Genomic DNA, 88,563 nt, shown 5'->3' with positions numbered 1-88,563 from the left:
CTGTTTCCGCCGCCGCCATTTCCGCCCCCGTTTCCACCGCCCCCGCCGTCACCACCTTTGGCATGGGCCAGAGACGGCTCAATCTTGAGCGATGCTAAATCAAGCGACAGCGGTTGCAGACTGACGGCGAGACCCAATGCGAAAGTCGAAACTGTGAGAGCAAGACGCCGTGTCATGAGATTTCCTTTCAACAAAACTGAGAGATCGAGAGTGTCCCTCTTAGGATTAAGTGAGAAAAATTCCCACGTCAATGCGGGCGTGGGATTGCTTCCCACGCAAAATGCGCTTAGGTGGTGGCATGCCCGGCGATGTTCCCCGCTCTCCTGAAGCCGCCAAGCTTCATGCCCCTTTGGCGCGTCTGCTGCGCCCTCTGGTGCGCCTGCTGATCCGAAGCGGGATTACCCTTCCCATGCTCACGGAGCTGCTGCGCGAGCTCTACGTGAACGTCGCCGAGTACGACTTTGCTCTGTCAGGTAAGGAACAGACCGACAGCCGCGTCAGTCTCCTCACCGGCATCCATCGCAAAGAGGTTCGCCGCCTGCGCGGAGCCGGTGCGCCGGTGAATGCCGTTCCGGCGACGGTCTCGCAGACGAGCCGCATTCTCGCTCGCTGGCTTGCCGATCCGGAGTTCAGCGATGCTGACGGACGCCCTCTGCCGCTGCCCCGCATCGCGGAGCCGTTACAGCCGTCCTTCGAGAGGCTCGTCGTCTCGGTTACACGCGATGTCCGACCCCGGGCGGTGCTGGACGAGTGGCTCGACCGACACCTCGTTATCATCGATGACCAGGACCGGGCCGTTCTGGTCCAGGCGGCGTACGTGCCGCGGAGCGGCGAGGACCAGCAGCTCTACTATCTGGGACGCAACCTGCACGACCATATCGCGGCTGCCGTGACCAATGTGGAGGCGCCATCGCCGCAATTCCTTGAGCGTGCCGTCCACTACGACGGCCTGACGAAGGAGCTCGCTGAGCACCTTCAGCAACGTTCTCGCGAGGTCGCGATGCAGGCGCTCCAGAAGCTCAATCGCGAGGCGCACGCCGGCAGCGATGGAGTACTGCCTGGTCGATGGCGGTGGAATTTTGGTGTCTACGTCTATTCCGAAGAGGTTGTCCCGCCCGCGACGGCTGGCAGGCCCGGTGATCACAACGACGAGGAGCCCAGGACGTGAAGGACTGCGCCACTCCGATTGCACGAGCCATTGGTTGCTACCTGGCGGCGCTGGCGTTGCTTCTTGCGCCGCTGACGGCGGCGCGGAGCCAGGACGCCGGAGACCGCGGCATCGGCGGCACCGGAGTGATCGCTTCCGACCCGGATGGTGATCGCGGCATCGGCGGCACGGGTGTCATGGGCACGATCCGCGGATTTGGCAGCATCATCGTCAACGGCTTGCACGTGACCTATGCGCCGAACGTGCCGGTACAGATCGACGGGCAGCCTGGTTCGGCCTCCGACCTCAAGATCGGCCAGGTCGTGCAGGTTGTGGCCGAGAACCGCAATGGCGTTCTGATGACAGGACGGATCGACGTGACCAGCGAAGTCGTCGGCACGATCGAGGCAATGCGAGGCAAGATGTTCAGGGTGCTTGGTCAAAGGATCTCCACCGAGAAGCTTGACGGGACGCCACAGTGGCGACGTGGGGAGCGTGTGGCGGTATTTGGCCTGCGGCGGCCGGACGGGACCATCGTCGCAAGTCTGATCGAGCGCAGGGCCGCAGGTCCCGAAAGGGTCGCCGGCAGGGTGACCCGTCTGCGTGACGGCAGCCTGAGGGTCGGATCGTTGAGGCTCGCTGGAGCAAATCAGGCGATCGTGGGTACTCGGGTTGTCCTCGAAGGGCGGTACAATCGGGGTGCTCTGTTGATCACCAAGGCTGCCCGGGAGCGCGATCTCCTGGGACCAGTCCGGCAGGTTTCCATTGAGGCCTATGTCGAGCGCACACGAACTGGGCTGCGCCTCGGTTCGGGTCTTGAGATCGCCGGCAAAGCCTCCGTGACACTGCCGACCGGAACGTATGCTCCCGCCTTGGTGACTGCCGCGTCCGATCGAAGGGGGCGGTTAAGCATTGAAGGCGTTGCGGTGCAGGGTCCGCCGGTGCGATCAGGCCGATCACGTCAGGGCCTCGACGCCGGCAGCTCGGCCAATCGACCCGCGGGCGAGCAGGGGCGCACGGCTTCACCGCATGACCGGAATCTTGGCCCTACTGAGTCCCCCCATAACCGGTCCCAACCAGGAACGGAGCGCGGCCGCAATGACCGCAATGATCCATCCGGAAATTCAGGCAATTCGCGGGGCGGCAATGGCAGTGGAAACGGTGGTGGAAACGGCAGCGGCAACTCCGGTGGAGGAAACGGAGGTGGCAACGGTCAAGGGAACGGAGGTGGCGACGGCGGCGGGAACGGCGGCAACTCCGGTGGCGGCGGCAATGGCGGAGGCAATGGCGATGGTGGGAGGAGATAACGGCGCCTGCTTAGAGCCTCTGCGCATCTCGGTGGCCGAGAGAAATTATCTCGCGACAGCCAGTTTTGTTGAGAGGAACGTCTCACGGAAGGTCGGCATTTGGCGCGAACCAGACATTAGAGAAGCGCGCCGCAATAACCACTCCTGGCACAACTCGGAAGTACGACCATGGTCGGCTCGGTGCGGACAAGCAGACGTTAAATGCGCGCTTTAAAGGTCAAATGTTGACCCACAGGCGACATTCCGGCTTTCCTTCAGCAGGCTTGGCAAATTTACGCCTTGTCTCGGAGAGGCATGCGTTCGCTTCGAAGGCACGAATGTCCTTATCCGACTGGAATCCTTTTAGGGGCGAGCGACCGTGCAGGTCTCCAGAACATCGGACTTCTCAGGACGTCCAACATTGATGATCGAAGCGGCGATACTCTCGCGGATAGCGTCATCAGGAGACAAATGCCCGCCGTGCTTCAAGAGTCCAGCGCCGGGCCCCAAATCGCGCTGGTTAGGTTGCGGGCTCATGAGGCGCTCGTTATCGCCAACCAAGCCCCGGAGCGACATGCTTCAGGACGGCCTCGATGACATGGGCATTGTAGTCGACGCCAAGTTGGTTCGGCACGGTCAGAAGCAGCGTATCGGCCTCGGCAACCGCTTCGTCCGCCCTTAGTTCCTCCACGAGGGTGTCAGGCTCTGCGGCGTAGGAGCGGCCGAAGATTGCGCGCATGTTGTCGATGATGCCGATCTGGTCGCTGGACTTGCCGTGCCCGAAATAGGCACGGTCGCGGTCGTCCACGAGTGCGAAGATCGAGCGCGAAACCGAGACGCGGGGTTCGCGGGCATGCCCCGCCTCCTTCCACGCTTCCCTGTAGCGACGGATCTGCTCGGCCTGCTGGACGTGAAAGGGCTCGCCCGTCTCCTCTTCTTTGAGGGTCGAACTCTGGAGATTCATGCCCTGCTGCGCGGCCCACACCGCAGTAGCGTTCGAGGCAGATCCCCACCAGATGCGCTCGCGTAGGCCTTCCGAATGCGGCTCGAGGCGAAGCTTGCCAGGCGGGTTGGGAAACATCGGGCGTGGGTTCGGCTCGGCGAAGCCCTCGCCCTTTAGGACGATGAGAAACTCTTCTGCGCGACGGCGACCCATGGCGGCGTCGCTTTGGCCTTCCTCGGGCACGTGGCCGAAATAGCGCCAGCCATCGATGACCTGCTCAGGCGAGCCGCGACTGATGCCGAGTTGGAGACGTCCGCCGCTGATCAGATCCGCCGCGCCTGCATCCTCGGCCATGTAGAGAGGGTTCTCGTAGCGCATGTCGATGACAGCGGTGCCGATTTCGATACGGCTTGTCTTCGCGCCGACTGCCGCCAGCAGCGGGAAGGGCGAGGCGAGCTGGCGCGCGAAGTGATGAACGCGGAAGTAAGCGCCGTCCGCGCCGAGCTCCTCGGCAGCCACGGCAAGGTCGATGGATTGGAGGAGGGCATCACGGGCCGACCGCGTTTGTGACTGCGGTGAGGGCGACCAGTGCCCGAACGAGAGAAAGCCAATCTTCTTCATGACGCGGTCCTATGCAAACGCCTTCAGTCGATTCGCCACGATAGCAGGCAGACACGTTGGCGTGGACTTGTACATGCGTGGATTATTGGTTGACGAGAACGACATCGGTGTAAACGTTCCCCGAGCTCGATTCGGCAATCTTAGTGCATTCGCTGATGAGCGTGTTCCAACGAGGCAGGGAAACGATGCTGAGCGTCCCTGCCACCTTGGGGACATGCGTTCGAGGACAGGGTTTTCAGGGTCGCCGGTGATCGGCTACCTGGAACTGCCCGCTGCGGTTCTCAGAGCGCTTGATCAGAACATAGCTTATTGGGGGTCACGCCCTAGCTGCCGCGCAATCCCCGTCTTATGTCCGGTTCTGGCACAAAGCGGACCTGTCTAGTCCTCACGGACGGCCTGAACGACGGGTGGCGAAGCTTCCGCCCCGCTGTCCAGCCGCAATATTCGACTTCGACCTTCAGGGCTCCATCCGGCAAGGGCCAGCGCACATGATAGAAATTCTCCTGAGGCGCCTGATCCCAAAAAATAATGGTTTGCTGTACCTCAATCGAGAAACCGCCTGCAGTTGCCCCTGGATAAAGCATCGCAATGAGGCTGCCGGTTCAGGTAACAAATGCCCGCCCTAGCCGTTGTCTCAGACCAAAGAGACCAGCGAAGGAACCTGATCGATGGCCAGGTCAACAAAAAAAGTAAGCACGAAGGCGGCAAGTGGCAGGAAGACTTCCGCGAAAACAGCGCCGAAGTCGGCAGCCACGACTGCATCGTCGCGTAGCAAGACCGCTGCCGCCAGCTCTAAGCGTGCGCAGTCTAAAACGACGTCTCGCGCCGGATCTGCGAAGTCGGGGGCGATTGCAAAGCGCTCAGCGTCAACTGCAGGAGCTCGCCGGGGTGGCGTAAGCAAGACAACGGCGACGCGCTCCCGGGCCACGTCAACACGCAAAACCTCCGCCTCATCGCCAACCTCCGTCCTTCAGGGATGGCTCGATGCTTTGGGGTCGATGGTCACGTCTCAGGAAGGTCGGGACATCATGGCCGAGGCCCTGCGGGCATCGGCAAACGTCTTGAGTCCAAGTGGGGGTGAGCGAGCGCCAGCTCGGGGCCGAGGAACTTCAAGGAATGCCAAAAAATCGGGGGACGCCCAGCCGCCACTTGTAGGCGAGGTTCTCTCAGGCGCGGTCGGTCTCGCGGAAACGGCAGCCGGCGTTATGGGCGACTTGGTAACCACGTCTCTGGTCGGTCCCGCTGCTGAACGCCGGCGGCGAAGGACATCGAAAAAGGCTTCGGCTTAGTCACTCGTGATTGTTCGCTATCTCCCTGCCGATTGTAGCGACCGAAGTGCCCGACGTGAGCGGCTCGAGAACGGAAACCAAACGGTGATGTCATCCGCTGGTGAACCGCCGCTGATGATGTTGTCACGCCTCCACCTCCGGCAGGAATATCGTGGCCGCACCGACGGTCCTCACTAACTGGGGTGGCCCTCGGTATCCTCGATCTCTGGCGACTGCTCGACCGGGATTTGTTGATCCGGGACCTTGACCCTTTTGTTTGAATCGCGCTCACCGGTCTCATGGGCCGGATTGCCGGTCCCGTCCTCCCGCATGCCACTTCGACGGCTGCTGTTGACGCTCACGCTTGCCATGCCCTCGCCTTGCTCGGGTTTCTTCGCCTCTGCCATTTGCGCCTCTCCAAATTCAAAGGTTTCGAACAAAACGGCCGTCCTGGTCTTAAGTTCAGCGCGCACCACATCCGGCAGATGACGCCTCCTTTGCGACTGGGGGTGACCGAGGTAAGGCCCAGGTCGCTGGGAGAGGACAAAGATACGAGTTCAGAGACGATCGATGATCGTTATGGTTCGGGAGAGGTGTGATGACGAGTGGAACAACTCGCACGATCAACGATCTCCCGATCTGGACGGACAACGAGTGGATAACGCACTCCTGCGTGCACGCCGAAGCGGTGCCAGGCATCTTTCTCGTGTGGACCGACTGCGGCCGGGACGTTCCGCCAAATGCAGCGAAGACGGCCGAACCCGGCGAGTGTCTCGTGCGTAGGTGCCTTGCGGCGGCCAATATCCGCTGGTGACCTAGTGATAGCCCTTGGCTGCCGGCGCGCGAGTGGCGTTAGACAAGCCTCGTTGTTCTTCGAGCGGCAGGCAACGTCGGCCCAGATTAATTCAAGATGGGGGGCTCGGCGATCCGCCTCCTATTCCCATGATCGGCAACAGCTGATCGCCTTTGAACCGATCTGCGCGCTCTCGTTCCTTTGCTTCGATCTGTTCAGCCGTCGGCTCGCAGTCGTCCTCGCATTCCTTGAACGTGACGGCCACATTGTCCAACGCCACCTCGTCTGGAACGTCCGGCGATGAAGAGACAGGTTTGCGACCACGGAAGAAGCTTAAGAGCGGCAAATAAGAGATTCGGTGCCAGATCCTCTGGATAGGTGCTCCCATAACAGCCGCCTCCAAGAGTATGCCCCTCGCGACATGATAGCAGGTTTCACTGGGGCTTTTTTGCGAAAATCACCTAAACCGTCGAGGCTTTGGCGTATGTGCGATCCTGCTTAATCCTCGCGGACGCCTTTGAATGACGGGTGCTGAAGTCTTCCGTCAGCCCCAGCCGCGCCGTTACCGAGGGAGCGGTCCCCGGACCGGCAGCCGTTCGATCGCCTTTATGATCTCCATGCGAGCAGCCGGCTTCTCTATCCAGGGAACGTCTTGCATCTCGAGACCTTCGTCGAGGCTGCGGGGGTGGCCAGAATAGATCACGAAAGGCACGTGGCGCGCCTTCAAGACAGCGGCGAGATTGCTGCAGGATCCATCTGCGAGTGCGTAATCGAGAATGGCGAAATCTGGCGTATTCTCCTCCAACCAGTCTAATGCGGCCTTCGAACTCGTTAGCGGACCGACGACTTCGTATCCGATCTCTTCCAGATAGGCTTCAACCGACATCCCGATCAGTACTTGATCCTCAACGATCAGGCAGCAAGGCGCCGCGGACGTGCCACACGATTGAGCATTGGTTTGATAGCTTTCCATCGACTGCACCTCTTCTGCGGTCGAATAACCTACTCTGATCTATTGGTTGGAGGCTCACGCTCAAGGTCTTCACCAGACACTGTCCGAAAGCGTACAAACATCTTCCTCCAACTCGCAGAGGTCAGCACTCCCTATCAAATTCGCCTGAAGGGGCCGATCAAACGTTCGTATTCGGCCTCCGGAACCCCATAACTCTCGCCTGCTGCTTCCAGAAGCTTGCCGCGGTTCTTTATCGTAATGACGCCCCGCTTGGCGCTGATGGCATGCACACCCTCGAGGACGTGGAGTTGCTCCGTCACTCCAGAGCGACGAACGCCTAACATCAGGGCGAGAAAGTCATGCACGAGATGGAGATTGTTGCCGTCGAGACGGTCGTGGCACATCAGCAGCCATCGTGCGAGGCGGGATGGAATCGAGTATCCGCCATGCGATAACGCAGTTTGCGCCACCTGCACATTGAAGACCTGCACGTACTTCAAGAGCAGTTGATGAAGCGATGCGCTTTGCCCAATTACTCGTTGGAAGCTCTCCGTTCGGATTCTCAGAGCTGGGCCCGGCACCTGAACGAACGTCTCATGGGGGGTCCGGTCCACGCCCAGAAGTAACGAGGTGCCAGAAACGCCTTCGCGACCGAAGATGCCCACCTCGATCCGGTGCCGATCGCGCGTCGTCGCGACCACAGATGTAACAAGATGCTCGGGAAAGTAGACATATTCGAACGGCTCGTTCGGCCTGGAGACAACTGCGCCTCTTTCGAGATCCACCGCCTCCAGATAAGGCTGGATCAGAGCGTAGTCGTTGTCTGAAAGGAAGGAGAGCAGCTGGTTACGGACTCCGGCGTGCTCGGATTTGCGAATGATTGACAGATGTGGAGGCTGCGACATGACGGCTCCCGTTGGGGCGGGAGCGTCACACTCTCATCGCATACGCCCGGACAAACCCTGCATGCGACTTGGCTAGCATACGCCTCCTCGGGCCGGTATTTTAAAAAACCGAAGCGATGTGCCACTCGGACGCATCATCTCACCCCAAATCGTCCCGAACGCCCTTGAACGACGGATGCCGTAGCCGACCATCTGAGGTCCGGTGGCGATATTCGACTTCGACCCGGATCTTGGGTCAGATGACGCCCTTGTCCTTCAGCCCGGAGACGGTGGCGTGTTTGTTGCATGGCCAATGGCTGCCACCACAGCGCCGTGGTGCCGCTCGCCGGTTGGCCGTTCGAGACGTTCATCCCCGACATGGCTCTCGGCCTTCGCTGCTCAAAATTCGGGAGCAAAGAGATTCGAATGATGCTGAATATGGAAGAACATTACGCCATGTGCTCCGGGATTACGGACTATCCGGGCTGAACTAGCTTGCCGTGAGACATGTAATTATATGACTCTCAAATGTACGGCCCACCCGCGCGGTCGGGTGCTGGTAAAGCAAAATTACCTTTCGGGCGGTTAACTCCAGGTTCTGAGGTAATTTCGCCGCATGGACAAATATTCCGCAACGGCCTACGCACGACCAATCGTCCTCCACGCTAAAGAGCTTACGGTACAGGCGTTCCCGGGCCGGTGGTAGGTGAAAATCATCAGCGCGCAGGGTCGCAACGTCTGCACGAGTGATGGCTGCGGTCCTGTCGATGTTGTGGCATTCGTATGATCTTGGGTCTGACCTATGTACATCATTGTAGATGAGCGGCCGATGGTGGCCGCTGGATACGTTGCGTGCTTTGGCCGCGAAGGCGTCTCGTCGCTCGGACTGCTCTCCGGTGAGTTCCACAACTGGCTCAAAGCCACCTCGGGCGCTGATATCGATGCGGTGCAAGGTTTCCTGCTCGGCGAGTTTCAGGACCGCGCCGCCTGCGCGGCAAACATTCGCCGGCGCTCGCGCGCGCCGGTAATCGCGTTGAGCGACGCCGGCTCTCTGGAGCAGACCCTGGAGCTGTTCTCTGCCAGATTCGACGACGTGGTGCGCAAGCCCGTGCATGTCAGGGAGATCCTGGCCCGCTCCGGGGCGATCTGGCGCCGCGCCAATGGAAGCCAGGCGCCTGAGCGCAGCGGGGAGCGGCTCACGGTCCATTTCGACGGGCGCGACCCGGAGATCGACGGCGTCAGCTTGTCTTTACCGCGCCGTGAGCGCCACATTCTTGAATATCTGGTGCGTTGTCGCGGCCGCTGGCTGACTAAAACCCAGATCTTCAACACGATTTATGGGATTTACAGCGATGGTCTCGACGAAAGCGTCATCGAAGGCCATGTCAGTAAACTGCGCAAGAAGCTGCGCCAGCACCTCGGATACGACCCTATCAAGGCCAAACGTCACGTCGGGTACACCTTTCCGCTAACGGGGCATGAGGCTGTTCCCCCGCAGAAAGTCGGTGTTCATCTTTAACTTGATCGGAGCAGCTTGTCGGTGAACATGACCCCATGCTCGATCCCATTTGACCAGATCAGCCGGACCCGGGCAGATGCACGTTCTTCCGGGATCTGCAATTCGAACTCCAGCGGAATTTCGGCCGCATAAGCGCATGCAATCCCCGCCCCATCAGCCGAGAGATTCCGCACGGTGCATTCGACGGGCGAGGAGCTATTATCGCTAACAATCTGCCCTTTCAGATGAGTGCGAAAGCGCTCGCTCGAACGACGCTCGACCCGTGTCTCGTATTTCATGCTCTCCGCTTTCGCTCGTTTCTACTAGGCCGATCTTCCTTCTCGCCTGCAATTTCTTCAACATTAAGGCGGAGGCAGCAGCATCGAGTTTGGCCCGGTCGGTGCCGTATTCTGCCATGAGCTGCATCGCCATTTCCGTGGTGATGCCGTGCTTTTGGGCCAAAGAAATTGAGCTCATATCCCTCGGGACCGGTGCCTCTCGACAAGTCTCCGCCACCACGTTGCTTTGTGTCGTCAGGCATCGTCTCCCTCCTGCATGGCTGCCTGCTTACCCGGATTCAGAAAGTTCTGCCGCTGAAAGGTTTCCCTTCGGGACGGTCGCTCGATGAGCTATCCGAGGCGAGCCGCCGGGGTATTGCCAGCAGCACTCGCACCGAGGGCACTGAATGGGAACTCCCGATGCAGGCGGCGGTTGATCTGCACCTTTCGTGGAAGAGGAGGTGGAACATGGAACCGACGCAGAGCGGTACAATCAATCCCCAGGACGCGAGGCAGGAGCTGATTACGGGCCTGCGCAACGCCCATGGGTTGGAGCAGCAAGCGATCGAAATGCTGGAAGGCAATGTCGACCGGCTCGAGAATTATCCCGCACTGAAGGCCAAATGCACCGAGCACCTGGAACAGAGCCGTCAGCACCAAGTTCTGGTGGCGCAGTGTCTGGAGGATCTGGGCGAGAGCCCGTCCACGATCAAGGATACGACCATGGGGCTGGTGCAAAACCTTCAGATGATGGTGCACGGCGCGACCAGCGATGAGGTGCTGAAAAACAGCTTTGCCGGGTATGCCTTCGAGCACTTCGAAATCGCCGCCTACACCGCGCTAGGCGTCATGGCGCGCGCCGCGGGGGAAGAACGGATTGCTCAATCAGCAGATGAGATCCTCGAGCAAGAGCAGGAAATGGCCCGGTGGCTCGAAGAGCATCTGCCGGCCACGGTGGAGCGTTATCTGATGCTGGTCGGGTCCGGCGAACAGAAGCGCTGAGGTAATCTCCCGATGCCGCTAGTCCAGGATCCCGGACGGCGGCATCGGCGACCGCAATTGCTACACTCGAGTCCACCCAATCATGTCATCTTTCGTCAGCCCCATTCGCTCCGCGAGATGCCTGCGCGCGCGACTTACCCGGCTTTTAATCGTTCCGATCGCACAGTTCATTTTGAGGGCCGCGTCTTCATAGGACAGGCCCTCGACTGCGACAGCGACGAGAACTTCCCGGTGTTCCTTCGGAAGAGCCTCGAGCGCCGCGAGCAACTCCCGGTGGGTCACTTTGTCGTTCTGATCGGGCGCAAAGGTCAACCTTTCGGCATACGACCCATCCGCGTCCTCGACCTCTCGCCCGCGGCGGCGAATCTGTGTGAGGAAAGCGTTTCTAAGGATCGTGAACAGCCATGCCCGCAGACAGGTGCCTCTCTCGTATCGCTCGTGCTGTGACAGCGCTCTGAGGATCGTCTCCTGAACCAGATCCTCGGCGCGAACTGGGTCCCTTTCGAGCGACACTCCGTATGCGCGAAGCTCGGAAAGGGCTGACATCATTTCAGCGACGAATGCCTGATCGATCGGCTCCTGTTGGGCGCGAATGACCTGAAACGCGCGCTTCAAGAGGCCGCTAAGATCATGCGGAAGCTTGTCAGTAACCAGTTCCCTGTAAGTCCCGCGCAGCCGGTCACCCAGCCAAGCCAAGGTGTGATCGTCGAGCGCGGCCGGCAAGGAAGCAGTTGCGTGCCCGCTAGACGCATTCGCGCTCTTGGTCATCGCCGGGCGCTCGCCGCGACATTGAACCCTTGATGGGCCTTGAGATAGCGCACGGCGTCCATCCAAAGGCGGAACGCGTCATGCTCGCCCTCCAGGGCGCGTGCCATAATGACTTCGGCTGCCAAATCCCGCGCCGAAGGAACATTAAATTCTTTGTTGTTTTCGTTCAGATATCGGAGGGTGAGTTCGAATGCTGCGGAGACGCATTCCAGGTCTTCGGGGCGCAGCATCCGGTTAGGAGTTGGGTGGGGGCTAGGATGCATTCGGATGTCTCCTGCTTTCGAAGTGCATAAATATGCAATTCAACTCCGCCGGAAGTCAGGCACCATCTTCCTTTTCCCCTCTTGCCACGACCGTCAAGGCTCCGTCCGGTAACGAACGTTGGAGCCTCATCGCCTCCTCCATCGGCGCGGACAGCCACGCGTCGAACTCTTCGCCCGTCGTGAGGATCGCCGGCATCGCCTTCGGGTGGATCGCGCCGACTTCGGCGTTGGCGTCGGTCGTCAGGAAGCTGAACACCAAATGCTCGCCGTCGACAGGGTTGGCATTCGTCCCCTGACGCCGGTCCAAGGCCGCCAGATCCCGGCGAAGGCGGCAAGCGGCCGTTCCTCGGACAGCGCGAACCATGTCGGCGAGCATAGAGCCTCTTCAGTGTGATCTGTCGGCGATCTTTCACTGCTTCCTCTCGATAGTATTGATCGGGTTTCCACCTGCTGGCACCGCACGCCCACCGCTACCACAACCGCGCGGCTGCCTGATCACGTACTTCCGCTTCGGCCGGGCTTGCTTGCCCCAGAAGCCTCAGGGCCGCTCGATCGTAGCCCTCAGTAACGAGTTGAGGAGTCGTTCTGTGGTGATCGAGCGGGAGACTTCGGAAAGTCTGCGAGCTTGTCGAGGTAGAATCCCCCGAGTTTTTGGCTTAAAATCGAACGCGAACGACACGACGGAGGTCCCTTGAAAAATTCCCTCCTCTCAATCGCAATCTTAGCTGTGGGCGGAGTGGCGCTTTCTGCGCACGCCGCCCAACCCTGCGGGGCTGATGAGGCCGTCGGCGCTTTCCAACGATCGGCGAACAGTGCGCTGCGCCAACTCCCGGCTCTCGATAGCCAGGTCGACAAGTGTTTCAATGCGGTCGAACACCCGCAATATCTTCAGCAGACGCACCAGACTCTTCGGACCATCACCTCCGAATACAAAGCCGCCCTTCAGTCGCTCGATTCGGCACACAACGCCTTGAAGGGCGGCAAAGATGAGGAATTCAGCAGGACCGTCACTCAGATGGTGCCGAGCCTGACCAGGGCCACCAAGCCTTTGTTCGACAATGCCGGGAATTTAAAGCGCCATGGCTTTACGGTGAGCGATCGAAAAGAAAACGGCCGGTTCAGATATCCGGAATGCAATAGCACGAAGAATGATCAGCCCGAGCGGCAATGGGCGAGCTTTTATCAACACGCCCTGGGCGTCCAGCAGGCGGGTAAGCAGCTGCAGAGTACCGTGGCTTGCTTGAAGCGTTCATAACTGTACCTGCGGCGCGGAGGCATCCAGCCCCCGGTCAGCAGCAAGCACGGGCCCCAATTCTTCGCCCGAGCAGCACATGGCGGCCTCATCCAGTCCGGCACATTGACTATCGATGGGCTCGCCCGCGAACACGAAGTGGAGCACGACATGCCGAAGGATGGAAAAAGCAGCGGTACGAAGAAGGGCACTCACGGCGGCAATCGCGCCGGCGATCAGGCGAAGCGCTCCGACGACCAGCCGCGGAAGAGCAGTCAGGCGGCCGGCAAGGATCCTCATCGCGGCGAGCACTGACGCCCAACGCGCTGGTTGGATGCGTTCCCCGAAGCGATGACCGCACTGGCGCCGCCGGATTTCGGTGGCATGATCGTTGCGGGGCCGATCGCCGGCGCTAAGGCGTGCCGTGATGGTTGAGGTGGTCGATACAGTTTTTCTCGATTTTGAAGCCTCCTCTCTGGGCAAGCATGGTTATCCGATCGAGGTCGCCTGGGTGTTTGCGTCAGGCGAGGCGGAAAGCCACCTGATCAGGCCCGCGTCATCGTGGACCGATTGGGCTGCCGCGTCTGAGGCAATTCACGGCATCTCGCGCAGTCAATTGGTGGCTGAAGGTTCGGCGGTCGAGGATGTCGGTCGACGCATGGTCGCTGTCCTGACCGGACATATGCTTTATGCGACTGCGCCATCATGGGACGGGCAGTGGTTGAGCAAGTTGCTGCGCGCAGCCGGGTTGCCGCGACATGCCTTGCGTCTTCACGATACCGAACTGGCTCACCGGAATGCTGTGCTCGACATCCTCCATGCTGCGGATGTGCCGGTGAATCGTCACGAGATTATCTTGCGGGACATTCTCCAAGAGGCCCAGCGTCGGGATGATGAGCGACAACCGCCCGCGCATCGTGCGCTCGCGGATGCCAAGCGTGAGCTGGGGTTGTGGCAAACCATTCGCGGGCTCGCGGGGGAGATAGCAACGCGCCCCGTCTGACGCCCGGCCCATCAGGCAAAAGGGCGGCCGCACGATGTCGATTGTCGCATTCGCGTTCGGCCGCCTCGAAAGACGGCCGAACCTCTGCGTCGTACTTAAGCCTCTGCGTCGCACTTACATGGCCCGGCCGCCCGATTGCGAATGCTGGCCGCCAGGCTGCGAGATTTCCGTAAGCGCCTCGCCCGCAGGCCGGCTGCCTTGCATGACCGCCAAGTCGCCAAGCGACAGGATGCCGACGAGGCGCTTGTCCCGGTTCACCACGGGAAGACGGCGGACCTGCTGATCGCCCATGTTGCGGGCTACCTGTTCGGTGTCTTCATCCTCGAAGCAGTATCTCACCTCCGAGGTCATCACATCACGCACAGGCGTGTCGGGTTTCATCCCCTTGGCGACGGCCCGAACCGCAATGTCGCGATCAGTGATCATGCCGACAAGGCGGTCGTTCTCGCCCACGGGGAGCACGCCGGCGTCGACGTCCGACATCATTTTAGCCGCGTCCTGGATCGTCTGGTTGGGGCTCGCGACGCGCACGTCGCGTGTCATCGTATCGGACACTCTCATGTCTCATCTCCTTCGTTTCGTTCTCTAATGAGTCAGTTAGCCGAGGGCCCAGCCTTCACAGCAAGGCCGACGCTCTGGCGCGTTCGTCATACCCGGCGCCTGATCAGCGCTCTGGGAGGCGAGCCACACCAGCCTCGACGTCGCCCCCGCCAGCGCTGTATTGCGCCGGCCGCTCCTGCGCATCGGGCGCATCCGGTTCGTCATGCCAGATCGCCCGCACGTCTTCCGGCAACGCGTTCCTGATCTTCTCGATCTGACCGCGATCCACGTGGTGCGAGAGTATTCCGAACACGACGCGCGTGGCGTCGCGAACGTTCACCGGCCGGGTGTTGGCGAGTTCCTCGGCGATACCGTGCAGGAACTCGTCCAGCGAGCGGGGCTTCTCGTCCATGCGGCCCGGCGCGTGCCATTGATCATAGTACAATCCGCGCACCAGGATCGGCAGCTGCGAACCGAGATGGACCGCAAGATCGAGGGGCAGTCGATCGCGAAGTCGGCGCAAGACGGTGCCCAGCACATGCCAAGCCACTTGCCGGTCGGGACCGATCTCCTCCATAAGTTCGTCGAGCCAGATATGGGTGATTTGAAGCGTTCTATCGAAAACGCCGAGCCCTGTAGCGCTCATGAGTTCCTCCACTCGCGCGAACTCATCTAAAGCTGAACCTCGCCGGCCTGATTCTGTTCCAATCAATGAAAATGCCCGCCGATCGCGCGGTGGCGGGGCGGGCGTGGCTCATCTCTGATCTGCTACCTAGCAGGACGTTCGCAATGCGGTCGCGCTTGACCGCAGCGGGAGGGCTCGGCGCCCGACGGCGCCGGTCCCTCTTCGGATGCTGGAGCTTACGCGGCCCGCGCCGGCGGATTGTCGTGCAACAGCCACAGCTCGATGGCCGCCAGGATAGCGACTGCGAGCCCCACGCCGACGTGCGTCCACATCGCGGCTGCCAACCCCGCAAAGCCAAGCGCCCAAGGTGCAATGGCAACCCAGAGTCCAAGCGCCGCGTTGGTCCATTCCTCCCATTCGCGCAACTCGTTCAGGGCGGCACCAGCGAAGATCGCAATTGCAAGCCCGCACGCCCAAGCGTTCCAGGATGCGCTCTGCACCTCCAGGAAGCCAAGCAGCCAGGGCGAGACGAACAAGAACGCGGCGAGCAGCAGGTTGATGGTGTTGAGTGCGGTGAATTCCGTTCGTCCTTTGAGATTCAACATGACTCACCTCCTTTGCTTACGTCGAAAGCTGCCGACGCCGGTTGACGGGCGATTTAGGAGCGAGAAATCGAGGGTCCTCATTGCCACATCTCCATCGAGCAGATGGATAAGGGAAGCCGCTGAACAACTGCCGACGCCAAGCCGGACAACCTCTTGAAAACAGCCGGTATTTAATAAAATTGGTACAGCATTTCGGCTTGTCAAGAGCGACCGCATGCCCGGGATCTCGAGGGCATGGGCGGCAAGCGTTCATGCCATGTCATGCCTTAATCTGCGGTGTGAACGCCAACCGACTCCGGACGGAACAGCGGCATGCAACCCGATGATCAACGGATCGTTCCCCTGTGGAGGAACAATAGGGAGCGCCCGCCGCGCAAGAGCTTTCTCACTGAGAAGCAATGCTCGGAATCCGGTGGTCCCGCTTTCACCAAGGAGGCCCTGATGTCCACGCGGTCTCGGATTTTGTCGGCTGGAACTGCCGCCATCGCATTGTCCGTCGCGCTCTCGCCGGCTCTCGCGCAGCCGACCAGCCCGGCGGCGTCGACAGGCCCGCTCGCCGATCAGGAATTGGGCCGGCGCTTTCAGGTCAAGCCGGCGGAATTGCCGGCGCCTCATGCGAGCCCAGCCGTTAGCAATGCTCCGTTGATCCTGCCGTATCAGGGACAGTCGCCGCGGGTGCCAGACGGCTTTACCGCGACGCCGCTGGTCATCGGTCTCGAAAATCCGCGCAGGCTTCTCGTGCTTCCCAACGGCGACGTGATCGTTGCCGAGCAGAAGCCCGGCTACCTCACGTTCCTGCGCGACGAGGACGGCGATGGCCGCGCCGAATGGGTGCAGCGCCATGCAGAGGGTTTCAATGGGCCCTACGGTCTTGCCTGGCGCGATGACCATATTTTGGTCGCGGATCAGGACGGGATCTGGAAAGTCCCGCACAAGCTCGGTGGTGTGCGCGCCGGCCATGGCGAGCAGAAGCCGATCGCACAGGTGCCGCCGGAACAGCGCAAGCCCGACCCCCGTGCCTTCGGCCAGGAACTCATCACGGCGAAGGGTGTGTTCGGCCTCATTGAGGGTCACGCGAACCGCGACCTCGATATCGATCCGAAGACGGGGGCGCTGTTCGTCGGCGTGGGTTCGGCGGGCAATATCGGCGTCGAGCCCGAGGTCAAGGCCTCCATCCAGCGCTTCGATGCCGACGGCAAGAACCAGTCCCTTGTTGCGGGCGGCCTGCGCAACCCGACCGGTCTCGCCTTCCATCCCGATACCGGCGATCTCTATGCGGTGGTCCAGGAGCGCGACGGCTTGGGCGACGGGCTCGTCCCCGATTATCTGACACGGGTCGAGAAGGGCGCCTTCTACGGCTGGCCCTATGCGTATATCGGTCAGAACCCGCAGCCGGGTTTTGCCGAGCGCGCACCCGAAAAAGTGAAGGCGACGGTAACCCCCGACCTCCTGTTCGAGGCGCATTCCTCGGCGCTGGATCTGGTGTTCTATGACAAGGAGCAGTTTCCGGACGATTATCGCGGCGATGCGTTCGTGGTTCTCAAGGGGTCCTGGAACCGCGCCGATCCGACCGGCTACAAGGTCGTGCGCGTACCCTTCAAGGATGGCCGCCCAGAAGGCTGGTACGAAAACTTCATGACCGGCTTCTGGCTTTCGGGTCGGGAGCGGGCCGAGGTCTGGGGCCGTCCTGCCGCGGTCGCGATCGCGAAGGATGGATCTCTGCTTGTCGCGGACGACACCGGCGGCACGATCTGGAAGGTCTCCCATGCGGGAGCAGCCAGCAGCGACGCGGCGACCGGGTCAGTTCAACCGCGGAAATGAAAGCGCGAACGGCGCGCTGCGGAGTGCCTCGGTCGGATCAGGGCTCGACGGAACGGGTCGGTCGCTTCGATGCGCCACGGATTCCGGCCGAGCGCATCACCACGAACTCGCCGCCGGAACCCGTGTCGGCTTCCAGCATTGACGGGGCGTTCCAGCTAGGTCGCCAGGCATTTTCGTTCGAAGGAGGGGGCCATGCGTCAGGCGTCGGTTACGGATCTGCGATGTCGGATGCTCGCCGGGGCGCTCGTCGCTTTCCTGGCGGCGCCGGTACCTGCATTGTCCCAGCAAGTCCCGGTCGATTTCACGGCGGTCGTGCAGCAGAAGGCGCCTGCGGTCGTTGCCATTACGACCAAACAGCGCGTCGAGGAGCAGGACCGGACACCTGCCATCCCGGACGACCTGCCGTTCCGCGAGTTCTTCCGGCGCTACTATGATGAGCCTGCGATGCCGCGCCAGTCGCCGCGGCAGGCGCTTGGTTCGGGTTTCGTGATCGATTCAAGCGGCCACATCGTCACCAACAACCATTTGGTCGAAGACGCGGCTGAGATCCAAGTGGTGTTCGGCGACCGGAAATCGGTTCCGGCGAAACTCGTTGGCCGTGACCCGGCGACAGACATCGCCGTTTTGAAAATCGACCCGCAATCCAACATGACGACGGTGACCTGGGGCGATTCAGACGCTGCGGAGCCGGGGTCTTGGGCGATCGCCATCGGAAGCCCCTTTGGCCTCGGCGGCACGGTCACCGTCGGGGTCGTCTCGGCACGCTCCCGCGATATCCACTCCGGTCCTTATGACGACTACATACAAACCGATGCCTCGATCAATCGCGGCAATTCGGGCGGGCCGCTGTTCAATGCCGCCGGGGAAGTGATCGGCGTCAACACGGCGATTTTTTCGCCATCCGGCGTCAACATCGGAATCGGCTTCGCGATTCCGTCCCAGACTGCGCGATCCGTTGCCGACCAACTGATCCGGACGGGTCGTGTCGAACGGGGCTATATGGGTGTGCGCCTACAGGACATGACGTCGGCGCTTGCCCAGGCACTCGGCCGGACCGACGATGAGGAGGGGGTCCTTGTCGCCGCAGTCGAGCCCGGCAGCCCGGCCGAAAAGGCAGGCATCAGGACCGGCGATGTCATCACCCACTTCAACGGGCAAGCGGTGACAAGCGGACGTCGCCTGTCGCGCGCCGTCGCCGCCGCGAAGCCGGGGGCTCCGGTGGCGATGGCTGTGGTCCGCGACGGCAAGGCGCAGGACATGAACATCGTTATCGCGCAACGCGAGCAGGATCAGAGCATGTCTCCCGCGCGCCGAGACGGACCGGACGGAGGCAAGCGGCTTGGCCTGGCGCTGAGTCCCATTCCGGAGGCTGCCCGCGGCCAGCTGGGCCTTGAGCCCGGCGTTTCCGGCGTTCTGGTCCAACGGGTTGAGCCCAACAGTCCGGCAGCGGAGAGCGGTTTGCGGGACGGGGACGTGATCGTCTCTGCCAACCAGCAGCCGGTGGGTGCGCCTTCCGAGGTGGCGGATGCCTGGACGCAGGCGCAGAGGAACAAGAAACCCATCCTTCTGCGCGTGCGCCGGGACGGCCAATATCTGTTTGTGGCGGTCGCAGCTTAACGAATAAGCGTGGTGCGGGGCTACATCGGGCGCGGCACGACAGGAATTTCGGGCGGCCTCCCCGGAGGCACCCCGGCCGGTTCGGTAGGAGTCGGGACCTCTTCGGGAACAGGCGAGGGAACACCGGGGGGCTCGCGCGGCGGCGCTTCAGGCGGCGAAGGCGGCTGCGGCGGGGGACCTTCGGGATTGGGGATCTGAGGATCGCTCATTGATTTTTGCCTCGTTGCGAGGATTGGCCTGACGAACCCAGCCTGCTTCACTCGGCTGAAACTCAGTCTTTCCACCTGTCCTCGTATTTGAATTCGGGAATCGCCTGGAGCTGTTCCTTCGTTGCAGCCATCACGGCGGCCCACCTCTTGTCGTTGGTGTTGTAGGACAACGTCACGGCGGAGGGATCAACGACGATGTTGCGATCGCCCACGCCCAGGAAACCGCCGACCGAGATCACATAACCGACGATCCGGCCCTGGCTGATGACGGCGTCCTCGATCTCGCCAATTTTCTCGTTGGCGGCGTTGCGGACGTCCAAATCATCCAGCTGATCGCTCATGATCGCATCTTGCGGAATCTGAACCGAAGTCCCTGCCGGACTCGTCGGTTGCGCGGCGGGTGGCGTTGTCTGGGCGTTAGCAAAGCCCGTGAGCGCTGCCGTGACGATGAGGGCGAGCGGCAATCCACGCATGGGGCATTCTCCTGATGAAGCCTGAGAAGGACGTAGAATGCGCAGGAAAAGTGAGGGTTCCGAGCGCCGAGGCTTCAGCGCAGGGTCCAGGCCTTCTCCTATCTTGCCATGGCGTTCGGCCCGGTCTTGGCTCAGGCTGGCAGCTTGGGCGCTGGGGACCCGGTCTGCCGCTCATGAAACGTCGCTCCGATTCGTTCCGATCTCACCTGAGGCCGGGTGGATCAGTTTGCTCGCGAACAGGTAGGGTGGAGGCATGCCGCGAATTCTGACCTACAACGTACACCGCTGCCTCGGAACGGATGGCCGCCTGTCACCGGAGCGGATTGCGGAGGTGATCGCATCCTGCCAGCCGGATGTGGTGGCGCTCCAGGAACTCGACGTTAATCGCGTACGGACAGGCGGCGTCGATCAGGCCCATGCGATCGCACAGGCGCTTGGGATGCACATGCATTTTCATCCGGCGCTGCGTGTCCTGGAAGAGGAATATGGCGACGCCATTTTGACCCATCGGCCCGCACGCCTCATCAAGGCTGCCTCGCTTCCGGGACTGTCCGGACGACCCGCTCTCGAACCACGGGGCGCGCTCTGGACCGCGGTCAATCTCGGCGGCGCCGAGGTGCAGCTGATCAACACCCATCTCGGCCTGCGCCGGCACGAGCGGCTGGCCCAGGTCGAGGCTCTGCTTGGACCTGAATGGCTCGGCCATCCGGCCTGCCGGGAGCCGGTCATCCTCGCCGGCGACTTCAATGCCATGCCAGGCTCGCGCGCCTATGGTCGCCTTTCAAGCCGCTTGGCCGACGCGCAGTCCTTCCCCCGGATTCGCCGTCCCTATCCGACCTTTCCCGGAAGGATGCCGATCTTCCGCATCGACCATGTGTTTGTCAGCCGCTCGATTGAGGTTGTCAGGGCGGAGACCGTTCGCACCCCGCTCGCGCGCAAAGCGTCAGACCACCTTCCGCTTCTCGTCGAGTTTCGCGCGATCAATGCGACCCATGCACGACGTCTCGCGCCCGGTCTATCGGCTGAGCAGACGGAAACGGTGCGTTGACAGGGACACAGTCGGGGCCGGCGGGCGTTGCCCATCTTTCGTCATGCAACGCCTTGAGAGGGATCAATGGCAGATCGGAGATGCGGACCGCTTGACGTCGGAGCGAGGGAGCAACGTCCAGGCGACAAGCCCGAACGCGGGAAGACAAGGCTCTCCCGCCGGTGGGCGCCGCTCCTCGTCCTGGCCGTTCTGTCGCTTGCCGGCTTCCTGCTCTACCGCACCCTCAGCCGCTACAGCCTTGACGAGATCATCGCGTCCGTCGCGATGATCTCGACGTCCCGGCTGATGCTGGCCGGCGTATTCGCCGCCGCGAGCTATCTGTGCCTCACCGGCTTCGATTATCTCGCCTTGCAGTATGTGGGCCGGCCGCTTGCTTATCCCAAGGCGGCGCTTGCCTCGTTCACGAGCCTTTCGCTCGGGCACAGCATCGGCCTGGCATTTCTGAGCAGCGGCGCCGTGCGGTACCGCTTTTATTCGCGATGGGGCCTGCGTGCCGGGGAGGTGGCCAAAGTGATCGTGTTCTGCGGGATCACCGTCGGGCTGGGTCTCGCGACATTGGGCGGTACGGCTCTGCTGCTTCGATCGGGTCTCGCGCAGGAAATCACCGGATTGCCACGCTCGATCGTCATCGCGGTGGGCGCGTCCTGCCTCGTCGCGGTCGCAGGATACCTGGCATTCACCGCCATGATCCGGCGGCCGTTCAGGTTCCGGCGCTGGGTGTTCTTCGAAGCGCCATCCTTCCGGCTCGCGGTTGGACAGATTGCAATCGGTTCGCTCAATTTCGCGTTTGTTGCGGCATGTCTCCATCAGGCGCTGTCGGCCGTGACGGATGTCGCCTATATCGGCGTGGCGTCGGTCTATGTCATCGCGAACGTGACTGCGCTCGTCAGCCATGTCCCGGGAGGCCTCGGCGTCATCGAGAGCGTCGTCACGTACCTGTTGCCGCAAGCCGACCTGATCGGCGCGCTCGTGGTGTTCAGGTTCGTTTATTTTCTTGTGCCCCTGGGGCTCGGGGGCATCTCCCTTGCCGCGAGCGAAGTCGTGTTCCGGCAGAGGCGCGCCAACAGTGGCACAGGTGGAGGAGAGGGCGGTCCCCCGACCTGATTTCTACGTGTCGCGACGACGTTTGCGGCGCAGAAACCAGAGCGGCTCGAACGGCCTGATCGGATCGAGCAGGCGCGTGCCCAGTGCGGGACAGGAGGGTCCTTCATTGGTCATGGCCTCGAATGGCGTCAAACCGCGAGGCTTGCAATTCAACGCGTCGACCGCCCGGATCAGGGATCCTTCGCGCTCAATGGCACTCATGACGGTTTTCGGCTCTGTGTCGAGATGCTCGGCCAGGAGGCGGTTGCGCAATCCTGTGATGGTGCGACGGGCCTCGGCGTCACGCGCTTCGATTGCCAGGTCACACTCCGTGTCGAGCCCGATCGACCGATTGTTGAGGTTGGACGAGCCGATCCGCAGAAATATATCGTCAACGATGATCAGCTTGGAGTGGATAAGAACCTGACGGCGTTCGCCGCCCGGATCCGGTACGCAGGGGTAATAGACCCGCAGCCGACCATGGCAATCCGCCTTTCTCAGGTAGCGGATGAGACGGTCGCGATTGCTGCCCATGACGAGCCGCTCGGCTAGTCCATGGGATGCGTGCGTCATCAGGACGACGATTTCCGGTCCGTCAGGCCTCGCCAGATGATCCGCTAGGATTTCGCCGTAAAGCGGTGCAGTCATGTACTGCGCTTCGATGTAGATGGCGTGTTGGGCGGACGCGAGAGCATCGGCCGTAAGCGCTCCGACTTCGCAGATGGCGGGCTGGTTGCCCCAAGCCGGCATAGTGCGCGCGATCGCAACAGGCGTATTTGTAAAGTCGGGCGGCAGATCGGGCGGCCAGATCCGAAGACGATCCTCGATCGGCTGTAATCGGGTCTTCCTGTCACGAGAAGGGTTTGCATCATTCTCCCGTGGAGGCGCGCTTTCTCCGTTGCTCAACGATGCTCCGAAATCCGTGCAAACCGGAGCGGGTTCACCGGTTGCGGCCTGCCAGCGACGGCGCGCCAGTTTCGCAATGGATTGGGCAGCCTCGCCGTCCACGACCATCTGAATGTCGTGTACCGGGCCGTAACACTGGGAATCGGCGCCGACGCGCGCGGGATCGTCGACCGCATGCCGGGTCGTGTCCCAGCGCCGAACGGTCAGGTCGATGCCGCCCACGAAAGCGAGCGCGTCATCGATGCATACCATCTTCTGATGATGAGCTGCATAGATCGGGTGATGCGTGTCGAGACGCAGCCTGAGGCGCGGGTGGTTCTGCCAGTCGGCGCCAAAGAGGAGCGGGATCGGCGATCCCGGCGCATGAACGACCGCGATGCTCCAAACCAGGATGCGGATTTCGAGTTCGGGGCGCTCCTCGACAAGCGACCGCAGGAAAGAGCCGAGCGGGGGTGACCTGTCGGCGTCGACATCGGGACGCAGCCGGATGCTGCCGTCGAAATCCCAGCCAAGTATCAGGACGGATCTTCGGGACTGGCGGAGGGCCGCCTCAAGCCGGGCGAAGTAGGATGCGCCATCGATCAGGACGGATGCCCGCTTGCTGTTCGCCACGCGCCAGCAATTGCGGCCTGGATCCAGGATTCGCCGCTCCCGCGTCGCTCTCTCCTGCAGCCCGGTCGATGGCACGGCCCGCTCGCAATTCTGTTCCGGATCACGCACGCTGAAATAACATCCTCGCAGGCTTGGTCCCAACTCCCTGAAATGGCCGAGGTTCCAAGATCAGGTGAAGCGGCGTCCCAACGTGTCAGTTCAGCAGGTAGTTCCATCCTTGCCCTCGGGCGCCGCCCATCTCGCCAGGCACAAGCGCTCGGATTCCAAGTAAAATCAGAAGCCTCCACATTTCGTTGAAGAGTAGGCGTAACGGCGCGTGGCGGTCGGTCCATCGCAATCGCTGATGCTAATCCTGGCGCTTGGCCTATACAGGCTCCAACCCAAGGATTCGGCCATGACATTGCGAACAAACTACGTGGTTCAGACTTTCGAGATTCACCGGAAACGGCTCGTCCCGACCATCAAAACGGTGGCGAAGTCCGAGCTGACGGCGGTTCGGTCCGCCGAGACGATTTCCCAGAGCAAGAGCGGGGCGGCGGCACTTGAGATCATTGCCGACGACGAGACCGGGGAACTGAGCAGCGCGCGTGTGCTCGCGAAGTTCGGAGAGGTGCCTGACGATTTCGAGGAGCTGCTTCAGGGGTAGTGAACAGGCAGGACACGCCCACAACGGGGCGGTTCGGTCTCTGGAAGGAGCGGCAAGAGATGGCCCTCGGTGGTGGCTAGCCGCGGTTCAGGCGCCTGGCATTCGCCCTGACATGCTTGCGATAGCCGCTGACGACCTTGGCGGGGGATCCGCCGCTCGCCATGGTGATGGCCGCCTCGGTGGCGGCGAGGACCTTTTCGGAGATCATGCGGGTATTTTCGGCAGCGCTGCCGCGTCCGGTTGCCAGCATTGTCATGCGGGTCACGACGACGGCATGGGATTCCATCGCCAGCAGCGACAGGTCCGTCGCGAGCTTCATCCATATCGCAAGCATCAAGCGTATTCCGATCCGAGAAGAAGGGCAGGGTTTCTGCCAAGGAGGAGCGTCTGCGCTCACGAAACGTCTAGACGCCATCATAGGTGAAAACGTGGCCGGCTGCATCGGGCGACGGATCGGACCTTCGTCGCACAATTCAGCCACAGTTCATGCACAGGAACCCACAGCATATATTCCTGTCGAACCCTCGGGTAAGGAGTCCTTCAGCTTCGCGGGTCTAGATCCAACGCATTGCCTCCAAGGACGATTGCGATGCCCGAGACCGACGATAAATCCGAGAGCCGACTTCTCAAGATCATCTACCTGACCCAGGTCGTTTTCTTCGCCATCGGAATCTGGAACTACACCCATTAGCCCCTGATGCCGCGCCCCGGCTCATTTCTCTTCCGGGAAAAGCGCGAAGTAAGGCTGCGCCTCCGCGACGACCCTTGCAAAGGAGGGGCGCGCCAGCAGGCGATCGAGATAGCGCGCGACATTCTTATGCGCATCGCCGACAGGCATCACCTTGTCGGCGTAGAACAAGGCCGGAGCTGCGGCGCAATCCGCCATGGTGAAGGCGTCGCCCATGGCCCAGGTCTTCGCAGCCATTTCGTCGTCGATCATGCCGTAGGCGGTCTTCAGCATTGCCTTTGCGGATTGAACGCCATGGGCATCGTTATGTCCCACTGGCCGCAACCTGTCGGTCACCACCTTCTGCATCGGTTCGCTCACGTAGAGGTCATAGAAGCGGTCCCACAGACGGGTTTCCATCGCGCGATCCGCATCCTCGGGCAGGAATCTTGTCTGGCCCGGATAATGCCGCGCCAGATATTCGATGATGATGCTCGATTCCGGGATTGTGCGGTTCCGCGCGTGGTCGCGCAGCACCGGGAATTTTGCGATCGGCCAGACCTTCGTGAATGCCGCGCGCGAGGCCTCGTCTCCGAGGTCGACCAGATGCGGCTCGAACGGCGTCTCGTTTTCATAAAAAGCGATCAGGACCTTCTGGCAGAACGAGGCAAGCGGATGGAGATAGAGTTCAAGAGACATGCGCATGGGCTCCTTCAAACTGGTTTCGCTGGATTTCCGTCACACTCCGGGCGCGGAATGACGGCTTTTCCTCAGGCGGCAGCGGCGAAACGCGCCAAGCGGCCGCCGGTCATCGGCTGTTTGACGCCGGTTGTCAGCGGGAAGCTGATCGGGAGGCCACGAAGGGTGCGGACGGCAAGAAACGCGAAGCATTCCGCCTCCACCGCGTCGCCGCGCCATCCGACCGCCTCGGCGAGCACCGGTTCGACTCGGGCGCGTTCGCGAATGGCCGCCACCAGCGTCGGATTCCGTCGACCGCCGCCGCAGACGATGAGTTCCGCCGGGCGTTCGGGCAGGATGTCGAGGGCCTTGCCGACCGCGCCGGCCGTGAAGGCGGTCAGGGTTGCGGCGCCATCCTCGACACTTAACCCATCCGCCATGGCGGCGGTGAAATCGTTGCGGTCGAGGGATTTGGGGTAGGGCGCAGACAGGTAGGGATGGGCGAGCAGGCGCTGAAGCCGCGCCTCGTCGACCTTGCCCTTCGCGCCCAGGGTGCCGTCACGATCCATATCGCCGAGGCCATGCCGGCGCATCCAGTCGTTCAACGGTGCGTTGGCCGGGCCGGTATCGAACGCCACCATGGTGTCGCCGTTCCACCAGGTGATGTTGCTGACTCCACCGAGGTTGAGAACCGCCGAATTCGCTTTCGCACCGAGACGGCGCAGCAGGGCGACGTGATAGCTTGCGGCGAGGGGCGCTCCCTGACCGCCGGCATTCACGTCGGCGCTGCGGAAATCATACGCCACCGTGGTGCCGACGAGGCTCGCCATCAGGCTGCCGTTTCCGAGTTGCCGCGTCTGTCCGATCCGTTCAGTCGTCGGCGCCCGGTGGAGCATCGTCTGGCCATGAAATCCGATCACCCCGATATCGCCAGGGGTCAGGCCATGCTCGGCCAGAAAATCCTTGACCGCGGCGGATTGCGCACGTGTCAGCGCGTCCTCAGCCTCGGCGAAAATCGCCGGCTCCGGGCCCTCGAACGCCCATTTGCCGGCGCTTTCCATGGCGTTTCGCAGAACAGGCCCGAGTTCAGGCGGGTAGGGTGCCAGCGTCCAGGCGCCGAACTCTTGAATGTCTTCACCGTCGGTCCGGATCAGCGCGATATCGATGTTGCCGTCGAGAACCGTGCCGGTCATGAGGCCGAGCGCCCAGATTGGATTCATCCCATGTCTCCGTTTCATCGTCTTTCCCAACGCATAGAGGAAAATCAGCAAGAGAACAGGGGGGCGTCGGTTGGTGCGATCGCCGGCACGCCGAACAGGTGGCGGCCCCCACCCCATCTTGTGCTCTTTATCGTGTCAGCTTAGCCTTGCTCACGTGGTAGTTTTGACGCGCTGAACAAGAAGTCGAAGGCCTGCAGGGAGGGAACCGGTGGAAACCGCGATCCGCAGAGCACGACCAGGACCGGCCGATAACCGCCCGCTCACAATCATTTCTGAGCGTTCTGACGGGTTGCGCCCATTGCCATCGGGAGGGCGGATGCCGTGACGCTGGTTCTCGACAATGTCAGCAAGAAAGTCGGCGCCGAAACCTGGATCAGCGACGTTTCCCTGTCCCTCGAACGCGGCTCCCTCAACGTGCTGCTGGGCCCGACCCTGGCCGGAAAAACCTCGCTCATGCGCCTGATGGCGGGACTCGACGCGCCAAGTTCCGGCCGCGTGATCGTTGACGGAAAAGACGTGACGGGATGGCCGGTTCAACGCCGCAGCGTCGCGATGGTCTACCAGCAATTCATCAACTACCCGTCGCTCAGCGTCTACGAGAACATCGCGTCGCCCCTCCGCGTCGCGAAGCTTGCGGCATCGGAAATCGAGATGCGGGTGCGGGAAGCGGCGCGCCTCCTGCAGCTTGAGCCTTATCTCGACCGCAAGCCGCTCAACCTCTCCGGCGGTCAGCAGCAGCGAACGGCAATCGCGCGGGCCCTGGTCAAGCGCGCCGATCTGGTGCTGCTCGATGAGCCGCTGGCAAATCTCGATTACAAATTGCGGGAGGAGCTTCGCGAGGAACTGCCGCGCGTCTTCGCGGCCTCCGGAGGCATCTTCGTCTATGCGACGACCGAGCCGACGGAGGCGCTTCTTCTGGGCGGCAATACCGCGACGCTCTCGCAAGGGTGTCTGACGCAGTTCGGCCCGACGCCGCGGGTCTATCGGCAGCCGCATGATCTCGTCACCGCACAGGTTTTTTCCGATCCGCCATTGAACGTGCTCGCGGCCCGGAAATCCGGCGAGACCGTAAGCCTGAGCACCGGCGGCGAGGCTCCTGCCGGCGGCGCGTTTGCCATGGTGCCGGATGGGGAATACCGGGTGGGCTTTCGCGCCCACCATCTCGGTCTCGAGGCTGACGGCAGCGACATTCTCGCCATTTCCGGCATCGTCTCGGTCTCCGAGATCACCGGCTCGGAGACCTACCTCCATGTGGATTCCGCCGAGCGCCGCTTTGTCGCGCTGGTGCCGGGGGTGAAGCGGCTCGAGCCGGGCGCCTCCGTGACGCTCTATCTCGATGCGCGCGACGTTTTTCTGTTTGACCAGAACGGCCGCCTCGTGGCGGCCGATTTTGCGGAAGCTGCTTGAGGGCTCCATGGCGCGCATCACCCTCGATCACCTCGCTCATGCCTACGGACCGGCTCCGAAGGGACCGCAGGATTATGCGCTGAAGGAGATCGATCACGTGTGGGAGCAGGGCGGCGCCTATGCGCTGCTCGGGCCGTCGGGCTGCGGCAAGACTACGCTTCTCAACATCATTTCGGGTCTGGTGCGGCCGAGCCGCGGGCGCATCCTGTTCGATGATCGGGACGTGACCGACCTGCCGACGGAGGCCCGCAACATCGCGCAGGTGTTCCAGTTCCCGGTCGTCTACGACACCATGACGGTGCGCGAAAACCTAGCCTTCCCGCTGAAGAACCGGCACGTGCCGGCCGACAGGACCGCTGCCCGCGCCGAGGAAATCGCGCGCCTGCTCGACCTCACGCGCGTTCTCGACCGCAAGGCGCGCAACCTCACGGCGGACATGAAGCAGAAGATCTCGCTCGGGCGCGGCCTCGTCCGGTCCGACGTCGCCGCAATCCTGTTCGACGAACCCCTCACCGTCATCGACCCGCACCTCAAGTGGCAGCTCCGCTCGACCCTCAAGGAGATCCATCGGCTTCTCGACATCACCATGATCTATGTGACGCACGACCAGACCGAGGCGCTGACATTCGCCGACAAGGTGGTGGTCATGCACGACGGCGCGGTGGTGCAGACCGGGACGCCCGAGGAATTGTTCGAGCGCCCGGCCCACACCTTCGTCGGCCATTTCATCGGTTCGCCCGGCATGAATGTCCTGCCCTGCCGCGTCGACGGCGCGACGGCCTATCTCGACAACGAGGCGATCAAATTGCTGCGCGCCTATCCGGCTTTACGGCAGGGGCAGCGGATCGAACTCGGCATCCGGCCCGAATTCGTGCAGTTGCAGCCGAAGGGCTTCGGCTTTCCCGCGCGGGTGCGGCGCATCGACGATATCGGCCGGGCGCGCATCGCGCGGGTCGAGATGGCCGGGCGCGCCATGTCGGCGAGCGTGCCCGACAACGTGTCGGTCACCGGGGACGAAGCCGCGCTCTTCTTCGACACCCGGCATGTCCATATTTACGCGGACGGACATCTCATGGCCGGCGAGCCTGTGCGGAGGCCCGCGTCATGAAGGTCGTCAACAACCGGGCGTGGTTTCTCGTCCTGCCGGTCTTCGCCATCGTGGCGTTCTCGGCGATCCTGCCGATCATGACGGTGGTGAATTATTCGGTGCAGGACACGTTCGGCAACAACCAGTTCTTCTGGAACGGAGTCGGCTGGTTTCAGGATCTGCTCGATCCCTCAAAGGAACTCGGCGGCCGGTTTTTCGACGCGCTGTGGCGCAACCTGCTGTTTTCGGCGATCATCCTCGCCATCGAAGTGCCGCTCGGCATCGCCGTTGCCCTCGCCATGCCGCGCGAAGGCTGGAAGGTGGCCGCGTGCCTCGTCCTGATGGCGCTGCCGCTGCTGATCCCCTGGAACGTCGTCGGCACCATCTGGCAGATTTTCGCCCGCGGCGATATCGGGTTGCTCGGCTGGACGGTCAATCGTCTGGGCATCGACTTCAACTATACCGGCCACACGCTGGATGCCTGGATCACCATCATCGTCATGGATGTCTGGCACTGGACAAGTCTTGTGGCTTTGCTCTGCTATGCGGGCCTGAAGTCCATCCCCGACGCTTACTATCAGGCGGCCCGCATCGACGGCGCCTCGCGCTGGGCGGTTTTCCGCACCATCCAGTTGCCGAAGATGCGGCGGGTCCTGCTGATCGCCGTTCTCCTGCGGTTCATGGATTCGTTCATGATCTATACCGAACCGTTCGTGCTGACCGGGGGAGGGCCCGGCAACGCTACGACTTTCGTGTCCATCGACCTGGTGAAGCTGGCGCTCGGACAGTTCGATCTCGGCAAGGCCGCCGCCATGTCGATCGTCTACAACCTCATCATCCTGGTGGTGTGCTGGATCTTCTACACGGTCATGACCAACGCCGATGCCGATCGCGAGAGGGTGGAGGCATGAGCGACGTCGTCATCCTCAGGGGCTCGCAAACCGCCGCACCCTCGCAGGCGAAGGTCAACCGCGCGCTGACGGGCTCCTGGGTCAGCGGCAGCGCGATCGGGATGGTGCTCTACCTGCTGTTTCTGATGCTGCCGATCTACTGGCTCATCAACATGAGCCTCAAGACCAACACCGAGATCTCCACGACCATGACCCTGTGGCCGCAGGAGATCACCTTCGAGCATTATGCCAAGATCTTCACCGATCCGAGCTGGTATGGCGGCTACATCAATTCCCTGACCTATGTCGCCATCAACACGGTTTTGTCGATCACGCTGGCGCTTCCCGCGGCTTATGCGTTCTCGCGCTACCGGTTTGTGGGCGACAAGCACCTGTTCTTCTGGCTGCTCTCCAACCGCATGGCGCCGGCCGCCGTTTTCGCGCTGCCGTTCTTCAATCTCTATTCGGCCATCGGCCTGTTCGATACGCCCTGGGCGGTGGCCTTGGCGCATTGCCTGTTCAACGTGCCGCTGGCGGTCTGGATTCTGGAAGGCTTCATGTCCGGCGTCCCGCGCGAGATCGACGAGACGGCCGCCATCGACGGCTATTCGTTTCCGCGCTTCTTCGTGAAGATCTTCATGCCGCTCATCGCCAGCGGCGTCGGCGTCGCGGCGTTCTTCTGCTTCATGTTCTCATGGGTCGAATTGCTGCTGGCGCGCACGCTCACCAGCGTCAACGCCAAGCCGATTGCCGCCACGATGACGCGCACGGTCTCGGCTGCCGGGATGGATTGGGGTCTGTTGGCCGCCGCCGGCGTCCTCACCATCGTGCCGGGTGCGCTCGTGATCTGGTTTGTCCGAAACTACATCGCCAAGGGTTTTGCGTTGGGAAGGGTGTGATGGAAATGGCATGCGCGACGACGACGCATTTTCCCTCGCCCTTGCGGGGACGGGCCAGGGGTAGGGGTGGTGCCGCCGGATGGGAGCGTGAAGAAAAGAGCTCACTGGTAGCGCGGGTCTCATCCCAAACTGAGAACGAACACTTTGACGTTTCGACCCCCACTCCCGGCCTCTCCCCGCAAGGGGGAGAGGAGAAAATAGGTCGCTCGCATGCCTGATTTCTCGTGGATGGCCTGGACGTGGCAGACGGCGCTCTTCTTCAGCGTCATCGGCGCGCTTCTCCTAGTCATGACGGTGCTGGCGGTGTTGTTCCCGGAGACGGAGCGCGTGGGCATCCTGCGCATCCCGACGACGCGCGGCGACCGCCTTTTCATTTCGCTGCTCGGTGCAGCATTCATCAACCTCGCGTGGCTCGGGCTGATGGGCCCCGATCCCGTGTGGGCGCTTGGTCTCTCGCTTGCCTACGCGGCTGCGGTGTTTCGCTACGTGTGAAGCATTGCGGCCAAAGTCCTTCCGGCTCACAGGAGCCGACGGGAAAAGACCGACGCGAAAGTCGGCCTCAAAACACAACCGGAGGAAAAAATGAAACCAACCTCACAACACCTGAGACTCCTCTTCTCGACCAGCGTCCTGGCCATGGTGCTCGGCAGCGGCACGGCGTTTGCCGGAATGGACGAGGCCAAGAAATGGATCGACGCCGAATTCCAGCCCTCGACGCTCTCCAAGGACGAGCAGATGAAGGAAATGGAATGGTTCGTGAATGCGGCGAAACCCTTCGCCGGCATGGAGATCAACGTCGTCTCGGAGACCATCACGACGCACGAATATGAGGCGAAGACGCTCGCCAAGGCGTTCACCGAGATCACCGGCATCAAGCTCACCCACGACCTCATCCAAGAGGGCGACGTGGTGGAGAAGATCCAGACCCAGATGCAATCCGGCCGGAACATCTACGATGCGTGGGTCAACGATTCCGACCTCATCGGCACGCATTTTCGCTACAAGCAGGCCATTCCCCTCGATGACTGGATGGCCGGCGAAGGCAAGGACGTGACCTTGCCGACCCTAGACGTTGCCGACTTCATTGGACGCTCCTTCACCACCGCGCCGGACGGCAAGATGTACCAGTTGCCGGATCAGCAATTCGCGAACCTCTACTGGTTCCGTTACGACTGGTTCCAACGGCCCGACATCAAGGAGAAGTTCAAGGCGAAGTACGGCTACGATCTCGGCGTGCCGGTCAACTGGTCGGCCTATGAGGACATCGCGGAGTTCTTCACCAACGACATCAAGGAGATCGACGGGGTAAAGGTCTACGGCCACATGGACTACGGCAAGAAGGACCCGTCGCTCGGATGGCGGTTCACCGATGCCTGGCTCTCGATGGCGGGCAATGGCGACAAGGGCATCCCGAACGGCAAACCTGTCGATGAATGGGGCGTTCGCATGGAAGGCTGCCGTCCCGTCGGCTCCTCGGTCGATCGCGGTGGCGATACCAACGGCCCGGCGGCCGTCTATTCGATCGCCAAATATCTCGATTGGCTGAAGAAATACGCGCCTCCGCAGGCAGCCGGCATGACGTTCTCGGAATCCGGGCCGGTTCCGGCCCAAGGCAACATCGCGCAGCAGATGTTCTGGTACACCGCATTCACGGCCGACATGGTGAAGCCGGGCCTGCCGGTGATGAACACGGACGGGAAGCCGAAATGGCGCATGGCCCCGTCGCCCCACGGCTCCTATTGGAAAGAAGGTATGAAGCTCGGCTACCAGGATGCGGGATCGTGGACGCTGCTCAAATCGACCCCTGTCGAGCGTCGCAAGGCGGCCTGGCTCTATGCGCAGTTCGTCACGTCGAAGAGCGTGTCGCTGAAGAAGAGTCATGTCGGCCTCACCTTCATCCGCGACAGCGACATCTGGGACAAGAGCTTCACCGATCGCGCACCGCAGCTTGGCGGCTTGGTGGAGTTCTACCGTTCGCCCGCTCGCGTGCAATGGACGCCGACCGGAAACAACATCCCGGACTATCCGAAGATGGCGCAGCTCTGGTGGCAGAATATCGGTGACGCATCGTCCGGCGCAAAAACACCGCAGGCGGCGATGGACGCGTTGGCGGAAGGCCAGGACGAGGTGCTCGGTCGGTTGGAGCGGGCGGGTGTACAGGGCGAGTGCGGCCCCAAGCTCAACCCGAAGACCTCTGCCGAGGATTGGTTCAAAAAAGCCGAGGCCTCGGGCAACGTCGCGCCCCAGCGCAAGCTCGCGAATGAAAAGCCGAAGGGCGAGACGGTCGATTACGACACCCTGATCAAGAGCTGGCCGGCAACGCCGCCCAAGCGCAGCTGATGCAGGGCCGGGGAGGCGACGTCCTCCCCGGCCTTTCGTCCGATATAACGAACCCTTCCCAGCCTCTGCGTCGCAGGATTCCGGGCCCTGACGGCACGCTCGTAGGAAACTGATTTTCCCTCTTCTAACCCTTTGGGACGATGTTAGAGAATCCAATGCTCTTTCGGGGCTTCGGAGGAGAATAATGATGTGGCCCGCGTGGTTCGGTAAAAAGAACATTCTCGTTGACTCTCCCCCGTCAGTTCGTAAGCTCATTGGGCCTTGTTCGAACTGAGGGAACCGATCCGATGCGCCTGACCCGTCGCCACGCGTTGTTGTCCGCGACCGCCTTCGCCGCCAGCGGCTTTCTCCCTCGTGCCACGTTCGCGCAGGAGACCCCGAAGCGCGGCGGGGTGTTCACGGTCCATCTCGGCTCCGAGCAGCGGATTCTCAACCCGGCCCTGCGCGCGTCGACCGGCGTCTACCTGATCACCAGCAAGATCATGGAGGCGCTCGTCGATCTCGACGCCAAGGGCAACCCAGCGCCGGTGCTCGCCACAAGCTGGGATGCCGCGCCGGATGGGAAGACCATCACGTTCAAGCTCCGCCAAGGTGTGACGTGGCATGACGGCAAGCCTTTCACGTCCGCGGACGTCCAGTACACCGCGCTCGAGATGTGGAAGAAGCATCTCAACTACGGCACCCAGCTGCAGCAATATCTCGAAGCCGTCGATACGCCGGATGCACACACCGCCGTGTTCCGCTACTCGCGCCCGATGCCGCTGGACCTGCTTCTGCGCGCCCTTTGCGATCTCGGCTACATCGCGCCCCGCCATATCTTCGAGGGCACCAATATCCTGGAGAACCCGGCCAATACCGCACCGATCGGCACCGGTCCGTTCAAGTTCGTGCAGTACGAGCGCGGCCAATTCATCATCGCCGAGCGCAACCCGAATTACTGGCGCAAGGAGTTTCCGTATCTCGATCGTATCGTGTGGCGCGTGATCACCGACAAATCGGCGGTCGCGGCTGCTCTCGAGACCGGCCAGATCCAGCTCAGCTCCTATAACGGATTGTCCCTGTCTGATCTCGACCGGCTGAAAGGCGACGAACGTTTCGAGGTCTCGACCCGCGGCATCGAGGCGAACGCCTTCAACAACACGCTCGAATTCAACACCCGCCGCAAGGAACTGGCGGATGTGCGCGTGCGGCGCGCCATCGCCCATGCGATCGACGTGGAGTTCTTCATCGAGAACTTCCTCTACGGCCAGGCGAAACCCGCCACCGGCCCGATCCCGTCCTCGTCGCCTGCCTTCTATCCCGCCGGCAAGCCGCCTTACCCCTTCGACAAGAAGAAGGCCGAGGCGCTGCTCGACGAGGCCGGCTACAAGCGCGGCGCCGGGGGAACCCGTTTCACCTTGAAGATCGTTCCGATCATGAACGGCGAGGATGTGCCGCTGCTTGCCACCTTCATCCAGCAATCGCTGGGCGATGTTGGGATCAAGGTCGAGATCGTGCAGCTCGATATCGCGGGCGCACTCACCACGGTCTATCGCGACTGGAATTTCGATCTTGCTACCGGCTGGCATCAATATCGCGGCGACCCGGCGGTTTCGACCACGGTCTGGTACCGCTCCGGTTCGCCCAAGGGCTCGCCCTGGACCAATCAATGGGGCTGGCAATCCGACAAGGTCGACCAGTTGATCGATCAGGCGGCGAGCGAGATCGATCCGGTGAAGCGCAAGGCGCTCTATGCGGATTGGGTGACGGCGGTGAACGAGGAGATTCCGGTCTGGATGATCACGGAGCGCAAGTTCTTCGCCGCGACGAGCCGGCAGATCCAGAATCATCACAATGTGCCGCGTTGGGATTCAAGCGATTGGCACGACACCTGGATCGCGTCATCTTAAAGACATGCGCGTTCTTCTCCTTGCCCTGCGCCGCCTCGCGGCCAGCCTGCCAACGCTCTTCGTGGTGTTGGCAGGTCTGTTCCTGCTGCTGCAACTCGCCCCCGGCGATACCGTAGACGCGCTCGTCGCCCAGATGGGCGGCGGCGACCCCGTAATGATGGAGGAATTGCGCCGGTATTACGGGCTCGACGTCTCTGTCGCCGTTCAGCTCGGTCGCTATATCTGGCGCCTGCTGCAACTCGATCTCGGCTTTTCGGCCATCTACGGCAAACCCGTCTCGGCGGTGATCCTCGAACGCCTCCCTGCCACGCTGCTGCTGATGATGTCGGCCTTGAGCTTCGCCTTCGCGGGCGGGATGGCGCTCGGGGTGCTGGCGGCGCGCAAGGTCAACCGCTGGCCCGACACGCTGATCTCGACGCTGGGCCTCATCTTCTACGCAACGCCCTCGTTCTGGTTCGGCCTGATGGGAATCGTCATCTTCGCCGTCAATCTCGGCTGGCTGCCGGCTGGCAGCTTCGAGGAAATCGGGGCCGGCTATACCGGCTTCCGCCGCGCCCTCGACATCGCCTGGCATCTCTTTCTGCCGACCTTGACGCTCGCGCTGATTTTCCTCGCCACATATTTGCGGATCATGCGCGCCTCCATGCTCGAAGTCCTGAATCTTGAATTCGTCCGCACGGCGCGCGCCAAGGGGCTCAGCCCGGGGCGGGTGGTTCGTCGTCACGTGCTGCGCAATGCGCTTCTTCCCATGGTGACGCTCATCGGGTTGCAGGCCGGCACCATGCTGGGCGGCTCCATCGTGGTGGAAAGCGTCTTCGCCCTGCCGGGGCTCGGCCGGCTGGCTTACGAATCCGTCGTGCAGCGCGATCTCAACACATTGCTCGGCATCGTCTTCGTGTCCGCGCTTCTGGTGATTGCCGTCAACTTCATCGTCGATCTTCTTTATGCGCGCCTCGATCCGCGCATCGTGACCTGAGGCCGGCGATGGAAACCGTTGCACGCCTTGCCAAAAGTCCCGCCGCAATCGTCGGTCTTCTGCTTCTCTTCCTGGTGGTCGCGATGGCGCTGACCGCGCCGCTGGTTTTCCCGCGGGATCCTCTGGGTCTTGCCGGGCGCCCCTTGCAATGGCCGTTCGTCAATTCGCGCTTCTGGCTCGGAACCGACACCACCGGCCGCGATATCGCCGCGCAGATCTTCCACGGCGCGCGCATCTCGCTGCTCATCGGCATCGTCGCCACGCTGCTGGCGATCACCATCGGCATCGTGCTCGGCGCGCTGGCGGGCTATTATGGCGGTCTCGTCGACGACGTGCTGATGCGCATTACGGAAGCGTTTCAGACCCTGCCGAATTTCCTGCTGCTTCTGGTGCTGGTCGCGGTCTTCGGCTCCGACATCAAGACGGTCACCATCGCCATCGGCCTCGTCTCGTGGCCGGCCTCCGCCCGGCTGACCCGCGCCGAATTCCTGACGCTTCGGAGCCGGGAATTCGTGCAGGCCTCACGGACGCTCGGGATGCGCGATGTTCAGATCATCTTTCGCGAAATCCTGCCCAACGCGCTTCCTCCCGTCATCGTCTATGCGAGCGTCATCATGGCAACGGCGATCCTGCTGGAGAGCGCGCTGGCCTTCCTCAACCTTTCCGATCCCAACGTGCCGTCCTGGGGCAACCTCATCGGCACCGGCCGGTCCGTGCTGCGCACGCAATGGTACGTGTCGGCGATTCCCGGAATCGTCATTCTGCTGACGGTGCTCGCCGTGTCGCTGGTGGGGCAAGGGCTCAACGACGCGCTGAACCCGAGATTGAAGCGCCGATGAGTGCCATTCTCACCATCGATTCACTCACCGTCGCCCTGCCGCCCGGCGCGGACCGGCCGCGTGCGCTCGAGAACGTCTCGCTGGAGCTTCATCCGAACGAGATCCTGTGCGTTGTCGGCGAGAGCGGCTCCGGCAAGTCTATGACGGCGGGCGCCATCCTGGGCCTTCTGCCCGACGGGGTTCAGGCGATCGCCGGCAAGATTCTACTCGAAGGCCAGGACCTGCTCACTCTCGACGATGCGCAGATGCAGCAGATCCGAGGCGCGCGGATCGGCATGATCTTTCAGGAGCCGATGACGGCGCTCAATCCGCTGCGCACCATCGGCGACCAGATCGGCGAGATGTTCGAGACACATACGACGCTTCGCTCGTCGGAAATCAGAGCGCGCGTCCTCGATCTTCTCCGCGACGTTCACATTCCCGATCCGGAAGCCGCGCGTCGCGCCTACCCGCACGAACTCTCCGGCGGCCAGCGCCAGCGTGCGATGATCGCGATGGCGCTGGCGCTGGAGCCGCGCGTGCTCATCGCCGATGAGCCGACCACGGCGCTCGACGTGACGACGCAGGCGCAGATTCTGAAGCTCATCCGCGAGCTGCAGCAGCGTAAGGGCACCGCGGTGCTTTTCATCACGCACGATTTCGGTGTCGTCGCCGAAATCGCCGACCGTGTGGCGGTGATGCAGAAGGGATTGCTGGTCGAGGAGGGACCGGCCATCGATGTCCTCAACGACCCGCAGCATCCCTACACGCGCGCGCTGATCGCAGCCGTGCCGCCGCTCGTGCCGCCGCCACCGCAGATGACCGGCAGCGAGATCATCCTGCGCATCGAGCACGTCTCGAAAACCTACCGCAAGGGCGGCCTGCTGGCCCGCCACCGCCGCGTCACGCATGCGGTCAAGGATGCAAACCTCGTCCTGCCGCGGGGTGGAACGCTGGGCATCGTCGGCGAAAGCGGCTCCGGCAAATCGACGCTGGCCCGCTGCATGGTGAGATTGCTCGACCCGGACCAGGGCTCGATCAGGCTCGGCGATACGGATCTGGCGAGCCTTTCGCGAAAAGAAATGCGCGCGGCGACGCGGCGTATCCAGATGGTCTATCAGGACCCGTTCGCATCCTTGAATCCTCGTCGCAAGGCCGGCGAACTGGTGGCGCAGGGGCCGATCATCCACGGCGAAACCCGCGAGCGCGCACTCGCGCGGGCAAAAGAACTGTTCGCGCTTGTCGGCCTCGATCCCGACTCGACGGAGCGCTATCCGCATGAATTCTCCGGCGGCCAGCGACAGCGCATCGGATTGGCGCGGGCGCTGGCGCTGGGGCCTGAGGTTCTGGTGGCGGACGAGCCGGTCTCCGCTCTCGATGTGTCGGTTCAGGCGCAGGTCTTGCGGCTGCTGGCGGATCTGCGCAAGCGCCTCGGTCTCTCCATGGTCTTCATCACCCACGACCTGCGTGTCGCCGCCCAGATCTGCGATCGCATCGCGGTGATGAAAGACGGCGAAGTGGTGGAGGAAGGTCTGACGGCGGAGGTCTTCACAGCGCCGCGCCATCCTTACACGAAAGCGCTGCTGGCCTCGGTTCCCGGCCGGGATTGGACACCGCCCGTCTCGCCGGATGCGGTGCTTGCCCTTGCCGACACGCGCGAATTCGCGCCGCAACTCCTTTAAGTCAGAACGGAGCACCCAAAATGGCCCAAACTCTCCCGATCATCGAGCGTCGCCGCATCGAGGCCGAGCTTCTGAAGGAGGTCTACACGACGCTCGTCGAACGGCATGGGAAGGTGGAGGCCAAGCGCGTCATCTCCGAATCCGTGCGTCGATCGTCGATCGCGCAGGCGGCGCAATTCGCCAAGCAAGCGGAGGGCAGCACCAGCCTTCAGAGCTTCATCGACATCCAGTCGAACTGGACCGCCGAAAGCGCCCTCGAAATCGAGCCGCTGCATCGCGACGACACGCATTTCGACTTCAACGTCACGCGCTGCCGCTATGCCGAGATGTACAAGGCGATGGGGCTTGGCGAGATCGGCGGCCTGTTGTCGTGCAACCGCGATGGCTCGTTCTGCGAGGGCTATGACCCCAGGCTCAAGATGACGCGCACGCAGACGATCATGGAAGGCGCGAGCCATTGCGATTTCCGCTACCGCTATGAATCGGATGCACAAGCCTGAGCGGGGACGACGTGGATAGCCTGTTGCACAGCATCGTCCTGTCGTCGGAGAGCGGCATCGGTGACCTTGAACGCCGGATCGCCCGCGATCTGGAAATTCTCAACCTTCCGGCCGCCAACTGGCCGGCCAGCGTCCGCACGGCGGATGGAAATGCCGTCACCGATGTGGTCGTGGTGGGCGCCGGGATGAACGGCATCGCCGCAGCCGCAGCCCTGATCTTCAAGGGTGTGCGCAACATCCGGATCCTGGAGCGTGCATCTGCGGGCAATGAAGGCCCGTGGCTGACATTCGCGCGCATGGACACGTTGCGGTCGCCCAAGACATTGCCGGGTCCTGCTCTGGGAATTCCCTCATTGAGCTTCCGCGCGTGGTATGAGGCCGCGTTCGGTCCGGAAGCGTGGGACACGCTCTACAAGATCGAGAACGCGACCTGGGTCGATTATCTCGCCTTTCTGCAGCGTGTCCTGAGCCTGCCGGTCGAGCATGAGATCGCGGTGACGCGCATCACGCCCGCTGACGGATTGCTGAAAATCGACACCGAGGCGCCGCGCGGCGCGAGCACGTTTTTCGCGCGCCGCGTCGTGCTGGCGACCGGACGCGGCGGCGCCGGCGGCGACAAGATTCCGGACTTCATCGACGCGGACCTTTGGCCGGATCTCGCCGCCCACACCAATGAGACCATCGATTTCGCGCAGCTGCGCGGCCGCAGCATCGGCGTTGTCGGCGGCGGTGCGTCGGCCTGGGACAATGCGGCGACGGCCCTTGAGAAAGGGGCCGCGCGTGTGGACATGTATGTGCGACGCCACAGCCTGCCGCAGATCAACAAGGGCCGCGGCTCTGCCTCGCCGGGCTATTTTCACGGTTGGAGCGCGCTCGACGATGCGGAGCGCTGGGCCTTGTTCGCTTACCTCAACGACGTTCAGGCGCCGCCGCCGCATGAGACGGTACGGCGGGCCTTGCGGCAGGCGGCGTTTCATATTCATCTTGGCCAACCTGTCGAAAGAGCGCAGCGGCTGGACGACAAGGCCTTGGTTCGCATCCGCGGGACGGATCAGCCGACGGTGCACGATTTCCTCATCGTCGGAACCGGCTTTCAGGTGGACGCTGAGTCAATCCCGGAGATCGCCGCATTGTCGTCGTTCACCGCGCGCTGGCGGGACCGCTACGAACCGCCGAGCGATCTGCGGCGGCCCGAGCTCGGCGACTTTCCCTATCTCGGCGAGGGATTCGAATTGCTCGAGCGGGAACCCGGATGCTGCCCGGATATCTCGCGCATTCACCTCGTCAATCACGGAGCGGCGCTCAGCCACGGCGCGATTGCAAGCGATATTCCGGGCGTCAACGTGGCGGCCGAAAGGGTGTCGAGCGCCATCGTCAAGAGCCTGTTCCGCGAGGATATCGGCCCGATCCGCCGCACGCTAGAGGCGTTCGACGAGCCGGAACTGCAGGGCACCCCGTTCTTCGTCCGACGGTAAAATTATTCCACGAACGCGAGGGCGACGCCTTCCGCATCCGTGTGCGGCACGACGATCCGCTCTTCCTCCCGCTCGAACGCAACGCCGTTCGTGACAAGAAGCGCGTCGACCTTTGCGAGCGAGCGCGTCTTCAGGGTGAGCGCAACCATCCGATCGGTGCCGTCCGCGCTGATGGGAGCTGCGTCCTCGCCGAACCGATTTTCGACCTCCTGCGGTGTTAGAAAAAGCACGGTGGCACGGCCCGCCCGCAAGGCGGCGCCATCCGGCAGGTTGGTGATGGCTTGGGCGCCGAATATCGAGCGATAGAGGTCGGAGGTCTTTTGCGGATCCGTGGCCGCGATGATGAACTCGACGATATCGGTGACGCCGTTCGGATGTTGCCGCCACTCGTCGCGCCAGACCAGTTCGGGCGTGAAGTGATGGCAGAAGAAGACGCGCCCGTTTGGAACCAGTTGCGTCCCGAGCCGCACGACCCGAAACGATGCGTCGCGGGATCCATCGGGGAGGGCGACCGGACGCGAGAACTCGGCAGGGTTCTCGACCGGGATGCCCTTTTGGGACAAATCGGCGTGCAGGCCAAGCGAGTCGGTGGTCTTGAAGACGAGGCCGGTGAGGCCGGCGGGATGCTTCCACAAGTCGGCCCGTTCGGTCTGCCGCCCCGGTTCGAAGCCGAGAAGTTCGAGATAATTCTCGCCGAAAATTGCCAGATGGTTGCTTGAGCCGAGCGTATGATGCCCGCGTTCGCTGAGTTGAAAACCGAGCCGGCGATATTGTTCGGCCGCGCGATCTAGTTCTCCCAGAACATTGACGACGGCGTGATCGAGAACGGGAACGGGCTGGGACATTTTAAAAATCCATACGGGTGAAATGCGATTTCTTGCGGGGTGGAGTAAGACGATCGTGTCGGCACGTTAGCCGCCGGCGACCTGATCCGGTTGCTCCAGCTTGATCCAGCAGCAGCCACCGCCGCGCTGCTCGCTCCAGGTGGCGTTGGAGAAACCTACGCCCGCGGCTTCGAACAATCCCTTGTCGAAGGCTCCGGCGAGACGGCACAGGGTGGCAACGCGATCGGCCGGCAGGTTGGAGGCGCGCCACGCATCCTTCAGCGGGCAGCGATGGACCCGGATCTCCATCGCGCACGGCGTGACCTCAGCCTCGTGCGGATACATCCGCCCGCCATCGGGACTGACCGAAAGGAAGCGCCGGCCGACCGCCTCAGGTTCCGGCGGCGTATCGGAGAAGAGCACGGCCGCAACCTCTCGTCCGCGACGCTCAAGCGCGCGCGACATGAGCACGACTGCCCGGTCGTGGCCGACCTCGCTCTCGAGTTCATCCAGCATCAACCGGTAGAGATGCGCCCTGTTCTGGAAAGCGTCTTCGAGTTCGCGTCGCAGGGATTCGATCGCATCGCCCATTGCCGTCATCCTCCTTGGGTCGCTTGTCAGTGGTGGTTTGGCAGAGGTCGCCATTTACCGTAGGACAACGGGCGTCAGCGCTCAAACCATCTCTTGCGACCGCTTGTTCCATTCAGCCCCGGTGTGCTTTGATGCCGCTGCGACCTGCAGATCGGATAACGATGGACGAGTGGTTTATTTCGGCCTTGCGTGTGACGACCAGGCTGATCGAAGTCGGCGGCATCGCCATCATCGTCATCGGTCTGCTGACGGGAACGATCGCCTATCTGCGCCAGATCCGCGCGAGCAGCCAGGGGACGGAGGCCTATTCGGGATATCGGTCGAGCGTCGGACGGGCGATTCTGCTTGGTCTCGAATTCCTCGTCGCCGCCGACATCATCAACACGGTGGCGATCGAGCCGACCCTGCAAAGCCTTGCGATTCTCGCCGGCATCGTCCTTATTCGGACGTTCCTCAGCTTCTCGCTCGAGGTCGAGATCGAGGGACGGTGGCCGTGGCAGCGCCAGGGCGAGCCGCGCAACGAAACTCTTTCGTAAACCTCCCGCGAGCGATCATGCTGGAAGACCAGACATTGCTGCTGAACCAATTCTTCACGCTGTGGGCGATGCTCGACCCGATCAGCCACCTGCCGCTGTTTCTCGGCGCGACGGCGGATCTGACCCGGCAGGAGAGGCGGCGCGCGGCGGTGCTTGCCGTCATCTTCTCGTACGCCATCCTGTTGTTCTTCGGCATTGCCGGGCAGCATCTGCTGCACGCGATGGGAATCTCGCTGGTGTCATTCCAGATCGCGGGAGGCATTATCCTGCTGCTCTTCTCCATCGCGATGGTGCTGGGGCAGCCGCTTTCGCCCAAAAGCCCCGCAGACGATGCCGGGGAAGGCGCTCTCGGCGTCGCAATTTACCCGCTTGCAACGCCGATCATCGCCGGCCCCGGCAGCATGCTGGCGATCATCATCCTCACCGACAACAACCGCTTCACGTTTGCCGAGCAACTCGACACGTTCGGGGTGCTAGCGGCGGTGCTTGGCCTGCTGCTGGTGATCTTCCTGCTGGGCGACGTCATCGTGCGGGCGATCGGACCGGGCGGCACCAACGTCATGCGGCGGGTCATGGGCGTCATTCTGGCGGCTCTCTCCGTCAACCTCATCCTCACCGCCTTGACTGGATGGCTGCGGCTTCCTCCGATCTGACCCCCCAATTTCCTGCACTTTCAGGGGATTGGTCACCGTGTCATCATGATTAGCCGGCAACCTGATTGCCGGATCGCCCTGACGGGATTAAGCAGGAAGATGAGGTCCGCCCCCAAGCCCTGAGGAATGAATGTCCGCGACTGCCGTCCTGATACACCTGTTCGGTGAGATCGCCCTGCTCCTCTGGGGCATCAATATGGTCAATAGCGGGGTCCAGCGCGCGTTCGGCAGCGACCTCAGGTGGATTCTCGGTGTCGGCCTGCGCACCCGGATACGGGCCTTCCTGGCCGGGTTGGGCGTGACGACGGTCCTGCAGAGCAGCACCGCCACGGCCCTGATGGTCTCCTCCTTCACCGCGGGCGGCGCGGTCGATCTGGTGCCGGCGCTGGCGGTGATGCTGGGGGCGAATGTCGGCACCACGCTTATCGTGCAGGTCCTGTCCTTCGACATCACGCTGATTTTCCCGGTGCTGATTTTCGTAGGCTATTTCGCCTATCGGCGCGGCTCGTCGAGCCGCGTGCGCGATCTCGGCCGCGTGACCATCGGCCTCGGACTCATGCTGTTGTCGCTCCATCTGTTGTCCGAGACGATCCATCCCATCGAATCCTCGGTCGTGCTCAAGAGCCTGCTCGCCGCGATTGCGCCCGATCCTCTGATCCTGGTGCTGCTGGCGACCATTCTGGCGTGGGCCGCGCATTCGAGCGTGGCGGCCCTGTTGTTCATCATGTCCCTGTCCACCGCCGGCGTGATCGATGGCCATTCGGCCCTTGCGATGGTTCTCGGCGCCAACCTGGGCACGGCGCTCAATCCGTTGGTGGACGCGACCGGCGGCGATCCGGTGAAGCTGCGCGTTCCCATCGGCAATCTCGCGATTCGGATCATCGGCTGCGTCATCGCTCTGCCGCTCATCAATCCCATCCTGTCGTACCTCATGATGTTCGATCCGACTCCGGCGCGACTGGCGGCAAATTTCCACACGATGTTCAACGTCGTGCTGGCGGCCCTCTTCATCCTGCCGCTGCCGTGGATCGCGCGGCTTCTGCTGAAGGCATTCCCCGACCGGGTCCGCTCCTCCGACCCCGGCGTTCCGCAATATCTCGATAATGATGCGCTCGACACGCCCTCGGTCGCGCTCTCCAACGCGGCGCGCGAGGTACTGCGCATGGGCGATATCGTCGAGACGATGCTGCGCGGATCGCAGGACCTGTTTCACGACGGCGGCATGAGCGAGGTCGAGGCCGTGAGCCGGACCGATGACGTGGTGGACCGCCTCTATAGCGCCGTGCGGCGCTATCTCAGCTCGATCAACCACGAGGCGCTGAACGACGAGGAGGCGAAGCGGTTGTCGGATATTCTGGCATTCGCCATCAACCTCGAACATGCGGGCGATATCATCGACAAGAACCTGATGGAACTCGCGGCGAAGCGGATCAAAAATCACCTCCGCCTGCCGAAGGACAGCCTCGCCGAGATCGACCAGATGCACGGCAAGCTTCTCGAGCACCTGCATCTCGCCGCATCCGTGCTGATGTTCCAGGATATCGGATCGGCGCGCCGTCTGGTGGCCGAGAAAGAACGGTTCCGCGATTTCGAGCGGACCATGACCCAACGGCATTTCGAGCAATTGCGCTCAGGCAAATCCGCCGGCGACACCAGCGCTCTGCAACTCGACATCGTGCGCGATCTCAAGCGAATCGAGGCCCATATCGCCTCGACCGCGCATTCGCTGCTCGAGCAGAGCGGCGATCTCAAACCGAGCCGCCTTACCTCGTGAAATCCGGGAACCGCTCTTCTGCCTGAAGTGCATTCCAGTCGAAATAGCGGGTCGGTTCAGGGAGCCCGATATCGCGCCGCTGGTGCTCCGTGAGGTGGCTGAAATCATTGACCACCGGTGTCCTCGCCTTCAGCGAGGGATAGAGCCAAAGCCTGATGCGCAGCCAGACGCTCTCCACGTTCCGCGCGCGACCAATGTCTTCGTGTCTCATGGCCTGTCTTCCGCTTTAATAGAGCCGGAGATGTCCGGCGATCGCCCCGGATGGTGAGCCCGGCGGCCGGTCTTGACAAAGCGGAAGCGAAGGGGCTGGCATAAGGCAGCCTTATGAGTCACACCGATGTTCAAGCTTCCACCCATGAGCGCCGTCCGGGTCTTCGAGGCGGCGGCGCGCCACCAGAGTTTCACCCGCGCGGCCGCCGAACTCGGCATGACGCAGGCGGCGGTGAGCTATCAAATCAAGCTGCTCGAAGACCGGATCGGCACGCCGCTCTTCCGGCGCCTTCCGCGCCATGTGGAACTGACCGAGAAGGGACGCGAGCTCGCGCCGGCGATCACCGAAGCCTTCGAGGGGTTGCGGGTGGCCTTTGCGGCGGTGGAGGAGAGTGCGCAGACGGTCATCTCGCTCTCGACGCTCAGCACCTTCGCGTCGAACTGGCTCATTCCACGGCTGGGCCGCTTCCAGGCTCTCCACCCCGATATCGCCCTCAAGATCGACGTTTCGCCGAATATCATCGATTTCACCAAGGAGGATTTCGACGCGGCAATCCGGAGCGGTCGCGGTGGTTGGCCCGGCCTCACGGAGCATCCGCTTCTCTCAGTGGATTTCACCCCGGTGTTGAGTCCGGCCCTCGCGGAACGACATGAATTGCGGGAACCCGCGGACCTGCTCCAGTTTCCCCTCATCGCCCCGAGCGACATCTGGTGGAAACAATGGTTCGCGGCCGCGGGGGTGGGTGAGGTCGACCTGTCGGGCCGCACCGACCATTCTCCCGGCAACCAGCATCTGGAGGGAATGGCCGCGATCGCCGGGCAGGGCGCCGCCATGGTGCATCCCTTGTTTTTCAAGGACGACCTCGCCGCTGGCCGGCTGATCCAGCCTTTCAGCCTGACGGTGCGTTCGGCCCATTCCTATTGGCTGGTCTATCCGAAGGCGCGCAAACGCATCGCCAAGATCGCGGCCTTTCGGGAGTGGCTCGAGCGTGAAACGCAGGATGATGCGCAACGCTCGGCCTGAGAGACTGTCGGAGATTGATCGTGTCGACTCGGTGTGTCTCCGCCTCATCCTGAGGAGCCGCAAAGCGGCGTCTCGAAGGATCCTCCAGTGGTCTCTGGAAGCGCCTCGTGCTTCGAGACAGGCCTTCGGCCTTCCTCAGCATGAGGCTATGGGGTTCCGCCTGATCTCCCGCGTCGCAACGGTCGGACAGACAATTGCGGCCAGAGTCTCAGATGCATCCGCCGCAGCTATTCCGCCGCCTTCGCCACCTCGGCACCGGCCTGCTTCAACTGGACCAGCCGTTCGAGCATCGCCGCGTCGCGCATCACCACCATGCGCTCCTTCGGCTTCAACCAGACCAGCGCGTCATCGACGGTCTCGGCATCGCTGAGCTTGGCCTCCGCCAGTGCGCGTTCGGTGTCGATCTCGCCGCGCCTGCGGGCCGTGGCGGGTGGCAGCATATCGGCGTGGCGGGTGCGAAGAACCGGGTCGGCATAGAGCGCTGCGAGGCCGTCCCTGTCGTCAAAATCGAAGCTCGCGTTTCGCGCCTGCAGGGCGTTCGCCCGCGTGGCGATAGGCGGCGGTTCGAATTCCTCCGGCGTCCTCAGGAGGCCCAGCCGCTTCAGCGCCAGCCCGGCACCCAATTGGCCGCTGAGCCAGGAGAGCGGAATCGCCAGCAGAAGGCCGAGAATGGTCGGCGACATCCAGAGGAACAACGAAGTGGCGATCAGGAACGCGGAGATGCCCGCGAGCAAGCCGAGCACCGTGTGCGAGCGGTGCCGGCGCACGATGTCCCGGAACGGGATCGAGCCGTCGTCGCGCCGTTGCGGCTGCCAGCCGGTATCGCGGCCCAGCATGATCTGGAACACCGAACCGGATTGGATCAGCATCAGAATGGGTGCAAGCAGCGCCGAAAGCACAATCTCGATGACGGCGGAAACGATGAGCCGGATCGATCCGCCCGAGGCCCGCCGGTCGCGCCCGCGCACCAGCATCAGCATCAGGCCGAAGACCTTCGGCGCGATCAGGATCCCCATGGTGATGGCAAACAGCGTCAGGGCTCGCTCAGGATCGAAGCGCGGCCAGACGGGATAGAGCCGGAAGTCCCGGGCGAAATATTCCGGCCGGATATAGGTCGTCTGCAAGACCAGCGCGATACCGACGATCAGCTGGAAGAGCCAGAACGGGGAGGCGAGATACGACATGATGCCGGTGGCGAAATGCTGCCGGGTCGGCAGTTTCAGTCCCTTGGCGCCGATCACCCGGGTGTGCTGCAGGTTGCCCTGGCACCAGCGCCGGTCGCGCGCCGAAAGATCGATCAACGAGGGCGGGCTTTCCTCATAGGAGCCGCCGAGATCGGGCAGCATGTAGACGTCCCAGCCGGCGCGGCGCAGCAGGGCCGCCTCGACGAAATCGTGACTGAGGATGTGGCCGCCGAGCGGCGGCTTGCCCTTGAGATCCGGCAGCCCGCCCTGGGCAGCGAACGCCGCGGTGCGGATGATCGCGTTATGGCCCCAGTAATTGCCGTCGCGACCCATCCAGACCGAAAGTCCGGTTGCGATCACGGGACCGGTCACGCGGGCGGCGAATTGCTGCAACCGGGCGAAAAGCGTGTTGCGGTTGATGATCAGCGGAAGCGACTGGATGATGCCCGCATCCGGGTCCGCCTCCATGGCGGCCGCAAGACGCACGATGCATTCGCCGGTCATGAGGCTGTCGGCGTCGAGGACGAGCATATGCTCGTAATGTCCGCCCCACCGCTTCACGAAATCGGCAATATTGCCCGCCTTGCGGTGATGATTCTTTTCGCGATGCCTGTAATAAAATCGCGCGTCGGGCCCAAGCCGATCGCGCAATGCGAGAAAGGCGCGCTCCTCGGCAATCCAGGCATCGGGATCGGTCGTGTCCGACAGGATGAAGTAGTCGAAATGCGAACCGAGGCCCGTCGCCTCGACGGATTCGTAGATCGCCTCGAGCGCTGCGTAAGTTCGTGAGGTCTGCTCGTTATAGACGGGCATCACCACGGCGGTGCGGTGCGACAGGCTGGCGGGAAGCCCTTCGGGCGCCTTGCGGCCAAACAGAAGCGCGAAAAAACCGAGAAGCGCACTGGTGAACGCGACTGCGATCCAGGAGAAATTGACGGTGAAAAGCCCGACCAACACCCACTGCAGGACCGTGGTGCGGCTGACCGACACGACCTGGTACATCTCGTACGTGCCGAAAGCCGTCAGCAGCAAACCGCCGCCGAAGACGAACAGGCGCGCAAGCCGAGTGTGCAACCTCGAGCGATCGACAACGGGCTTGCGTTCCTGCGATGCCGACCAGCGCCGAAGAGATTGCGTGGGCATCTCGAGCCGGCTTTCCGGGGGCATGGCGGCAGCAGGCCGCTGAAGGGCCGGATTGGTTTCGGGACTCACGGTGTCCAACGATAAAGCCATGTCTCGCTAATCGGTTTTCCGCCTGCTTCGAGGATGAGCCTCATCTCACACGCGTTTTCGTTGCCGGGGTCAAGTTCGAATCCGACGCGTACCGCTTTCCGCTCGGGATAGGACCACAGCCTGAGATTATGAAAACTGCCGGGTCCCACCGTCAGCACTGACTTAACGTCCTGCGGCGGATTTTCACCCAGCGCCTCCGTCGAAAACTCAACGGCGAAGCGGCGACGGCGGCCAACGGAGCCGCGACCGACCCGCGTCGTCACGACGGTGGCGAGCGGCGGGCGCTCGGGTGGCGTCCAACACCAGTATTGGCGATAGGCGAACGGCACCTCGGAGCCGGCTGTCATCGGCGCCTTGGGTCTCCAATAGGTGAGAATGTTGTCGTTGATCTCGGCATCGGTGGGAATTTCGAGAAGCTGCACGCTGCCCTGATCCCACTCTCCGAGCGGTTCGATCCAAAGGCTCGGGCGGCGGTCGAATCGCTGGTCGTCATCCTGAAAGACTTCGAACGAGCGATCGCGCTGCAACAGGCCGAAGCCCTTGGGCGCCTGATCGACGAAGGCCGAGATCTGCAGCGTGTTGGGGTTCTGCAGCGGCCGCCATAGCCATTCGCCTTTTCCGTTCAGCATCTGCAGCCCGGACGATTCGTAGACGGACGGGCGGATGTCATCGACGTTCGAGCGGTCGTTCGGACCGTAGAAGTAGGTCGAGGCGATGCCGCCGAGGCCTACATGATCGATGGTGACGCGCGGAAAGAGGGTCGTCTCGACATCGACGATCGTCATGTCGCCGGGACGGAAGGTCATCCGAATCGCGCCGCTGGTCGATTCGGAATCAAGCACGCCATGGACCGTAATGCTGTTGCTGCCGATTGCCGGACGCTCGAGCCAGAACGCGCGGAAAACCGGGAATTCCTCGCCCTTCGGATCGGCGGGCTTCAGCGTCAGCGCTCGGGCGATAGCGCCGAAATTCTGCCCACGAGCGATGGCTCGGAAGAAGGTTGCGCCCTGGATGATGGCGAAATCGAAGGGCTTTCCGTCGCCGGAATTCGCCACGAGCCGAAAGCCTGAAAACCCCACATCGCCGAGATTCGCCGGGAGAGCGAGGCGTCCGTAATCAAATTGCGCGGGATCGTAGGTCACCCGACGCACGACGCCGTCCTCGACCAGGAAAAGATCGATGGCGTTGCTGAAGACGAACCCGCGATGGAGCGGCTCGACGGCAATCCCGCGCCCATCGGCGTTCCAGATCGGTTGACGCTGCGACTTGATCGCGACGTACTGATCGTAGTTCAGGTTCGAGAACACATCGGGAAGGTCGTTCGGCGGTGGAACGTAAGCCTTGCGGGATAGTTGCCGCGCAAGATTCATGACGGTCGCGGGGTCGAAACGCTGACCCTCGCCCAATGTGGTCTGGATAATCGCTGGCGGCGTTTGCGCTCCGGCGCTCGACGCGTAAGCGACCCCTGCGACGCTCGCGCCGAGATAAGCCAGCACGTCACGCCGGCGAAGATGGAAAGGGGACGGACCCCCAGGCAATACCGGCACGGTGATACTCTTGTCCGAACGGAGGCCATACAGCCCAGATGGAAGGCCCGTACATATCAGCAAAGACGGGTGTGATGTAAACGAGTTGGTGAGGGATCCTGGCAATTTGGGGGCGAGACGTTGCCCATGGCGCCGTTTATGGGCTAGCTCCCATAGAATTTTGGTGAGAACGATACCTTATGACGACATCTGACGCTTCAGCCCAAACCTCTTCCCGCACCTGCTTGGCCATTGTCCTCGCGGCCGGCGAGGGTACGCGGATGCGGTCGGACAGGCCGAAGGTTCTTCATGAGATCGCCAATCGCTCGATGCTCGGTCACGTGCTCGACACGGTGAGGTCGGCGGGAGCGACACGCATCGCCGTCGTCGTCGGTCCGAACAGCGAGAGCGTGGCGAAAGAGGCAGCAAAGCACGCGGCGGCTGAAATCTTCATTCAGGAGAACCGGCTCGGGACGGGTCACGCCGTCCTCAGCGCCCGCGAGGCGCTGGCGCACAAGGACGACGATGTGATCGTGGTCTACGCGGACACGCCGCTGGTGAGCGCCGAAACCCTGGCCAAACTGCGCGGGCCCCTCGGCCGCGGGGCGGCGGTCGTCTCGCTCGGATTCGAGGCGCGCGATCCCGCCGGATACGGTCGGCTCATCATGTCGGGCGATGAATTGCTCGACATTCGCGAGCACAGGGATGCGAGCGAGGCCGAACGGACCATCACGTTGTGCAATGGCGGCTTGATGGCGCTGCGGGGCGATGTGGCGCTCTCGATCCTCGAGAAGATCGGCAACACCAATGCCAAGGGCGAGTATTACCTGACCGATGCCGTCGCGCTCGCCCGGCAAACCGGCCACCATGCTGCGGTGGTGGTCGTGCCGGAAGCGGAGGTGCACGGGGTGAATGATCGGGCGCAACTCGCCGACGCCGAGCGGATGCTCCAGGAGCGGCTGCGCAAGGCTGCGATGCTTTCGGGCGTGACGCTGGTCGCGCCCGAGACGGTCTTCTTGAGCCATGACACTCAATTGGGCCGCGATGTGATCGTCGAGCCCCATGTGGTCTTCGGGCCGGGCGTCGTGGTCGAACCCGGCGCGGTGATTCACAGCTTCAGCCATCTCGAAGGCGCGCATATCGCAACCCGCGCCACGATCGGCCCGTTTGCACGATTGCGGCCCGGCACGTCGGTCGGCGAGAGGGCAAAGGTCGGGAACTTCGTCGAAACCAAGAACGCGGTCCTCGGGACCGGCGCCAAGGTCGGCCACTTGACCTATCTGGGCGATGCGAGCATCGGCGCGGACGTGAATATCGGCGCCGGCACCATCACGTGCAATTACGACGGCTTCGGCAAATATCGCACGGAAATCGGCCAGGGCGCTTTCATCGGCTCGAACTCGTCGCTCGTCGCACCTCTCAACATCGGGGAGGGGGCGTTCATCGGGTCCGGCTCGGTGATCACCGACGACGTGCCGGGTGGGGCGCTCGCCCTCGGCCGGGGCCGCCAGGTGGTCAAGGAAGGCTGGGCGACGGCCTTTCGCAAGGCGGGACTCGCGGCCAAAAAGAAATGACCTTCGCGCAGGCGCCGTGTCACAATCGGTAGCGCAAGTTGATTTGAGATGACGTGGCTCGCTCTTTAGCAGCGAGATAACCTTCAAACGGCAGCTTCGCGCCAGAAAGACGCCTCGATCATGTGTGGAATCGTTGGAATCGTCGGCACCGAGCCCGTGGCTCCACAGATTGTCGAGGCGCTGAAACGGCTCGAGTACCGGGGCTACGATTCGGCCGGGGTCGCGACGCTGCAGGACGGCAAGCTCGATCGCCGCAGGGCCGAGGGCAAATTGCGCAACCTCGAGGCGAAACTGGAGAGCGCGCCGCTTCCGGGCCTGATCGGGATCGGCCACACGCGCTGGGCGACGCACGGCAAGCCCAACGAAACCAACGCGCATCCCCATGCCACCGACAAACTCGCCGTCGTTCATAACGGCATCATCGAGAATTTTCGCGAGCTGAAGACCGGGCTCGAGTCGAAGGGCGTGCGGTTCCAGACGGAAACCGACACGGAAGTGGTGGCTCAACTCGTCACCTGGGAGATGCATCAGGGCCGGGGACCGATCGAGGCCGTGGCCATCACCTTGCCGCGGCTCAGGGGTGCGTTCGCGTTGGGCTTTATTTTCACCGGCGAGGACGATCTCATGATCGGCGCGCGCCACGGTGCGCCCTTGGCGATCGGCTACGGGCATGGCGAGAACTACCTCGGCTCCGATGCGCTGGCACTCGCGCCCTTTACGGATGAAGTGGCGTATCTCGATGACGGCGACTGGGCGATCCTGACGCGCCGGGGTGTCGATATCCGCGATGAAGACGGCCAGATGGTGCAGCGGACCCGCCACAAGATCGCAACCGGGTCCTTCCTCGCCGACAAGGGCAACCACCGCCATTTCATGGCGAAAGAGATCCACGAGCAGCCGGAAGTGGTCGGCCGGACGCTCGCGCATTATGTCAACTTCACCGCCGGACGCGTTGAAATTCCTTTCGATTTGCCGTTCGACTTCAAGAATTTGAAGCGCGTGTCGATTTCTGCCTGCGGCACCGCCTATCTTGCCGGGCTGGTGTCGAAATACTGGTTTGAGCGGCTGGCCCGCATCCCCGTCGAGATCGATGTGGCGTCGGAATTTCGCTACCGGGAAGCGCCGCTCGAGCCGGGTAGTCTTGCGTTGTTCGTCTCGCAATCGGGAGAGACCGCCGACACGTTGGCTTCCCTCCGTTATGCGAGTGCTGAAAAGCAGCACATTCTGTCGGTGGTCAACGTGGCGACCTCCACGATGGCGCGCGAGAGCGACGTGGTTGCCGCGACGCTGGCGGGCGTGGAAATCGGCGTTGCCTCCACCAAGGCCTTCACGTGCCAGCTCACGGTGCTCCTGTGTCTCGCCATCGCGGCGGGACGCGCACGCGGGACGCTCAGCGCCGCGGACGAGAAGGAGCTTGTGGATGCGCTGATCGGCGTGCCGGGGCTCATGAGCGAGGCCATCAAGCGCGAGCACCAGGTGGAGATGCTGGCGCGCGAGCTGTCGAAGGCAAAGGATGTTCTCTATCTCGGCCGCGGCACCTCCTATCCGCTGGCGCTCGAAGGCGCGTTGAAGCTCAAGGAAATCTCATACATCCACGCCGAAGGGTATGCGGCCGGCGAACTCAAGCACGGCCCGATCGCGCTGATCGACGAGACCATGCCGGTGATCGTGATTGCGCCGCACGACGCGCTTTTCGAGAAGACGGTTTCGAACATGCAGGAAGTCGCTGCGCGCGGCGGCCGCATCATTCTGATCACCGACGAGAAAGGCGCGCTGGAGACCGATCTCGACACCATGGCGACGATCGTGATGCCATCCGCACACCCGATCGTGGCGCCGATCGTCCACGCGGTGCCGGTCCAGTTGCTCGCCTATCACACCGCCGTTTTCATGGGCAAGGACGTGGACCAGCCGCGCAACCTGGCAAAGTCGGTCACGGTGGAATAGGCAACGCCTGACGGGTTTCCCGTCATTCCGGGGGGAGCGGAGCGAGAGCCCGGAACCCATAACCGCTGACTCTGCGGGTGAAACGCGACGATCCAGGCGGCACTCTATCCGGCATCTCTCCGGGTATGGGTTCCGGGCTCGCTTCGCGCCCCGGAATGACACCAGTGGCGTTCAAACTTGAGGCTCACCCCGCCCGCAAAAGCCTGATCGCGGCATCGCGCTCGAAAAGGTAGAGCAGCACGCGCAATGCCTCGCCGCGCTCGCTCGTGAGGTCGGGGTCGCGTTCCACGACAAGGCGCGCATCGTCCCTTGCTGCCGCAAGCAGGTCGCCGTCTGATTCGAGCCGCGCTAGCTTGAAGCCGGGCAGGCCGGATTGGCGCGTGCCGAGCATTTCGCCTTCGCCCCGGAGACGCAAATCCTCTTCGGCGATCCTGAAACCGTCCTCTGTCTCGCGCATCATTTCGAGCCGCGCCTGAGCGGTCTGTCCCAGCGGCCCCTTGTAGAGCAGCAAGCAGGTCGAAGCGCGCGAGCCGCGCCCGATCCGGCCGCGTAGCTGATGAAGCTGCGCCAACCCGAAGCGCTCGGCGTGCTCGATCACCATGATGGTCGCGTTGGGCACATCGACGCCGACTTCGATCACGGTTGTCGATACAAGGATTTTCGTGTCGCCCGCCGAGAAACGCTCCATCGCCGCATCCTTGTCCCGGCCAGCGAGCTTGCCGTGAACGAGGCCGACGCAATCGCCGAAGATCGATTGCAATTGCTCGTGGCGCTCCTCGGCGGCCGCGAGGTCGAGGGATTCGGATTCGCCGACGAGCGGGCACACCCAATAGACCTGATCGCCATTCTGGATCGCGCGTCCGATGCTGCCGACGACTTCATCGAGCCGCTCGATGGAAATCAGTTTCGTGGCGATGGGTTTGCGGCCGGCGGGCTTCTCGTCGAGCACGGACACGTCCATGTCGCCGAAATAGGTCAGCGCCAATGTGCGCGGAATCGGCGTTGCGGTCATCACCAGGATGTCGACCGCCTCGCCCTTCGCGCCGAGCGCCAGACGCTGATGGACGCCGAAGCGATGCTGCTCGTCGACGACCGCGACGCCGAGATCGTGAAACGCGACGCCTTCCTGAAACAGTGCGTGCGTTCCAACCGCGATCTGGATCGAGCCATCGCTCAATCCCGCCAGCACGGCCCGTCGCTCGGCGCCCTTGTCGCGGCCGGTCAGGAGCGCAATCGACAACCCGGCGTCGCGCGCCATCGGTGCGATGCGCTCGAAATGCTGCCGTGCCAGAATTTCCGTCGGCGCCATCAGCGCCGCCTGCCGCCCCGCCTCAATCGCACTCGCCATCGCGAGCAGGCCGACGACGGTCTTGCCGGAGCCCACATCGCCCTGGAGCAGGCGCAGCATCTTCTTGTCGGACACGAGGTCGCGCCGGATATCCTCGATGGCCTGTTCCTGCGCGCCGGTGAGGCCGAACGGCAAAAGCTCTCGCAGCTTTTCCACCAACTTCCCGTCGCCCGCATTTACCCGGCCAGGAAGGCGTCGCATCCGGCTTCGCACCAGCGCGAGGGCGAGCTGCGACGCCAGCAACTCGTCATAGGCGAGGCGGCGTCGAGGCGCGGAGCGGGCCAGCATCTCGTCGGTCAGCGCCTTCGCGTCGTCTGGCCGATGCAACGCCGCCAGGGCCTCGTTGAAGGCCGGAGAGGCATTGCGCCGCAACCAGGCTGAATCCTGCCATTCGGGAAGGGACGGCACCTTTTCGAGGGCAGCGCCCATGTAGCGACCGACCATGCGCGACGACAGGCCCTCGGTCAGGCCATAGATCGCCTCGACGGCCGGAAGAGTGGCAAGCCCGCGCTCGTCGAGCACCCGGTCCGGATGCACCATCTGGCGCATTCCATCCCACATCTCGATCTTGCCCGAGACGTAGCGGCGTTCGCCCAGCGGCAGCAATTTTTCCAGCCGAGCCTTGTGGCCATTGAAAAAGGCGAGCGTCACGTCCCCGGTCTCGTCTTCGACCAGCACCTTGTAGGGCCCGCGACGGCCCGGTGGGGGCGGGCGATGGGCGGTCACCGTCACCGCGAGGGTCACCGGTTCGCCCACGGGCGCATCGGCAATGGAGCCCTTCAGTTCGCGGGCAATCCCGCTCGTGGGCAGGTGGAAGAGCAGGTCCGCCACGCGCGCAGGCCTTCCCGGCTCGCCCAGCAGGCGGTCCAGCAGGGGAGCGATCTTGGGCCCGACCCCCGGCAAGGTGTTGGCGGGCGCGAAGAGCGGATCGAGAATGGATGGGCGCAAGGACATTTGAGAGGGTAATCGGTCTGCACTTGAGCGATCGGTTCGCAAACGGGTGGCAAGATGAGCGTGGGCGGTTATATAGCCGCAATGCCGCCTCAAGGCGACGCCCTCTTCCCCGGAGCCCTGTCATGAGCGGAACGACCCGCACCAGCGCCGACCTCGACGTCCGCCGCAAGCAGATCCTCTATCGCGCCTGGCACCGTGGCATGCGCGAGATGGACCTGATCATGGGGCGGTTCGCCGATGCGGAGATCGGCTCCCTGACGGAGGCCGATCTTGCGGAATTCGAGCGCCTGATCGATGCCGTCGACCGGGACCTTTTCGCCTGGATCACCGGCGAGGCGGAGACGCCGAACGATTACGACACGCCGCTCTTTCGCCGCATGAAAGCCTTTCACACGCATACGTCGCCCATTCACGCCTGACGGCGACGCGCGCCCCCTCCCTAGAACAGAATAGATCCGACCGATTGTCATGAAGTCTCCCCTGATCCGTGCCTTGGATGCCCTCAAGAAGGGCCAGAGCCTGACGCTGTCGAGCGTACCGGACGGGTTCGATGTGCTCGCGGTGGCGGATCTCGCGCGAGGTCTGTCGGGCAAGATCGAGGGGCCGGCCGTTCTGGTTCACGTGTCGCGCGACGGCCAGCGGCAGCAGAATTTCATCAACGGCCTTGGCTTCGTCGCGCCGGAAGTCGAGGTGCTGCAATTCCCCGCCTGGGATTGCCAGCCCTACGACCGCGTGTCGCCGAACACCGCCGTGACGGCCCAGCGCATGACGACGCTTTCCCGTCTTGCCCGCTCGAAGACCTCTGAGGACAAGCCCCGAATCCTGTCGACCACCGTGAATGCGCTCGTCCAGCGGGTGCCGCCCCGCTCGCGGATTGCCGCCGAGACGTTCTCTGCGGCGCCCGGCAATGTGGTCGACACCACGCTTTTGGTGAAATGGCTCGAGACGAACGGCTTTGTTCGTACCGGAACTGTGCGCGATACCGGCGAATATGCGGCGCGCGGCGGCATCATCGATCTCTATCCGGCCGGCTTGCCGAATCCCGTCCGCCTCGACTTTTTTGGCGACGCGCTCGAATCGATCCGCTCGTTCGATCCCGAGACGCAGCGGACCGTCGGCACCCTGCGCTCCCTCGATCTCGTCCCCATGAGCGAGGTGCAGCTCACTACGGACAGCATCAAGCGCTTTCGCCAAACCTATGTGGCGGCGTTCGGCGCGCCGACGCGGGACGACCGGCTCTATGAGGCGATCAGCGAAGGACGACGCTATCCCGGCCACGAGCATTGGCTGCCGCTGTTCCACGACCGCCTGGATACGCTGCTCGACTACGTGCCGGACATTCCGGTGGTCTTCGACAGCATGGTCGACGATGCGGCGGGTGAGCGACTGGCGCAGGTCAAGGATTATTACGACGCGCGGCGCGAGGCCATGGGTCAGAACCAACCCGGCGTTGCGCCGTACCGTCCGCTCCCCGCCGACGCGCTCTACCTGTCGCCCGACGAATGGGCGAAGCGCACGAGCGACCTGACGCTCGCACGGCTGACGCCGTTCGCGGTGCCGGAGCAGAGCGGCCGGATCATCATCGATTGCGAAGCCCGGCGCGGCCGCAACTTCATCGCCGAACGGGCCGATGAGAGCGCGAATGTCTTCGAGGCCGCGATCCGTCATATCCGCGACCTGCAGGCGAAAAAGATGCGCGTGGTTCTCGGCGCATGGTCGGAAGGCTCGCGCGAGCGCCTGACCCACGTGCTGCAGGACCATGATCTGCGCCAGACCAAGCCGATCTCGAAATTCGACCAGGCGATGGCTTATCCGCGCAACGAGGTGCCGGTCGGCGTCTGGAGCCTCGAATCCGGCTTCGAGGTCGGCGATCTCGCGGTTATCAGCGAACAGGACATCCTGGGCGACCGCCTTGTGCGGCAGAAGCGCAAGGCCAAGCGCCCGCAGGATTTCCTCACCGAGGTCGCGGCACTCACCCCGGGCGACCTCGTCGTCCACGTGGACCATGGCATCGGTCGCTTCGAGGGCCTGCAGACTATCGAGGCGGCGGGCGCCCCGCATGACTGCCTCGAGCTTCACTACGCCGGCGGCGACCGCCTGTTCCTGCCCGTCGAAAACATCGAACTCCTGACCCGCTACGGCTCCGAGGAAACCGAGGTTCACCTCGACAAGCTCGGGGGCGGCGCGTGGCAGTCGCGCAAAGCGCGCATGAAGCAGCGCATCCGCGAGATGGCAGGCGCCCTCATGAAGATCGCAGCCGCGCGCATCCTGAAGGAGGCGCCGCGCCTCACGCCGCCGGACGGCCTCTACGACGAATTCGCCGCGCGTTTTCCCTATGACGAGACGGAAGATCAGCTCAACGCCATCGATGCGGTGCTGGACGATATGGGCTCCGGCCGCCCGATGGACCGTCTGGTCTGCGGCGATGTGGGTTTTGGCAAGACGGAGGTCGCGCTCCGGGCTGCTTTCGTCTCGGCGATGAACGGCAAGCAGGTGGCAGTGGTCGTGCCGACGACGCTGCTGTCGCGCCAACATTTCAAGACGTTCACCGAGCGCTTTCGCGGATTGCCGCTCAATATCGCGCAGGCTTCCCGCTTCGTGCCCGCCGCCGAGATGAAGAAGGTGAAGGAAGGGCTGAGGGAGGGCAGGATCGATATCGTGGTCGGCACCCACGCGCTGCTTGCCAAGGCGATCGCCTTCAAGGACCTGGGCCTGATCGTCGTCGACGAGGAGCAGCATTTCGGCGTCAGCCACAAGGAGCGGCTGAAAGAATTGCGCGCTGAGGTTCACGTGCTGACGCTGTCGGCGACGCCGATACCGCGCACGCTGCAACTGGCGCTGACCGGCGTGCGCGAATTGTCCCTCATTACCACGCCGCCGGTGGACCGGCTGGCGGTGCGCACCTTTATCACCCCCTTCGATCCTCTGCTCGTCCGCGAAGCGCTTCTGCGCGAGCGCTACAGGGGCGGGCAGGCGTTCTACGTGGTGCCGCGCCTCGACGATCTCGGGGAGGTGAAGTCCTTCCTCGACAGGGAAGTGCCGGAGGCCAAGGTGGCGGTTGCGCACGGGCAGATGGCGGCAGGCCAGCTCGAGGATGTGATGACGGCCTTCTATGAGGGCAAATACGACATCCTGCTCTCGACCACGATCGTCGAATCCGGCCTCGATATTCCGACCGCCAACACGCTGATCGTCCACCGGGCCGACATGTTCGGCCTGTCGCAGCTCTACCAGTTGCGCGGTCGTGTCGGCCGCTCGAAAACGCGCGCCTATGCGGTGTTCTCGGTCTCGGCAACGAAGCCGCTGACCGTGCAGGCGGAACGCCGCTTGAAGGTGCTGCAGACCCTGGATACGCTCGGCGCCGGCTTTCAGCTCGCCTCGCACGATCTCGACATTCGCGGCGCCGGCAACCTGCTCGGCGACGAGCAATCCGGCCACATCAAGGAGGTCGGATACGAGCTCTACCAGCAGATGCTGGAGGAGGCCGTCGCCCAGCTCAAGGCCGGGGTCGATGAGCCGACGGAAGACCAGTGGTCGCCGACGATCTCGGTTGGCGCTCCGGTGATGATCCCCGAACATTACGTGCCGGATCTCCAGACCCGCCTCGGCCTTTACCGTCGCCTATCGACGCTGGAGACCGACGGCGAGATCGACAGCTTCGGCGCGGAATTGATCGACCGGTTCGGGCCGTTGCCGTCCGAAGTCGATCAATTGTTGAAGATCATGGCCATCAAGGTTCTGTGCCGTCGGGCCAATATCGAAAAGGTGGATGGGGGTCCGAAGGGCATCATCGTGTCGTTCCGCGACAATTCGTTCGCCAACCCAACCGGCCTCGTCTCCTACGTGACGGAGCAGGCGTCGTTTGCGAAGGTGCGGCCCGATATGAAGATCGTCTTCATCCGCGAAGTCGAAACGCCGGACGAGCGGCTCAGGACAGCAAAATTCATCCTGCGTGAACTGGTGCAGATCGCGGAGAAAAAGGCAGCCTAAAGCGACGGTTCATGCAGGACCGCGCGGGCGCCGAGGTGGTTTTGCAGCATCGTCGCGGCGCCGCTGACGCCGCCGGTGAGGATCACCGGAATGCCGTTTGCTCCCATGATGCTGCGAAGACGCGCGGCGAGCGCCAGAAAGCGGCTGCGTTCTCCGGCATCGCCGGGGCGGGACATTTGCAGGACGATCGCCACCGGGCTCGGCATCATGGCCAGAACGTCGTCGATCGCCTCGAACGGGGTGGTCACGCTCGCAAAACCCATCTCGGCAAGCTCGGTGGAGAGCGCGCTGTCCGAAGCTCTCCGGCCGCTATCGATCACCAGCACTTTCGGCAATTCGGTCATGACTTCTTCCTGCGGTGCAACATACGGATGGGGTGATTGAATTCCACCAACGCACAGCCACGCTCTTTGTTTCACCCCGGAAATGAATGGTACCCCAACATGAATGGCGACGGAGCTAGCTCCGGGCGCGCCACCACGGGTCAATGGTGGTACCGAGAAGTGGTATATTGTCCGGCCGCAGGAGCTTGCTGTCATGGGCAAGCCATTGATCCCCCACGTAAAAAAGTGGCACCACGTAGAAACCCGACAGCAGGGCGCGGTCGAGGGCCCGAACCGCGGCGACGAAATCCTCGCGCTCTTTAGCGTTGAGGAGCGCTTCGATCATGCCGTCGATCGCAGGGGAGGCGGCGCCCGCATAATTGAGCGAGCCCGGGCGGCCGGCGGCCGCTGCCGACCACCGATTGCGCTGCTCGTTACCCGGCGACGGGGAGGCCGACCAGGACGATTGGACCATGTCGAAGTCGAACTGCGACAACCGGCGCCAGTACTGAACGTCATCCACGAGGCGAACCCTGGCCCGGATGCCGATTCGTCTGAGCGATTCAGCAAAGTTGAGAGCAAGCCGCTCCTGCTGGCGGGAATTGACCAGCATCTCGAAAGCAAAGGGCTGCCCGGTTTGCCGATTGCGGAGAACGTTTCCGTCGAGCGCCCAGCCGGCCTCAGCCAAGAGGGCAAGCGCCTTCCGCGCCGAGCCGCGATCCCGGCCAGAGCCGTCGGAGGCGGGGGGCGACCATTTCCCCTCCAGAATGGCGGCATTCAGCGACGCAGCAAAAGGCGCCAGCAATGCGCGCTCCTGCGGCGTCGGAGGGCGACCGGCGGATGAGAGATCCGAGCCCGCGAAATAGCTGTCGGAGCGGGTCAAAAGCCCGGAATAGAGGTTGCGGTTGACCCAGCCAAAATCGAACAGATAGCCCAGCGCCTCGCGGACCCGAACGTCCTCGAACGGCGCGCGGCGCGTGTTGAACACGAAACCGCTCATGCCTTTCGGCGAGCGGATCGGCAGTGTCTCCCGCACGACACGACCCTCGCGCACCGCCGGAAAATCGTAGCCGGTCGCCCAGCGGCTGGCATCGCCTTCAAGCCGGAAGTCATAAAGACCGGCCTTAAAAGCTTCGAACAAGCTGTTGGCATCGCGATAGAAATCGTATCGGATCTCTTGGAAATTATAGAGACCCCGCGTGATCGGGAGGTCCTCGCCCCAGTAATCCGCTCGGCGGGTCAGCACCACGCGCTCCCCGGGCCTGACCTCGCTGAGCACGTAAGGGCCGGAGCCGATGGGCGCGGTCAGGCTGGTATTGCCGAACGTGGCGGGATCGGTCGCATGGGCGGCGAAGATCGGCATGGTGGCGATGATCAGCGGCAATTCCCGATCGCCGCTGCCGGAGAGGTCGAAGCGAATCCGATGGGGACCGAGGATCTCGACCGCCTTCACCTGCGCAAAGGTGGACCGGTGGAACGGCTTGCCGTCTTGTTTCAGCGCCTCGAACGTAAAGCGGACATCGGCGGCGGTCAGGGGATGGCCGTCCGAAAACCGGGCGCGGGGGTCGAGATTGAAGATGATCTCGCTGCGGTCCTCCGGCATGTCCACGGTGCGCGCGATGAGACCGTAGACGGAGAAAGGCTCGTCGAGCGAGCGGATCATCAGGCTTTGCAGAACGTAGCGCGGCACCACGTCGGGGGCCACGCCGAGTACGATAAGCGGATTGAGGCTGTCGAACGTGCCGTGGAGGGCGAGAACGATTCGGCCGCCCCGGGGTGCGTCGGGGTTCACATAGGGAAGGGACTCGGAGCCGGAGGTGAGGGCGGGTTCCCCATGCATGGCGATGCCATGACGCGCCGGCTCGGCAGCCAGGGCCGTACCGATGGCGGCGATCGCAATGCTCGCCACAACCAGATTCTTCAGCAAAACCGGCAGATTGCAAGCCGCGGCTACGGCTTGGCCGGATCGCTGGAATCCCCCATGGATACTGTAAAGAAAAGTGCCCGTCATGACTGGAAACCTAACTGGCGAAAGGTTAAAGGAGCGCAACACGTCATGTCTTCGCCTTAATCCGCAAAGATTCACCGTTCTCGAAGGTTACAAACCGCGCCGAGTCATACGGCCCAAAGCAAAAGCCTAATGAAGAGGATCTACGACATGTCATTCGCGACCCGTCTCGCGAGCCTGGGGGGCACCCGAGGCCTGGCCACGGCTCTGGCCTTCACGCTGGCGGCCTCGCCGGTTCTGGCGCAGACCGCCCCTGCGCAGCGCCCGGCAGCTCCCGCACCGGCCAGACCCGCCGCTCCTGCTCCCGCGGCTCCTGCTGCTCCTGCTGCTCCTGCTGCCCCCGCGCAGGCTCCTGCCGGCCAACAGGCCCAGAGCACCGGCCCCATGGTCGTGCAGGTCAAGCCTGAGCCCTCGCAGCCGGAATGGACCAAGGTCTGCGGCAAGGACCAGGGCACCAACGCCGAGATCTGCTACACGACCCGCGATTTCGTGTCGGATCAGGGCCAGCCGGTTCTCGCCGTCGCCCTCTACGACGTAAAGGGCGGCCAGCAGGCTCAAAAAATCGTACGCTTCCTGATGCCGCTCGGCCTGCTTCTGCAGCCCGGCATCCGGTTCACCGTCGATCAGGGCCAGCCGACCCCCGGCCGTTACGCCGTCTGCTTCCCGAATGGCTGCTTCGCCGAGTCGCAGGTGAAGGATGACTTCATCGCGGCCCTCAAGAAGGGTGCCAGCCTGAATGTCAGCGTGCAGAACCAGGCGGGTCGCGAAGTGACCTTCGCGGTTCCGGTCGCAGGCTTCGCCAAGGCCTTCGACGGCCCGGCGATCGACCCCAAGGTCCTCGAAGAGCAGCAGAAGAAGTTGCAGGAAGAGTTGGAGAAGCGCAGCGAAGAGCTCCGCAAGCAGCTCGGATCGGGCTCCGCGACACCGGGTGCAGCCGCACCGGCCGCCCCCGCTGCGCCGGCCGCCCCGGCCACACCGGCTCCGAAGCCGTAAACCCGAGCTACAGCCAACAAACGAAAAAACGCCGGGCTTCATCGCCCGGCGTTTTTGTTTCGATGCTTATGGTCGCGTCAGTTGGCGAAGCTGGGCTTCGTCCTGTAGGCGCCGTTCTCGTCCCGGTCGAACATCTCGCCGATCAGGCCGTTGCGGAGCGGCTCGCCCGAGGTGTCGGGCAGCAGGTTTTGCTCCGACACGTAAGCAACATATTCGGTGTCGGCGTTTTCGGCGAAGAGGTGATAGAACGGCTGTTCCTTCGCGGGCCTGATGTTCTCCGGGATGGAGAGCCACCATTCCTCAGTATTGTCGAATTCCGGGTCGACATCGAAAATCAGTCCCCGGAATGCAAACAGCCGATGCTTCACCACTTGGCCGATCGCGAATCTCGCTGAACTAGCCTTCATTGGTCCTGAACTCCTCGGCCGGCATATGGGTATCAGCCTGGCGAACACAAACCGGCGTACGGTTTCTATTTTTATCGCCGGTCCCTTAACGAAATCGGAAGGCCTGCGAATTCGGTCTGGCGCCTACGCGCGAGGCGGCATTGTGACCCGGCTGGAATTTGGCCAGAAGGAGCGCAGTGATTCTGACGCGCGGAGCCGCCCGATGTCCGAACTGATCGGGCTTTTCAACCTTCTTGCGCCCTTTTTCGGACTGATCGGGCTCGGTTTCTTTTGCGGCAGGGTCGTGCGCCAGCCCGAGGCCGGTCTCGCCTGGATGCAGTTTTTCCTGATCTATATCGCGCTGCCGTGCCTGTTCTTCCGCCTGATTGCGGACAAACCCCTCGACCAATTGGCAAACTGGCCCTTCATCGCCGCGACGACCGTCTCAACATTCCTGGCGTTTCTCCTCGCTTTCGGCACGGGCTTTCGGCACACGCCCGACCTTCCTCAATCCGTGATGCAGGGCGTGGCGGGCTCCTATTCCAATGTCGGCTATATGGGTCCGCCGCTCGTTCTGGGCGCCCTCGGTGCCGGCGCCAGCGCGCCGGTCGTGCTCATTTTCGTGTTCGACAACCTGCTCTTGTTCTCGCTCGTGCCGCTCCTGATGTCCGTGGCGGGCGTCGAGAAGCTGAGCCTGGCTGCGACCGCGCGGAAAATCCTCTGGCGCATCCTGACCCATCCGTTCAACGTCGCCACCATGCTCGGCATCTCGGCGAGCTACTTCCATCTGAGCCTGCCGCAGGCCGCCGACCAGATGGTGACGTGGCTCTCCGGCGCCGCCGCTCCCTGCGCCTTGTTCATCCTCGGCGTGACGGTGGCGATGCGCCCGCTGTGGCGCATCCCGGAGGGAGTGCCGGCTCTGGTGGTCATCAAGCTGATCGTCCACCCGGTGCTGATCTGGCTGGTGCTCTCGGCGATCGGTGATTTTGGACCGGTCTGGACCTATGCGGCCATCACCATGGCGGCATTGCCGCCGGCCTTGAACATCTTCGTGGTCGCGACGCAATACAATGTCGGGGTCGAGCGCGCTTCCGCCTGCGTGCTGATCGGGACGTTGGCGTCGATGGTGACGCTGGCCGGGCTGCTTTTCGTCATCCAGATCGGCGTCCTGCCGTACGATCTGTTCCCCTGATGCTCTTCAAGCCGCGCCTTGCATCAGCCGCGGGGTGCCGATGCGGGGAAGAACGCCTTCGCGCATGACCGCCCGCCGCAGCGGGCCGATATGGCTGAGGCCCAGGAGCCCGGCCCCGCGCAGAAAATCCGCCGGCAGCAGACCGGTGAGCAGAGTCCGGTTGAGACTGTCGACCGCCACTGTGCGCAGGCGGACATCGATATCGCGGCCACGCTGATAGCGGGCGAGGGCGTCCGGCGAACCAGGATCCTCGCCAGCATCCCCGGCATCGATCACCGCATCCCGTAGTGCTGCCACATCCCGCAATCCGAGGTTCAATCCTTGTGCGCCGATGGGTGGAAAGACGTGGGCGGCCTCCCCGACGAGCGCCAGGCGGGGTGCGGTGAACCGCCCGACCGACATGCCGGTCATCGGGAAAGTGCCGCGCGCGCCGTCGATCGTCATCGTGCCTAAAATGGATTGCGCCTGTCGCTCGATCTTCGCTGCCAGGGCTGCATCGGCCAGCCCGGCGAGCGTCTTCGCTTCTTCAGGGTTCGTCACCCACACGAGGCTCGACCGCCTGCCGGGCAGGGGCACCAGTGTGAAAGGGCCGTGCCGGGTGTGAAATTCCGTCGAGGTTTCGCGGTGCGGTCGGTCATGGGCGAGAATCGCCGTCACGGCGGATTGCGGATAGGACCAGCTCCGCGCTTTGATCCCGACACTTTTCCGAAGCTGCGAATTCCGCCCATCGGCCGCGACGCAGAGCTTCGCCCGAATCGCCTCGCGCCCTTCGAGCCTTATAACCGCGTGCCCGCCCGTGACCTCGATGCCACCGGCTTGGCCCTCGTCGAGCGTGAGGCCTTCCTGGCGGCGCGCGGCATCGGCCAGGAGGTCGACCAGATCGGCGTTCTCGATATTCCAGCCGAAGGCGTCGAGGCCGATCTCGCTTGCGTGGAACGTCGCCGGGGGCGGCCGGAACAGGCTGCCGGTATCGTCCACGATCCGCATGGTTTCGAGGGGAGCGGCGCGTTCTGCGATCGCGGGCCAGATTCCGAGCGCCTCGAAAAGGCGCACCGAGCCATTGAGCAGCGCAACCGTGCGTCCGTCGCGGCGGGAATCGAGGCTTCCGACAAGTGCCGTGCGGTAGCCGTCGCGGGAAAACGCCAACGCGGCACTGAGGCCGGCTGCACCCGCGCCGACGATCACGATGTCAAAGTCCCGATCCGCCATGCTGTCCCCTGATTGTGCAAGCCCGACAATCAGCCATCGATTGCTTGCTTACTCACCATATTCGATGCATTCGGCATTGCCGATACGATACTCACCTCCCTATGATCGCTCCACCAAACGATGTCGATGCCCCAAGGGGTTGATGCATCACCTTCACTCAGGCCTTCAACGTCTTCTTGCCACAACCGTCTTCAACCTATTTCAGTCAGAGCTTCAGTGCGTGAAGGAAGAGCTTTCATCATCGGCACGGCCCCTCGTCGAATTGCGGGGAATCAGCAAGCGTTACGGCGAACTTTTGGCAAATGACGCCGTCGATCTTGCCATCCGACCGGGGGAAATTCACGCCCTCCTTGGGGAAAACGGGGCAGGCAAATCGACCCTCGTGAAAATCCTATACGGCGTCGTCGAGCCGAGCGCCGGGGAAATTCAATGGGAAGGCCGACCTGTGACGATCGCGTCGCCGGTCGAAGCGCGGGCCCTCGGGATCGGGATGGTGTTTCAGCACTTCTCGCTCTTCGACGAGTTGACGGTCGCGGAGAATATCGCGGTCGCCCTGTCGGATGATTGGACGCTCGACGCCGTTCGCGCGAGGCTGGGGGACATCTCGCACAGCTACGGCCTCGCCCTCGAGGCCGATCGCGCGGTCTGGACTCTTTCCGCTGGGGAACGCCAGCGCATCGAAATCGTCCGCTGTCTTCTGCAGGGTCCGCGCCTGCTGATCCTCGACGAACCGACTTCCGTGCTGACCCCGCAGGAGGCGGAACATCTCTTCCTCACCCTCGACAAGCTCTCGGCCGAAGGCGTATCGATCCTCTACATTTCGCACAAACTCGAGGAGGTGCGCCGGCTCTGCCAGACCGCCACGATCCTCCGGGCCGGCAAGAACGTCGCCTCCATCGACCCGCGCGCACATAGTGCGCGAGAAATCGCCGCCCTGATGGTGGGCAATGAGGTTGGCGGGGTGCGCAGCACCGCTCCGCACGTTCCAAAGGGCGAGATGCTGACAGTCGACAGCCTCTCGCTCCCGACCGGCTCGCTGCATGGCGTGGCGCTGTCGAGCATCGATCTCGCGGCGCATGCGGGTGAAGTGGTGGGCATTGCGGGCATTGCGGGCAATGGACAAAGCGAGCTTTTCGCGGCGCTTTCCGGCGAGCGGCCGACTGATCGAAACGACGCCATCATCATTGCCGGCCATCCTTGCGGTGCTGCCGGGATCGATGCGCGCCGTCGCCTGGGTGCTGCATTCGTGCCCGAGGAACGGCTGGGTCATGCCGCTGCTCCCACCCATCGCCTGAGCGAGAATACGCTGATTTCTCATGCCGCCGCCGAGGTCAGCCGATCGGGCTTCATTCTCCTGCGCGCCGCGCGGCGGCTCGCCCGCGCCATCGTGCAGAGCTTCGACGTGCGGATGCCCGAAGCGGACCCGCAGGCGCGCAAATTATCGGGCGGCAATCTGCAGAAATTCGTCATCGGCCGGGAGATGATCCGGAACCCGGCGGTGCTCGTTGTCGACCAGCCCACCTGGGGCGTGGATGCGGGTGCGGCGCGGCTCATCCGCCAGGCGCTCGTCGATCTCGCCACCGCCGGCAGCGCCGTCATCGTCATCAGCCAGGATCTCGATGAGCTTTTTGAAATCGCCGATCGCATGGCCGTGATCCACCAGGGACGTTTAAGCCCGATGAAGCCCGTCTCGGAATGGACAAAGGAATCGGTCGGGCTGGAAATGCTCGGAGTCGCGGAAAACTCCGGCGAGGCCGTCCATGCGCTTTGAGCTGACGCCTCGCGCCTCGATTTCGGCTCTCTGGCGTGCACTGGCGCCGGTTCTTGCCTTCATCACCGCCTTTCTGATCGCCGGGCTCGTCATCTGGCTGATGGGACGCTCGCCGCTGGCTGCATTCCAGGTCTATGTCACGCAGCCCTTGAGCGACCCTTGGGCGCTCCAGGAAATTCTCGTCAAGGCCACGCCGCTCGCGCTGATCGCCATCGGCCTGTCCTATTGCTTTCGAGCCAATCTCTGGAATATCGGCGCTGAGGGTCAATACGTCGTCGGCGCCGTTCTCGGGAGCTGGATCGCGCTCAGGACCCACGGCACCGATGCGGGGCTCTGGGTGCTTCCAGCAATCTTGCTCGCCGGCATCATTGGCGGCGCGCTCTACGGGCTGATCCCCGCGTTCCTGAAAACGCGGTTTGGCGTCAACGAAATCCTCACGAGCCTGATGCTGGTCTATATCGCCCAGTTGATCCTCGATTATCTGGTGCGCGGCCCATGGCGCGATCCCAAGGGCTTCAACTTTCCGCAATCGGTCACCTTCGATCCCGCCGCGACCCTGCCGCCGATCTTTGAGGCTGGGCGGGTGCATTACGGTTTCGTGTTCGCGCTGATCGCGGTGCTCGTGACCGCGGTGATCCTCGGGCGCACCCTGTTCGGCTACCGGCTGCGCCTCAGCGGCGACGCGCCGCGCGCCGCGCGGTTTGCCGGCTTCAACTCCAAGACCACCACGCTTGCGGTCTTTGGCATTTCGGGCGGCCTTGCGGGCCTTGCGGGCATGTCGGAAGTCACCGGACAGATCGGCCAGCTCCAGCCCTCGATCTCGCCGGGATACGGGTTTACGGCCATCACCGTGGCGTTCCTTGGAAGGCTCAATCCGATCGGGATTCTGGTCGCCGCACTCGTCGTCTCGCTTACTTTCATCGGCGGCGAGAGCGCGCAGATCATGCTGAAGCTGCCGCTCGATCTGACCCAGGCCTTCCAGGGTATTCTTCTTCTGTGCGTGCTCTCGGCGGACGCGCTGGTGAGCAACCGAATCCGGTTCGTCGTCCGGGGAGGGGCCAAATGACCACGTTCGAGGCGATCCTGCTCACCATCGTCACGGCATCGACGCCCCTGCTCATCGCCTCGCTCGGCGAATTGGTGGCGGAGCGGTCCGGCGTGCTCAATCTCGGGCTCGAGGGCATGATGGCGATGGGGGCTTCCTGCAGCTTTGCCGCCGCCGTGACCTTCGACTCGACCCTGATGGGGGTCGGCGCCGGTATCCTCGCGGGCGGATTCATGGCGGCGCTCTTTGCCGTGGTGGTGCTGGGTTTTGCCGCCAACCAGGTCGGCTCCGGCCTCGCCGTGACCATCTTCGGGCTCGGCCTGTCGGGGCTTATCGGCGCGCCTTTCGTCGGCGCGCGCCGCGATCCGGTGGCACCATTGAACATTCCCGGCCTTGTGGATATCCCCTTCATCGGCCGACTGTTCTTTGGGCAGGATCTTTTCGTTTACGGCTCCATTGCGCTCACGGTCGCGGTCGGTCTCTATCTCGGCCGGGCGCGCGCCGGCCTTGTCCTCCGGTCGATCGGCGAGAACCACGCATCGGCTCACGCGTTGGGCCTGCCGGTTTTGAGAACACGCTTTCTTGCCATCCTGTTCGGCGGGGCGTGCGCGGGTCTTGCGGGCGCCTATCTGTCCCTCGTCTACACGCGCTTCTGGTCACCGGGAATGACGGCGGGACGGGGCTGGATTGCCCTCGCGCTGGTGGTTTTTGCCGCTTGGCGGCCGAGATGGGTGCTGATCGGCGCCTACATTTTCGGGGCGGCGACAGTGCTGCAACTGCATGCGCAGGCGGCGCAGTTCGGGGTGCCTTCGCAGTTGCTCTCGGCCGTCCCTTATCTGGCGACGATCCTGGCGCTTCTGCTCCTGTCCCTGCGCCATGGCCGGGCCATCGGCACGCCCGGGTCGCTGGGGGTTCCTTTCGTGCCTGACCGATAGGCAAAGCGGTGTTAATGTCATCATCGCGAATGTTGCGACAAGAGCCGCGACCTGCGAGGAATATCCGCATTGTCAAATCCTAGGGAAGCTAGCATGTCTTCACGGACCATCATTGGCGCTCTGATCGGCGCTGCGGCTCTGGCGCTCTCGGCAGGGGGCGCGGCCGCCCAGCAGCAGAAGCTGAAAGTCGGCTTCATCTATGTGGGCCCGGTGGGCGACCATGGCTGGAGCTACCAGCATGACGTCGGCCGCAAGGCGATTGAGAAGGCCTTCGGCGACAAGGTCGAAACGACCTATGTGGAGAGCGTGCCCGAGGCCGATTCGGAGCGTTCCATCGAGCAACTCGCCCGCACCGGCCACGGCCTGATCTTCACCACCTCGTTCGGCTTCATGGAGCCGACCCTGAAAGTCGCCAAGAAGTACCCGAACATCAAGTTCGAGCATGCGACCGGCTTCAAGCGCGCACCGAACCTTGCCACTTACGCGGCGAAGTTCCACGAAGGCCGCTACGTGATCGGCCAGATCGCCGGCAAGATGACCAAGTCCGGCACCATCGGATATGTGGGCGCCTTCCCGATTCCGGAAGTCGTATCCGGCATCAACTCCTATTTCCTCGGCGCGCAATCGGTGAACCCCAACATCAAGCTGAAGGTGGTGTGGGCCAATTCCTGGTACGATCCGGCAAAGGAAGCCGACGCCGCCAAGGCGTTGCTCGATCAGGGTGTCGATGTCGTCGCCCAGCACACCGACAGCCCGGCACCGCTGCAAGCCGCCGAGGCGCGCGGCAAATACGGCTTTGGCCAGGCCTCCGACATGGAACGGTTCGCGCCGAAGGCCCAGCTCACCGCCATCGTCGACAACTGGGCGGATTACTATGTCGAGCGCACCAAGGCCGTGCTCGACGGGACCTGGAAGTCGCAGGATCTCTGGGGCGGCTTCGATAGCGGCATGGTGGTGATGTCGCCGTTCAAAAACATGCCCGACGATGTGAAGAAGATGGCCGAGGAAACCGAGGCTGCGATCAAATCCGGCAAGCTCAACCCCTTCAAGTGCCCCGTCATCAAGCAGGATGGCAGCGAGGTGGAATGCAAGGGCACCGGCGCGTTGTCGGACGAGCAGGTCCTCGGGATGAACTTCTACGTCAAGGGCATCGACGACAAGCTGCCGCAATAGGGCTTCGTCCGATCGCGCAACAAAAAGGCAGCCGGTGAAATGGCTGCCTTTTTTGTTGTGCGTTTTCTTGCCTGACGTCGGATCCGGCTCAGACGATGAAGAAGTCTTTCGCCGTCATCTTGAGCTTCTTCGACAGCGTCGCGATCTGGATCGCCACCTTCGTGCCGTTGCCGTCCTCATCGTAATAGAGCACGCCCTTCCTGTCGTTGTAGATGATCCGGTCGGAGGCGTCGTGGGCCTTTGTGCCCTTCCAGAACGCATCGTTGCCGAGTTTTGCTGGCTTTGCAGCGCTGCCCTTCTTGCCCAAGGCCTTAAAGATCGCGTTCTCCAGACAGATGCTGTCGTCCCGCACCGAGAATTCCGCGATCTTGTCGATATTGCTGTTCTTCTTTCGGGCGACCGCGGAATCGAACACGAAGATGTCCCCGCCGCCCCCGCCCGTGAGAACATCGCGCCCAAGGCCGCCCGAGAGCCTGTCGGCTCCCGCGCCACCGGTCAGCACGTCGACGCCCGCACCACCCGAGAACCGATCATTCCCGCCGCCTCCGACGAGGACGTCATCGCGCGCCGTGCCGAGGCTGATTTCGCTCGCAACGTCGCCGAGGTTGATGGTGAAGCTACGGTCGAGCGATTTACCACCCTGATCCGTCACGCGCACCGCCACTTGATGGCTCGCCGCCTGCTCGAAATCGAGCCGGATTCCGTCCGCCACCGCGAGCTTGCCATTGACGATCGCGAACCGTCCGCCGGAGCTGTCGAGCAGCGTGTAGGTGAAGGTATCGCCTGCGTTCGGATCCTGCTGTGAGAAGGAGCCGACCACAGCGCCGTTCAGCGCCAGTTCGTCGATGATCGAGCCGGAGAGGGACAGGCCCGTCGGAGCCGCATTTCCGGCAGGAGGGGGCGTGGTGCCGGGCGGATCGACATTGACGTGCGCCACGCTGTCGAGACCCAGTTGATCCTTGATGGAAAGGCTGACGGTCAGCGCGCCGCTCGTGGAGCCGAGTTTGCGGGTATAGGTCAGGGCGTGGATCAGACTCGGGAGTGTGGTGTCATCCGCTTGCGCATTGAGACTGATGGTAAAACCGTGATTATCGAGAAACGCAATGGTCCCGATGGGTATCGACGTTCGATAGACGTCAACGCTCACGACGCTGTTGACCGTGAGACCTGCATCGAGTGAAACCGGGCCTGACTCGTCGATGCCAAGCACATCATTCGGGTCGAGCGTTGCGCCGCTGATCAGAAGCCTGAGAAGCAAAAACTCTCCGTTTTCGCCCGTCAGCGTCGCATCTCCCAGCGCGTCGATAAAGACGGCCGTACCCTCGACGGCTGTTACGATGTCGGCCTCGATGGCGGCGAGTTTCGGCCCCCAATGCGTGGTCGTGACGCCGTTACTGACGATGGTCTCGATCCCATTGCCGTGGATCACGTCCCTGTCCGAATCCGACAGGGTGCCCTGAGCCAGGTTGAGTGTCAGGGTGTTGTTTCCGGCATCGCGTCCCTTGATAAGTTTTGCGGTATCAAGATCACTGAGAGTGATCGTCGCGTCCGGGGTGGCGAGGACGATACTGGTAAAGTTGGCGATCGCGATGGTACTGAGATCGAGATCGCCGCCGACCAAACTGACTTGGTCACCAAAAGCGCCGCCGTTGGAATCTATGACCGTCACGCTGGCAAGTTGCGCGCTGTCGATGGTGATATTGTCGTAGAACGGGGAGCCGAGGATGGTCTCGATGCTCTCGAACTTTGCGAGCATCGAGAGATCGAAGTTGCCGCCGCCGTACAGTTCGAGGGTGTCGTTCCCGCCGGCGCCGTCGAGTTGGTCGCCGGGATTGAGGCTGGTTTGGGTCGCCTGGAAGATCTCCGCGCTGGCATCGCCCGTGAAAATGTCGTCGCCCGCCGTGAGGACGAACGGGCCGGCCATCGTCACTTGCGGCGCGACGGCAGCCGTCAGAAATGCAGCGGTCACACGGCCGCCGCCGAGATCCGCGAGGTCGAGCCCAATGCTCCGTTCGAGCACAAGATCGGCTTGCGGGGATATGTTCTGGTAGGTCAGCGCGCGGATAAGGGTTTCCACCGCGGAGGTCGAGGCGTTCCCATTGAAGGTGAAGAAAAGAACGCCCGCATCGGGGATGTCGATCTCCGCGATCTCCACCTCGTTGATCAACACCTTACTGCCGATGGCGATTCCATTGGACAATCGCACGCTGCCGGCGATTTCGCGGATCCCGAGGAGATCGAAAGCATCGAAGACCGAGAGCGTGAGCTGGAGCGAGTCCCAGGGTCCGGTCCCGACGATGGTCGCATTGGACCCGACGTCGAGGAGGCCGGCCGGGGCGCCGGGCGAGACAGTGAGTCGATCTCCGTTCAGATTGATCAATGAAGGCCGGCTGCTTGCGGCCAACGGGGAGAAGGAAGATTCGTCGGAACTTTGAATCTCGGGCATCGGGACGCTCTACCGGCAGGAGAGGGCAATCGTCCCGTCCCGTGCCGGTTGGGCCCGAAATCAGGAGCGTGCAGCGCCATATTATAGCGTTTCTCTCGCATTGAATAGAGGAGCAGCGGCGCCGGGATGGCTACGGCAATCCGACCGCTACTTGGCGTCCTTGAAATACGGCTCGACCGGGCCCTTCAGCTTGATGGTCATCAGGTTTCCGGCTCGATCCTTGGCCGTCCCGGCGGTGAGGCGGACCCAGCCCTCGCTGACGCAATATTCGTCAACGTTGGTCTTTTCGACGCCCTTGAAGCGCACGCCCACGCCGCGCTCGAGCAGCTTCTCGTCGTAAAAGGGGCTGTTCGGGTTGCCGGAGAGGCGGTCGGGAGGGGTGTCGGTCATCAGATCGGTGTTCCAGAAGGTGGACGGGGCCCAGAGATAGCTATTTCCCGCACGGATGCAAAGCGGGTGAGCGTCGGCTGCCTCCTATCCCACATCCTGACAGACATCCACCCATGCCGCATCGGCCAGTTCCACCAGGCGCGCCGGAGGGATGCGCACTGCGCTATGGGTCGCACCGGCTGCCGGAATGACCTCCTCGAAAGCCTTCAGGCTTACATCGCAGTAAACGGGCAGGGGCGTTGCCAGCCCGAACGGGCAGACGCCGCCGACGGGATGACCGGTCAGGACCTCGACCTCATCGGATGCCAGCATTCTGGCCTTGCCGCCGAATGCCGCCTTGATCTTGCGGTTTTCCAACCGCGCATCGCCGCGCGTCACCACCAGGATGATCTTTTCGCCGATGCGCATCGACAGCGTCTTGGCGATTTGCCCCGGCGTGACGCCATGCGCTGCTGCGGCGAGGCCGACCGTGGCCGTACTTGTCGGAAGCTCGATCACCTTCACGTCTGGTGCGTGATCGGCAAAGAACGCGCGCACGGATTCAAGACTCATGTTCCGGATTCCATCAGCATGGGAGCATCTGTCGCCTTTGTAGCGCCCCGGCGCTCCACGTGTCACGTGTCGGCCGGCCGCCTCTCACGGCGCACCACGTCGGCCCGCTCGCGCCAGATGTGAAGCATGACGATCGATACGGTAATCACCAGCGGCCCGAGGACCAAGCCATGGGGCCCGAACAGGATTACGCCGCCAACAACCGCGATGAAGGCGGGGACTGTATGCATCATCAGCCGGCTGCCGACGAGAACCGGATAAAGCACGTTATCGATGAGCCCGATGACAGCCGTCCCCCAGAGCGTCAGCAGGATGGCGCTTCCCCATTGGCCTGCTAGCGCGAGATAGACGGCAACCGGCGCCCAGACGACGAAGGCTCCGAGGAAAGGCACGACGGCCAGAAGCCCCATGACGACGCCCCAGGTGAGCGGCGCGGGAATTCCCAGCCACCAGAACACCAGCCCGCCGAGGGTGCCCTGGAGCGCTGCGACGATCAGCGTGCCGTAGACGGTTGCCCAAACCGTGTTCTCGACTCGCTCGCTGAGCTTTGCAAACTCGGGCGGGGTGAATGGCAGCAGGTGCTGCAGGATCGTCCTCGCGGATTGTCCGTCCCGCAGAAAGTAGAACAGGAAATAGAACGTCAGCAGGAGATTGACGAAACCCGCGAACGACCCGCGAAGGAGCGACGCGCTCCAGGTCGTGAGCCAGGTGGTCGTCGTGCCCACGAGATCGGGAAGGTTGATCCGCTGATCGAGCCACGTGATGGCCGGCGCGAGCCAGGGATGGGTTTCGATCACGTTGCGCCACCTCCCGGATTCAACCGCCGAGCTGAGGAGTCCCGCTCCTCGCACGGCTTCGGCGAGCATCGCGCCGAAGACGAAGATGACCGGGAGGACGACGACGATGGCAACCGTCACCACCGTCGCCGACGCGGATGCCGCCTGAGACCCCCAGGCGCCGCGCAGCCTCACGCAAAGTGGCCGAAACAGGATCGCGAGGGTGAAGGACCAGACGAGGGGTGAAAGGAAGGGGATGGTGAGCCGATAGCAGAGATAAAGGCCGAAAACGATGCCGACCAACAAAATCGCCGATGAGATGTTGTAGCGGATCGGGGGCAGTAGACGAGACATCGATCATCGCTCCAAACGTCGTTCAGGGGAAAGACCGCCACAGGATAGCCGATCCCCGATAGATGGAACTCTCTAGAAGGAAACCGGGTCCGCCTGAGCTTTCACTCACGATAGCGGGGACTGGACGGAACGCGCGGTCGACCGCCGAGTTGAGTCCCCGCAACCGGAAACCGCGGCATGGCGCCCAGGGCGAATTGGAAGGGATTTCTGAAGGTCGGGGAATTGTCATGCCCGGTCGCGCTCTACACGGCCGCCTCCAGCTCCGATCGCATTGCGTTCCACACCCTGAATCGCGAGTCCGGCCACCGGGTGAAGCGGCAATTCGTCGATCCTGAAACCGGGGACGCGGTGCCTGCCGACCAGCAGGTGAAGGGCTATGAGATCGCCAAGGGCGAGTATGTGGTGCTGGAGCCCGAAGAAGTCGCCGCCGCCATCCCCGAAAGCGACAAGACGCTCGACGTCGAGGCGTTTGTCGATTGCCGCGAGATCGACGACATCTACTTCGACCGTCCCTATTATCTCACGCCCAGCAGCCCGGCCGCACAGGAGGCATTCGCGCTCATCCGCGAGGGTATGCGGGCCAAGCAGGTCGCGGCGCTGGCGCGCGCGGTCCTCTTTCGCCGCGTGCGGACGCTCCTCGTCCGCGTCCACGGCGATGGGTTGATCGCCACGACATTGAATTTCGATTACGAAATCAGGTCGTCCCAAGACGCGTTCGAGGAAATTCCGGATCGGAAGATCGAAGGCGAAATGCTCGATCTGGCAAATCACATCATCACCACCAAACGCGGCACCTTCGACCCGAGCAAGTTCGAGGACCGGTATGAAAGTGCCCTCTCGGATCTGGTGAAGGCGAAGATGGAAGGAAAGCCGTTCGCGCCACGGAAAGCTCCGGCCGCCGGGAATGTCGTCAACCTTCTCGATGCATTGAGAAAGAGCGCGGGCGTCGAGGCGAAATCCGGCCAAAAGGCGGGGAGCAAGACCACGGCGCGTGGCGGCCGGAAACCGGCATCGGCGAAAGGCAAATCTGCCACGGCGGCCAAGAAGGCAGCGGCCAAGCGCGGGGCCGCATCCGCCACCCAGCGTCGAAAGGCGAGCTGACCCGCGTTCTAAGCCCTGCGAGCGCCGCCTGTCATTTCCCTTTGCGAGGCGTCTTTTTTCCGCTCTCTGCCGCAATGCTCTTCTTGAGCGCGTCCATGATGTTGACGACGTTGCTCGGGCGCTCCGGCTCCGCCTTCTTGCGCTGAAGGGGCTTGCCGCCGCGCTTTTTCTTGGATGCGATGATGTCCTTGAGCGTGTCCTGCACCGGATCGCGCAGCATGGTCGGGTCCCATGGTTGCGAGCGTTCCTCGATCAACTTGGTCACCAGCGCTTTTAGCTTCGGTTCCACCTTATCGCCCTTGATGTCGCCGAAATATTGATCCTCGTCCCGCACCTCGTCGCCATAGCGCAATGTCCAGAGGACGATTCCCTTGTCGCGCGGCTCGAGCATCACGGCGCGCTCGCGGCGATAGAGCACCACGCGGGAAATGCCCACCATGTTGGTCGCTTTCATCGCCTCACGGACGACCGAATAGGCCTCCTCGGCCACCGCGTCCGCCGGCGTCAGGTAGTGGGGCCTGTCGTACCAGATCCACTCGATGGAATCCCGGGGCACGAACATGTCGATCTCGATCGTCCGCGTGCTCTCCAGCTTGACCGCATCGAGTTCGTCGTCCTCAAGGATGACGTATTCGTCATCGCCGGTTTGATAGCCTTTGACTTCCTCGTCTCTCTCGACGACGTCGCCGGTTTCGGCGTCGACATACCGGCTTTCAATCCGGTTTCCCGTCGCCCGGTTGAGGGTGTGAAAGCGAACCTTCTCGCTGTCCGAGACGGCCGGGGTCATCGCAACCGCACAGGTCACGAAGGACAGCTTCAGATAGCCTTTCCAGAACGATTTCGGCGCCATGGTGTAACCTGAGCTTGGCTGCGCGACAGCCATATAACCGCGGGCGCGAGGCATCGTTCCGGTGATGCCGCATCAGGCGTTGCCAATACCGCCGCAGAACCAAAGGTCGACCTTGAGCGTTACCGCTCGTCACTCCTGCGGGGCGTGACGAAAAACGAGCTGGGTGATGCATCGTGGCGCAAGACAACAAACTCTCGAAGTACCGCGCCAAGCGAGATTTTACCAAGACCGGCGAGCCTAGCGGCGAGGCGAAATTCGGTGCTTCCGGGCGCCGCCGGTTCGTCATTCAAAAGCACGCGGCCACGCGTCTCCATTACGATCTTCGCCTTGAACTCGACGGCGTTTTCAAATCGTGGGCGGTCACCCGCGGCCCATCGCTCGATCCGCAGGACAAGCGGCTTGCGGTCGAGGTCGAGGATCATCCGCTGGATTATGGCGACTTCGAAGGAACGATCCCGAAGGGCCAGTATGGCGGCGGCACGGTCCTGCTTTGGGATCGCGGCTATTGGGAGCCGGAAGGCGATCTCGCCCCTGAGGAGGCGCTCGCGAAGGGTGATTTGAAATTCAGCCTTGATGGGGAACGCCTGCATGGCAGTTGGGTGCTGGTGCGGATGAAGCATGACCGCACGGGCGGAAAGCGCACCAACTGGCTTCTCATCAAGCACCGCGACGCCTTCAGCCGGGAGGGCGATGGCGATGCGATCCTGAAGCAGGACAAGTCGGTCGCGTCCGGCCGCACGATGGCGGCGATCACTGAGGGGAAGGGACGAGGTCCAAAACCATTCATGCTGGCGCGCAACGGCGTGGCCGAACCCGACGCGGTGTGGGACAGCCGTAAGGGCAGTGCGGCGGACGAGCGCCAGCAGGAAAAGGCTGGCGCGGCGGCGAAGAAGTCTTCGAAGAAACGGCCGTCCTCCACCTCCCTTCCTGATTTCATCCCGCCGCAGCTCTGCGAGCCGGTCGAGCGACCACCGCCCGGCACTGGCTGGGGACACGAGATCAAGTTTGACGGCTATCGCGTCCAGCTGCGCGTCCACGATGGGGAGGTCTCGCTAAAAACCCGCAAGGGGCTCGATTGGACGGCGAAGTTCAAGGCGATCGCCAGCGAAGCGGAATCCTTGCCCGATGGGATCATCGACGGCGAGATCGTGGCTTTGGACCACAACGGCGCTCCTGATTTCGCGGCATTGCAAGCGGCCCTGTCGGAGCAGGAAACCGACGATCTCGTCTTCTACGCGTTCGATCTGCTCTTCGACGGCGCCAACGACCTGCGCTCGCAGCCGCTGACGAAGCGCAAGGCGCGGCTCCACTCCTTGTTGGAGGAACGTGGGATCGGCGACGACACACTGATCCGCTTCGTCGAACATTTCGAGACCGGCGGCGATGCGGTTCTGAGATCGGCTTGCCGGCTCTCGCTCGAAGGCATCGTCTCCAAGCGTCTCGACGCACCCTACCGGTCGGGCAGAACGAAGAGCTGGACCAAGGCCAAATGCAGGGTGGGACACGAGGTGGTAATCGGCGGCTGGACGACCACCAGCGGCAAGTTCCGCTCGCTGCTGGCAGGCGTGCACCGGGGCGATCACTTCGTCTATCTCGGCCGCGTCGGTACCGGCTATAGCGAAGGGAAGGTGCGGCAGTTGGTGCCGCGTCTGAAGGCAGCCGAGGTCGACAAATCCCCGTTCACCGGATTAGGCGCGCCGCGCAAGGAAGCCAATGTGCATTGGACGCGGCCCGAACTCGTCGCCGAGATCGAGTTCGGAGGCTGGACTGGGGCCGGAATGGTTCGTCAGGCCGCGTTCAAGGGCCTGCGCGAGGACAAGCCCGCCGCGGAGGTCGAGGCCGAGAGGCCGGCGCCGCCGGAAGACACCGCGATCCCGGTTCCAAAGCCTGCAGGCCGGGCAAAGAAGGCACCCCCGACGAAATCCGAGACAGCCCCGGCGAAGACAACCGCCCGGTCGGGTGGCAAGAACGCAAAGCCGGTCGTCATGGGCGTGGTGTTGTCGAACCCGGACAAACCGCTCTGGCCCGACGGTGGCGACGGCACCCCGATCACCAAACTCGATCTCGCCCGTTACTACGAGGCGGTCGGGCCGTGGCTTATTCCGCACATCGAAGGCCGTCCGTGTTCGATCATCCGCGCCCCGGATGGGCTTGGCGGCGAGCAATTCTTCCAGCGCCATGCCATGCCGGGCACGTCTAATCTGCTCGAACTCGTCACGGTTTTCGGCGACCGCAAACCCTATCTCCAAATCGACCGTGTGGAAGGCCTCGCAGCCGTCGCGCAGGTGGCCGCGCTCGAATTGCATCCATGGAATTGCCAGCCGAAGCAGCCTGAAGTGCCGGGCCGGCTAGTGTTCGATCTCGATCCCGGACCGGATGTGGCGTTTCCGATGGTTGTCGAGGCCGCAAAAGAGATGCGCGACCGACTGGATGCCCTCGGTCTGGTCAGCTTCTGCAAGACCACCGGCGGCAAGGGTCTGCATGTGGTGACGCCGCTCGCCGCTGCAAAGAAACGAAAGTTGAGCTGGCCGGAAGCAAAAAGCTTCGCCCGCGAGGTTTGCGTGCGGATGGCGCGCGATGACCCGGACCGTTACCTCGTCAACATGTCCAAGAAACTTCGCGCAGGCCGGATCTTCCTGGACTACCTGCGCAACGACCGCATGGCGACCGCAGTCGCGCCCCTGTCGGCCCGCGCGCGTCCCGGCGCGACCGTGTCAATGCCGCTTACCTGGGCGCAGGTGAAGACCGATCTCGATCCGACGCGATACACGATCCGCACCGTGCCGGGGCTTTTGGGCAGGAGCAAAGCCTGGGCGGATTACTGCGATAGTGAACGCTCGCTTGAGGATGCCATCAAGCGGCTCGGGAAAACGAGGCTGGCCGCATGACGCAAGACCGTTCGCGCTGGCAGGATCGGAGGAGGGAGATGATCGACAAGGGAGCGAACAAAAATCCTGCTGGTCCGAACGGTGCCACCGAGGACGGCGGATATTTCGCCCGCAAGCACTGGATCACCGCCGAGGAGGCGAGGGAACTGGTCAAACGGGTGAGCAATGACCATCGGCGGTTCGGATAGCGCCGCATGGTGGTTCGTGGGCGAAAGAGCGTGAAGACGGATGATCGGACAAGGCCGGCCCTCGCCAACGAGAAATTTGCACTTCCCCTCGATACCGTGCCGATGGAGGCAAAGATCGCCGAGGTCCTGCCCGAGGCCGATGGTTCCTGGCAATACGAGCCCAAATGGGACGGCTTCCGCTGCCTCGCCTTCAAGGCGGGCGACGTCGTCGAGCTCAGGGCGAAATCAGGCAAGCCTTTAGGGCGCTACTTCCCCGAGGTGGTGGCGCTGCTGCGCGACATCGGCGTTGCGCGTTTCGTCATCGATGGCGAACTGGCAATCGAGCTCGATGGGCGGCTGGCATTCGACGCATTGCAGATGCGGCTTCACCCGGCGGAGAGCCGCATCCGGAAACTCGCTGCGGAGACGCCCGCGAGATTGATCCTGTTCGACATGCTCGTCGCGCCGGATGGCCGGAGCCTGATCGAGCAGCCGCTGGAGAAGCGTCGCCAGGTCCTCGAGACCTTCATGAAAGATGCGGCGGTGCCGAAAAAGCTTCTCCTCTCGCCCTGTACGCGCGACCGGAGCAAGGCCGAGACGTGGCTCGGCACGGCGGGACATGGTGAAACGGACGGCGTCGTTGCCAAGCGCCTGATGGCTCCCTACACGCCCGGGGCGCGGACGATGATCAAGGTCAAGCGACTGAGAACGGCCGATTGCGTCGTCGGCGGCTTTCGCTACGAGAGCCGCAGCAGGGAGGTCGGATCGCTGTTGCTCGGGCTCTACGATAAGGGCGGCAATCTCAATCATGTGGGCTTCACCGCGACCATCACGGATGAGGAACGTCCCGCGCTGACGCGACGCCTGGACGCGTTGCGCGAGCCGCCGGGTTTCACCGGCAAGGCACCCGGCGGACCGAGCCGCTGGAGCACCGAGCGCACTGGCGAATGGGAGCCGTTGCGACCGGAGCTCGTCGTCGAAGTGAGGTACGATCACGTCACCGGCGACCGTTTCCGCCACGGAACCAAGCTGATGCGCTGGCGTCCCGACAAGGAACCGCGTCAATGCACCTTCGCGCAGATCGAGGCGCCGATCGCGGATGTGCGGGTGTAGGAGTGCGTTAGAATGCGGCCTCGTAGATCGACAGCGCGTCCTCGTAGGTGACCGCGCGCGGATTGTTGACGAGAAGCCGCTGCACGTTCATGGCATCGCGTGCCAGCATTGGCAGATCGGCCACCGCGACGCCGACCTCTCTCAGCCGTTGCGGATAGGGCATCTCGGCCACGAGCGCCTTGAGTTCGCGCGCGAAGGCATCCGCGCCTTCAGCCGGATCGGCGAAGTGCCGTCCGGGCAAAATGGCCTCGGCCAATTCCGCATAGAGTCGATCCGCAACAGGGCGATTGAAATCGATCACCGCACGCAACACCAGCGAGTTGCTCAATCCGTGCGGAACATGAAAGTGCCCGCCCAGAGGGTAGGCGAGCGCGTGAACGGCCCCCACGGGTGAATTCGCAAACGCCATGCCGGCGAGCAACGATCCCTGTAGCATCGCCGTGCGCGCCGCCTCGTCCGCACCGTCCGCGACTGCAATTCGGATATTGCGGTAGAGCAGGGCGAGGGCCTTGAGCGCCAGCGCATCGGAGATCGGGTTCTTCTTGAGGCGGCTCGTGAACGCCTCGATGGCATGGACCATGGCGTCGATGCCGGTCATCGCCGTGACGTGCGGCGGGAGGCCGAGCGTCAACCTTCCGTCGAGCAGCGCCACATCGGGATAGAGCAACGGCGAGACGACGCCCTTCTTCTCATGCGTCGGCGTGGTGACGATGGCAATTGGCGTCACCTCCGAGCCGGTTCCGGCGGTGGTGGGAACCTGGATCAGCGGCAGCCGCGCGCCGCGGGCAAGCCCGACACCGTAGATCTCGTCCAGAGCCTGCGACGTGCCGCACAGAAGGGCCACCAGTTTCGCGGTATCGAGGGAGCTGCCGCCGCCGATTCCCATCACCCCATCGACCCTGGCCGCTTTTGCCGCCGACACCGCCGCGAGGACGACCTCCTGCGGGGGATCGGCGAGCACGTCGGAAAACAGCGTGATGTCGATGCCGGAGGCAGAAAGCGAGGCAAGGATGGGCTCGATCAAGCCGGTCTTGATCAGCCCCGCATCGGTCACGACGAAGAGGCGAGCGACCGTCAGCTCTCGTGCAAGTTCGCCGAGGCGGGCGCTGCCGCGTGCCTGGCAGATGATGCGCGGCGTCGTCTCGAACTGGAAATCTGCCATGGTGCGCCTCGCTGGAATTTAGCCCAAGGGAATGAGCTCGATCATACGAGCAAGGCGACGTCTTGCACCACTGTTCAATGGTTCGCGCATGCGCGTTACAAAGAAACGCTTCGGCGACGGATGGACATCTTTCGGCAACGCGTTGCTGGACCGCTTCACCGATACCTGCCACGTTGCGCGGCCGGGCTTCGAGAGCCCGAAAACAGCAACAATGCGGCTGCCGTAAAAGCCCCACAGTGGAGAACGAGCCTGATGATCCGGAAGAATATGATGGCGGCAGCCGCCGCGGTATCGCTCACGGCGTTGGCGATGCCGGCCTTTGCGGTCAGCCTGCGTTATGCAAACCAGGGCGACCTCAAGTCTCTCGACCCCTATACGCTCAATGAAACCACGACGAACGCCCATCTCGGGCACGTCTACGAGGGACTGACGAAACGCGGCAAGGATCTGGCCATTCAACCGGCTCTCGCGGAACGCTGGGAGACCAGCGAGGACGGTTTACGCTGGCGCATTTATCTGCGCAAAGGCATCAAGTTTCACAACGGCAACGCGTTTACGGCCGACGACGTGGTCTTCTCGGCTGATCGGGTTCGCGCCACCGGTTCGAATTTCGCGACGCGCGTTCCGACGAGCGCCAAATTCGTGAAGGTCGACGATCATACGGTCGACGTGATCCTGACGACGCCCAATCCGATCCTGAACTCGCAGTGGGATACCTGGTACATCATGGACAAGGAGTGGAGCGAGGCGAACAACGCCGCCGCTCCGACGCCGGCCGCTGCAACAACTCCCAGCTTTGCCTCGCTGAACGCAAACGGCACCGGGCCATTTCTCATCGAGAGCCATCAGGCCGGCGTGAAAACCGTGTTCAAGAAGAACCCGAGCTGGTGGGACAAGCCCGAGCACAATCTCGACGAGATCGTGTTCACGCCGATCAGCAGCGACGCCACCCGCGTTGCAGCACTCCTCTCGGGTGAGGTCGACGTGATCGAGCCAGTGCCGTTGCAGGATATCCAGCGCGTCAACTCGGCCCCGGACAAGCAGGTCCTCACCGGCCCTGAACTCCGCACGATCTTTCTCGGCTTCGATACGGTGCGGGACGAGCTCCTGTCCTCGAACGTGAAGGGCAAGAACCCGTTCAAGGACGTGCGCGTCCGTGAGGCGTTCTACAAGGCGATCGACATGAACCTCATCCGCGATCGCGTGATGCGCGGGCTCTCGACACCCTCGGCGCTGATGATCGCGCCCGAGCTGTTTACGCACGCAAAGGACTTCACGCGGCCGAAGTTCGATCTCGAAGGCGCCAAGAAGCTTCTCGCCGATGCCGGATATCCCAACGGCTTCGAAGTCGGCATGGATTGCCCGAATGATCGCTACGTCAACGACGAGGCCATCTGCCAGGCAGCCGTCTCGATGCTCGCTCGCGCGGGCATCAAGGTGAACCTCACGGCTCAACCCAAAGCCCTGTACTTTGGCAAGTCCGGAAAATCAGGCGGCTACTCCACGTCGTTCTATCTCCTTGGTTGGACACCGGGCACCTTCGACGCGCACAACGTGCTCCATGACATCATGGGCTGCCGGGATGTGGCGACCTCGAGCCGAGGCGAGACGAATTACGGCGGGTATTGCAACAAGGAACTCGATGCGCTGACCGACAAGATCCTTGTCGAGACCGACAAGACGAAGCGCGATCTGATGATCAAGCAGGCCTTCGAGATCGCCATGAAGGATTGGAGCTTCATCCCGGTCCATCAGCAGGCGCTCGCCTGGGGTGTGTCGAAAAAGGTCAAACTCGTGCAACGCGCCGACAACCAGATTCTGCTCTACTGGGCCACCAAAGAGTAGAACGAGACCGGCCAAGGACGATCGCCGCGGCCAGGGGAGTTTGCAATTCCTCTGGCCTGCGGCGGTCGCAGGCCGCGCCGTCCCGCCATTCTTTGCCTGCCCCCAAGGGGGTATCCCACGCTCGCCGGCTGGCGCGCCGGATCTCGGACGCCATATCGCTCGTTATAGAGATGCGGAGGTCGCCGCAGGCGGGCTTTCGCAATCCGTGCTGGTTTCCTCTGGCGCTCGGGAGTGAAGGCGATGTCCGGCCATACCGTTTTGACCGCTCAAACCGTCGAAGACTGCATCATCGACCAAGGTTGGGAGCGCTACACAGCCGAGGACCACGCCATCTGGCGCGTGCTGATCGAGCGCCAGCAGCAGACCCTCAAGGGCCACGTGTGCGAGGAATATCTGCACGGCCTCGAGGCGCTCGGCATCGGTTCCGAAGGCGTGCCCAATTTCGACCGGATGAACGCCAGGCTGCGGCGTTTGACCGGCTGGGAGGTGGTAGCGGTTCCTGGGCTCATTCCGTCGCGGCCGTTTTTCCAGATGTTGGCCAACCGCCAGTTTCCGGCCGGAACTTTCATCCGCAGCCGGGAGCAACTCGACTATCTGGAGGAGCCAGACATCTTCCACGATGTCTTCGGCCACGTACCGCTTCTGACCAATCCCGCCTACGCCGATTACATGAATGAATACGGCCGGATCGGCCTCGATGCGGTCGAGCAGAAGGGGGTGAAGTTCTTAGCCCGCCTCAACTGGTACACGATCGAATTCGGATTGATCCGCAAGCCCGAGGGCATTCAGATCTACGGCGCCGGCATCGTCTCGTCCTTCGGCGAGGCGAAATATGTGGTGGAGGATCCCTCCGCCAACCAGTTGGCCTTCGACCTCGATCGCGTCCTGCGGACCGGATATTACATCGACGACTTCCAGGCGACCTACTTCGTGATCGAGCGATTCGAGGATTTGTTCGATCTGCTCAAGCGGACCGATTTCACCGCGCTGTTCGAGAAATACCGCGCGCTGCCGACCTGCACGCCCTTCGAGATCCTGCCGCAGGACGTGGTCATCCGGCAGGGAACCGGCGATTTCTGGCGCGATTTTCCGTCGACCAAAACCAAGCTCAAATGAGCTGTGCGCATTACTGAAAAGCCCGCCAACAGGCGGGCTTCTCAGATCGGATTGCGTCCGGGTGCGGCTAGAGTCGGATTCAGTTTCTTCGAATCTGATCCGGCTCTAGCGCGTTGTTTTGGCGCCATCATCTTTCGGCGAACCGGTATCCACTTCGCCGGATCAGGCGCTAGGCGACGAGTTTCATGCCCGGGCTGCCGATGGTGCCCACCACCCGCGCGCGGACGCGGCGCGCGTTTCCGGGCAGATACGCAATCGGGATATCCTCGGCATCGACGAGATTGATCGTCTCGACATCCGCTCCGGCCTCCACCGCCCGGCGGGTTGCGATTTCCTGGGCTGAGGCAAGCGCCGCCTCACGGGTCATTCCGGAGAACACCTGATCGACCTCGCCCGAGACCTGAGCCATCGCCGCACCGAGCGCGTTCGCCACGCCTGCATGCTCCACGTGGATCACCTCGCTCACACCGGCGAGGCGGTCCGGCACGAGGAAAGCCCCGCCGCCGACGACGATGATCGGCATGTCGCCGGCCGAAGTCTTCATGCGATCGACGCCGTCCTCGATCATCGCGTGGATGCCGGCCAGATGCTGCTTCACGAGACTCTTATCGAGATGCTTGACGCGGTCGCGATCACCGATTTCCACAAGCCCTGCCGCAACCGCGATATCCGTCGTCGTCAGCGTATCGCCGCCGAAAACGAGCGCCTTCTCGGTGATCCGATAACCGACGCTGCGCGGACCGATCTTGCCGGTCTGGGGATCGATGATGGTGCCGCCGCCGAGTGCCATGGGAAGCAGGTCCGGCATGCGGAAGAGCGTGCGCACACCACCGACTTCGACGATGTTGTTGGCTTCGCGCGGGAAGCCGTTGACCAGGCAACCGACGTCGCTTGTAGTGCCGCCCACGTCGATGACCATGCCCTCATCGCGCCCCGACAGGAAGGCCGCGCCGCGCATGGAATTGGTTGGGCCGGATGCGAAGCTGTAGACCGGGTTCGCGGCGGCAACCTCCGCCAAAACGACCGTTCCGTCGTTCTGCGTGAGATAGAACGGCGCCACGATGCCGACGCTCTTGAGCGCATCGCGGAAGGCCGCGACGGTGGCTTTGCCGAGGCTCTGCAGCGAGGCGTTCAGCAGGGTGACGTTCTCCCGCTCAAGGAGACCGATCCGTCCGAGACGATGCGACAGCGTGATCCGTGCATCGGGCACGATGGAGGCGACGATCTCGGCCGCCTCCAGTTCGCATTCGGCCGTCAGTGGGGAGAACAGCGCTGTAATGCCGACGGCCGTGACGCCCGCGTCCCTGATTTGCGCGGCCGCCTCGCGGATCGCATTCTTGTCCAGTGGAACGAGAGGACGACCGTCATATTCATGACCGCCCTCTATCATGAAGGTCAGCGGATCGACACAGGCCCGCAGGTCCGCAGGCCAATCGACCATCGGCTTCAAGGAAGCCGAGGCGGGCAGGGCGATCCGGATCGCAGCGACCCGGTCGAGCCGCGCGCGTTCAACGACCGCGTTGGTGAAGTGGGTGGTGCCGATCATCACCGCGTCGATATCGAGCCGAGCGTCGCCCTGCTCCTTGACGATGCGCTGGATGCTGTTGACGACACCGGACATTACATCCGACGTGGTGGGGGATTTGACGGCTCCGAGAACCGTCGTCTTGTCGATCAGGACGGCGTCCGTATTGGTGCCGCCGACGTCAATGCCGATGCGCTTCATGCTGCAAATACCGATTTGAAGTCGAGGTCGTAACCGAAGGCCCGGGGGCCGACATGGTCGAGCCCCTTGGGGGTGAGAAGGATCTCCGGCGCGGGCAAGGCGATGACCGTCACACGCTGGCCATAGCGCAGGGTTTCGGTGCCGATCGCTTCGCCCGAAACGGTGTCGAGGACGCAGATCAGGTCCGGCGTCATGACGATCGCTTCGCCGTCCTTGAGACCGACGGCCCACTCGTTCTGGAATGCCAGTTCGAGCTTGCTGCCGCGATCGGTGTCGAGCCCATCGATAGTGGCAGTGCCGCGCAAGAAACCGCCGGTCGTGCGGCGATCCATGTCGCTCACCTTGCCCTTGAAGACGATTTTTCCGTTCGCGTGCTCAAGGACGGCCGCGATCGGATCGCTATGGGAGGCGCGAGCTTTCAGCACGGCCCGACCAAGCGATGTCGCCTGGGTGACGGTGTGCAATACGCCCCATTCCTTGACTTCCTTGCCGGTGCGAGGAGCCTTGCAGGTGGCCGAGGTTGAACCCACCTCGGTGCACACGTTGCGCGAAATCCGCTCCATCCATTTCCAGGACGGCGTGCGCGCGACGACGACTTCGTTGTCACGGCAATCGACAAGGCTCAACGGATACATCTTGAGATCGCCGATCGCGAAGCTCGTCATCTGCGCCTCGGGATAGGCGCGCCCCATCGCGTCGGCGTCCACGACCGGAAGATCGAGGAGTGCACCGGCGAGGAACGGCGAAAGCGCGTTGCCGCCGCCGATCTCGACGCTCATGATCGCGCTGAAGCGCTTGCCAAGATATTCCTCCATAACCTGGACGGCGCGGGCAAGATGCGCCGGATCGACGAGGCGTTCCTGTCCGACGAGCGGAGCGCCCATCTTCGACACGACCGCAACATAATCCTCATCGCCCAAGGCCAGGGGATCGATCAGGCGGCAGGTCTTGCCGTCGGCATAGAGCTGCTTCAGGTTCAGCTGCGCAAGATAAGGGCTGCCGCCGCCGCCGGTCCCGAGAATCC

78 protein-coding genes and 1 pseudogene (1 of these 79 cut by a window edge) are annotated in these 88,563 nt (G+C 63.0%); 44 read left to right on the top strand and 35 right to left on the bottom strand.

From position 1 onward, the window contains the following. Positions 1-298 precede the first annotated feature (298 nt). Positions 299-1,168 (top strand): DUF6502 family protein, encoded by an 870-nt coding sequence (locus tag FEZ63_RS15795; protein WP_150946173.1) that lies wholly within the window; start codon positions 299-301, stop codon positions 1,166-1,168. Continuing rightward, a complete protein-coding gene (locus FEZ63_RS24825; protein ID WP_153245858.1) occupies positions 1,165-2,454 on the top strand; it encodes a DUF5666 domain-containing protein in 1,290 nt (429 codons plus the stop codon). The genes FEZ63_RS15795 and FEZ63_RS24825 overlap by 4 nt, the downstream gene beginning before the upstream one ends. A 526-nt stretch (positions 2,455-2,980) precedes the next feature. On the opposite strand, the gene FEZ63_RS15785 is transcribed toward FEZ63_RS24825, so the two are convergent. The 5 genes from FEZ63_RS15785 to FEZ63_RS26225 all read right to left on the bottom strand — a co-directional run bounded on the left by FEZ63_RS15785 (position 2,981) and on the right by FEZ63_RS26225 (position 8,144). Beyond that, positions 2,981-3,997 (bottom strand): LLM class flavin-dependent oxidoreductase, encoded by a 1,017-nt coding sequence (locus FEZ63_RS15785; protein ID WP_150946171.1) that lies wholly within the window; start codon positions 3,995-3,997, stop codon positions 2,981-2,983. A 1,462-nt stretch (positions 3,998-5,459) separates the two neighbouring features. Beyond that, the gene (locus FEZ63_RS15780; RefSeq protein ID WP_150946169.1) at positions 5,460-5,705 is read right to left on the bottom strand and encodes a hypothetical protein; all 246 of its coding nucleotides are present in this window, start codon (positions 5,703-5,705) and stop codon (positions 5,460-5,462) included. Positions 5,706-6,620: 915 nt separating this feature from the next. Further along, a complete protein-coding gene (locus FEZ63_RS15775) occupies positions 6,621-7,031 on the bottom strand; it encodes a response regulator (RefSeq protein ID WP_201274177.1) in 411 nt (136 codons plus the stop codon). Positions 7,032-7,165: 134 nt separating this feature from the next. Further along, positions 7,166-7,915, bottom strand: a complete 750-nt coding sequence (locus FEZ63_RS15770; protein WP_150946165.1) for a Crp/Fnr family transcriptional regulator — start codon at positions 7,913-7,915, stop codon at positions 7,166-7,168. 139 nt (positions 7,916-8,054) lie between these two features. After that, positions 8,055-8,144 carry an ATP dependent DNA ligase gene (locus tag FEZ63_RS26225; RefSeq protein WP_420846287.1) on the bottom strand — a complete coding sequence of 30 codons (90 nt, stop codon included), beginning with the start codon at positions 8,142-8,144 and terminating at the stop codon, positions 8,055-8,057. Positions 8,145-8,696: 552 nt separating this feature from the next. Here FEZ63_RS26225 and FEZ63_RS15765 point away from each other — a divergent pair. Continuing rightward, on the top strand, positions 8,697-9,413 hold the full coding sequence (locus FEZ63_RS15765) for a response regulator transcription factor (protein ID WP_150946153.1): 717 nt from the start codon (positions 8,697-8,699) through the stop codon (positions 9,411-9,413). Here the strand turns inward: FEZ63_RS15765 and FEZ63_RS15760 are convergent. Continuing rightward, the gene (locus tag FEZ63_RS15760) at positions 9,410-9,691 is read right to left on the bottom strand and encodes a PilZ domain-containing protein (RefSeq protein ID WP_150946150.1); all 282 of its coding nucleotides are present in this window, start codon (positions 9,689-9,691) and stop codon (positions 9,410-9,412) included. The genes FEZ63_RS15765 and FEZ63_RS15760 overlap by 4 nt on opposite strands. Before the next feature lie 447 nt (positions 9,692-10,138). Here FEZ63_RS15760 and FEZ63_RS15755 point away from each other — a divergent pair, with 447 nt between their 5' ends. Beyond that, positions 10,139-10,672, top strand: coding sequence for a ferritin-like domain-containing protein (locus FEZ63_RS15755; RefSeq protein WP_162419756.1), 534 nt, complete (start codon positions 10,139-10,141; stop codon positions 10,670-10,672). A 60-nt stretch (positions 10,673-10,732) separates the two neighbouring features. Here FEZ63_RS15755 and FEZ63_RS15750 read toward each other — a convergent pair whose 3' ends face one another. From FEZ63_RS15750 to FEZ63_RS15740, 3 genes and pseudogenes are all read right to left on the bottom strand, one after another. Next, positions 10,733-11,440 carry a sigma-70 family RNA polymerase sigma factor gene (locus FEZ63_RS15750; protein WP_150946146.1) on the bottom strand — a complete coding sequence of 236 codons (708 nt, stop codon included), beginning with the start codon at positions 11,438-11,440 and terminating at the stop codon, positions 10,733-10,735. Continuing rightward, positions 11,437-11,670, bottom strand: a complete 234-nt coding sequence (locus FEZ63_RS15745; RefSeq protein WP_150946144.1) for a hypothetical protein — start codon at positions 11,668-11,670, stop codon at positions 11,437-11,439. Before FEZ63_RS15745 ends, FEZ63_RS15750 begins: the two co-directional genes overlap by 4 nt. Positions 11,671-11,758: 88 nt before the next feature. Beyond that, a pseudogene (locus FEZ63_RS15740) lies at positions 11,759-12,075 on the bottom strand (SOS response-associated peptidase family protein); the annotation flags it as partial. A 319-nt stretch (positions 12,076-12,394) separates the two neighbouring features. Here FEZ63_RS15740 and FEZ63_RS15735 point away from each other — a divergent pair. The 3 genes from FEZ63_RS15735 to FEZ63_RS15725 all read left to right on the top strand — a co-directional run bounded on the left by FEZ63_RS15735 (position 12,395) and on the right by FEZ63_RS15725 (position 13,937). Beyond that, positions 12,395-12,958 carry a hypothetical protein gene (locus tag FEZ63_RS15735; RefSeq protein ID WP_150946142.1) on the top strand — a complete coding sequence of 188 codons (564 nt, stop codon included), beginning with the start codon at positions 12,395-12,397 and terminating at the stop codon, positions 12,956-12,958. Positions 12,959-13,105: 147 nt separating this feature from the next. After that, on the top strand, positions 13,106-13,249 hold the full coding sequence (locus FEZ63_RS25205; RefSeq protein ID WP_150946140.1) for a hypothetical protein: 144 nt from the start codon (positions 13,106-13,108) through the stop codon (positions 13,247-13,249). Between the two features lie 112 nt (positions 13,250-13,361). Continuing rightward, positions 13,362-13,937, top strand: coding sequence for a 3'-5' exonuclease (locus FEZ63_RS15725; protein WP_150946138.1), 576 nt, complete (start codon positions 13,362-13,364; stop codon positions 13,935-13,937). A gap of 114 nt (positions 13,938-14,051) precedes the next feature. Here the strand turns inward: FEZ63_RS15725 and FEZ63_RS15720 are convergent, their stop codons facing one another. The 3 genes from FEZ63_RS15720 to FEZ63_RS15710 all read right to left on the bottom strand — a co-directional run bounded on the left by FEZ63_RS15720 (position 14,052) and on the right by FEZ63_RS15710 (position 15,707). Then, the gene (locus tag FEZ63_RS15720) at positions 14,052-14,498 is read right to left on the bottom strand and encodes a CBS domain-containing protein (RefSeq protein WP_150946136.1); all 447 of its coding nucleotides are present in this window, start codon (positions 14,496-14,498) and stop codon (positions 14,052-14,054) included. Positions 14,499-14,601: 103 nt separating this feature from the next. Next, positions 14,602-15,123: a DUF2267 domain-containing protein gene (locus tag FEZ63_RS15715; RefSeq protein WP_150946134.1), complete on the bottom strand. Its 522-nt coding sequence runs from the start codon at positions 15,121-15,123 to the stop codon at positions 14,602-14,604. A gap of 215 nt (positions 15,124-15,338) precedes the next feature. Next, entirely contained in the window at positions 15,339-15,707 is a 369-nt protein-coding gene (locus FEZ63_RS15710) for an SPW repeat protein (protein WP_150946132.1), read from the bottom strand. Between the two features lie 441 nt (positions 15,708-16,148). Between FEZ63_RS15710 and FEZ63_RS15705 the strand changes: the two genes are divergently transcribed. Further along, positions 16,149-17,528: a PQQ-dependent sugar dehydrogenase gene (locus FEZ63_RS15705; RefSeq protein WP_150946130.1), complete on the top strand. Its 1,380-nt coding sequence runs from the start codon at positions 16,149-16,151 to the stop codon at positions 17,526-17,528. A 192-nt stretch (positions 17,529-17,720) separates the two neighbouring features. Further along, entirely contained in the window at positions 17,721-19,145 is a 1,425-nt protein-coding gene (locus FEZ63_RS15700) for a Do family serine endopeptidase (protein ID WP_150946128.1), read from the top strand. Between the two features lie 271 nt (positions 19,146-19,416). On the opposite strand, the gene FEZ63_RS15690 is transcribed toward FEZ63_RS15700, so the two are convergent. Further along, positions 19,417-19,827 (bottom strand): PRC-barrel domain-containing protein, encoded by a 411-nt coding sequence (locus FEZ63_RS15690; RefSeq protein ID WP_150946125.1) that lies wholly within the window; start codon positions 19,825-19,827, stop codon positions 19,417-19,419. Between the two features lie 253 nt (positions 19,828-20,080). On the opposite strand from FEZ63_RS15690, the gene FEZ63_RS15685 reads away from it, so the two are divergent. Together FEZ63_RS15685 and FEZ63_RS15680 are read left to right on the top strand one after the other, a co-directional pair. Continuing rightward, the gene (locus tag FEZ63_RS15685; RefSeq protein ID WP_150946123.1) at positions 20,081-20,875 is read left to right on the top strand and encodes an endonuclease/exonuclease/phosphatase family protein; all 795 of its coding nucleotides are present in this window, start codon (positions 20,081-20,083) and stop codon (positions 20,873-20,875) included. Between the two features lie 66 nt (positions 20,876-20,941). Beyond that, positions 20,942-21,979, top strand: a complete 1,038-nt coding sequence (locus tag FEZ63_RS15680) for a putative bifunctional lysylphosphatidylglycerol flippase/synthetase (protein ID WP_150946121.1) — start codon at positions 20,942-20,944, stop codon at positions 21,977-21,979. A 3-nt stretch (positions 21,980-21,982) separates the two neighbouring features. On the opposite strand, the gene FEZ63_RS15675 is transcribed toward FEZ63_RS15680, so the two are convergent. Then, the gene (locus FEZ63_RS15675; RefSeq protein ID WP_338042222.1) at positions 21,983-23,584 is read right to left on the bottom strand and encodes a phospholipase D-like domain-containing protein; all 1,602 of its coding nucleotides are present in this window, start codon (positions 23,582-23,584) and stop codon (positions 21,983-21,985) included. Positions 23,585-23,870: 286 nt separating this feature from the next. Here FEZ63_RS15675 and FEZ63_RS15670 point away from each other — a divergent pair, with 286 nt between their 5' ends. Further along, positions 23,871-24,122 carry a hypothetical protein gene (locus FEZ63_RS15670; protein WP_150946119.1) on the top strand — a complete coding sequence of 84 codons (252 nt, stop codon included), beginning with the start codon at positions 23,871-23,873 and terminating at the stop codon, positions 24,120-24,122. A 76-nt stretch (positions 24,123-24,198) separates the two neighbouring features. Here FEZ63_RS15670 and FEZ63_RS15665 read toward each other — a convergent pair whose 3' ends face one another. From FEZ63_RS15665 to FEZ63_RS15655, 3 genes are all read right to left on the bottom strand, one after another. Then, entirely contained in the window at positions 24,199-24,456 is a 258-nt protein-coding gene (locus tag FEZ63_RS15665; RefSeq protein WP_150946117.1) for a hypothetical protein, read from the bottom strand. Positions 24,457-24,834: 378 nt separating this feature from the next. Then, positions 24,835-25,488: a glutathione S-transferase family protein gene (locus tag FEZ63_RS15660; protein ID WP_150946188.1), complete on the bottom strand. Its 654-nt coding sequence runs from the start codon at positions 25,486-25,488 to the stop codon at positions 24,835-24,837. A 71-nt stretch (positions 25,489-25,559) separates the two neighbouring features. Further along, entirely contained in the window at positions 25,560-26,687 is a 1,128-nt protein-coding gene (locus tag FEZ63_RS15655) for an anhydro-N-acetylmuramic acid kinase (protein WP_150946115.1), read from the bottom strand. A 321-nt stretch (positions 26,688-27,008) separates the two neighbouring features. On the opposite strand from FEZ63_RS15655, the gene FEZ63_RS15650 reads away from it, so the two are divergent. The 12 genes from FEZ63_RS15650 to FEZ63_RS15595 all read left to right on the top strand — a co-directional run bounded on the left by FEZ63_RS15650 (position 27,009) and on the right by FEZ63_RS15595 (position 40,650). Further along, positions 27,009-28,094 carry an ABC transporter ATP-binding protein gene (locus tag FEZ63_RS15650; RefSeq protein ID WP_150946113.1) on the top strand — a complete coding sequence of 362 codons (1,086 nt, stop codon included), beginning with the start codon at positions 27,009-27,011 and terminating at the stop codon, positions 28,092-28,094. A gap of 7 nt (positions 28,095-28,101) precedes the next feature. After that, positions 28,102-29,202, top strand: coding sequence for an ABC transporter ATP-binding protein (locus FEZ63_RS15645; RefSeq protein ID WP_150946111.1), 1,101 nt, complete (start codon positions 28,102-28,104; stop codon positions 29,200-29,202). After that, the gene (locus tag FEZ63_RS15640; protein WP_150946109.1) at positions 29,199-30,092 is read left to right on the top strand and encodes a carbohydrate ABC transporter permease; all 894 of its coding nucleotides are present in this window, start codon (positions 29,199-29,201) and stop codon (positions 30,090-30,092) included. Before FEZ63_RS15645 ends, FEZ63_RS15640 begins: the two co-directional genes overlap by 4 nt. A gap of 101 nt (positions 30,093-30,193) precedes the next feature. Then, complete coding sequence (locus FEZ63_RS15635; RefSeq protein WP_150946186.1) at positions 30,194-30,970, top strand: carbohydrate ABC transporter permease; 777 nt, start codon at positions 30,194-30,196, stop codon at positions 30,968-30,970. Between the two features lie 210 nt (positions 30,971-31,180). Beyond that, entirely contained in the window at positions 31,181-31,462 is a 282-nt protein-coding gene (locus FEZ63_RS15630; RefSeq protein WP_150946107.1) for a DUF2160 domain-containing protein, read from the top strand. 144 nt (positions 31,463-31,606) lie between these two features. Then, entirely contained in the window at positions 31,607-33,310 is a 1,704-nt protein-coding gene (locus FEZ63_RS15625) for an ABC transporter substrate-binding protein (RefSeq protein ID WP_420846286.1), read from the top strand. A 287-nt stretch (positions 33,311-33,597) separates the two neighbouring features. Then, positions 33,598-35,199, top strand: a complete 1,602-nt coding sequence (locus tag FEZ63_RS15620; RefSeq protein ID WP_150946104.1) for an ABC transporter substrate-binding protein — start codon at positions 33,598-33,600, stop codon at positions 35,197-35,199. A 4-nt stretch (positions 35,200-35,203) separates the two neighbouring features. Then, on the top strand, positions 35,204-36,175 hold the full coding sequence (locus FEZ63_RS15615) for an ABC transporter permease (RefSeq protein WP_150946102.1): 972 nt from the start codon (positions 35,204-35,206) through the stop codon (positions 36,173-36,175). Positions 36,176-36,183: 8 nt separating this feature from the next. Next, positions 36,184-37,014: an ABC transporter permease gene (locus FEZ63_RS15610; protein ID WP_150946100.1), complete on the top strand. Its 831-nt coding sequence runs from the start codon at positions 36,184-36,186 to the stop codon at positions 37,012-37,014. Further along, complete coding sequence (locus FEZ63_RS15605) at positions 37,011-38,675, top strand: ABC transporter ATP-binding protein (RefSeq protein ID WP_150946098.1); 1,665 nt, start codon at positions 37,011-37,013, stop codon at positions 38,673-38,675. The genes FEZ63_RS15610 and FEZ63_RS15605 overlap by 4 nt, the downstream gene beginning before the upstream one ends. A 20-nt stretch (positions 38,676-38,695) precedes the next feature. Further along, positions 38,696-39,175 (top strand): L-2-amino-thiazoline-4-carboxylic acid hydrolase, encoded by a 480-nt coding sequence (locus FEZ63_RS15600; RefSeq protein ID WP_150946096.1) that lies wholly within the window; start codon positions 38,696-38,698, stop codon positions 39,173-39,175. Between the two features lie 23 nt (positions 39,176-39,198). Next, positions 39,199-40,650: an NAD(P)-binding domain-containing protein gene (locus FEZ63_RS15595; protein ID WP_150946095.1), complete on the top strand. Its 1,452-nt coding sequence runs from the start codon at positions 39,199-39,201 to the stop codon at positions 40,648-40,650. Between the two features lie 2 nt (positions 40,651-40,652). Here FEZ63_RS15595 and FEZ63_RS15590 read toward each other — a convergent pair whose 3' ends face one another. Together FEZ63_RS15590 and FEZ63_RS15585 are read right to left on the bottom strand one after the other, a co-directional pair. Next, positions 40,653-41,495, bottom strand: coding sequence for a VOC family protein (locus FEZ63_RS15590; protein WP_150946093.1), 843 nt, complete (start codon positions 41,493-41,495; stop codon positions 40,653-40,655). Positions 41,496-41,561: 66 nt separating this feature from the next. Beyond that, positions 41,562-42,065 (bottom strand): L-2-amino-thiazoline-4-carboxylic acid hydrolase, encoded by a 504-nt coding sequence (locus tag FEZ63_RS15585; RefSeq protein ID WP_244622821.1) that lies wholly within the window; start codon positions 42,063-42,065, stop codon positions 41,562-41,564. A gap of 161 nt (positions 42,066-42,226) precedes the next feature. On the opposite strand from FEZ63_RS15585, the gene FEZ63_RS15580 reads away from it, so the two are divergent. The 3 genes from FEZ63_RS15580 (at position 42,227) to FEZ63_RS15570 (ending at position 45,028) form a co-directional block, all read left to right on the top strand. Then, complete coding sequence (locus tag FEZ63_RS15580; protein WP_150946089.1) at positions 42,227-42,601, top strand: DUF1622 domain-containing protein; 375 nt, start codon at positions 42,227-42,229, stop codon at positions 42,599-42,601. 17 nt (positions 42,602-42,618) lie between these two features. After that, positions 42,619-43,254: a MarC family protein gene (locus tag FEZ63_RS15575; RefSeq protein ID WP_150946087.1), complete on the top strand. Its 636-nt coding sequence runs from the start codon at positions 42,619-42,621 to the stop codon at positions 43,252-43,254. Positions 43,255-43,384: 130 nt separating this feature from the next. After that, positions 43,385-45,028, top strand: coding sequence for a Na/Pi cotransporter family protein (locus tag FEZ63_RS15570; protein WP_150946085.1), 1,644 nt, complete (start codon positions 43,385-43,387; stop codon positions 45,026-45,028). Here FEZ63_RS15570 and FEZ63_RS15565 read toward each other — a convergent pair. Beyond that, positions 45,018-45,239, bottom strand: coding sequence for a hypothetical protein (locus FEZ63_RS15565; protein ID WP_150946083.1), 222 nt, complete (start codon positions 45,237-45,239; stop codon positions 45,018-45,020). The two genes, FEZ63_RS15570 and FEZ63_RS15565, sit on opposite strands and share 11 nt — an antisense overlap. Positions 45,240-45,365: 126 nt before the next feature. On the opposite strand from FEZ63_RS15565, the gene gcvA reads away from it, so the two are divergent. Beyond that, positions 45,366-46,262: a transcriptional regulator GcvA gene (gene gcvA / locus FEZ63_RS15560; RefSeq protein WP_150946081.1), complete on the top strand. Its 897-nt coding sequence runs from the start codon at positions 45,366-45,368 to the stop codon at positions 46,260-46,262. A gap of 227 nt (positions 46,263-46,489) precedes the next feature. Here the strand turns inward: gcvA and mdoH are convergent, their stop codons facing one another. Both mdoH and FEZ63_RS15550 read right to left on the bottom strand, forming a co-directional pair. After that, positions 46,490-48,679 carry a glucans biosynthesis glucosyltransferase MdoH gene (gene mdoH / locus FEZ63_RS15555; RefSeq protein ID WP_150946079.1) on the bottom strand — a complete coding sequence of 730 codons (2,190 nt, stop codon included), beginning with the start codon at positions 48,677-48,679 and terminating at the stop codon, positions 46,490-46,492. Beyond that, positions 48,655-50,226, bottom strand: coding sequence for an OpgD/OpgG family glucan biosynthesis protein (locus tag FEZ63_RS15550; RefSeq protein WP_244622820.1), 1,572 nt, complete (start codon positions 50,224-50,226; stop codon positions 48,655-48,657). The genes mdoH and FEZ63_RS15550 overlap by 25 nt, the downstream gene beginning before the upstream one ends. Before the next feature lie 179 nt (positions 50,227-50,405). On the opposite strand from FEZ63_RS15550, the gene glmU reads away from it, so the two are divergent. Both glmU and glmS read left to right on the top strand, forming a co-directional pair. Next, positions 50,406-51,779, top strand: coding sequence for a bifunctional UDP-N-acetylglucosamine diphosphorylase/glucosamine-1-phosphate N-acetyltransferase GlmU (gene glmU / locus FEZ63_RS15545; protein WP_150946078.1), 1,374 nt, complete (start codon positions 50,406-50,408; stop codon positions 51,777-51,779). A 120-nt stretch (positions 51,780-51,899) separates the two neighbouring features. Then, positions 51,900-53,726 (top strand): glutamine--fructose-6-phosphate transaminase (isomerizing), encoded by a 1,827-nt coding sequence (gene glmS, locus FEZ63_RS15540; protein WP_150946077.1) that lies wholly within the window; start codon positions 51,900-51,902, stop codon positions 53,724-53,726. 184 nt (positions 53,727-53,910) lie between these two features. Here glmS and recG read toward each other — a convergent pair whose 3' ends face one another. Further along, on the bottom strand, positions 53,911-56,028 hold the full coding sequence (gene recG, locus FEZ63_RS15535; RefSeq protein WP_150946075.1) for an ATP-dependent DNA helicase RecG: 2,118 nt from the start codon (positions 56,026-56,028) through the stop codon (positions 53,911-53,913). A gap of 122 nt (positions 56,029-56,150) precedes the next feature. On the opposite strand from recG, the gene FEZ63_RS15530 reads away from it, so the two are divergent. Continuing rightward, on the top strand, positions 56,151-56,447 hold the full coding sequence (locus tag FEZ63_RS15530) for an FAD assembly factor SdhE (protein WP_150946073.1): 297 nt from the start codon (positions 56,151-56,153) through the stop codon (positions 56,445-56,447). Between the two features lie 49 nt (positions 56,448-56,496). Beyond that, the gene (gene mfd / locus FEZ63_RS15525) at positions 56,497-60,018 is read left to right on the top strand and encodes a transcription-repair coupling factor (protein ID WP_150946071.1); all 3,522 of its coding nucleotides are present in this window, start codon (positions 56,497-56,499) and stop codon (positions 60,016-60,018) included. Here the strand turns inward: mfd and FEZ63_RS15520 are convergent. Both FEZ63_RS15520 and FEZ63_RS15515 read right to left on the bottom strand, forming a co-directional pair. Then, positions 60,015-60,362 (bottom strand): hypothetical protein, encoded by a 348-nt coding sequence (locus FEZ63_RS15520; RefSeq protein ID WP_150946069.1) that lies wholly within the window; start codon positions 60,360-60,362, stop codon positions 60,015-60,017. The two genes, mfd and FEZ63_RS15520, sit on opposite strands and share 4 nt — an antisense overlap. A gap of 115 nt (positions 60,363-60,477) precedes the next feature. Then, positions 60,478-62,352: an extracellular solute-binding protein gene (locus FEZ63_RS15515; RefSeq protein WP_150946067.1), complete on the bottom strand. Its 1,875-nt coding sequence runs from the start codon at positions 62,350-62,352 to the stop codon at positions 60,478-60,480. Positions 62,353-62,499: 147 nt separating this feature from the next. Here FEZ63_RS15515 and FEZ63_RS15510 point away from each other — a divergent pair, with 147 nt between their 5' ends. Beyond that, entirely contained in the window at positions 62,500-63,342 is an 843-nt protein-coding gene (locus FEZ63_RS15510; protein WP_150946066.1) for an invasion associated locus B family protein, read from the top strand. A gap of 77 nt (positions 63,343-63,419) precedes the next feature. Here the strand turns inward: FEZ63_RS15510 and hspQ are convergent, their stop codons facing one another. After that, the gene (gene hspQ, locus FEZ63_RS15505) at positions 63,420-63,749 is read right to left on the bottom strand and encodes a heat shock protein HspQ (RefSeq protein WP_150946063.1); all 330 of its coding nucleotides are present in this window, start codon (positions 63,747-63,749) and stop codon (positions 63,420-63,422) included. 202 nt (positions 63,750-63,951) lie between these two features. On the opposite strand from hspQ, the gene FEZ63_RS15500 reads away from it, so the two are divergent. Then, complete coding sequence (locus tag FEZ63_RS15500) at positions 63,952-64,920, top strand: AEC family transporter (RefSeq protein ID WP_150946061.1); 969 nt, start codon at positions 63,952-63,954, stop codon at positions 64,918-64,920. A gap of 6 nt (positions 64,921-64,926) precedes the next feature. On the opposite strand, the gene FEZ63_RS15495 is transcribed toward FEZ63_RS15500, so the two are convergent. Then, positions 64,927-66,129, bottom strand: coding sequence for a UbiH/UbiF family hydroxylase (locus FEZ63_RS15495; protein WP_150946059.1), 1,203 nt, complete (start codon positions 66,127-66,129; stop codon positions 64,927-64,929). Positions 66,130-66,349: 220 nt separating this feature from the next. Between FEZ63_RS15495 and FEZ63_RS15490 the strand changes: the two genes are divergently transcribed. The 4 genes from FEZ63_RS15490 to FEZ63_RS15475 all read left to right on the top strand — a co-directional run bounded on the left by FEZ63_RS15490 (position 66,350) and on the right by FEZ63_RS15475 (position 71,053). Continuing rightward, the gene (locus tag FEZ63_RS15490) at positions 66,350-67,900 is read left to right on the top strand and encodes an ABC transporter ATP-binding protein (RefSeq protein ID WP_244622819.1); all 1,551 of its coding nucleotides are present in this window, start codon (positions 66,350-66,352) and stop codon (positions 67,898-67,900) included. Continuing rightward, the gene (locus tag FEZ63_RS15485; protein WP_150946055.1) at positions 67,890-68,966 is read left to right on the top strand and encodes an ABC transporter permease; all 1,077 of its coding nucleotides are present in this window, start codon (positions 67,890-67,892) and stop codon (positions 68,964-68,966) included. The genes FEZ63_RS15490 and FEZ63_RS15485 overlap by 11 nt, the downstream gene beginning before the upstream one ends. Continuing rightward, positions 68,963-69,880: an ABC transporter permease gene (locus tag FEZ63_RS15480; protein WP_150946053.1), complete on the top strand. Its 918-nt coding sequence runs from the start codon at positions 68,963-68,965 to the stop codon at positions 69,878-69,880. The genes FEZ63_RS15485 and FEZ63_RS15480 overlap by 4 nt, the downstream gene beginning before the upstream one ends. A 93-nt stretch (positions 69,881-69,973) precedes the next feature. Beyond that, positions 69,974-71,053: a BMP family ABC transporter substrate-binding protein gene (locus FEZ63_RS15475; protein WP_150946051.1), complete on the top strand. Its 1,080-nt coding sequence runs from the start codon at positions 69,974-69,976 to the stop codon at positions 71,051-71,053. Between the two features lie 88 nt (positions 71,054-71,141). On the opposite strand, the gene FEZ63_RS25955 is transcribed toward FEZ63_RS15475, so the two are convergent. From FEZ63_RS25955 to FEZ63_RS15455, 4 genes are all read right to left on the bottom strand, one after another. After that, the gene (locus FEZ63_RS25955; RefSeq protein ID WP_150946049.1) at positions 71,142-73,433 is read right to left on the bottom strand and encodes a calcium-binding protein; all 2,292 of its coding nucleotides are present in this window, start codon (positions 73,431-73,433) and stop codon (positions 71,142-71,144) included. A gap of 213 nt (positions 73,434-73,646) precedes the next feature. Beyond that, complete coding sequence (locus FEZ63_RS15465) at positions 73,647-73,889, bottom strand: DUF3297 family protein (RefSeq protein WP_150946047.1); 243 nt, start codon at positions 73,887-73,889, stop codon at positions 73,647-73,649. A gap of 84 nt (positions 73,890-73,973) precedes the next feature. Next, positions 73,974-74,441 (bottom strand): YbaK/EbsC family protein, encoded by a 468-nt coding sequence (locus tag FEZ63_RS15460; protein ID WP_150946045.1) that lies wholly within the window; start codon positions 74,439-74,441, stop codon positions 73,974-73,976. Between the two features lie 62 nt (positions 74,442-74,503). After that, on the bottom strand, positions 74,504-75,571 hold the full coding sequence (locus FEZ63_RS15455) for an AI-2E family transporter (protein WP_150946043.1): 1,068 nt from the start codon (positions 75,569-75,571) through the stop codon (positions 74,504-74,506). Positions 75,572-75,748: 177 nt separating this feature from the next. On the opposite strand from FEZ63_RS15455, the gene ku (FEZ63_RS15450) reads away from it, so the two are divergent. Further along, positions 75,749-76,672 (top strand): non-homologous end joining protein Ku, encoded by a 924-nt coding sequence (gene ku / locus FEZ63_RS15450; protein ID WP_150946041.1) that lies wholly within the window; start codon positions 75,749-75,751, stop codon positions 76,670-76,672. Between the two features lie 31 nt (positions 76,673-76,703). Here ku (FEZ63_RS15450) and ku (FEZ63_RS15445) read toward each other — a convergent pair whose 3' ends face one another. Further along, positions 76,704-77,522: a non-homologous end joining protein Ku gene (gene ku, locus FEZ63_RS15445; protein WP_150946040.1), complete on the bottom strand. Its 819-nt coding sequence runs from the start codon at positions 77,520-77,522 to the stop codon at positions 76,704-76,706. A 173-nt stretch (positions 77,523-77,695) separates the two neighbouring features. Between ku (FEZ63_RS15445) and ligD the strand changes: the two genes are divergently transcribed. The 3 genes from ligD to FEZ63_RS15435 are packed head-to-tail and all read left to right on the top strand — an operon-like array spanning position 77,696 to position 81,690. After that, positions 77,696-80,410 (top strand): DNA ligase D, encoded by a 2,715-nt coding sequence (ligD, locus tag FEZ63_RS15440; protein WP_150946038.1) that lies wholly within the window; start codon positions 77,696-77,698, stop codon positions 80,408-80,410. 38 nt (positions 80,411-80,448) lie between these two features. After that, the gene (locus FEZ63_RS24820) at positions 80,449-80,598 is read left to right on the top strand and encodes a hypothetical protein (protein WP_153245857.1); all 150 of its coding nucleotides are present in this window, start codon (positions 80,449-80,451) and stop codon (positions 80,596-80,598) included. Between the two features lie 6 nt (positions 80,599-80,604). Then, on the top strand, positions 80,605-81,690 hold the full coding sequence (locus FEZ63_RS15435; protein WP_150946036.1) for an ATP-dependent DNA ligase: 1,086 nt from the start codon (positions 80,605-80,607) through the stop codon (positions 81,688-81,690). Positions 81,691-81,697: 7 nt separating this feature from the next. Here the strand turns inward: FEZ63_RS15435 and FEZ63_RS15430 are convergent, their stop codons facing one another. Then, the gene (locus FEZ63_RS15430; RefSeq protein ID WP_150946033.1) at positions 81,698-82,852 is read right to left on the bottom strand and encodes an iron-containing alcohol dehydrogenase; all 1,155 of its coding nucleotides are present in this window, start codon (positions 82,850-82,852) and stop codon (positions 81,698-81,700) included. Between the two features lie 252 nt (positions 82,853-83,104). On the opposite strand from FEZ63_RS15430, the gene FEZ63_RS15425 reads away from it, so the two are divergent. Both FEZ63_RS15425 and phhA read left to right on the top strand, forming a co-directional pair. Beyond that, the gene (locus tag FEZ63_RS15425) at positions 83,105-84,697 is read left to right on the top strand and encodes an ABC transporter substrate-binding protein (protein WP_150946031.1); all 1,593 of its coding nucleotides are present in this window, start codon (positions 83,105-83,107) and stop codon (positions 84,695-84,697) included. 240 nt (positions 84,698-84,937) lie between these two features. Then, positions 84,938-85,813 (top strand): phenylalanine 4-monooxygenase, encoded by an 876-nt coding sequence (gene phhA, locus FEZ63_RS15420; protein WP_150946030.1) that lies wholly within the window; start codon positions 84,938-84,940, stop codon positions 85,811-85,813. A 169-nt stretch (positions 85,814-85,982) separates the two neighbouring features. On the opposite strand, the gene FEZ63_RS15415 is transcribed toward phhA, so the two are convergent. Then, entirely contained in the window at positions 85,983-87,539 is a 1,557-nt protein-coding gene (locus FEZ63_RS15415; RefSeq protein ID WP_150946028.1) for a hydantoinase/oxoprolinase N-terminal domain-containing protein, read from the bottom strand. Then, positions 87,536-88,563 carry the 3' portion of a DUF917 domain-containing protein gene (locus FEZ63_RS15410; RefSeq protein WP_150946181.1) on the bottom strand. Its footprint extends 52 nt past the window's final position, so only the last 1,028 of its 1,080 coding nucleotides appear in the window; its start codon lies off the right edge, out of view; the stop codon is at positions 87,536-87,538. Before FEZ63_RS15410 ends, FEZ63_RS15415 begins: the two co-directional genes overlap by 4 nt.

Origin of the sequence: Microvirga brassicacearum (assembly GCF_008757455.1) — a bacterium.
Classification (GTDB): domain Bacteria; phylum Pseudomonadota; class Alphaproteobacteria; order Rhizobiales; family Beijerinckiaceae; genus Microvirga; species Microvirga brassicacearum.
This window is presented reverse-complemented; position numbering and strand designations above follow the sequence as displayed.

Bases quoted from the DNA above. Each gene is read 5' to 3' on its own strand.
- FEZ63_RS15795 (WP_150946173.1), top strand. From the start codon at position 299: ATGCCCGGCGATGTTCCCCGCTCTCCTGAAGCCGCCAAGCTTCATGCC.
- FEZ63_RS15785 (WP_150946171.1), bottom strand. From the start codon at position 3,997: ATGAAGAAGATTGGCTTTCTCTCGTTCGGGCACTGGTCGCCCTCACCG.
- FEZ63_RS15775 (WP_201274177.1), bottom strand. From the start codon at position 7,031: ATGGAAAGCTATCAAACCAATGCTCAATCGTGTGGCACGTCCGCGGCG.
- FEZ63_RS15770 (WP_150946165.1), bottom strand. From the start codon at position 7,915: ATGTCGCAGCCTCCACATCTGTCAATCATTCGCAAATCCGAGCACGCC.
- FEZ63_RS15765 (WP_150946153.1), top strand. From the start codon at position 8,697: ATGTACATCATTGTAGATGAGCGGCCGATGGTGGCCGCTGGATACGTT.
- FEZ63_RS15760 (WP_150946150.1), bottom strand. From the start codon at position 9,691: ATGAAATACGAGACACGGGTCGAGCGTCGTTCGAGCGAGCGCTTTCGC.
- FEZ63_RS15755 (WP_162419756.1), top strand. From the start codon at position 10,139: ATGGAACCGACGCAGAGCGGTACAATCAATCCCCAGGACGCGAGGCAG.
- FEZ63_RS15750 (WP_150946146.1), bottom strand. From the start codon at position 11,440: ATGACCAAGAGCGCGAATGCGTCTAGCGGGCACGCAACTGCTTCCTTG.
- FEZ63_RS15745 (WP_150946144.1), bottom strand. From the start codon at position 11,670: ATGCTGCGCCCCGAAGACCTGGAATGCGTCTCCGCAGCATTCGAACTC.
- FEZ63_RS25205 (WP_150946140.1), top strand. From the start codon at position 13,106: ATGCCGAAGGATGGAAAAAGCAGCGGTACGAAGAAGGGCACTCACGGC.
- FEZ63_RS15725 (WP_150946138.1), top strand. From the start codon at position 13,362: ATGGTTGAGGTGGTCGATACAGTTTTTCTCGATTTTGAAGCCTCCTCT.
- FEZ63_RS15720 (WP_150946136.1), bottom strand. From the start codon at position 14,498: ATGAGAGTGTCCGATACGATGACACGCGACGTGCGCGTCGCGAGCCCC.
- FEZ63_RS15715 (WP_150946134.1), bottom strand. From the start codon at position 15,123: ATGAGCGCTACAGGGCTCGGCGTTTTCGATAGAACGCTTCAAATCACC.
- FEZ63_RS15710 (WP_150946132.1), bottom strand. From the start codon at position 15,707: ATGTTGAATCTCAAAGGACGAACGGAATTCACCGCACTCAACACCATC.
- FEZ63_RS15705 (WP_150946130.1), top strand. From the start codon at position 16,149: ATGTCCACGCGGTCTCGGATTTTGTCGGCTGGAACTGCCGCCATCGCA.
- FEZ63_RS15700 (WP_150946128.1), top strand. From the start codon at position 17,721: ATGCGTCAGGCGTCGGTTACGGATCTGCGATGTCGGATGCTCGCCGGG.
- FEZ63_RS15690 (WP_150946125.1), bottom strand. From the start codon at position 19,827: ATGCGTGGATTGCCGCTCGCCCTCATCGTCACGGCAGCGCTCACGGGC.
- FEZ63_RS15685 (WP_150946123.1), top strand. From the start codon at position 20,081: ATGCCGCGAATTCTGACCTACAACGTACACCGCTGCCTCGGAACGGAT.
- FEZ63_RS15680 (WP_150946121.1), top strand. From the start codon at position 20,942: ATGGCAGATCGGAGATGCGGACCGCTTGACGTCGGAGCGAGGGAGCAA.
- FEZ63_RS15670 (WP_150946119.1), top strand. From the start codon at position 23,871: ATGACATTGCGAACAAACTACGTGGTTCAGACTTTCGAGATTCACCGG.
- FEZ63_RS15665 (WP_150946117.1), bottom strand. From the start codon at position 24,456: ATGCTTGCGATATGGATGAAGCTCGCGACGGACCTGTCGCTGCTGGCG.
- FEZ63_RS15660 (WP_150946188.1), bottom strand. From the start codon at position 25,488: ATGTCTCTTGAACTCTATCTCCATCCGCTTGCCTCGTTCTGCCAGAAG.
- FEZ63_RS15655 (WP_150946115.1), bottom strand. From the start codon at position 26,687: ATGAATCCAATCTGGGCGCTCGGCCTCATGACCGGCACGGTTCTCGAC.
- FEZ63_RS15645 (WP_150946111.1), top strand. From the start codon at position 28,102: ATGGCGCGCATCACCCTCGATCACCTCGCTCATGCCTACGGACCGGCT.
- FEZ63_RS15640 (WP_150946109.1), top strand. From the start codon at position 29,199: ATGAAGGTCGTCAACAACCGGGCGTGGTTTCTCGTCCTGCCGGTCTTC.
- FEZ63_RS15635 (WP_150946186.1), top strand. From the start codon at position 30,194: ATGGTGCTCTACCTGCTGTTTCTGATGCTGCCGATCTACTGGCTCATC.
- FEZ63_RS15630 (WP_150946107.1), top strand. From the start codon at position 31,181: ATGCCTGATTTCTCGTGGATGGCCTGGACGTGGCAGACGGCGCTCTTC.
- FEZ63_RS15625 (WP_420846286.1), top strand. From the start codon at position 31,607: ATGGTGCTCGGCAGCGGCACGGCGTTTGCCGGAATGGACGAGGCCAAG.
- FEZ63_RS15620 (WP_150946104.1), top strand. From the start codon at position 33,598: ATGCGCCTGACCCGTCGCCACGCGTTGTTGTCCGCGACCGCCTTCGCC.
- FEZ63_RS15615 (WP_150946102.1), top strand. From the start codon at position 35,204: ATGCGCGTTCTTCTCCTTGCCCTGCGCCGCCTCGCGGCCAGCCTGCCA.
- FEZ63_RS15610 (WP_150946100.1), top strand. From the start codon at position 36,184: ATGGAAACCGTTGCACGCCTTGCCAAAAGTCCCGCCGCAATCGTCGGT.
- FEZ63_RS15605 (WP_150946098.1), top strand. From the start codon at position 37,011: ATGAGTGCCATTCTCACCATCGATTCACTCACCGTCGCCCTGCCGCCC.
- FEZ63_RS15600 (WP_150946096.1), top strand. From the start codon at position 38,696: ATGGCCCAAACTCTCCCGATCATCGAGCGTCGCCGCATCGAGGCCGAG.
- FEZ63_RS15590 (WP_150946093.1), bottom strand. From the start codon at position 41,495: ATGTCCCAGCCCGTTCCCGTTCTCGATCACGCCGTCGTCAATGTTCTG.
- FEZ63_RS15585 (WP_244622821.1), bottom strand. From the start codon at position 42,065: ATGGGCGATGCGATCGAATCCCTGCGACGCGAACTCGAAGACGCTTTC.
- FEZ63_RS15580 (WP_150946089.1), top strand. From the start codon at position 42,227: ATGGACGAGTGGTTTATTTCGGCCTTGCGTGTGACGACCAGGCTGATC.
- FEZ63_RS15575 (WP_150946087.1), top strand. From the start codon at position 42,619: ATGCTGGAAGACCAGACATTGCTGCTGAACCAATTCTTCACGCTGTGG.
- FEZ63_RS15570 (WP_150946085.1), top strand. From the start codon at position 43,385: ATGTCCGCGACTGCCGTCCTGATACACCTGTTCGGTGAGATCGCCCTG.
- FEZ63_RS15565 (WP_150946083.1), bottom strand. From the start codon at position 45,239: ATGAGACACGAAGACATTGGTCGCGCGCGGAACGTGGAGAGCGTCTGG.
- gcvA (WP_150946081.1), top strand. From the start codon at position 45,366: ATGTTCAAGCTTCCACCCATGAGCGCCGTCCGGGTCTTCGAGGCGGCG.
- mdoH (WP_150946079.1), bottom strand. From the start codon at position 48,679: ATGGCTTTATCGTTGGACACCGTGAGTCCCGAAACCAATCCGGCCCTT.
- glmU (WP_150946078.1), top strand. From the start codon at position 50,406: ATGACGACATCTGACGCTTCAGCCCAAACCTCTTCCCGCACCTGCTTG.
- glmS (WP_150946077.1), top strand. From the start codon at position 51,900: ATGTGTGGAATCGTTGGAATCGTCGGCACCGAGCCCGTGGCTCCACAG.
- recG (WP_150946075.1), bottom strand. From the start codon at position 56,028: ATGTCCTTGCGCCCATCCATTCTCGATCCGCTCTTCGCGCCCGCCAAC.
- FEZ63_RS15530 (WP_150946073.1), top strand. From the start codon at position 56,151: ATGAGCGGAACGACCCGCACCAGCGCCGACCTCGACGTCCGCCGCAAG.
- mfd (WP_150946071.1), top strand. From the start codon at position 56,497: ATGAAGTCTCCCCTGATCCGTGCCTTGGATGCCCTCAAGAAGGGCCAG.
- FEZ63_RS15520 (WP_150946069.1), bottom strand. From the start codon at position 60,362: ATGACCGAATTGCCGAAAGTGCTGGTGATCGATAGCGGCCGGAGAGCT.
- FEZ63_RS15515 (WP_150946067.1), bottom strand. From the start codon at position 62,352: ATGACGGGCACTTTTCTTTACAGTATCCATGGGGGATTCCAGCGATCC.
- FEZ63_RS15510 (WP_150946066.1), top strand. From the start codon at position 62,500: ATGTCATTCGCGACCCGTCTCGCGAGCCTGGGGGGCACCCGAGGCCTG.
- hspQ (WP_150946063.1), bottom strand. From the start codon at position 63,749: ATGAAGGCTAGTTCAGCGAGATTCGCGATCGGCCAAGTGGTGAAGCAT.
- FEZ63_RS15500 (WP_150946061.1), top strand. From the start codon at position 63,952: ATGTCCGAACTGATCGGGCTTTTCAACCTTCTTGCGCCCTTTTTCGGA.
- FEZ63_RS15495 (WP_150946059.1), bottom strand. From the start codon at position 66,129: ATGGCGGATCGGGACTTTGACATCGTGATCGTCGGCGCGGGTGCAGCC.
- FEZ63_RS15485 (WP_150946055.1), top strand. From the start codon at position 67,890: ATGCGCTTTGAGCTGACGCCTCGCGCCTCGATTTCGGCTCTCTGGCGT.
- FEZ63_RS15480 (WP_150946053.1), top strand. From the start codon at position 68,963: ATGACCACGTTCGAGGCGATCCTGCTCACCATCGTCACGGCATCGACG.
- FEZ63_RS15475 (WP_150946051.1), top strand. From the start codon at position 69,974: ATGTCTTCACGGACCATCATTGGCGCTCTGATCGGCGCTGCGGCTCTG.
- FEZ63_RS15465 (WP_150946047.1), bottom strand. From the start codon at position 73,889: ATGACCGACACCCCTCCCGACCGCCTCTCCGGCAACCCGAACAGCCCC.
- FEZ63_RS15460 (WP_150946045.1), bottom strand. From the start codon at position 74,441: ATGAGTCTTGAATCCGTGCGCGCGTTCTTTGCCGATCACGCACCAGAC.
- FEZ63_RS15455 (WP_150946043.1), bottom strand. From the start codon at position 75,571: ATGTCTCGTCTACTGCCCCCGATCCGCTACAACATCTCATCGGCGATT.
- ku (WP_150946041.1), top strand. From the start codon at position 75,749: ATGGCGCCCAGGGCGAATTGGAAGGGATTTCTGAAGGTCGGGGAATTG.
- ku (WP_150946040.1), bottom strand. From the start codon at position 77,522: ATGGCGCCGAAATCGTTCTGGAAAGGCTATCTGAAGCTGTCCTTCGTG.
- FEZ63_RS24820 (WP_153245857.1), top strand. From the start codon at position 80,449: ATGATCGACAAGGGAGCGAACAAAAATCCTGCTGGTCCGAACGGTGCC.
- FEZ63_RS15435 (WP_150946036.1), top strand. From the start codon at position 80,605: ATGGTGGTTCGTGGGCGAAAGAGCGTGAAGACGGATGATCGGACAAGG.
- FEZ63_RS15430 (WP_150946033.1), bottom strand. From the start codon at position 82,852: ATGGCAGATTTCCAGTTCGAGACGACGCCGCGCATCATCTGCCAGGCA.
- FEZ63_RS15425 (WP_150946031.1), top strand. From the start codon at position 83,105: ATGATCCGGAAGAATATGATGGCGGCAGCCGCCGCGGTATCGCTCACG.
- phhA (WP_150946030.1), top strand. From the start codon at position 84,938: ATGTCCGGCCATACCGTTTTGACCGCTCAAACCGTCGAAGACTGCATC.
- FEZ63_RS15415 (WP_150946028.1), bottom strand. From the start codon at position 87,539: ATGAAGCGCATCGGCATTGACGTCGGCGGCACCAATACGGACGCCGTC.